The 112,644-nt window shown below is 68.7% G+C and carries 98 protein-coding genes (2 of these 98 only partly in view); 57 read left to right on the top strand and 41 right to left on the bottom strand.

Annotation, left to right across the window (positions count from 1 at the left end; all coding sequences use genetic code 11):
* Positions 1-42, top strand: the end of a protein-coding gene (locus ACXJLH_RS11845) for a hypothetical protein (protein ID WP_457444240.1). The gene continues 1,689 nt to the left of window position 1, outside the view; only the last 42 of its 1,731 coding nucleotides appear in the window; its start codon lies beyond the left edge, outside the window; its stop codon occupies positions 40-42.
* 98 nt (positions 43-140) lie between these two features.
* Positions 141-359 (top strand): hypothetical protein, encoded by a 219-nt coding sequence (locus ACXJLH_RS11840; protein ID WP_056200702.1) that lies wholly within the window; start codon positions 141-143, stop codon positions 357-359.
* 48 nt (positions 360-407) lie between these two features.
* Here ACXJLH_RS11840 and ACXJLH_RS11835 read toward each other — a convergent pair whose 3' ends face one another.
* Both ACXJLH_RS11835 and ACXJLH_RS11830 read right to left on the bottom strand, forming a co-directional pair.
* Positions 408-2,294: a phosphoenolpyruvate carboxykinase (GTP) gene (locus tag ACXJLH_RS11835; RefSeq protein WP_457444238.1), complete on the bottom strand. Its 1,887-nt coding sequence runs from the start codon at positions 2,292-2,294 to the stop codon at positions 408-410.
* A 242-nt stretch (positions 2,295-2,536) separates the two neighbouring features.
* A complete protein-coding gene (locus ACXJLH_RS11830; protein WP_457444236.1) occupies positions 2,537-3,715 on the bottom strand; it encodes an MFS transporter in 1,179 nt (392 codons plus the stop codon).
* Positions 3,716-3,827: 112 nt separating this feature from the next.
* Between ACXJLH_RS11830 and ACXJLH_RS11825 the strand changes: the two genes are divergently transcribed.
* Positions 3,828-5,678 carry a serine hydrolase domain-containing protein gene (locus tag ACXJLH_RS11825; RefSeq protein ID WP_457444235.1) on the top strand — a complete coding sequence of 617 codons (1,851 nt, stop codon included), beginning with the start codon at positions 3,828-3,830 and terminating at the stop codon, positions 5,676-5,678.
* A 61-nt stretch (positions 5,679-5,739) separates the two neighbouring features.
* On the opposite strand, the gene ACXJLH_RS11820 is transcribed toward ACXJLH_RS11825, so the two are convergent.
* Positions 5,740-6,858, bottom strand: a complete 1,119-nt coding sequence (locus ACXJLH_RS11820) for a YbdK family carboxylate-amine ligase (protein ID WP_056200690.1) — start codon at positions 6,856-6,858, stop codon at positions 5,740-5,742.
* Entirely contained in the window at positions 6,855-8,105 is a 1,251-nt protein-coding gene (locus tag ACXJLH_RS11815; RefSeq protein ID WP_082532833.1) for a cation:proton antiporter, read from the bottom strand. Before ACXJLH_RS11815 ends, ACXJLH_RS11820 begins: the two co-directional genes overlap by 4 nt.
* A gap of 94 nt (positions 8,106-8,199) precedes the next feature.
* Here ACXJLH_RS11815 and ACXJLH_RS11810 point away from each other — a divergent pair, with 94 nt between their 5' ends.
* On the top strand, positions 8,200-8,766 hold the full coding sequence (locus tag ACXJLH_RS11810; protein WP_457352222.1) for an MOSC domain-containing protein: 567 nt from the start codon (positions 8,200-8,202) through the stop codon (positions 8,764-8,766).
* Positions 8,766-9,896, top strand: coding sequence for a hypothetical protein (locus ACXJLH_RS11805; RefSeq protein WP_457444233.1), 1,131 nt, complete (start codon positions 8,766-8,768; stop codon positions 9,894-9,896). Before ACXJLH_RS11810 ends, ACXJLH_RS11805 begins: the two co-directional genes overlap by 1 nt.
* 79 nt (positions 9,897-9,975) lie before the next feature.
* On the opposite strand, the gene ACXJLH_RS11800 is transcribed toward ACXJLH_RS11805, so the two are convergent.
* Positions 9,976-11,058: an alkene reductase gene (locus tag ACXJLH_RS11800; RefSeq protein ID WP_457389874.1), complete on the bottom strand. Its 1,083-nt coding sequence runs from the start codon at positions 11,056-11,058 to the stop codon at positions 9,976-9,978.
* A 102-nt stretch (positions 11,059-11,160) separates the two neighbouring features.
* On the opposite strand from ACXJLH_RS11800, the gene ACXJLH_RS11795 reads away from it, so the two are divergent.
* Both ACXJLH_RS11795 and ACXJLH_RS11790 read left to right on the top strand, forming a co-directional pair.
* Positions 11,161-12,027: a 23S rRNA (adenine(2030)-N(6))-methyltransferase RlmJ gene (locus ACXJLH_RS11795; protein ID WP_056200679.1), complete on the top strand. Its 867-nt coding sequence runs from the start codon at positions 11,161-11,163 to the stop codon at positions 12,025-12,027.
* A gap of 73 nt (positions 12,028-12,100) precedes the next feature.
* Positions 12,101-13,099 (top strand): substrate-binding domain-containing protein, encoded by a 999-nt coding sequence (locus tag ACXJLH_RS11790; protein WP_457389873.1) that lies wholly within the window; start codon positions 12,101-12,103, stop codon positions 13,097-13,099.
* Here the strand turns inward: ACXJLH_RS11790 and ACXJLH_RS11785 are convergent.
* From ACXJLH_RS11785 to ACXJLH_RS11770, 4 genes are all read right to left on the bottom strand, one after another.
* The gene (locus ACXJLH_RS11785) at positions 13,096-14,193 is read right to left on the bottom strand and encodes a Fic family protein (protein WP_457389872.1); all 1,098 of its coding nucleotides are present in this window, start codon (positions 14,191-14,193) and stop codon (positions 13,096-13,098) included. The genes ACXJLH_RS11790 and ACXJLH_RS11785 overlap by 4 nt on opposite strands.
* Before the next feature lie 202 nt (positions 14,194-14,395).
* The gene (locus ACXJLH_RS11780; protein ID WP_056200673.1) at positions 14,396-16,114 is read right to left on the bottom strand and encodes a M14 family metallopeptidase; all 1,719 of its coding nucleotides are present in this window, start codon (positions 16,112-16,114) and stop codon (positions 14,396-14,398) included.
* Between the two features lie 107 nt (positions 16,115-16,221).
* Positions 16,222-16,980 carry a LytR/AlgR family response regulator transcription factor gene (locus ACXJLH_RS11775; RefSeq protein WP_056200671.1) on the bottom strand — a complete coding sequence of 253 codons (759 nt, stop codon included), beginning with the start codon at positions 16,978-16,980 and terminating at the stop codon, positions 16,222-16,224.
* On the bottom strand, positions 16,977-18,011 hold the full coding sequence (locus tag ACXJLH_RS11770) for a sensor histidine kinase (RefSeq protein WP_457444231.1): 1,035 nt from the start codon (positions 18,009-18,011) through the stop codon (positions 16,977-16,979). Before ACXJLH_RS11770 ends, ACXJLH_RS11775 begins: the two co-directional genes overlap by 4 nt.
* A gap of 116 nt (positions 18,012-18,127) precedes the next feature.
* On the opposite strand from ACXJLH_RS11770, the gene ACXJLH_RS11765 reads away from it, so the two are divergent.
* Genes ACXJLH_RS11765 through pcaF form a run of 3 tightly spaced genes read left to right on the top strand, consistent with a single transcriptional unit; the run spans position 18,128 to position 21,533 of the window.
* Positions 18,128-18,925, top strand: coding sequence for an enoyl-CoA hydratase-related protein (locus ACXJLH_RS11765; protein ID WP_457444229.1), 798 nt, complete (start codon positions 18,128-18,130; stop codon positions 18,923-18,925).
* Positions 18,922-20,334, top strand: a complete 1,413-nt coding sequence (locus ACXJLH_RS11760; RefSeq protein ID WP_457444227.1) for an FAD-dependent oxidoreductase — start codon at positions 18,922-18,924, stop codon at positions 20,332-20,334. Before ACXJLH_RS11765 ends, ACXJLH_RS11760 begins: the two co-directional genes overlap by 4 nt.
* Positions 20,331-21,533: a 3-oxoadipyl-CoA thiolase gene (gene pcaF, locus ACXJLH_RS11755; RefSeq protein ID WP_457444225.1), complete on the top strand. Its 1,203-nt coding sequence runs from the start codon at positions 20,331-20,333 to the stop codon at positions 21,531-21,533. Before ACXJLH_RS11760 ends, pcaF begins: the two co-directional genes overlap by 4 nt.
* A 59-nt stretch (positions 21,534-21,592) precedes the next feature.
* Here the strand turns inward: pcaF and ACXJLH_RS11750 are convergent, their stop codons facing one another.
* On the bottom strand, positions 21,593-22,825 hold the full coding sequence (locus ACXJLH_RS11750) for an NAD(P)/FAD-dependent oxidoreductase (RefSeq protein ID WP_457444223.1): 1,233 nt from the start codon (positions 22,823-22,825) through the stop codon (positions 21,593-21,595).
* A 344-nt stretch (positions 22,826-23,169) separates the two neighbouring features.
* On the opposite strand from ACXJLH_RS11750, the gene ACXJLH_RS11745 reads away from it, so the two are divergent.
* Complete coding sequence (locus ACXJLH_RS11745) at positions 23,170-26,094, top strand: TonB-dependent receptor domain-containing protein (RefSeq protein WP_457444221.1); 2,925 nt, start codon at positions 23,170-23,172, stop codon at positions 26,092-26,094.
* Between the two features lie 98 nt (positions 26,095-26,192).
* Positions 26,193-28,019 (top strand): putative 2OG-Fe(II) oxygenase, encoded by a 1,827-nt coding sequence (locus ACXJLH_RS11740; RefSeq protein WP_457444219.1) that lies wholly within the window; start codon positions 26,193-26,195, stop codon positions 28,017-28,019.
* Between the two features lie 153 nt (positions 28,020-28,172).
* On the opposite strand, the gene ACXJLH_RS11735 is transcribed toward ACXJLH_RS11740, so the two are convergent.
* On the bottom strand, positions 28,173-28,676 hold the full coding sequence (locus ACXJLH_RS11735) for a hypothetical protein (protein ID WP_457389857.1): 504 nt from the start codon (positions 28,674-28,676) through the stop codon (positions 28,173-28,175).
* Positions 28,677-28,731: 55 nt separating this feature from the next.
* The gene (locus ACXJLH_RS11730; protein ID WP_457444217.1) at positions 28,732-30,912 is read right to left on the bottom strand and encodes a malate synthase G; all 2,181 of its coding nucleotides are present in this window, start codon (positions 30,910-30,912) and stop codon (positions 28,732-28,734) included.
* 158 nt (positions 30,913-31,070) lie between these two features.
* On the opposite strand from ACXJLH_RS11730, the gene ACXJLH_RS11725 reads away from it, so the two are divergent.
* Together ACXJLH_RS11725 and ACXJLH_RS11720 are read left to right on the top strand one after the other, a co-directional pair.
* Positions 31,071-31,976, top strand: a complete 906-nt coding sequence (locus ACXJLH_RS11725; RefSeq protein WP_457352245.1) for a LysR family transcriptional regulator — start codon at positions 31,071-31,073, stop codon at positions 31,974-31,976.
* 185 nt (positions 31,977-32,161) lie between these two features.
* Positions 32,162-33,772, top strand: coding sequence for an outer membrane protein assembly factor BamB family protein (locus tag ACXJLH_RS11720; protein WP_457444214.1), 1,611 nt, complete (start codon positions 32,162-32,164; stop codon positions 33,770-33,772).
* Between the two features lie 48 nt (positions 33,773-33,820).
* Here ACXJLH_RS11720 and ACXJLH_RS11715 read toward each other — a convergent pair whose 3' ends face one another.
* The 6 genes from ACXJLH_RS11715 to ACXJLH_RS11690 form a co-directional block, all read right to left on the bottom strand.
* The gene (locus ACXJLH_RS11715; protein WP_056200646.1) at positions 33,821-35,521 is read right to left on the bottom strand and encodes an AMP-binding protein; all 1,701 of its coding nucleotides are present in this window, start codon (positions 35,519-35,521) and stop codon (positions 33,821-33,823) included.
* A 124-nt stretch (positions 35,522-35,645) separates the two neighbouring features.
* A complete protein-coding gene (locus ACXJLH_RS11710) occupies positions 35,646-38,456 on the bottom strand; it encodes a serine/threonine-protein kinase (protein WP_457444212.1) in 2,811 nt (936 codons plus the stop codon).
* Positions 38,456-39,040 (bottom strand): ECF-type sigma factor, encoded by a 585-nt coding sequence (locus ACXJLH_RS11705; protein WP_056200637.1) that lies wholly within the window; start codon positions 39,038-39,040, stop codon positions 38,456-38,458. Before ACXJLH_RS11705 ends, ACXJLH_RS11710 begins: the two co-directional genes overlap by 1 nt.
* 1 nt (position 39,041) lies before the next feature.
* The gene (locus tag ACXJLH_RS11700; protein WP_457444211.1) at positions 39,042-40,328 is read right to left on the bottom strand and encodes a tryptophan--tRNA ligase; all 1,287 of its coding nucleotides are present in this window, start codon (positions 40,326-40,328) and stop codon (positions 39,042-39,044) included.
* Positions 40,329-40,364: 36 nt separating this feature from the next.
* The gene (locus tag ACXJLH_RS11695) at positions 40,365-41,387 is read right to left on the bottom strand and encodes a LacI family DNA-binding transcriptional regulator (RefSeq protein WP_457444209.1); all 1,023 of its coding nucleotides are present in this window, start codon (positions 41,385-41,387) and stop codon (positions 40,365-40,367) included.
* 31 nt (positions 41,388-41,418) lie between these two features.
* Positions 41,419-43,347 (bottom strand): glycoside hydrolase family 3 protein, encoded by a 1,929-nt coding sequence (locus ACXJLH_RS11690; protein ID WP_457444208.1) that lies wholly within the window; start codon positions 43,345-43,347, stop codon positions 41,419-41,421.
* A 218-nt stretch (positions 43,348-43,565) separates the two neighbouring features.
* Between ACXJLH_RS11690 and ACXJLH_RS11685 the strand changes: the two genes are divergently transcribed.
* The 8 genes from ACXJLH_RS11685 to ACXJLH_RS11650 all read left to right on the top strand — a co-directional run bounded on the left by ACXJLH_RS11685 (position 43,566) and on the right by ACXJLH_RS11650 (position 55,705).
* Positions 43,566-46,313, top strand: a complete 2,748-nt coding sequence (locus tag ACXJLH_RS11685; protein ID WP_457444206.1) for a TonB-dependent receptor — start codon at positions 43,566-43,568, stop codon at positions 46,311-46,313.
* Between the two features lie 60 nt (positions 46,314-46,373).
* On the top strand, positions 46,374-47,738 hold the full coding sequence (locus ACXJLH_RS11680; protein WP_457444204.1) for a GH1 family beta-glucosidase: 1,365 nt from the start codon (positions 46,374-46,376) through the stop codon (positions 47,736-47,738).
* 132 nt (positions 47,739-47,870) lie between these two features.
* Positions 47,871-49,103: an ABC transporter substrate-binding protein gene (locus tag ACXJLH_RS11675; protein WP_457444202.1), complete on the top strand. Its 1,233-nt coding sequence runs from the start codon at positions 47,871-47,873 to the stop codon at positions 49,101-49,103.
* A 2-nt stretch (positions 49,104-49,105) separates the two neighbouring features.
* Positions 49,106-49,981 (top strand): carbohydrate ABC transporter permease, encoded by an 876-nt coding sequence (locus ACXJLH_RS11670; protein WP_457444200.1) that lies wholly within the window; start codon positions 49,106-49,108, stop codon positions 49,979-49,981.
* Positions 49,981-50,844, top strand: coding sequence for a carbohydrate ABC transporter permease (locus ACXJLH_RS11665; RefSeq protein WP_457444198.1), 864 nt, complete (start codon positions 49,981-49,983; stop codon positions 50,842-50,844). The genes ACXJLH_RS11670 and ACXJLH_RS11665 overlap by 1 nt, the downstream gene beginning before the upstream one ends.
* Positions 50,841-51,896 carry an ABC transporter ATP-binding protein gene (locus tag ACXJLH_RS11660; protein WP_457444196.1) on the top strand — a complete coding sequence of 352 codons (1,056 nt, stop codon included), beginning with the start codon at positions 50,841-50,843 and terminating at the stop codon, positions 51,894-51,896. Before ACXJLH_RS11665 ends, ACXJLH_RS11660 begins: the two co-directional genes overlap by 4 nt.
* A 7-nt stretch (positions 51,897-51,903) precedes the next feature.
* Complete coding sequence (locus tag ACXJLH_RS11655) at positions 51,904-53,307, top strand: glycoside hydrolase family 30 protein (RefSeq protein ID WP_457444194.1); 1,404 nt, start codon at positions 51,904-51,906, stop codon at positions 53,305-53,307.
* Between the two features lie 100 nt (positions 53,308-53,407).
* Positions 53,408-55,705 carry a putative bifunctional diguanylate cyclase/phosphodiesterase gene (locus ACXJLH_RS11650; RefSeq protein WP_457444192.1) on the top strand — a complete coding sequence of 766 codons (2,298 nt, stop codon included), beginning with the start codon at positions 53,408-53,410 and terminating at the stop codon, positions 55,703-55,705.
* On the opposite strand, the gene asd is transcribed toward ACXJLH_RS11650, so the two are convergent.
* Positions 55,647-56,483, bottom strand: coding sequence for an archaetidylserine decarboxylase (asd, locus tag ACXJLH_RS11645; protein ID WP_457352270.1), 837 nt, complete (start codon positions 56,481-56,483; stop codon positions 55,647-55,649). The two genes, ACXJLH_RS11650 and asd, sit on opposite strands and share 59 nt — an antisense overlap.
* 174 nt (positions 56,484-56,657) lie before the next feature.
* Between asd and ACXJLH_RS11640 the strand changes: the two genes are divergently transcribed.
* The 4 genes from ACXJLH_RS11640 (at position 56,658) to trhO (ending at position 59,783) form a co-directional block, all read left to right on the top strand.
* Complete coding sequence (locus ACXJLH_RS11640) at positions 56,658-57,350, top strand: hypothetical protein (RefSeq protein WP_457444191.1); 693 nt, start codon at positions 56,658-56,660, stop codon at positions 57,348-57,350.
* Positions 57,325-58,248 (top strand): hypothetical protein, encoded by a 924-nt coding sequence (locus tag ACXJLH_RS11635; RefSeq protein ID WP_457389840.1) that lies wholly within the window; start codon positions 57,325-57,327, stop codon positions 58,246-58,248. Before ACXJLH_RS11640 ends, ACXJLH_RS11635 begins: the two co-directional genes overlap by 26 nt.
* A gap of 149 nt (positions 58,249-58,397) precedes the next feature.
* Positions 58,398-58,982, top strand: coding sequence for a PEP-CTERM sorting domain-containing protein (locus ACXJLH_RS11630; RefSeq protein WP_457444189.1), 585 nt, complete (start codon positions 58,398-58,400; stop codon positions 58,980-58,982).
* 9 nt (positions 58,983-58,991) lie between these two features.
* On the top strand, positions 58,992-59,783 hold the full coding sequence (gene trhO / locus ACXJLH_RS11625) for an oxygen-dependent tRNA uridine(34) hydroxylase TrhO (RefSeq protein WP_457444187.1): 792 nt from the start codon (positions 58,992-58,994) through the stop codon (positions 59,781-59,783).
* 12 nt (positions 59,784-59,795) lie between these two features.
* Here the strand turns inward: trhO and ACXJLH_RS11620 are convergent, their stop codons facing one another.
* Positions 59,796-60,344 (bottom strand): YfiR family protein, encoded by a 549-nt coding sequence (locus ACXJLH_RS11620; protein ID WP_457444185.1) that lies wholly within the window; start codon positions 60,342-60,344, stop codon positions 59,796-59,798.
* On the bottom strand, positions 60,332-62,242 hold the full coding sequence (locus tag ACXJLH_RS11615) for a TonB-dependent receptor plug domain-containing protein (protein WP_457444183.1): 1,911 nt from the start codon (positions 62,240-62,242) through the stop codon (positions 60,332-60,334). Before ACXJLH_RS11615 ends, ACXJLH_RS11620 begins: the two co-directional genes overlap by 13 nt.
* Positions 62,243-62,483: 241 nt before the next feature.
* Here ACXJLH_RS11615 and ACXJLH_RS11610 point away from each other — a divergent pair, with 241 nt between their 5' ends.
* From ACXJLH_RS11610 to ACXJLH_RS11585, 6 genes are all read left to right on the top strand, one after another.
* On the top strand, positions 62,484-63,785 hold the full coding sequence (locus ACXJLH_RS11610; RefSeq protein WP_457319870.1) for a UDP-N-acetylglucosamine 1-carboxyvinyltransferase: 1,302 nt from the start codon (positions 62,484-62,486) through the stop codon (positions 63,783-63,785).
* 3 nt (positions 63,786-63,788) lie between these two features.
* Entirely contained in the window at positions 63,789-64,688 is a 900-nt protein-coding gene (locus tag ACXJLH_RS11605; RefSeq protein ID WP_457444182.1) for a TIGR02285 family protein, read from the top strand.
* Between the two features lie 3 nt (positions 64,689-64,691).
* Positions 64,692-65,600, top strand: coding sequence for a pseudouridine synthase (locus tag ACXJLH_RS11600; protein WP_457444180.1), 909 nt, complete (start codon positions 64,692-64,694; stop codon positions 65,598-65,600).
* Positions 65,597-66,694 (top strand): DUF484 family protein, encoded by a 1,098-nt coding sequence (locus tag ACXJLH_RS11595; RefSeq protein ID WP_457444178.1) that lies wholly within the window; start codon positions 65,597-65,599, stop codon positions 66,692-66,694. Before ACXJLH_RS11600 ends, ACXJLH_RS11595 begins: the two co-directional genes overlap by 4 nt.
* A 100-nt stretch (positions 66,695-66,794) precedes the next feature.
* Positions 66,795-67,685 (top strand): amino acid ABC transporter substrate-binding protein, encoded by an 891-nt coding sequence (locus ACXJLH_RS11590; protein ID WP_457444176.1) that lies wholly within the window; start codon positions 66,795-66,797, stop codon positions 67,683-67,685.
* A 116-nt stretch (positions 67,686-67,801) separates the two neighbouring features.
* Positions 67,802-68,788: a GGDEF domain-containing protein gene (locus ACXJLH_RS11585; protein WP_056200581.1), complete on the top strand. Its 987-nt coding sequence runs from the start codon at positions 67,802-67,804 to the stop codon at positions 68,786-68,788.
* Positions 68,789-69,018: 230 nt separating this feature from the next.
* Here the strand turns inward: ACXJLH_RS11585 and ACXJLH_RS11580 are convergent, their stop codons facing one another.
* Positions 69,019-69,837, bottom strand: coding sequence for an HDOD domain-containing protein (locus tag ACXJLH_RS11580; protein ID WP_056200578.1), 819 nt, complete (start codon positions 69,835-69,837; stop codon positions 69,019-69,021).
* 36 nt (positions 69,838-69,873) lie between these two features.
* Positions 69,874-70,632, bottom strand: a complete 759-nt coding sequence (locus tag ACXJLH_RS11575) for a sulfite exporter TauE/SafE family protein (protein ID WP_457389910.1) — start codon at positions 70,630-70,632, stop codon at positions 69,874-69,876.
* Positions 70,633-71,055: 423 nt separating this feature from the next.
* On the opposite strand from ACXJLH_RS11575, the gene ACXJLH_RS11570 reads away from it, so the two are divergent.
* The 13 genes from ACXJLH_RS11570 to ACXJLH_RS11510 all read left to right on the top strand — a co-directional run bounded on the left by ACXJLH_RS11570 (position 71,056) and on the right by ACXJLH_RS11510 (position 85,765).
* A complete protein-coding gene (locus tag ACXJLH_RS11570; RefSeq protein WP_457389832.1) occupies positions 71,056-72,429 on the top strand; it encodes a TIGR03790 family protein in 1,374 nt (457 codons plus the stop codon).
* 91 nt (positions 72,430-72,520) lie between these two features.
* A complete protein-coding gene (gene gspG, locus ACXJLH_RS11565; protein WP_056200568.1) occupies positions 72,521-72,943 on the top strand; it encodes a type II secretion system major pseudopilin GspG in 423 nt (140 codons plus the stop codon).
* A complete protein-coding gene (locus ACXJLH_RS11560; protein WP_056200566.1) occupies positions 72,943-74,139 on the top strand; it encodes a type II secretion system F family protein in 1,197 nt (398 codons plus the stop codon). Before gspG ends, ACXJLH_RS11560 begins: the two co-directional genes overlap by 1 nt.
* Positions 74,136-75,647 carry a GspE/PulE family protein gene (locus ACXJLH_RS11555; RefSeq protein WP_457444174.1) on the top strand — a complete coding sequence of 504 codons (1,512 nt, stop codon included), beginning with the start codon at positions 74,136-74,138 and terminating at the stop codon, positions 75,645-75,647. The genes ACXJLH_RS11560 and ACXJLH_RS11555 overlap by 4 nt, the downstream gene beginning before the upstream one ends.
* Entirely contained in the window at positions 75,640-76,776 is a 1,137-nt protein-coding gene (locus ACXJLH_RS11550) for a hypothetical protein (RefSeq protein WP_457444172.1), read from the top strand. Before ACXJLH_RS11555 ends, ACXJLH_RS11550 begins: the two co-directional genes overlap by 8 nt.
* Positions 76,773-77,297, top strand: a complete 525-nt coding sequence (locus ACXJLH_RS11545; RefSeq protein ID WP_457444171.1) for a hypothetical protein — start codon at positions 76,773-76,775, stop codon at positions 77,295-77,297. Before ACXJLH_RS11550 ends, ACXJLH_RS11545 begins: the two co-directional genes overlap by 4 nt.
* Positions 77,294-77,818 carry a hypothetical protein gene (locus ACXJLH_RS11540; protein ID WP_457444169.1) on the top strand — a complete coding sequence of 175 codons (525 nt, stop codon included), beginning with the start codon at positions 77,294-77,296 and terminating at the stop codon, positions 77,816-77,818. The genes ACXJLH_RS11545 and ACXJLH_RS11540 overlap by 4 nt, the downstream gene beginning before the upstream one ends.
* Before the next feature lie 101 nt (positions 77,819-77,919).
* A complete protein-coding gene (locus ACXJLH_RS11535) occupies positions 77,920-80,067 on the top strand; it encodes a secretin N-terminal domain-containing protein (protein WP_457444167.1) in 2,148 nt (715 codons plus the stop codon).
* A 113-nt stretch (positions 80,068-80,180) separates the two neighbouring features.
* A complete protein-coding gene (locus ACXJLH_RS11530) occupies positions 80,181-80,687 on the top strand; it encodes a type II secretion system protein (RefSeq protein WP_457444165.1) in 507 nt (168 codons plus the stop codon).
* On the top strand, positions 80,687-81,067 hold the full coding sequence (locus tag ACXJLH_RS11525; protein ID WP_457389829.1) for a type II secretion system protein: 381 nt from the start codon (positions 80,687-80,689) through the stop codon (positions 81,065-81,067). Before ACXJLH_RS11530 ends, ACXJLH_RS11525 begins: the two co-directional genes overlap by 1 nt.
* On the top strand, positions 81,054-81,575 hold the full coding sequence (locus ACXJLH_RS11520; RefSeq protein ID WP_157281845.1) for a type II secretion system protein: 522 nt from the start codon (positions 81,054-81,056) through the stop codon (positions 81,573-81,575). The genes ACXJLH_RS11525 and ACXJLH_RS11520 overlap by 14 nt, the downstream gene beginning before the upstream one ends.
* A 252-nt stretch (positions 81,576-81,827) precedes the next feature.
* On the top strand, positions 81,828-82,586 hold the full coding sequence (locus ACXJLH_RS11515; protein WP_056200540.1) for an NF038120 family PEP-CTERM protein: 759 nt from the start codon (positions 81,828-81,830) through the stop codon (positions 82,584-82,586).
* 29 nt (positions 82,587-82,615) lie between these two features.
* Positions 82,616-85,765 (top strand): S8 family serine peptidase, encoded by a 3,150-nt coding sequence (locus ACXJLH_RS11510; RefSeq protein WP_457444163.1) that lies wholly within the window; start codon positions 82,616-82,618, stop codon positions 85,763-85,765.
* 73 nt (positions 85,766-85,838) lie between these two features.
* On the opposite strand, the gene ACXJLH_RS11505 is transcribed toward ACXJLH_RS11510, so the two are convergent.
* On the bottom strand, positions 85,839-86,258 hold the full coding sequence (locus ACXJLH_RS11505; RefSeq protein ID WP_457444161.1) for a hypothetical protein: 420 nt from the start codon (positions 86,256-86,258) through the stop codon (positions 85,839-85,841).
* Between the two features lie 51 nt (positions 86,259-86,309).
* On the opposite strand from ACXJLH_RS11505, the gene ACXJLH_RS11500 reads away from it, so the two are divergent.
* A complete protein-coding gene (locus ACXJLH_RS11500; protein WP_457444159.1) occupies positions 86,310-86,822 on the top strand; it encodes a CAP domain-containing protein in 513 nt (170 codons plus the stop codon).
* Here the strand turns inward: ACXJLH_RS11500 and ACXJLH_RS11495 are convergent.
* Genes ACXJLH_RS11495 through ACXJLH_RS11475 form a run of 5 tightly spaced genes read right to left on the bottom strand, consistent with a single transcriptional unit; the run spans position 86,800 to position 91,039 of the window.
* Positions 86,800-87,462, bottom strand: coding sequence for a response regulator transcription factor (locus tag ACXJLH_RS11495; RefSeq protein WP_200955311.1), 663 nt, complete (start codon positions 87,460-87,462; stop codon positions 86,800-86,802). The two genes, ACXJLH_RS11500 and ACXJLH_RS11495, sit on opposite strands and share 23 nt — an antisense overlap.
* Positions 87,444-88,673, bottom strand: a complete 1,230-nt coding sequence (locus tag ACXJLH_RS11490) for a sensor histidine kinase (protein ID WP_457444157.1) — start codon at positions 88,671-88,673, stop codon at positions 87,444-87,446. Before ACXJLH_RS11490 ends, ACXJLH_RS11495 begins: the two co-directional genes overlap by 19 nt.
* A complete protein-coding gene (gene mnmA, locus ACXJLH_RS11485; RefSeq protein ID WP_457444155.1) occupies positions 88,670-89,803 on the bottom strand; it encodes a tRNA 2-thiouridine(34) synthase MnmA in 1,134 nt (377 codons plus the stop codon). The genes ACXJLH_RS11490 and mnmA overlap by 4 nt, the downstream gene beginning before the upstream one ends.
* A gap of 24 nt (positions 89,804-89,827) precedes the next feature.
* The gene (locus tag ACXJLH_RS11480) at positions 89,828-90,529 is read right to left on the bottom strand and encodes a 2OG-Fe(II) oxygenase (protein ID WP_457389825.1); all 702 of its coding nucleotides are present in this window, start codon (positions 90,527-90,529) and stop codon (positions 89,828-89,830) included.
* Positions 90,530-90,541: 12 nt separating this feature from the next.
* Positions 90,542-91,039 (bottom strand): NUDIX domain-containing protein, encoded by a 498-nt coding sequence (locus ACXJLH_RS11475; protein ID WP_457444153.1) that lies wholly within the window; start codon positions 91,037-91,039, stop codon positions 90,542-90,544.
* An 82-nt stretch (positions 91,040-91,121) separates the two neighbouring features.
* Between ACXJLH_RS11475 and ACXJLH_RS11470 the strand changes: the two genes are divergently transcribed.
* The 7 genes from ACXJLH_RS11470 (at position 91,122) to ACXJLH_RS11440 (ending at position 98,285) form a co-directional block, all read left to right on the top strand.
* Positions 91,122-92,237, top strand: coding sequence for a Re/Si-specific NAD(P)(+) transhydrogenase subunit alpha (locus tag ACXJLH_RS11470; protein ID WP_457389823.1), 1,116 nt, complete (start codon positions 91,122-91,124; stop codon positions 92,235-92,237).
* Between the two features lie 2 nt (positions 92,238-92,239).
* On the top strand, positions 92,240-92,557 hold the full coding sequence (locus ACXJLH_RS11465; protein ID WP_056200508.1) for an NAD(P) transhydrogenase subunit alpha: 318 nt from the start codon (positions 92,240-92,242) through the stop codon (positions 92,555-92,557).
* On the top strand, positions 92,554-94,029 hold the full coding sequence (locus ACXJLH_RS11460) for an NAD(P)(+) transhydrogenase (Re/Si-specific) subunit beta (RefSeq protein ID WP_457444151.1): 1,476 nt from the start codon (positions 92,554-92,556) through the stop codon (positions 94,027-94,029). The genes ACXJLH_RS11465 and ACXJLH_RS11460 overlap by 4 nt, the downstream gene beginning before the upstream one ends.
* A gap of 99 nt (positions 94,030-94,128) precedes the next feature.
* Positions 94,129-95,802 carry a long-chain-fatty-acid--CoA ligase gene (locus ACXJLH_RS11455; RefSeq protein ID WP_457321342.1) on the top strand — a complete coding sequence of 558 codons (1,674 nt, stop codon included), beginning with the start codon at positions 94,129-94,131 and terminating at the stop codon, positions 95,800-95,802.
* 54 nt (positions 95,803-95,856) lie between these two features.
* Positions 95,857-96,390: a hypothetical protein gene (locus ACXJLH_RS11450; protein ID WP_457444149.1), complete on the top strand. Its 534-nt coding sequence runs from the start codon at positions 95,857-95,859 to the stop codon at positions 96,388-96,390.
* A 33-nt stretch (positions 96,391-96,423) separates the two neighbouring features.
* Positions 96,424-97,137 carry a 16S rRNA (uracil(1498)-N(3))-methyltransferase gene (locus tag ACXJLH_RS11445; protein WP_457444147.1) on the top strand — a complete coding sequence of 238 codons (714 nt, stop codon included), beginning with the start codon at positions 96,424-96,426 and terminating at the stop codon, positions 97,135-97,137.
* Positions 97,134-98,285 carry an MFS transporter gene (locus tag ACXJLH_RS11440; protein WP_457352323.1) on the top strand — a complete coding sequence of 384 codons (1,152 nt, stop codon included), beginning with the start codon at positions 97,134-97,136 and terminating at the stop codon, positions 98,283-98,285. Before ACXJLH_RS11445 ends, ACXJLH_RS11440 begins: the two co-directional genes overlap by 4 nt.
* Positions 98,286-98,436: 151 nt before the next feature.
* Here ACXJLH_RS11440 and ACXJLH_RS11435 read toward each other — a convergent pair whose 3' ends face one another.
* Complete coding sequence (locus tag ACXJLH_RS11435) at positions 98,437-98,949, bottom strand: hypothetical protein (RefSeq protein WP_056200492.1); 513 nt, start codon at positions 98,947-98,949, stop codon at positions 98,437-98,439.
* Entirely contained in the window at positions 98,936-100,213 is a 1,278-nt protein-coding gene (locus tag ACXJLH_RS11430) for a THUMP domain-containing class I SAM-dependent RNA methyltransferase (RefSeq protein WP_457444145.1), read from the bottom strand. Before ACXJLH_RS11430 ends, ACXJLH_RS11435 begins: the two co-directional genes overlap by 14 nt.
* A gap of 53 nt (positions 100,214-100,266) precedes the next feature.
* Between ACXJLH_RS11430 and ACXJLH_RS11425 the strand changes: the two genes are divergently transcribed.
* Positions 100,267-101,130 (top strand): alpha/beta hydrolase, encoded by an 864-nt coding sequence (locus tag ACXJLH_RS11425; RefSeq protein WP_457444143.1) that lies wholly within the window; start codon positions 100,267-100,269, stop codon positions 101,128-101,130.
* A 32-nt stretch (positions 101,131-101,162) separates the two neighbouring features.
* Here ACXJLH_RS11425 and ACXJLH_RS11420 read toward each other — a convergent pair whose 3' ends face one another.
* Both ACXJLH_RS11420 and ACXJLH_RS11415 read right to left on the bottom strand, forming a co-directional pair.
* Positions 101,163-102,095, bottom strand: a complete 933-nt coding sequence (locus ACXJLH_RS11420) for an alpha/beta fold hydrolase (protein WP_457444141.1) — start codon at positions 102,093-102,095, stop codon at positions 101,163-101,165.
* Positions 102,096-102,133: 38 nt separating this feature from the next.
* On the bottom strand, positions 102,134-102,481 hold the full coding sequence (locus ACXJLH_RS11415; protein WP_457322285.1) for a hypothetical protein: 348 nt from the start codon (positions 102,479-102,481) through the stop codon (positions 102,134-102,136).
* 125 nt (positions 102,482-102,606) lie between these two features.
* Between ACXJLH_RS11415 and ACXJLH_RS11410 the strand changes: the two genes are divergently transcribed.
* Complete coding sequence (locus tag ACXJLH_RS11410) at positions 102,607-103,440, top strand: cupin domain-containing protein (protein WP_457444139.1); 834 nt, start codon at positions 102,607-102,609, stop codon at positions 103,438-103,440.
* A 14-nt stretch (positions 103,441-103,454) separates the two neighbouring features.
* Here ACXJLH_RS11410 and ACXJLH_RS11405 read toward each other — a convergent pair whose 3' ends face one another.
* From ACXJLH_RS11405 to ACXJLH_RS11370, 8 genes are all read right to left on the bottom strand, one after another.
* Complete coding sequence (locus ACXJLH_RS11405; RefSeq protein WP_457356335.1) at positions 103,455-104,960, bottom strand: RNA polymerase factor sigma-54; 1,506 nt, start codon at positions 104,958-104,960, stop codon at positions 103,455-103,457.
* A 247-nt stretch (positions 104,961-105,207) separates the two neighbouring features.
* Positions 105,208-105,993, bottom strand: coding sequence for an LPS export ABC transporter ATP-binding protein (gene lptB, locus ACXJLH_RS11400; RefSeq protein ID WP_056200473.1), 786 nt, complete (start codon positions 105,991-105,993; stop codon positions 105,208-105,210).
* Positions 105,990-106,604, bottom strand: coding sequence for a lipopolysaccharide transport periplasmic protein LptA (lptA, locus tag ACXJLH_RS11395; protein ID WP_162247822.1), 615 nt, complete (start codon positions 106,602-106,604; stop codon positions 105,990-105,992). Before lptA ends, lptB begins: the two co-directional genes overlap by 4 nt.
* A 71-nt stretch (positions 106,605-106,675) precedes the next feature.
* Positions 106,676-107,335, bottom strand: a complete 660-nt coding sequence (locus ACXJLH_RS11390; RefSeq protein WP_457444137.1) for a thiol:disulfide interchange protein DsbA/DsbL — start codon at positions 107,333-107,335, stop codon at positions 106,676-106,678.
* A gap of 73 nt (positions 107,336-107,408) precedes the next feature.
* On the bottom strand, positions 107,409-108,071 hold the full coding sequence (locus ACXJLH_RS11385; protein WP_457444135.1) for a thiol:disulfide interchange protein DsbA/DsbL: 663 nt from the start codon (positions 108,069-108,071) through the stop codon (positions 107,409-107,411).
* Between the two features lie 31 nt (positions 108,072-108,102).
* Positions 108,103-108,768 carry an SPOR domain-containing protein gene (locus tag ACXJLH_RS11380; protein ID WP_457356340.1) on the bottom strand — a complete coding sequence of 222 codons (666 nt, stop codon included), beginning with the start codon at positions 108,766-108,768 and terminating at the stop codon, positions 108,103-108,105.
* Positions 108,765-110,483: an arginine--tRNA ligase gene (argS, locus tag ACXJLH_RS11375; protein ID WP_457444133.1), complete on the bottom strand. Its 1,719-nt coding sequence runs from the start codon at positions 110,481-110,483 to the stop codon at positions 108,765-108,767. The genes ACXJLH_RS11380 and argS overlap by 4 nt, the downstream gene beginning before the upstream one ends.
* A 54-nt stretch (positions 110,484-110,537) precedes the next feature.
* Positions 110,538-110,936 carry a VOC family protein gene (locus ACXJLH_RS11370; RefSeq protein ID WP_056200455.1) on the bottom strand — a complete coding sequence of 133 codons (399 nt, stop codon included), beginning with the start codon at positions 110,934-110,936 and terminating at the stop codon, positions 110,538-110,540.
* Positions 110,937-110,976: 40 nt separating this feature from the next.
* Here ACXJLH_RS11370 and ACXJLH_RS11365 point away from each other — a divergent pair, with 40 nt between their 5' ends.
* Positions 110,977-112,314, top strand: coding sequence for a serine/threonine-protein kinase (locus ACXJLH_RS11365; RefSeq protein ID WP_457444132.1), 1,338 nt, complete (start codon positions 110,977-110,979; stop codon positions 112,312-112,314).
* A gap of 83 nt (positions 112,315-112,397) precedes the next feature.
* On the top strand, positions 112,398-112,644 hold the 5' portion of the coding sequence (locus ACXJLH_RS11360) for a PsiF family protein (RefSeq protein ID WP_056200449.1). Its footprint extends 56 nt past the window's final position; only the first 247 of its 303 coding nucleotides appear in the window; it begins with the start codon at positions 112,398-112,400; its stop codon lies off the right edge, out of view.

Here is a 112,644-nt window from a genome sequence, read left to right as displayed (position 1 = left end):
AAGGGCGGCAGCAATACGGCGACGCTGAAGGACTATCCCTGAGGTGTCGGCGTCGTCTGACAGTGCATCGCGCTGTCGGACACTGTTTGTCACATGCTGCCGACCTTAGCCTGGGCCCATCTCAAACCAAGGAGCGCGCCATGGGTGCCACCAAGATCATCGCCATCCTGCTGCTCGTCATCGGCGCGGCCAGCCTCGCAATGGGCGGCTTCAGCTACACCAAGGACAAGACCGTCGTGAAGCTGGGCTCGCTGGAGGTCTCGGCCAAGGAGAAGGAAACGGTCAATGTGCCGGTATGGCTGGGCGTGGGCGCCATCGCCATCGGCGGCTTGCTGCTGGTGTTCGGCAGCCGGAGATAAAAACGGGCGCCCGAAGGCGCCCATGCTGATGCTGCCGAAGAGAAACGGTCAGCCCGCCTCTTTCGCGAGGCGCTCTTCGATGCGCGCCTTGACGGCCGGCAGCGCGGCCGGCAGGTGGAAGGCGAGCTGCGCAAACAGCTCGTCGTGCAGCTTCATCTCGGCCTGCCATTCGGCGGCGTCGATGCGGGTCACGGTGTCGAACTTCTCCGGCGAGAAGTCCAGGCCATCCCAGTTCAGGTCGGTGTAGCCGGGCGTCACGCCAAACACATGCTCCTGGCCGCCGCCAGTGCCTTCCAGGCGGTCCAGCATCCACTTCAGCACGCGCATGTTCTCGCCGTAGCCGGGCCAGACGAACTTGCCGTCGGCACCCTTGCGGAACCAGTTGACGCAGTAGATGGCGGGCAGCTTGGCGCCCGAGGCTTCAAGCTTGGCGCCCAGGTCCAGCCAGTGCTGGAAGTAGTCGGCCATGTTGTAGCCCATGAAGGGCAGCATGGCGAACGGGTCGCGGCGCACGATGCCCTGCTGGCCGGCGGCGGCGGCGGTGGTCTCGCTGCCCATGGTCGCGGCCATGTAGACGCCCTCGGTCCAGTCGCGCGCCTCGGTCACCAGCGGCACCGTGGTGGAGCGGCGGCCGCCGAAGATGAAGGCGTCGATGGCCACACCGGCGGGGTTGTCCCAGTTGGCGTCCAGCGCCGGGTTGTTGGTCGCAGCCACGGTGAAGCGGGCGTTCGGGTGAGCGGCCTTGGCGCCGGTTTCCTTGGCGATCGCGGGCGTCCAGTCCTTGCCCTGCCAGTCGATGGCGTGGGCGGGCGGTGTGTCCGTCATGCCTTCCCACCAGACGTCGCCGTCGTCGGTCAGCGCCACGTTCGTGAAGATCACGTCGCGCTCCAGGCTGTCCATGCAGTTGGGGTTGGTATGCGAGTTGGTGCCCGGGGCGACACCGAAATAGCCGGCCTCGGGGTTGATGGCGTAGAGCTTGCCGTCGGCGTGGGGCTTGATCCAGGCGATGTCGTCGCCGATGGTGGTGATCTTCCAGCCGTCGAATGCGGCAGGCGGGATCAGCATGGCGAAGTTGGTCTTGCCGCAGGCGCTCGGGAAGGCGGCGGCGACGTGGTACTTCTTGCCCTGCGGGCTTTCCACGCCCAGTACCAGCATGTGCTCGGCCAGCCAGCCTTGGTCGCGGCCCATGGTGGACGCGATACGCAGCGCGAAGCACTTCTTGCCCAGCAGCGCGTTGCCGCCGTAGCCCGAGCCATAGCTCCAGATCTCGCGCGTTTCAGGGAAATGGACGATGTACTTGGTCTTGTTGCAGGGCCAGCTCACATCGGCCTGGCCTTCTGCCAGCGGTGCGCCCACGGTGTGCACGCAAGGCACGAAGTCGCCATCCGTGCCCAGCAGCTCGATGACGGCGCGGCCCATGCGCGTCATGGTGCGCATGTTGACGGCGACATAGGGGCTGTCGCTCAGTTCCACGCCGATGTGGGCGATCGGACTGCCCAGCGGCCCCATGCTGAAGGGCACCACGTAGAGCGTACGGCCGCGCATGCAGCCCTTGAAGAGGGCCGGGGTTCCGTCAGCTTGACCGGTCTGCAGCAAACTGCGCATCTCGGCCGGAGCCATCCAGTTGTTGGTCGGGCCGGCGTCTTCCTTCTTGGCGGAGCAGATGAAGGTGCGGTCCTCGACGCGGGCGACGTCGCTCGGGTCCGAGTTGGCCAGGTAGCTGCCAGGGCGCAGCGCGGGGTTGAGTTTCTTGAAGGTACCGGCGGCGACGAGCTGGTCGCACAGCCGCTGGTATTCGTCGGCGCTGCCGTCGCACCAATAGACGTCGGCGGCCTCCGTGAGGGCGGCGATCTCGGCCACCCAGGCAATCAGCCGGGCGTTTTTGACATAGGCGGGCAGGTTCAGCCGCAGCCCCTGCATGGCGGGTTGGTTCATGGCGAAAGCTCCAATCATGGGAATGTGTTTGGGGCAGCTGGCGAGCTGGCCCAAGCACACCGAACCTGAGGAGGTGGATTGTCGAATCCAATGTAATCACGCCGTAACCACCGGGATCGGTGGGGGTCATGCAAAACAGGAATAACACCATGCCAGCGCGGCCGCGCGGCTCACGGCGGTGGCGAAGTGGGGCTAGGGTTTGCGCGAAGAGTGCGTGAAACTTGACGCAACTTCCTGGGTCGTCAGCCCTCGAGTCGCGTACCCAGCCGCCCCAGCACCAGCAACGCCACGGTGGCCGTCAAAGCAGCAAGACCGGCCAGGCCGACCAGGCCGAAGCGATCCGCCAGCGCCGCGAACAGCGGCGGGCCGCTCACGGATCCCAGGTTGCCCAGTTGCACCAGCACGCCGGAAGCGCGAGCCTGCTGGGCCGGGGTGGGGTTGAGCTGCGGGATCAATGTGGACGCGGCGCCGCCGCCCAGGCCGGCGCAGGTCAACGTCAGCAGTGCCAGCGCCTCCGTGGGCGCGCCAGCCAGCGCCGCCACCGCCAACGCCAGTGCCGCGGCGCCAAAAGCCAGGTACGCCAGGCGTACCAGCTTCAAGCCGCCCTCGAAGCGCCGCGCGGCCCATCCTGCCGCCAGCGTGCCCGCCGTGGCCATCAGCGGCAGCACCGTGTGAAAACCGCCCTGACCCTGGCCGCTGAAGCGGGGCACGAAGGTGATCAGCGCGATCGTCGGAAAGGCATAGAAGAAGAACGCCAGGCCGGGCAGCGCGGTGCGCAGGTCGGCATAGACCTCACGGTGCAGGGCCAGCACACCGGCGCGCGCGCCTGCCATGACCGGCGCGGGCGCCGCGCGGACGTCGGCCACCCACAGCCGCACCGCCAGCGCCGCCAGGGCCAGCAACAGTGCATGCCCGGCGAGGGTCTCGCGCGGCGCCAGGCCCTGGGGCAGCAGGCGATCCAGCCCGGCCAGCACGGCGAAGGCCAGGCCCACCACCGTGGCCCACAGGCCCATGACGGCGGTGCGGTGTGGCGGCGCGCAGGCGTGGATCAGCAGCGTCGGCGTGGCCACCATGATGGCCAGATGGGCCGCGCCCTCGGGCACACGGCTGGCCCAGAACAGGCCGAAAGGCGGCAGCAACGCTTGCAGAGCCGACAGCAAGGCGCCGCCGCCCAGGCCGATCAGCAGCAGGCGGCGATAGCCCACCCGCGGCGCGAGCCAACCCGCCACGACGCCGCACAGCAGGCCCACCACGCCGACGGTCGACAGCAGCAAGCCCATGCCGGCGGGCGAGGCGTTGTAGACCGCCTGCAGCCGCGTGAACTCGATGGAAATCTTGGCGAACTGGCCGCCGGCCAGCACGCCGCAGGCGCACAGCAGCAGCACGATGGCCCAGCGGGTGCGGGCGAGGGTGTCGATCATGAGGGAATGGCAGCAGGAGCGGCCGCCATGTTGCCAGCTGTGCTGGGGAATACTGAGGCATGACGCACTGATTCAGCGGCATCTTCGCCTTCCGTCGCGCTCTGGAGAAACGATGAAGCCTGTTCCGTCTGCGCTCGCGCTGCTGATGCTGCTGGTCGCGCCGCTGGTCGCCAACGCGGCGGATGCCTCCCGAACGCCGGCAAGCGTCTCGCCGCCGCTGCCGCAAACCGCCCCCGGGGAGCGGCTCGGCACCCTCCTGAACGTGCTCAATAGCGGTGACGCCATTGCGTTGCAGGCGCTGGTCGCTGACAGCTTCGACGCCGCCGAACGAGACCGCCAGTTCGCCGCGGGACAGGTCCAGGATCTGCGGCGCCTGCATGCGATGACAGGCGGCCTGGCGCTGCGTCGCGTCGAGCGGTCGAGCGCCATCGGGATCGAAGCCCTGGCGCAAGGCTTGGCGACGTCTGCCTGGTACCGCCTGTCGGTCTTTACCGCCGCCAAGCCGCCGGAATTCTCCGAGCCGGCACCACCCCACAAGATCGTCGCCTTGGGAATCGGCTCGGCCAACGCGCCGCCGGAACTGGCCGAGGCCGGGCTGGACGGGCGGCATTGGCGCGCACGGCTGGATGGGCTCATCGACTTTCTCGCTGCGAGCGACCGGTTCTCGGGCGCCGTGCTCGTGCAAGGCGGCGGGCGCACGCTTTACGCGCGGGCCGTGGGTGATGCGGATCGGGATGCCCATGCCCGCAACGTGCTGCGCACGCGCTTCAACCTGGCCTCGATCACCAAGATGTTCACGGCCGTCGGCGTGGGCCAGCTGGTGCAGGCGGGCAAGGTCCGGCTGTCGGACCCGGTCGGCAAGCTGTTGCCCGAGCTGGCCGACACCGAGCTGGGACGGCAGGTGACGGTGCACCACCTGCTGTCGCACACGTCCGGCATGGTCGGCGCACGGGAAGCCATCGAGAAGGGTTTGGAACCTCCGCGCACCGCGCGTGGCGTGGCCGAGATGACGGCCTCCTTCATCGGCGCCCCGCTGGCCTCTCCCCCAGGCCAGCAATTCAGCTACAGCAATGCGGGCTATGTCCTGCTGGGTGCCATCATCGAGCGGGTGTCGGGCGAGCCCTATCGCGACTACGTGCAGCGGCATGTGTTCGCTGCGGCCGGCATGCACGACAGCTGCTTCTGTTCTCCCACCGACGGCAGGCATCGCGTGGCAACGGCCCACGAGGATGCGCCGTCCGGCGGCAAGGCGCCGAGCACCGCGCAACTGCCCTTGATCGGGTCACCGGCCAACATGGCCTTCTCCACGGTCGGCGACATGGCCCGCTTCGCCGACGCGCTGTATCGCGGCCGCCTGTTGAGGCGCGACCTGGTCGAGCAGTTCTGGACCGGTGTGACCGAGCAGCCCGATGGCGTCGAATACGGCTACGGGGCCCATGTCGAGAGGTACAACGGCCGCCGCGTCGTCTGGCACGGCGGCGGCGCGCCGGGCGCGACGAATCGGTTCGAGATGTTTCCCGACGAAGACGTGACGGTCGTCGTGTTGTCCAACATCGATACCGAGCCGGAACTGATCACGAGCAAGCTCCGGGAGTGGCTGTCCGCACGCCGGCCCGCCGCGCCGCAGACCGCGCCGCCGCCCCTGCTCGCGCTGTCGGTGCAACCCGTGCAGGCCGCGTTGGCGCCGGGCGACGAAGCGGCCTTCGACCTCGTCGTCGCCAACCGGGGCGGGCCAGCCCACGCGGTCGTTGTCAATTTCGAGGTCAAGGACGAGGCCGGCAACAAGGTCGGGCAGCAATTCTTCGCCGACCAGAAGCTGGACACCTTGCAAACCCGGACGTTCCGCTTCACCTGGGCGCCGAAGGAGAAGGGCCGATACCGCATCGGCGCCGGCGTCTTCGGCCCGGGGTGGGGCAGCAAGCTGTTGGTCGAGGACGGCCTGGCGGTCGTGCAGGTGCCGTGAGCACTTCGAGCACTTCGCGGCCGTGGGCTGCCTATGGGTCCGCGGCCAGCTGGTGACCGCTTCAGCTGCCGTGCCAGCGTTTGGCCGCCCGCCTCACCACTTCGGGCAACAGGTGGTTCTCGGCCTCGACGCGCCGCAGCCAGGATGCGTCGTTGCCAATGCCGTTGATCTCGCGGCGCATGTATTGCAGCGCGGCTTCCGCGTGCAGGTCACCGGCGTGGGTGTCCAGCTTGGTCAGCACATGGATCAGGTCGTCGCGCAGCACGCGGTGGTCACCGGTCTCGGGATCGACGAAGGTGCCGTCCAGGCCGAAGCGGCAGGCCTGGAAGCGGTTGAAGGTGTAGGGCAGGTAATCGTCTTCGCTGAGCTTGAACGGTTTCTCCACCGTGATCCAGCGCGCCAGGCACTGGATGAAGCCGGCCAGGGCCGCCGCCTTCTCGATGGTCAGCGGTGTGTCAAGCACGCGGACTTCGATGGTGCCGAACTCGGGCTTGGGGCGGATGTCCCAGTAGAAGTCCTTCATGCCCGAGACAACGCCGGTGCGGGTCATCTTGGCGAAGTAGGCCTCGAAGTCGGTCCAGGTTTGCACGAACGGCGCACGGCCCGACAGCGGGAAGGCGAAGACCGAGTTCAGGCGTGCCGAATCGAAGCCGGTGTCCTCGCCCTGCACAAACGGAGACGATGCTGCCAGCGCGATCAGGTGGGGGATGAAGCGGCTCATGCCGTGCAGCAGCACCAGGGCTTCGTCGGCGCTCGGGCAGCCGATGTGGACATGCTGGCCGAAGATGGTGAACTGCTTGGACAGGTAGCCGTACAGCGACGACAGCTCATGAAAGCGCGGCGTCTCGAAGATGCGCTGGCGCTTCCAGTGCTGGAAGGGGTGGGTGCCGCCGCCGCACAGACTCACGTCCAGCTTTTCGGCACAGTCCACCAGCGCGTCGCGGATCTGGCCCAGCTCCGACAGCACCTGGCCGAAGCCCGTGCAGACGCCGGTGGCCAGCTCGATCATGCTGCTGGTGATCTCGGGCTTCACGTCGCCCGGGATGCTGCGCTTTTCCATCAGCCGCATCAGGTCACCCGAGACAGGCGCGAGGTCGTAGTCGTCGCTGTTGACGATCTGCAGTTCGAGCTCGACACCGAGGGTGAGCGGCTGCGATTTGGAGAAATCACCCAGGCTCATTCAACGGCCTCCTTGTTGCGTGGGACGCGCTTGGGCGCGGGCGGCAGTTCCCCGGCCAGGCGCAGCGCGAACTGCACGGCGATGGGGCCGATCAGCTCCAGCACGGCGATGCTGGCCAGGATGATGGGCACGGCGCCAGCGGCCAGTTCAGGCTCGGCGCGCATCAGCTCGCTGAGCATGACCAGGGCGGTCGCGGACAGCGGCGTCATCGTGATCGATAGCGCCAGGCCCTGGCGCCAACTGGCCTTGGCCATGGGCGCCAGCGCCACGATGGCCACGGTCTTGGCGATGAAGCGGGCTGCCAGCAGCGCCAGCGCGGCGAAGCCGCCGGCGACGAGGATCTTGGGCGACCAGGCCGAGCCGACGATGACGAAGAGCATCAGCACCAGCGCCCCGCCCGAGGTGCCGAAGTGACGCGGCCAGACCCAGGGCCGGTCGCTGGTGTTGCGCAGCAGCAGGCCCGCCAGCAGCGGCATCAGCAGCGTCGACACGCCGATGGCGCGCGCGGCGACGATGGCGAAGGCGACCAGGCCGAACAGCAGCAGCACGGCGCTCTCGTTGCGCAGGTCCAGTCGCCGCGCGACGAGGTAGACGGCGCCCGCCAGCAGCGCGGCCAGCCCCAGTGTCGTCAGCAGCGAGATCGCCAGGCCAGCGAGCGCCTGCGACAGGCTGCCGCCGTCGTCGGCCGCCCACCAGGTGCGCATCAGGATCAGCGCGACAACGGCGTACAGCGTGTTCAAGGCCGTCAGCAACGAAGCCCGCTGCGTGACTTGACCCGCAGCCCCCAATTCCATCGCGACGCGGCCGGACACGGCGGCGGGCGCCGGCATGGCCAGGATGGCGCAGGCGATGGCTGTCTGCCAGCTGAGGTCGAACAGGCGCAGCACGAAGGCCACCGCCAGCGCACTGAGCAGGGCTTCGGCCAGGCTGGTCAGCGCCAGGCCAGGGTTGCGGACCAGCCAGCGCAGGTGCACGCGGCTGCCGATCTCGAACAACAGCAGGCCCAGGGCCAGGTCGGTCACAGTCTGGGCCGCGCCGGCCAGCGGCATCGCAACGCCGTGGCCGAAGGCAGCGGCCACGCAGCCTGCCAATGTGTAGCCGACCACGCGCGGCAGCCGCGTCGTCGCGGCGATGAATTCGCCGGCCAGAGCGCCGGCCAGCAGCACGCCAACGACGAACATCAGCGCGCTGGACGGAGGAACGGCCAAGCCGGCCCAGACCCGCGCGCCGGTGTCTAGTGCATTCATAGGCTCTCCCTAAAAGTTTTGGCCGAAGCCTAGACGCACGGTCGGCGCGCCCTTGTAGGCCGACATGCCGAAAGCCTCCTGGACAATGGCCGCCATGCAAGTCGTCAGCGTGAACACCGCCCGCGTCGAACACTTTGTTGCGACCTCGGGCCAGGTACTGGATTCGGCCATTCGCAAGCGCCACTGCCAGGGGCCCGTCGATGTCCGGCCCCTGGGCCTGGACGGCGACGAGCAGGCCGACCTGAGCGTGCACGGCGGCTTGAGCAAGGCCGTCTATGCCTACCCCCAGGAGCACTACGCTTTCTGGCAGACGGTGCGCGGCCAGGCCAAGGTGGAAGGCGCGCTGCAGCCGGGGGATTGCGGCGAGAACCTGACGTTGACGGGCCTGCTGGAAAGCAGGGTCTGGATCGGCGACGTGCTGCGCTTCCCGGACTGCGAGCTCGTCGTGTCCGAGCCGCGCTACCCCTGCTTCAAGTTCAACGCGCACATGGGCTTCAACCAGGCCGCCAAGCTGATGGCGCAGAGCGGCTACTGCGGTTTCTACCTCGCCGTGAAGCGGGAGGGCTCGATCACGGCCGGCGAGAGCTTCGAGCTGATCGCAGGCCCACGCGAGGTGGGCATCGTCGAGCTCTTCAAGGCAAAAATGAAGAAGAAGGGCTAATGCGGCGCCGGCTGCTGTTGGCCGTGGCAGGGTTGGCGCCCGTTGCCGCCTATGCCGGCCCGGTGCTGCAGGTCGGACCCAGGCGCGCCGTCAAGTCGCTGGCCGCCGCGGCCCGCCAAGCGCGTGACGGCATGCTCGTCGAGGTCGATGCGGGCGAGTACGTGGCCGATGTCGCCACTTGGCCCCAGCACGGGCTGACGCTGCGTGCCGTCGGCGGCCGCGTGAAGCTGGTCGCGGCCGGCGCCCACGCGCAGGGCAAGGGCCTGTTCGTGACGACCGGCCGGCGCCAGCGCATCGAAGGCTTCGATTTCACCGGCGCCGCGGTGCCCGATCGCAACGGCGCCGGCATCCGCGTCGAGGCCGGTTCACTGACGCTGGTGGACTGCACCTTCAGCGACAACGAGAACGGCGTGCTGACCGCCAACGATGAGGCCATCGAGCTCGACATCGTCGACTGCGACTTCGGCCCCATCCTGCCGCGCGAGGGCAAGACGCACAACCTCTACGTCGGCGCCATCAAGCGCCTGGCCGTGACCGGCAGCTACTTCCACCACGGCCTGCACGGCCATCTGCTGAAGAGCCGCGCGGCCCTCAACCACATCCTCTACAACCGCCTGTCCGACGAGATCGGTGGCCGCGCGAGCTATGAGCTGGAGTTCCCCAACGGCGGCGTCGCCGTCGTCATGGGCAACCTCATCATGCAGAGCTCGACGACGGAGAACCCGCACGTCATTTCCTTCGGCGTCGAGGGTGCGAAATGGGAAAAGCAGGCCCTCTACCTCGTCAACAACACGCTGGTGGACCAACTGCCCAGCGGCGGCATCTGGTTGCGCGTGACGCCGCCGCAGGCCGAGGTCGTGCTGGCCAACAACCTGCTCGTCAGCGGCCCCCAGCTCGCGGCCGAGGGGCATTGGACGCGGCGCGCCAACTTCCACGCCGACTGGGATGAGTTCGTGCGCGCGGCGCGCGACGACTACCGGCTCAAGCCCGATTCGTCACTGCGCGGCAAGGCTGCCGACGCGGGCGAGGAGGGCGGCTTGAAGCTCGCGCCTTCGCGCGAGTACCGCCACTCTCACACCAGCCAGGCCCTCAACGGGCCGGCGCGCCACCCCGGCGCTTTCCAGTCCTGAGGGCGTTGAAGCCGGCCATCAGGTCATTGGCGTCGTCGCAGCTCGGTACCGGCACGCCGCCATATCGGCGGCGTATGGGTCAGGCGCGCTTCAGCACCGGGTAGTCCGTGTAGCCCTCGGCACCGCCGCCGTAGAAAGTCTCCTTCTGCGGCGCGGCCCAGGGCAAGTCGCCGCGGATGCGCTCGACGAGGTCGGGGTTGGCGATGAAGGGCCGGCCGATGGCCACCGCGTCCGCCTTGCCGCTGGCGACGGCGTCCAGGGCCATGGTGCGGTCGTAGCCGTTGTTGGCGATATAGGGGCCGTTGAAGCGGCGGCGCAGCTCGGCGTAATCGAAGGGCGCGACGTCGCGTGCGCCGCCGGTGGCGCCTTCCACCACCTCCAGGAAGGCCAGCTTCAGCGGCGCGAGCTGGTTGGCCACGTAGTTGAAGAGAGCCTGCGGATTGCTGTCCTGGCCGATGTCGTTGCTCGGCGTGACCGGGCTCAGGCGCAGCGCCGTGCGGCCGGCGCCGATGGTGCCGGCCACCGCCGTCATGACCTCGATCAGCAGGCGGGCGCGGTTCTCGATGGAGCCGCCGTATTCATCGTTGCGGTCGTTGGCGCTGTCACGCAGGAACTGGTCGAGCAGATAGCCGTTGGCGCCGTGGACCTCGACGCCGTCAAAGCCGGCGGCGATGGCGTTCTTGGCGGCCTGCACATAGTCAGCGATCAGCTGCGGGATCTCATGCGTGGCGAGTGCCCGCGGCGCGTCGGTGGGCACCAGTTCGCCATAGGCCGCATAGGTCTTGGTCTTGGCGGCGCGGTTGGTGGACGACACCGGCTGCTGGCCGCCAGGCTGCAGGCTGTTCACCGAGATGCGGCCCACATGCCAGAGCTGCACGACGATCTTGCCGCCTTCGGCATGCACCGCGTCCGTCACCTGCTTCCAGGCGGCGATCTGCTCGGGCGTGTGGATGCCCGGCGTGTCGAAATAGCCCTGGCCATCGGGGCGGATCTGGGTCGCCTCGGTGATCAGCAGGCCGGCGCCGGCGCGCTGGCGGTAGTACTCGACATGCAGGTCGTGCGGGGTCTGGCGGGTGGCGCGGTTGCGCGTCAGCGGCGCCATGACGACGCGGTTTGCAAGCTGGATGTCGCCGAAGCGGATGGGGTCGAAAAGGGTAGGCATAGCGGTGAAATAGGGCCGGTAAGGATGGTTGCAAGTCTGGCCGGGGCCGACTTTCCCCGTCCCGGTGGGGTTGATGGCGGATGTGTTAGCGACAATCGCGCCATGCTCGCCTACCGCCACGCCTTCCATGCCGGCAACCATGCCGACGTCCTCAAGCACCTCGTGCTGACGCGCGTGCTGCGCTACATGGCTGAGAAAGACAAGCCCTACACGCTGATCGACACCCATGCAGGCGCCGGTGGCTACTCGGTCGAAGGCCGCTATGCGCAGAAGAAGGGTGAGTACGCCGAAGGCGTCGTCAAGCTCTACGACCGCAAGGACCTGCCCGCACCGCTGGCCGACTACCTCGACCTGGTGCGCGCCTTCAACCCCGGCGGCCAGCTGCGCCAGTACCCGGGCTCGCCGGCCATCGCCAACATGCTGATGCGCGAGACCGACCGGCTGCGCGTCTACGAGCTGCACTCGACCGACCACCGCATCCTGGCCAGCTACCTCGACGGCCGCGCGCAGACGCAGGTGCGCGACACCGACGGCTTTGCCGCCATCAAGGCCGAGCTGCCCTCGCCCACCCGCCGCGCCGCGTTGCTGATGGACCCGTCCTACGAGATCAAGAGCGACTACGGCAAGGTGCTTTCGGCGTTGCGCGAGGCGCTGGAGCGGGCCGCCGACACGGTCATCATGATCTGGTACCCGCAGCTGCAGCTGCTCGAATCGAGCCAGCTCGCGGCGCGCCTGAAGGGCAGCGCCGACGCCGCCGCCAAGAAGGGTTGGCTGCATGTGCGGCTGACCGTGGCCGAACCCGCCGACCGCCCGGACGGCAAAGGCCTGGGCATGCTGGGCAGCGGCATGTTCATCGCCAACCCGCCGTTCACGCTGCACGACGAACTGGCCGAATGCCTGCCGGTGCTCGTCGAGCGACTGGGCCAGTACGACGGCGCGAACTACGTGCTGGAACAGAAAGTGGCATGAGCGCCGCGCCGGGCCGCCCCAAGCAAGCTCGCTCCCGCCTGGCGGGACAGGCCGTAGGCCGAAGGGTGCACCAATGACGACGGAGTCCAAGCCCGTCACGATGGAGCAGATCGCCGCTCTGGCCGGCGTCTCCACGATCACGGTTTCGCGCGCGCTGCGCGACAGCCCCTCGGTCACGCCGGCCACGCGCGAGCGCATCAAGACGCTGGCGGAAGCCGCCGGCTACCGCTTCAACCACCATGCGCGCAACCTGCGGCTGCGCCGCAGCCACATGGTCGCCGTCATGCTGGAGATGCAGCCCGACACCGACCGTCCCATGACCGACGCCTACCCGCTGCAGCTGCTCGGCGGCATCACGCAGGAGCTGACCTCGCGCGGCTACAGCGTGCTGCTGTCGGCCCTGCAAAGCCCCGGCCAGGGCATGGCCGCGTCGGCCGATGGCCTCATCCTGCTGGGCCAGGGCGCCAACGGCTCGGCGGTGAAGTCGGCCGCGGCGATGGGGCTGCCCATGGTGGTGTGGGGTGCCGAGCATGGCCGCGGCGACTCGGTCGTGGTCGGCGGCGACAACGCCCATGGCGGCGCTTGTGCGGCCGAGCGCCTCATCACACTGCAGCGGCGCGAGCTGCTCTTCCTCGGTGACGTGCGCCATGCCGAGATCCGCGACCGCCAGCAGGGCTTCGCCAAGGCGCTGAAGAAGGCCGGCCTCAAGACCCAGACGTTGACGCCGGCGGCCTTCACCTTCGGCGCCGGCTTCACGGCCGTGCAGGCCCATCTCGCCAACCTGGGTCGAGGCGGCAAGGCGCCCGACGGTCTGTTCGCCGCCAGCGACCTGCTCGCCATGGGCGCTGTGCGCGCCTTCACCGACGCCGGCCTGGCTGTGCCTGATGCGGTCTCGGTGATCGGCTATGACGACTCGCCCGCCGCCCAGAGCTTTGCGCCGCCGCTGACCAGCGTGCGCCAGGACTGGCATCACGGCGGCGTGCTGCTGGCGCGCAAGGTGCTGGACCTGATCGGCGGCCAGGCCGCCGCCAGCGAGATCATGCCGACCGAACTGGTCGTTAGAGCGACCTAACCGCCCGCCTGGGCCACGTCCGCCTCGGCCTCGGGCCACAGTGCCGGGAAATAAAAACGCAGCGCGTGCAGCGGCAGGCCGAAGCGCACGCGGCCTTGCGGGCTGTCGCTGGCCAGCAGACCGCGCCTGAGCAGCGCGGTGAGCAGGCTCACGGCGGTGCGGTCGCCCAGGCCGGTCATGCGCTTGAATTCGCCACGCTCCAGCGCGGTGCCGCTCAGGAAGAGATAGTGCAGCGGCCGCAGCGCTTCGATGCGAACGCCGCTCTTCAGCGAGGTCTGCTCGAAGTTGAGGCAGGCGGCCATGCGGCCCTCCATGGCCGACAGTTGCAGCAGCCCGGACATGAAGCGCACTTGATCCAGGCAGGTGTCCAGCACATAGGCAATCCAGTCCACCAGGGCTGACTCGCTGAGGTTGCCTCGGCCATCCAGGTCGCCCCGGCGCGGCTCGTCAGCGGCGGCAATCAGGCCGTAGTAGCGGTCCACGCTGCGCGCGAAGCCCCGCAACGGGGACCACAGGCCCCGCGTGTAGCCCAGGGCGCCCAGCGCCAGGTGGGTGTGCAGACGCATGACACGGCCATTGCCGTCGATGAAAGGGTGGATCCAGCCGAGCCTCTGATGCGCTGCCGCCAACGCCACCAGCGTGGCTTCGCCGCGGCGCACGCCGGCATAGACCTCGCCCCAGCGCTCGATCAGGCCGGTCAAGCTGGCGGCTGCCGGCGCCACATGGCGGCCCACCTGCACCTCGCGGCTGCGCAACTGGCCGGGGATGATGGCCTCGCCTTCGTCGGTGTGCAGGTCGGACTCGGGCAGGCGGGCAAACAGCTCGCGGTGCAGCTCGCATAGCGTGGCCGGCGCATAGAGCGAGCGCAAGCCGTCATCACCTTTGAAGCGCGGCTCCAGCGCGGCTTCGGCGTCGATATGGGCAAGTGCCAGACGCTGCCGGGCGGCCAGCTTGGCGTCGGCCGAGAAGTCGTGCTTGAGTGCCTGCTCCAGCTCCAGCGGCCGGGTGTGCTGGCCCTCGATGCGGTTTGAGTAGTAGGAATTCATGGCCCGCAGCAGGCCGCGAAGTTCGTCGGGCGCCGGCTGGCCGGCCATGGCAAGAGCGGCGCTACTCAGGTCATGTGCCTGGGCAAGTAGAGGTTCCAGCTGCGCCTGGCGGGGAAGCAGCGGCTCAAACTGATGCGGGGAGCTGTAGAGGGTAGCGGGCAAAATTGCGTACCTCAATGGCGACGTAATTCATTGAATTACATCACTATTGAATATCTTGTGCGCAGTTTATTGCGAGCTTGACTGCCAGTCAATCCAGCACCACCTCCGTCCTCACCACCCCTGCCCGCTCCGCACTCGCTGACAGCGCCAGCCGCGTCCCCACCGGCGCGCGCACCACCCACTCCGCCACTGCGCGGTCGCCCGTGGGCTGCTTGTTGAACAGGAAGGCCAGCTGGCTCTGCTTGGGCGCGTGGCCTTCGAGCTGCGGACCTTCCATGCGCTCCTTGCCGTTGACGAGGCTGATGGCCGGGTCGCCGCTGGGCATGTGGATCTCGAACATGACGCCGCGCACCGCCTTGCGCTCCAGGGCCCGCTGCGTCACATAGGCCGGCAGATAGCCGGCGTTGGCCACGGCCATGCGCACCCGCCACATGTCGGGGCCGAGTGCTCGCACCTCGGTGCGGATCAGCTCCAGCTTGGGCAGGCTCATGGCGATCTGCGTCATCCAGGCCGGAAAGCGCGCCGCCTCGCGCTCGCGCAGGGCCGGCGGCGGGTTGCGCCAATAGTTCATCTTGTCCCAGCCGCCGATCTCCACGGAACCCAGCTGCGGATGCTGGAAGGGCGTCCATTCGACATGGGCCTTGCCGCCGCATTGCTCGTCGCTCCACTTCAGCAGCTTGACGTCGTCCTCCACCGGATGCTGTCGGTACCAGTCGATGAACTTCTTGACCTCGAGGCCGGCCTCCTTGCTTGGCGACCACAGCTCGACGACCCAGAACAGCGCGCCCAGGTGCTCGTAGACCCAGTCCTGGGTGCCGGTGATGACGTCCTTGGGGTGGTAGCGGAAATCCTCGTAGATGCTGACGGCGGGGTAGCCCGTGTGCTTCTCGCCCAGGGCCGAGAAGTTCTGGAACAACCACAGGTCCTCGGGCGTCATGTCGTTGTCGCTGCGGGTGCCGCAGGGGCGCAGGATGACGCCGCTGTGGGTGTGATAGCTGATGGCCGCGCCGATGTTGGGATGCTGGGTGATGAAGTCCACCATGGCCCGCACTTCGGGCTCGCTGGTCGGGTAGGGGCCGGCACCGAGCTGTTGGAACTCCTGGCGCCATTCGCCGGGGAAGTTGCGGTTCAGGTCCAGGCCTTCGCGGTCGGCGTTGACCTTGACCGTCAGCCCGTCGTGGTTCTTGATGAAGCCCTCGGGGATGAGGCGGTAGTACTCGCCGCCCTGCTCGCCGGGCTCGCGCGCCACCATCAGCCGCGGGTCGCCCGCGTGCTTCTTGTAGCCGCCATGGGGGTCCGGCACGCGCATGGTCAGGATGCGGCCGTCGCCATCGACGTCCTCGATGGTCAGGCCGTCGACGGCCTCTTCGGTGTAGGGATAGGGTCGGGTCGAGCTGCGGATATGGCGCGGCCGGTCGGCCAGGGCCAGCTCGGCGCCATCGGGGTTCAGGCGCGGCACGATGTAGAGGGTGCGCGTGTCCAGCAGGCGGTTGATCTGCTGGGCCTCGGCCGACGTGCCGCCGTGCTCCTTCAGCAGGTGGTGCACGTAGTAGAGGCAGGTCGTCGACGCGGTCAGCTCGGCCGCGTGGATATTGCCGTCGATCCACATCGCCGGCTTGTCGATGTCCATGCCGCTGGCCAGGTTCGTGACGACGATGACCCAGATGTCGCGGCCCTCGTAGCTCTTGCCGATCGAGCGCACCGACACCAGGTTGGGGCGGGCTTCGGCGTAGGCGAACAGCAGGGCCGTCAGCTCGTCGTAGCGGTAGAAGTGGTCGAAGCGCGGGTTGGGCAGCGGCAGGGGCATGGCAGCGGTCTGGGAGGGTGACCCCAAGAACTAGGGGCATCTGGAGTGGCGCGGATTGTCTGACTCGACATGACCTGTTCCCCCAGGGTTTGCCCGGGCGACAGCGCTTACTGGCCCTTGAAGAGGGCCTGGAACTGGCGCGACACGGGCAGCTTCTCGTCGCGGCCGCGCAGCGTGACGACCATGCTGCCCTCGTCGATGCGGATGGCGCGCGCGATGCAGCGGCTGTTGACCAGCACGCTGCGGTGGATCTGCCAGAACTGGTCGGGGTCGAGCTGTGTCAGCAGCTCGCGCAGCGGCGTGCGGATCAGCGCGTCGCCGCCGTGGTGGACGACGCGGGTATAGCGGGCATCGGCTTCGAAGTAGACGATCTCGTCGGGCGGTATCAGCTGCACCTCGCGGCCGACGCTGGCCTGGATGGGCCGCGGTGCCGGCTTGTGCGGCACGAGACCAGCCAGCAGGCGCTGCAGGGCCGCCGTGTCGGGCGCCGGCTGGGCGATGCGGGCACGCAGGCGGGCGAGGGTCTGGGCCAGGCGCATGTCGTCCACGGGCTTGAGCACATAGTCCACCGCGCCGGCATCGAAGGCCGCCAGGGCCTGGTCGTCGAAGGCGGTCACGAAGACGATCAGCGGCGGTGCGGCCAGCGCCGACAGGCGGCGCGCCACCTCCAGACCGGTCAGGCCGGGCATGCGAATGTCGAGGAAGGCGATGGCCGGCTCATGGGCCAGGCAGTCGTCCCAGGCCTCGGCGCCATTCATGCTGGCAGCGACGATGTCCAGCTCGGGCCAGAGGCGGGTGAGCGCCGCGCGCAGCTGCTCGCGCGGGGCTTCCTCGTCGTCGGCGATCAGGGCGGTCGTGGGGTTCATAGGGTCAGGGTGGCGACGCAGCCGGGATGGGCATCGGCCAAGGTCAATGTGGCGGTGGGGAAGGCGGCAGCCAGGCGGCGGCGCGTGTTGGACAGGCCGATGCTCTCGGTCCAGCCGGGCGCGAGGCCGGGGCCGTCGTCGCTGATGGTCAGCACAAGGCGGCCGGCCTCCTGGCGTGCAGCGATCTCCAGGTGGCCGCCGCGCAGCTGCGGCTCGATGCCGTGGGCGATGGCGTTCTCCACCAGGGTCAGCACGATGCCGGGTGGAAGTTCAGCGTCCAGGTGGGCTGGCACGTCGATGCTGAAGGCCAGCCGCGCGCCCAGCCGCGCCTGCATGATGGTCAGGTAGCGACGCACCATCTCGACCTCGTCGGCCAGCGGTTGCAGCTCGCGTTCGAACATCGGCAGCGTGGCGCGCAGATAGGCCGTGAAGTCGCGCAGCAAGGGTGCGGCGCGGGCGTCGCCGGTGTCCACCCAATGCTGCAGCGAAGCCAGCGTGTTGAACAGGAAATGAGGCTGGATCTGGGCGGCGGCCAGGCGGGTCTGCAGGCGCAGCGCGGCGTCCTGGTCGGCCAGCTCGCGCAGCCGGGCCTCGATCTGGTCTACGCGGTAGACGGTCAACCCCCACCAGGCCGACAGGATGGCGGTCATCACCACCACGGCCAGCGCGGCGTGATCGACGGCCATCTCGCGCCAGCCCGTCTTGATCAGCACGATGAAGGCCACGGCGACGACCGCTGCAAAACCGTAGCAGGCCATGTTGAGGCGGCGCCGGCTAGGGTTGCGCCAGAGCCCGCGCGCCACAGCCATTGCGACGGACGTGATGAACAACGACAGGAGCCACGCCACCGGTCGTGTGCCCTTGGACATCTGATGCGAGAACGCGGCCAGCAGCAGCACCACGTTCACGAAGACGTACTGGTCAATGCCCGACGGCCAGGGCTGCGAGCCGGCGCGGGCCAGCTCCTCGGGCTTGAAGACGCGGCGCGAACCGGGGTAGAACCATTGGACGTAGTCGTCGAGGCGAGGCATGGCTGCAGTCTAGGAGGCGGCGTGCCCCGCCTGCCGCAGTGGGCGGGCGAACGGCGGACTGGGGCGCTTGAATGGCACAGTCGACCGATCGGTCGGGAAAAGTGCAGAATGCCCGCATGCCTTCCTGGACCTCCCTTGAATTGCAGCGCCGCGACGACGGCGTGGCCCTGCTGACGATGAACCGGCCGGCCGTGTTCAATGCCTTCGATGAGACGCTGATCGCCGAGCTCGACGCGGCTTTTGCGCTGCTCGGCGACGACGCCGGCGTGCGCGTCGTCGTGCTGGCTGGCTCGGGCAAACATTTCAGCGCCGGTGCGGACCTGCAGTGGATGCAGCGCGCGGCCGCGGCGTCGCAGGACGACAACCTCGCCGATGCCCGCCGCTTCTCCGCCATGCTGGCGCGTATTGCCGAGACCCCGAAGCCGACCATCGCCCGAGTGCAGGGTGCGGCACTCGGCGGCGGCGTCGGCCTCGTCTGTGCCTGTGACATGGCCGTCGCGTCCGACGCCGCGAGCTTCGCGGTCAGCGAGGCCCGCATGGGCATCCTGCCCGCGGTCATCGGCCCGCATCTTGTCAATGCCGTCGGCCTGCGCGAGGCGCGGCGGCTGGCGCTGATGGCCTGCCGCATCGGCGCCGACGACGCGCTGCGCGTTGGCCTTGTGCAGCGTGTCGTGCCGGCAGAAGGCCTGGACACCGCCGTCGATGCCCTCGTGGCCGACCTGCTCGCCTGCGGCCCGCAGGCGCAGGCCGAGATCAAGCAGCTCTATGCACGCCTGGCGCCCGGCCCGGTCACGGCCGAGTTGCGCGAGCTGACCGCTCAAACCATTGCCCGTGTGCGCACGACAGCCGAGGCCCGTGAAGGCTTTGCAGCCTTCCTCGGCAAACGCAAGCCCAACTGGACTGCCCCCGAATGACCTTGAACAACTCGCGCATCCTCGTCGTCGGCGCTGGCCTGATGGGCGCCGGCATTGCCCAGGTGGCCGCCCAGGCCGGCCATGAAGTGGCGCTCTTTGACGCCCGCCCCGGTGCCGCCGAGGCCGCCAAGAGCAAGCTCTCGGCCATGCTGGACGGCCTGGTCACCAAGGGCAGGCTGACGGCCGATGCCGCGCAGGCGGCGCTGGCGCGCATCACACCGGTCGAGGCCTTGGCACCGGCCGATCTCGTCATCGAGGCCATCGTCGAGAACCTCGACGTCAAGCGCGCGCTGTTTGCTGAACTGGAAGCGCTGCTGCCGCCCGAGGCCGTCATCGCCACCAACACCTCGTCCATCTCGGTGACGGCGCTGGCGCGCGGCATGCAAAAGCCCGAGCGCCTCGTCGGCATGCACTTCTTCAACCCGGTGCCGTTGATGAAGCTGGTCGAGGTGGTGTCAGGCCTGGGCACGTCGCCCGAGGTCGCGCAGGCCGTCTTCGACCTCGCCGGCCGCTGGGGCAAGACGGCGGTGCACACGCGCTCCACGCCCGGCTTCATCGTCAACCGCATCGCCCGGCCGTATTACGCCGAGACACTGATGCTGCTGCAGGATCGCGCCGCGGCGCCCGAGCTCATCGACGCGGTCCTCCGAGCCGCGGGCTTCCGCATGGGGCCCTGCGAGCTGATGGACCTGATCGGCCACGACACCAACTTCGCCGTGACCAACTCGGTCTTCGCGGCCAACTTCTTTGATCGCCGCTTCACGCCGTCGCTGGTGCAGCAGGAGTTGGTCGACGCCGGCTTCTTCGGCCGCAAGAGCGGGCGGGGCTTTTACCGCTACCCCGAGGGCGCGCCGACCCTGCCGGCCGTCAGCATTGCGCCGCCGCGGGCGGCCCGTCTCGTTGTGCATGGCCGTGGCGCCCTGGCTGAGCGCTTCGTGGCCAATCTGCCCGAGGCCGTGCGTGAACTGGACAGCGACTGGGTCGGCCTGGCCGTCGACGGCCGCCAACTGCGTCTGACCGACGGCCGTCGCGCTCGCGACTTCGGTCCGGGCACGGCCGTTTTCGATCTGCCACTGGCGCCGACCGGCGACATCGCTTATGCCGGCGACGCTCAGACCGCCGAATGGCTGACCCGCCTGGGCCTGGTGCCGCGCGCCGTGGCTGACCTGCCAGGCCTCGTCGTCGCGCGCACCATCGCCATGCTGATCAACGAGGCGGCGGATGCCGTCGCCCAGGGCGTCTGCGACGAGGCCGGCGCCGATGCGGCCATGAAGCTGGGCGTCAACTACCCGGCCGGGCCCTTCGAATGGCTGGCCTTCTGGGGCTCGGCACCGGTCGCCGCGCTGCTGAACCGACTCGATCACCACTATCGCGGCGAGCGTTATCGCGTGAGCCCATATCTCAAATGAATCAAGCTTTCATCTGCGACGCGATTCGCACGCCCTTCGGCCGCTACGGCGGCGCGCTGTCCTCCATCCGCACCGATGACCTCGGGGCGCTGCCGATCAAGGCGCTGATGGCGCGCAATGCGAATGTCGACTGGGCTCAAGTGGCCGATGTCATCTACGGCTGTGCCAACCAGGCTGGCGAGGACAACCGCAACGTCGCCCGCATGGCCGCGCTGCTGGCTGGCCTGCCGGTGGATGTGCCTGGCAGCACGGTCAACCGCCTGTGCGGCTCGGGCCTGGACGCCATCGGCACCGCCGCGCGCGCCATCCGCGCCGGCGAGGCCGGGCTGATGATCGCCGGCGGCGTCGAGAGCATGAGCCGCGCGCCCTTTGTTAGCCCCAAGGCCGAGTCGGCCTTCAGCCGCGCCAACGCCGTCTATGACACGACGATCGGCTGGCGCTTCGTCAACAAGCAGATGAAGGCGCAGTACGGCGTCGACGCCATGCCCGAGACGGCGGAGAACGTGGCCGCCGATTTCGGCATCGAGCGCGAGGCCCAGGACCGCATGGCGCTGGCCTCGCAGATGAAAGCCATCGCGGCGCAGAAGCGCGGCTTCTTCGAGCGGGAGATCGTGCCGGTGGAGGTGCCGCAGAAGAAGGGCGACCCGCTGCGCGTGGTGCTGGACGAGCACCCGCGCGAGACCAGCATCGAAGCGCTGGCCAAGCTCAAGGGCGTGGTCAAGCCCGACGGATCGGTGACGGCTGGGAATGCGAGCGGCGTCAACGACGGTGCCTGCGCCCTGCTGCTGGCCAGCGAAGCAGAGGCTGCGCGCCACGGCCTCAAGCCTCGCGCCCGCGTCGTCGGCATGGCCACGGCCGGCGTCGCGCCGCGCATCATGGGCATAGGCCCGGCACCGGCGACGCGCAAGGTCATGGCGCTGACGGGCCTGACGCTGGCGCAGATGGACGTCATCGAGCTGAACGAGGCGTTTGCCGCGCAAGGCCTGGCCGTGCTGCGTGACCTGGGCCTGGCGGACGACGATGCCCGCGTGAACCCCAACGGCGGCGCCATCGCGCTGGGCCATCCGCTCGGTGCCAGCGGCGCACGCCTGGTGACGACGGCAATCAACCAGCTCGAGCTGACGGGCGGCCGCTATGCGCTGTGCACGATGTGCATTGGCGTCGGGCAGGGCATCGCGCTCATCGTCGAGCGCGTCTGATGACCTTGCGGGACGGACCTTGGCGCGCAGCGCCACGCTCTGTCCCCAACTGATCAGGACTACTCGAAAAAGAGTCGGCTGATGCCCTTGAAGCTGACGAGATTGCCCGGGTTGCTGGTCTCGTTGAGCACACCGCTCATGCGCCTGAGCAGGCGCGGGCTCTTCTTGGCGCGCCAGATCAGCAGGTCGGCCAGCCAGGGGTGGGCGTTGACGCGGTTGGCGCGCTCGTAGAGCTCGAACTTGGGCTTGAGGGCCGTCAGCGCGGCCACGTAGGCGGCGCGGGCTGCGGCATCGTCGGCGTGCGCCAGGATGGCGTCGGCCGCCAGCATGCCGGTCTCCATGGCCTTGCCGATGCCTTCACCGGTGAAGGAATAGGTGCTTCCGGCAGCCTCGCCGGTGACGAGCAGGCCGGGGCGCGCCCAGGTGGCGCCGGTCAGCGTGCAGCGCAGCGGGGCGCCCTTGAGCTCACCGACCAACTCACCGACCCGCATCAGCTCGGCCGCCGGCGCGTACTTGGCGACAAAGGCATCAAAGATGGCGCGCAGGTTGACGTCCTTCTTCTGGCCCTTGCCGCCACCGAGATCCTTGTGGCTGTCCGTCACGCCGACGCCGATGTTGAAGTGGCCATCCGGCGCCGGGAAGATCCAGCCATAGCCGGGCCGCACCGACTTGTCCCAGACGACTTCCAGCGCCTTGATCCTGCCGACCATCTGCGGCGCCTTCACATAACCGCGCAGGGCCACGCCGCTGGGCGTGTGGCGCTCGCACATGCCGGCCGCGGTCAACGCCCTGGGCACGGCGCCGGTCGCGAGCACGACCCATCGCGCGGCGACCTCGACGATCTCATCGCCCCGCTTGAGCCGCGCACCGACGACGCGGCCATCGGTCTCCAACGGCGCCTCGAAGCGTGCTTGCTCGAAGCGTGCGCCCGCCTCCCGGGCGGCGCTCAGCAGCAACGCGTCCAGCTCCTTGCGCGGCAGCACCGCCAGTGAGCCTGGCACGTCAATGCGGCCGCCCCGCGGGCCGATGCAGCCCACATGGGCCACGGCCTGGGCGCGGTGCATGACGTCGTCCAGCAGGCCCAGGCGGGCCAGGGCCTTGTGGGCGTCCGGGATCAGGCCGTCGCCGCAGATCTTGTCGCGGCCGGGCGGGTGCTGGTCGACCAGCAGGACATCCACGCCCGACCGAGCCAGCACCCGTGCGCAGGCGCTGCCAGCGGGGCCGGCGCCGATGATGAGGACGTCGCAGGCCAGCCTGGCGGCAGGGCCGGTGCCTTCCGTAATAGCAGTCAATTGGATTGGCAATTCGATGGGGTCGGCGATTCTAGAAGTCGGCCGTGACCTCCTTATCACTGCGACTCCCGTCCTGACTGTGAGCTGAGCAGGGAATTTGTGTAGCGATGTGACAACGCCCATGCCCTCCTACACCCCCTGCTTGGGGCGGTGTAACCCCTAGGTTTCTGTTGTGTAAAGCACGAGGAACAGCAGCTTGCAGAGTCTATTGGGGCCTACCCGGATCGGCCCGGATGCTGCCAGTCGCCAGACTCGCGCCGCGAAAAGGCGTTTCTCCGCGAGGGACTCGCATTTCCAAATCACCTGCAACACAGCGTTGAGAACGTCCTCACGAAGGAGTAGTCATGTTTAAACGAAACGCCCGAAGCGCAGCCGCGCTGGCGATGATCGGCGCGCTGAGCGCCGGCTCGGCAATGGCCCAAGAGGCCTCGACCGAAAAGCTCGAACGCATTGAAGTCACCGGTTCGCGCATCAAGTCCGTGGGCGCCGAGTCCAGCAGCCCGATCACCTCGGTTGGCAAGGAAGATATCAGCATCAAGCAGCCCGTCGCGGTTGAAGAGCTGGTGCGTGGCCTGCCTTCGTCCTATCCGGCCATTGGCCCGAACATGAACAACGGTTCGACGGGTATCGCGTCGATCGACTTGCGCGGCATCGGCTCCAACCGCACGCTGGTGCTGATCAACGGCCGCCGTATCGTTCCCGCCACCCTTGGCGGCGTGGTCGATACCAACACTATCCCCGTCTCGCTGCTCGAGCGTGTTGACCTCGTGACTGGCGGCGCTTCCGCCGTTTACGGTGCCGACGCTGTGTCCGGCGTGGTGAACTTCATCACCAAGCGCAGTTTCTCCGGCGTCGAAGCCACTACGCTGTACAGCGCCTCCGAAAAGGGTGACGCGAACCGCTACAAGAACGACCTGACGATGGGCGCCAACCTGGCCGACGGCAAGGGCAACGTCGTGCTGCACATCGGCAACACGCGCACCAACCCGCTGAAGTTGGGTGAGCGGGACTACGCCGGCACCGTGATCTCCTCGGCGAGCGGCAACCCTGGCGGCTTCTCCGGAACCGCCGTGCCCGCCGTGTTCTCGGGCATGCCCACACCCATCGCCGGCAACCGCGTCATCGACGGCACCACCGGCCTGCTGCGTTCTGCCGTGACCTCCGGCCCGCCGGATGGCTACAACACCAACCCGCCGAACTACTTCGAAACACCGCTGACCCGCACGCAGGTCACGGCCATGGGCCGCTACCAGATCAACGACAACGCCGAGGTCTACGCGGAAATCTTCCACACGAAGTCCAACGTGACGCTGAATCTGGCTCCGTCGGGTACCTTCGGCGCGGGGCTCGACATTCCAATCGGCAACCCCTACATCACGCCGGCGGTTCGGTCGCAGCTCTGCAATGCGTACACGACCGTGTTCGCGCTCGGTGCCAACGATCCGAAGTGCGTGGCTGGCGGCGCCACCACCTTCCGCGCCAACGTTGCCCGCCGCTTCGTCGAAGCCGGTCCGCGCATCTACAGCTACGACAACGCAACGACCCAGTACACCGCCGGTGTGCGTGGCGACATCCCGATGTTCGAAGGCTGGAGCTACGACGCCTACTTCCAGACCGGCCGCTCGGACCAGACCCAGCGCACGGGCAACGGCTTCTCGGCCACCAAGCTGCAGCAGGCCACGAAGGCCCTCAGCACGACGGCCTGTACCGTGACCAGCGGTGGTTGCGTGCCGATCAACTTGTTCGGCGCTGCCGGCAGCATCACCCCGGAGATGCTGGCCTTCATCGCCACGCCGACCTTCCAGACCACCCGCGTCGAGCAGAAGGTCGTGGCCGGGTCCGCCAACGGTGAAGTCGCCTTCGCCAAGAGCCCGTGGGCGAAGAACCCGCTGGGCGTTGCCATTGGCTACGAAGACCGCACGGTGTTCGGCGGTAATGCGTCCGACGCGGTCGTGCAGACCCAGGGCGAACTGCTGGGTTCGGGCTCCCCGACGCCTGACCGCAGCGGTACGCTGAAGTTCCGCGAGGTCTATGGCGAAGCCACCCTGCCGCTGGTGCAGAACAAGCCGTTCGTCTACTCGCTGAACGTCGGCTACGGCTATCGTGACACCGAGTTCGACTCGATCGGCGGCACCAAGAGCTACGGCAGCTGGAAGAAGTCATTTGACTACGCGCCCATGAAGGGCCTGCGTCTGCGCGGCGAAAGCCAGCGCGCCACCCGCGCGCCGAACGTGAACGAGCTGTACGCTCCGGTGACGACTGGCCTGTCGTCGCAGAGCGTGGACCCCTGCCAATTGGCCCTGATCAATACCGCTGACGCAGGCAAGGCCGGCACGCTGACCAACCTGTGCCAGCAGACCGGTGTGCCGGCGGCCCAGATCGGCAACGTCGCGTCCCCCTCGTCCAACCAGATCAACAACACCGGCGGCGGCAACCCCAACCTCGGCCCTGAGAAGGCCGACACGACCACCCTGGGCGTGGTGTGGGAGCCGGACTTCATCGACAACCTGTCGATCACCCTGGACTTCTGGAAGATCAAGATCAACGGCGCCGTGTCGAGCGCGACGGCTTCCCAGGTCATCGATGGCTGCTACGTCGGAAATCCGGGCTTCACGTACAACTCCTTCTGCCAGCTGATCCAGCGTGATCCGCTGAATGGCGGCCTGAACGGTACCGGCAGCAAGGGCGTGAGCACCCAGTCGTCCAACCTCGGCTTCTACAACTTCTCGGGTATCGACCTGGGCGCGAACTACCGTCTGCCGTTGAAGAAGCTGGGCCTGGCCAACTGGGGTCGCCTTGATCTGAGCATGCAGCTGGCCTATCTGAAGCGCGCTGATTTCAAGTCGCTGCCGAACGTGCAGACACTGGAGCAAGCTGGCTACTACGGCGTCGATGTGGGTACGCCCTACTCCAAGACGCGGTTCAACGCGCGGGCGTCCTGGACGCTGGGTGACTACGGGCTGGGCCTGAACTGGCGTCATATCGGCGCTGCCAACGTGCAGACCACCGGTGCGGCGGCCAACAACAAGGGCAAGTTCCTGCCTTCGAACGAGTCCATCAAGGCCTTCGAATACTTCGACCTGAATGGTTCGTGGCAAGTCAGCAAGAACATCAAGCTGTCGATGACGGTCAACAACCTGTTCGACAAGCAGCCGCCGCTGATCGGCACCGGCATCGGCCCGGGTTCGAGCAACTACGGCAACACGTTCCCGAGCGTCTACGACATCATTGGCCGCCGCTATACCGCGACCGTCCAAGCCAACTTCTAAGCAAGTCTGGTTTCGCCCCTCGGGGTGTTTTGCAAACGGGCCCTTCGGGGCCTGTTTTTATTGGCGCGGACAATTCGCGCTCATCCACATACCGTCCCATGGCAGCCATCCACCCCGCCTCCTCGCTGGGCCAGGGCCTGCGCGCACTCGCCGCCGGCCAGCTCGACGCCGCCGATGCCCTGCTGCAGCGCGCGCTGCGCGAGATGCCTGCCGCTCCCGAGGCACCCGCCGCGCTGGGCCAGCTCGCCGCCCGGCGCAAGCAATGGGCCGACGCCGAGGCTTGGTTCTCGCGCTCGCTGCAATTGCAGGCGCGGCAGCCGCGCGTGTGGCTGGCGCGCGGCCAGATGCTGGAGATGTTGCAACGTCCCGCGGCGGCGGCCGAAGCCTTTGCCCAGGCCGTCCTGCATCAACCTGACCTGGCTGTCGCCCACTATGAGCATGCCCGGCTCAGGCGCGATCTCGGCGAACGCGAGCGCGCATTGCAGGCCGCCCGCGATGCGGCCCGGCTCGGCCCGCAGGACGCGAACGCGCTGCAGCTGCTGGCGATGCTTCAGGAGGAAAGCGGCGAGCTGGCCGCCGCGCTGCCGACGCTGGACGCCGCGCTGCGGCTCGCGCCCGACCGCGCCGCGCTGCACCACAACCGCGGCGTGCTGCTGCACCGCCTGGGCCGCCATGCCGAGTCGCTCGTCGCGCACGAACGCGCGCAGGGGCTGGGCCTGGACGTCGCCGAAGCCCACTACAACCTCGGCAACACGCTGCAGGCGCTGGGCCGCGCGGATGCGGCGCTGGCCGCCTACCGCCGTGCGCTGGCGCTGCAGCCGCTGCATGCGCTCAGCCTCTACGACCTCGCCAAGCTGCGCTGGGCCCTCGGGCATGCCGATTTCACCGCCGAGCTCGACGCTGCCGAACGCGCCGCGCCGGAGTCCGACGTGCCGCCCGGCCTGCTGGGCCTGCTGCAGCTGCGCGCGGAACGTGGCGAAGCCGCGGCCGACGCCTATCGCCGCGCTGCGGCGCTGGCGCCAGCCACAGTGGCGTACGCGGATGGCCTCGGCCAAGCTCTGTGCCTGCTGGGCCGCCACGAGGAGTCCTGCATCGCCCACCGCCAGGCTGTTTCGCTGGCACCGGACAGCGTGACGGTGCTGAGCAACGCAGCGCGCAGCCTTTACGCCGCCGGTCAATCCGCCGAGGGCCTGGCGCTGGCCGAACGCGCCTTCGCGCTGGCGCCGGAGAACCAGCATGCACTGGCCCTCGTCGGCACGGGCTGGCGGCTGACGGGCGACCCGCGTGCCGACTGGCTGAACGACCTGGATCGCTGCGTGGCCGTCATCGACATCGAGCCGCCTGCCGGCTGGGCCGATATCGCCAGCTTCAACGCCGCGCTGGCCGAGGAGCTGACGCGGCTGCACACCGATGCCCAGGCGCCCATCGACCAGACACTGCGCCACGGCACGCAAACGCGCGGCGACATCTTCGACCTCGACCTGCCGCTGGTGCAGGCGCTGAAACGTCAGATCACCACGGCCATCAGCGCCTGGCTGGCGAACCTGCCAGCCGAGCCTGGACACCCCTTCCTCGGTCGCCTGCCCGCGCCCCCGCAGGCCTGGCATTTCACCGACAGCTGGAGTTCGCGGCTGCGCCGCAGCGGCTTCCACACCAACCACATCCACAGCCATGGCTGGCTGAGCAGTTGCTACTACGTGGCCACGCCGCCGAGCGCCCTGCGCGAAGGCAGCCGCGACGGCTGGATCAAGTTTGGCGAGCCCGACCTGCCCGAGCCGCTGCGCTCAAGCCTGCCGCCACGGCGCATGGAGGCACCGCGGCCCGGTCGCCTGGTGCTGTTCCCGTCCTATCTGTGGCACGGCACCACGCCGTTCCAGGACGAGGCCTACCGGCTGACGGTAGCCTTCGACGTGCTGCCGGACTGAATGAAGCCCCTCGTCCAGTCGCGCCGCGCTGAACGCGGGCGCGCCCAGCCGGTCCCCCGTGGGGACGAGGCTGCCCGTGGCATTGACCCGCGGGCAACCTCAGGCGGGCCGGCTTGGGAGCGGCCCGGCGCTCGGCCCGAATACGCGGCGCGGCTATTCGACGCGACGAACGCGCGGCGAAGTCTTCAGGCCTTCGATGTCGAGGTAGAAGGACGACAGCGCACCGCGCTTCACGCTCACCTTGCGCGGGCCTTCCGGCAGCGCGACGGAGCTGCCGTCGACGACCTGCCAGACCTGGCCGTTGGCGAGGCGGATGCGCGAGTTGGGGCCCCAGCCGTCGAAGCGCGGGCCGACCGAACTCTCGACCGACTCCACCGCCTCGGGGCGCTTGGATTCAGGCAGGCCGAAGGTGGTCTCGCCCGTGCGGGCCGGTGCCGCCGTGGTAGCCATGGCTGTGACCGGCGCTGCGGTCTGCGCCACCGCGGCCGGCGCGGCGGGCCTGGCCGGTGGTGCCGGCACGCGGGCTGCGTCGGCCAGCGTGTCATAGCAAGCCAGCCGGGCGGCGCTATCCGTCATCGCGCGGCAGCGCTGCAGGCCGTCCTGCGCCAGGGCCGGCAGGGCAGCGAGGGAAAGGGCAATCAAGGTGATGGTGCGCATGGGGCAAGCCTAGCAGTTGCCCGTGCCGAACAGGACCGGGCAACTGCCGTTGCGCTCAGTGCGCCGCCTTCACCTTCAAGCGCCAGGCATGCAGCAGCGGCTCGGTGTAGCCGCTGGGCTGGGCCTCGCCCTTGAAGACCAGGTCCAGCGCCGCCTGCATGGCTGCGCCCTGCGGGTTGGCGGCCAGAGGCTGGTAGGCCGGGTCGCCGGCGTTCTGACCGTCCACCACCTTGGCCATGCGGGTGAAGGTCTCGCGCACCTGTTCGGCCGACACGATGCCATGGCGTAGCCAGTTGGCGATGTGCTGGCTGGAGATGCGCAGCGTCGCGCGGTCTTCCATCAGGCCGATGCCGTTGATGTCGGGCACCTTGGAGCAGCCCACGCCCTGGTCGACCCAGCGCACCACATAGCCGAGGATGCCCTGCACGTTGTTGTCCAGCTCCTGCTGTCGCTGCTCGGGCGTCCAGTCGGCCTTGGCGGCGACGGGGATGGTCAGCAGCGCGTTCAGGATGCCCTCGCGTTCGGCGGCCAAGTCGACCTTTTCCAGCTCCTGCTGCACGGCGCTAACGCTGACCTGGTGGTAGTGCAGCGCATGCAGCGTCGCGGCGGTGGGGGACGGCACCCAGGCCGTGTTGGCGCCGGCCTTGGGGTGGCCGACCTTCTGCTCCAGCATGGCGGCCATCAGATCGGGCATGGCCCACATGCCCTTGCCGATCTGGGCGCGGCCGCGCAAGCCGCAGGCCAGGCCGGTCAACACATTGCTGCGTTCATAGGCCTGGATCCAGCTGGACGTCTTCATGTCGCCCTTGCGCAGCATCGGGCCGGCGCGCATAGCGGTGTGCATCTCGTCGCCGGTGCGGTCCAGGAAGCCGGTGTTGATGAAGGCGACGCGGCTGGCGGCTGCGGCGATGCAGGCCTTGAGGTTGACGGAGGTGCGGCGCTCCTCGTCCATGATGCCCAGCTTGACCGTGCTGTCGGGCAGGCCGAGCAGTTGCTCGACGCGGCTGAACAGCTCGGCGGCGAAGGCCACCTCGGCCGGGCCGTGCATCTTGGGCTTGACGATGTAGACGCTGCCCGTGCGGCTGTTGCCGCGGCGGCGCAGATCGTGCATCGCGATGGTCGTCGTGACGACAGCGTCCATGATGCCCTCGGGGATCTCGTTGCCCTCTTGGTCACCTCCCAGCAGGATGGCCGGGTTGGTCATCAGGTGGCCGACATTGCGCACGAACATCAGCGAGCGGCCATGCAGCGTCAGCGTGCCGCCGCCGGGTGCCGTGTAGACGCGGTCGGCGTTGAGGCGGCGTGTGAAGCTCTTGCCGCCCTTGGCCACTTCCTCGGTCAGCGTGCCCAGCTGGATGCCCAGCCAGTTGCGATAGGCCAGCAGCTTGTCCTCGGCGTCGACGGCGGCGACCGAGTCCTCCAGGTCGAGGATGGTGGACAGCGCGGACTCCAGCACCACGTCGGCGATGCCGGCCGGGTCGGTCTTGCCGATGGGCGTGCTGCGGTCGATGCGCACATCCAGGTGCAGGCCATGGTGCACCAGCAGCACGCTGCTGGGCGCATCAGGGGCGCCCTGGTAGCCGGCGAAGGTGGCCGCGTTGGCCAGGCCGGTCACGTCGCCCGAGGCCAGCGTGACGGAGAGCTGGTCGCCCTCGATGCGGTAGGCCACCGCCTGGCTGTGCGAGCCTTCGGCCAACGGTGCGGCCTGGTCCAGCACCTGGCGGGCGAAGGCAATGACCCTGGCGCCGCGCACCGGGTTGTAGCCACCGTCGCGCGTGGCCCCGTCGGCCTCGGAGATGGCGTCGGTGCCGTAGAGCGCGTCGTACAGCGAGCCCCAGCGCGCGTTGGCCGCGTTCAGCGCATAGCGGGCGTTCAGGATGGGCACGACGAGCTGGGGGCCGGCTTGCAGGGCCAGCTCGGCATCGACGTTGGCGGTGGTCGCCTGCACCTGGGCGGGCGGCTCGACGAGGTAGCCGATGCGCTGCAGGAAGCCGCGGTAGGCCGGCATGTCGGTGATGGGGCCGGGATGGGCCTCGTGCCAGGCATCCAGCTCGGCCTGGAGTCGGTCGCGCTCGGCCAGCAGCGCGCGGTTCATCGGTGCCAGCTCATGGGCGATCCGGCTGAAGCCGGCCCAGAAGGCGTCAGCCGAAACGCCGGTGCCGGGCAGCACCTCGGTGTCGATGAAGCGGGCCAGGTCGGCATCGACCTGCAGGCGGTGGAGGGTGGTGCGAGGCATGGCGGGACTCCTGCGAGAAGGCAACAACGAATGTCGCCAATCTAGCTGCGTCGCGTGTCGGGATTCGCTGCGGAGCACGCCATTCATCTGTGACAAAAACGCAAAGATCCTTCATGAAACCGCTGCCTTTGCGTCTGTCGCCCAGCACAATCCGGGGCATGGACAAGCTCAAGCAGATGGAGTCCTTCGTCCTCGTCGCGGGCAAGGGCAGCTTGACGGCGGCGGCCCAGGCCGAGGGCGTCGCGCCTGCCGTCATGGGCCGGCGGCTGGACGCGCTGGAGGCGCGCCTGGGCGTCAAGCTGATGCTGCGTACGACGCGGCGGCTGACGCTGACGTCCGAGGGCCAGGCCTTCCTGGAGGACTGCCAGCGCCTGATCGCCTCGCTGGCCGATGCGGAAGCTGCCGTCAGTGCCGGCGGCCTCAAGGCCAGTGGCCATCTGCGCGTGACGGCGCCTGCCGGCTTCGGCCGCAGGCATGTTGCGCCGCTGGTGCCGGGCTTTCTCGCCGAGCATGGCGACCTCAGCCTGTCGCTCAACCTCAGCGACCGCGTCATCGACATCGTCCACGAGGGCTTCGACTGTGCCGTACGTGTGGGTGACCTGCCGGACTCCAGCCTGGTCAGCACGCGGCTGGCCGACAACCGGCGGCTGTGCGTGGCCGCTCCCGGCTATCTGAAGCGCGCCGGCACGCCGAAGCACCCCGATGAGCTCGGCCGCCATGCCTGCCTGACGTTGAGCTCCGAGGCCAGCCAGGTGCGCGGCTGGGCCTTCCAGATCGACGGCGCCGTTCAGCACCTACGGCCGGTTGGCCGCCTCGACTGCAGCGATGGCCAGGTGTTGCACGACTGGTGCGTGGACGGCATGGGCCTGGCCTGGCGCAGCACCTGGGAGGTCGAGGCCGACCTCGCGGCAGGGCGCCTCGTCAGCGTGCTGGACACCTTTGCGGCGCCGCCCAACGGCATCTACGCCGTGTTCCCGCAGTCACGCCACCTGCCGCTGAGGACAAGGCTGTGGGTGGAGCATCTGCGCGCGCATTACGGGCGGGCCGATTACTGGCGCAGCTAGCGATCGTCCTCAACCCAGAGGACGGCGACGGGTATGCCCCGATGCCTGCCCCGCTGCAGCGTCCTCTGATGCCCTTTCGCCTTGTCGCCGCGTGGCGCCAAGCGTCTGCTGTGGCGGGTTGCGCGATGCCCACCCGTTCCACGGCCCGTTCATCGGGCATCGCAAACAAGGAACGGAGAACTTCCATGAAGAAGACGATCTGTTTTCGAGAGCCGACCGCGCCGACGCGCACCCTCCTTGCGGCAGTGGCGCTGGCCCTGCCGCTGGTGGCAGCAGCGGCGCAGGGCAGTGAATGGAGCAGTGCGGGGGGCGACCGCGAGAACACACGCAGCCAGGCGTCGGAGCACAAGCTGGGCGTCGGCAATGTCAACCAGCTGGCCGTCAAATGGGCGCTGACCACGGCGGGCGACGTCTCGGCCACGCCGGCCGTCGATGGCGATACGGTCTATGTACCCGACTGGGCTGGCTATCTCTATGCGGTCAACCGCAGCAATGGCAGCGTGCGCTGGGCCGTCTACCTGCCTTCGGTAACGGGCATTCCCCGCGACAAGGCCCGCGCCACGCCGGCTCTGGGCGGCGGCAAGGTGGTCATCGGCACCCAGGGTTCCATCCTGGCGGGCGGCGGCCCTGGCGGCCGGGTGTTGGCCTTCGACAAGGACACCGGGGCGCTGGCCTGGAGCACCCAGGCGGATCCGCATTTCGCGGCCATCATCACGCAGTCGGCCACCATCCATGGCGACCAGGTCTTCGTTGGCGTCGCGTCGCAGGAGGAGGCCCTTGCCGCCTTCGTGCCGGGCTACCAGCTGTCCTTTCGCGGCAGCATGCTGGCCCTGGACCTGAAAACCGGCGCCATCCGCTGGCGGACGACGCTCGCGCCGGCCGGCTACACCGGCAACGCCGTCTGGGGCAGCTCGCCTGCCGTCGATACCTCGCGCGGCGCGGTCTACATCGCCACCGGCAACAACTACTCGGTGCCGCCGCCCGTGCTGGCCTGCGTGGCGGCCGCAGGTGCCGATCCGGTGGCCAAGGCCGCCTGCCTGCCGGCGAACGATTATTTCGACAGCGTCCTCGCCCTCGACATGAAGACGGGGGCCGTGCGCTGGGCGACCCGTGCCATCCCCTATGACGCCTGGACGGTGGATTGCATCCCCTTCTTCGGCGACGGCGACAACTGCCCGTCGCCGGCAGGCCCGGACTACGACTTTGGCCAGGCGCCGGCGCTGTTCAAGTCCAAGGCCGGCAAGGGCAAGCCGGTGGAGCTGCTGGGCCTCGGGCAGAAGAGCGGCCAGTACTGGGCGCTGAACCCCGACACCGGCGCCGTGGCCTGGGTCACCCAGGCCGGCCCAGGGGGCACGGCGGGCGGCCTGCAGTGGGGTTCGGCGACGGACGGCACGCGCATCTACACGGCCAACGCCAACAGCAACGGGGTGCCGTGGATGCCGACAGGCGCCAGCGCGCCGACGACGCGAGGCGCCTGGTTCGGCCTCGACGCGGCCACCGGTGCGATGCTGTGGCAGACGCTCGACCCGCTGCCGCCGGGCGGTATCGGCGGCGGCCCCTCGGGCCCGGTGACGACGGCCAATGGCGTTGTCTACGCCTGCTCGCTGGACGCCAGCGGCCGCATGTACGCGCTCAACGGCGCGAACGGCGCCATTCTGTGGAGCTATCCAAGCGGCGGTTCCTGCCTTTCGGGCGCGGCCATCGCCGACGGCACGCTCTACTGGGGCTCGGGCTACAGCAACTTCGGCTTCGGCACGCCGAACAGCAAGCTGTACGCGTTCTCGTTGCCGGATTGAGGCGCGGCACTCGCGCAGGCCAGCTGCCTCAGCGGCGGGCCTGCGCGCTCAGTCCCCAAACGACACCTTGGCGCGCTTGCCCACCCACGCATCGAACTTGCCCGCATAGGCCTCCTCGATGCGGTTGCGCTTGACCTTGAAGGTCGGCGTGATGAAGCCGTTGTCCACCGTCCAGGGCGTCTTGATCAGCACCAGGGTGTCGAGCTGTTCGTGCGGGTCCAGACGGGCGTTGACGTCGTCCAGGTGCTTGCTCAGCTCGGCCATCAGCGCCGTGCGTTCGGCCTCGGAGCTGGCGCGTTGCAGGCCCTGCGGTGACAGCATGGCGATGCCCAGCGGCTGGCCCATGTTGGCCCCCGCGACGCAGCAGGCCTCGATGTTGGGGTTCATGCCCAGCCTGTCCTCGATGGGCGCCGGGGCGACGTACTTGCCCTTGCTGGTCTTGAACAGGTCCTTCACGCGGCCGGTGATGCGCACGCAGCCGTCGCCGTCCTGGGTCACCTTGTCGCCGGTGTGCAGCCAACCATCGGCGGTCAGCGCGTCGGCGGTCAGGCCCGGCTCCTTGAAGTAGCCCATCATCAGCGCCGGGCTGCGCATCTGCAGCTCGCCGTTGGCGGGATCGATGCGGGTCTGCACGCCGCCATAGGCCGGGCCGACGGTGCCGCGCTGGTTCTTGCCCGGCATCGTCATGTGCGACAGCGCCAGGTTCTCGGTCATGCCATAGCCCTCGTTGATGTGCAGGCCGATGGTCTCGTACCACTCCAGCAGCGCCACGGGCATGGGTGCCGCGCCGCCGACGGCGATGCGGCACTGGTCCAGGCCCAGGGCCTTGAGCACCTTCTTGCGCACCAGGCCGCCGATGATGGGCAGGCGCAGCAGCTTGTTCATCTTCTGCGGCGGCATCTTGGCCTGCACGCCCTGCTGGAACTTGACCCAAAGGCGCGGCACGCTGAAGAAGATGGTGGGCCGCGCGCGCTGCAGGTCGGCGGTGAAGGTGTCCAGCGATTCGGCGAAGAACACCTTGAGCCCGACCTTCAGCCAGCTGTGCTCGACGAGCACGCGCTCGGCCACGTGGGCCAGCGGCAGGTAGGACATCATGCGGTCGCTGGCGCTCATCGGGAAGCGGTCCAGGCCCGCGCCGATGGCCCAGGCGAAGGCGCCGAAGTTGTGCATGACGCCCTTGGGGTTGCCCGTCGTGCCCGAGGTGTAGATCAAGGTGCAGAGCTCGTCGGCGCCGCGCGTGACTTCACCCTTGAGCGGCTCGGTGCGGGCGCAGATGGCGTCCCAGCCCTCATAGTTCTTCTTCACGTCGTCGGGCGACAGCGCGTAGCTGGCGCCGGGCAGGCTCGGCAGCACGCCCGGCTTCATGCCTTCCCAGCCGTCGAGCTTGCCGATGAAGATGAAGCGCGCCTCGCTGTGCGTGAGGATCTGCGTGATGGTGTCGGCCGCCAGCGTCGGGTACAGCGGCACGGAGACATAACCGGCCATCCAGATGGCGAGGTCGGTCATCAGCCACCAGGCGCAGTTCTTGGACAGCATCGCCACCTTGGCGTCGGCTGGCCAGCCCTCGGCGGCGCCCTTGGCCTTGAGGAAAGCGGCCATGCGGCGCACTTGGTCGCTGACCTGGGCCCAGGTGAAGTCGAGGACCTCGGGCCCGCCCATCGGCTGCGTCAGCGTGACGGTGCTGCCGGCGGTGCGCTCCCAGTGATACAGGCGTTGCAGGGCGAGCTGGTCGGCGGCGATGGTGGCCATGGGCGTGTCTCCTCGGGGGGATTCTTTTCGGGAGCCGCAAAGTTAACCGCCTGTAAAGCGGCCCTTCCCCCGGGTAAACACCCTGCGGCGTGACGCGCTACCCACAGTGCCTAGAGGCATGGCTCTAGAAACGCCAGTCGCAATCGGCGGCGGCCGTGCCTGCCGCGAGTTGTGCGGCCACCTCGGTCAGCGGATGCGGCGCAGGCGTCAGCTCGGCGAGATTGGTCGGGCGCGAGGCTTCGGCGCGCGTCAGCGCCTCCTGCCAGGGCTCGCCGGCCGCGCGCAGCGCGCAGGCCAGCTGCAGGCGGGCAGCCCACTCGGGCAGGCCCTGAGGTTCGGGCAGGCCGTCGAAGTAGGCCACGCGGATGCGCGTGCCCGCCAGCGAGGCCGCCGGCGTGCCGGCCAGGCGGCTCTTGAAGAGATCGATGCGGCTGGCCAGATTGCGGGACTCGGCGAGCAGCGGACGCAGCGTGTTCAGGCGGTGCTCGACATCGCGCGCCAGCGCCTGGCCAGCCTCGCCGGCGCCGGGCGCGATGGCAATGCGCGAGAGCGTCAGCAGGCCATCGGCGCGGCGCACGTCACCGATCAGCGGCGCGGCATCCAGCCCGGCGAGGGCCTGGGCGGCGGCGCGCAGGCTGGCCGCGTCGGCGCGGCCGGCGGCCAGCACGCGGGCCTCCAGCAACTGGGTGCGGCGCAGCAGGCCGGTCACGGCGTCGTCGGCGCCGGCGGCCTCGGTCTCGGCCTGGGCCTTCTCCAGCTGGGCCAGGGCCGCGCCGAACTCGCCGAGTTGCTGCAGGTAGACGGCCAGCAGCTGGCGCATCAGCGTGCTGGCGTGGTTGCCGGGGCGCGCGATGGCGTCCCAGCGGCGGATCAGGTCATCGCTGCGCGCCGTGGCGTCGGTTGCGCTCTCGCGCGCCATCCGCCAGCGCACGAAGGCCAGGTTGCGCTCCAGCACCAGGGCCGGGCGGATGCGCTCGGCCTCCCGCGGGTTCCAGAACGGCTTGGCCGCCTCGAGCGAGCGCTCGGCCTCGCGCAGCCGGCCCTCGTAGACATAGAGCACGTTCTCGTAGGTCGCGAAGCGCGCATGCTCGAAGGGGTTCTTGGCATAGATCGCGTCGTTGGAGCGCTTGGCCAGCGCCAGTTCGCGCTCGGCATCGGCGAAGCGGCCCAGGCGGCCGTAGGCCGTCAGCAGGTGCAGGCGCAGGCCGTGGGATTTCTCGCTCAGCGGCCCGTAGCGGCTGTCCCAGCGGGGCAGCAGGGGCTCCAGCAGGTCGATGACAGGCTGGCCGCCGGCGACGGCGGTGTGCAGGCCGGCCAGAGAGACGGCGGCGTCCTCGGTGCGCGGGTCGTTCTCACCGAAGGCCTGGCGGGCGTGGGCCAGGCGCGCTTCAGCCAACGGCGCCGCGACGTCGAAGCGCTGCAGCGCGAAATAGGTCTTGACCAGCGTGTCGAAGACACGGTCCTTGACCTCGGGCTGGTCGTTGAAGCGCGTGGCCAGCTCCTGGCGCTTGCGGTCCAGCAGTTCCACCACGGTGGGCTGGCGGCCGCCGTTCTGGTCGGGGCTGGCCGCGCCGAGCAGCTCTGCCAGATAACCCGTGACCTGCTCGGACTCGCGCGCTGCGGCCTGGGCCTCGTGCCGCTGCCAGAGGCTGACGGCCAGGCCCAGGCTGAGGGCCGCGAACACCAGCGTGGCACCGACCGCCAGCGCGGCATTGCGGCGCAGCCAGAGGCGCACGCGATGCTGCCAGTCCTCGGCACGCACGCTGACCGGGCGCTGGGCCAGCCAATGCTCGAGGTCGTCGATGAAGTTGCCGACGCTGGTATAGCGTTCGGCCGGGTTCTTGCGCAAGGCCTTGGCGGCGACGGCCTCCAGGTCGCCCGCCGCCCGGTCCGCATCGAGGGGGCGGCCGGGGCCGGCCTCATCGCCGGCGCTGTCGGCCGAGCCGGTCGTGCGCGTGGAACGGGTGATGCGCTGGGCCTGGCCGTGCAGCACGGCATGCTCCAGAGCCGTGCGGCCCAGGCCGCGCTTGCCGAAAGGCAGGTCGCCGCTGGCCAGTTCGTAGAGCATCACGCCCAGCGAATAGATGTCGCTGGCCACGCCCACGGCCTCGCCGGTGATCTGCTCGGGCGCCGCGTAGGCCGGCGTCAGGCGCCGGCCGGTGATCTGCGTCAGCTGATGGTCGGACTGACGGCCGGAGTCGTCGAGCAGGCCGGCGATGCCGAAGTCCAGCAGCTTGGCATTGCCCTGCTCGTCCACCATGACGTTGCCGGGCTTGAGGTCGCGGTGCAAGATGAGCTGGGCATGGGCATGTTCGACGGCGCGCGCCACCTCCAGCAGCAGCTTCACGCGCGCCACCAGGCCAAGGTTGTGTGCGCGCACGTGCTCGGACAGCGTGCGGCCCACCACGTACTCCAGCACGAGGTAGGCGCGGCCGTCCTGCTCGCCGGCGTCCAGCATGCGGGCGATGCCCGGGTGGGTCAGCCGGCCGAGCAGGGCGCGCTCGCGGGCGAAACGGGCAGTCAGGCCAGGGCCGGCGCGGTCGCCGCGCAGCAGCTTGATGGCGGCCTCGCCCTGGTAGAGGCCATCGGCCCGCTCGGCCCGCCAGACCTGGCCCATGCCGCCCTCGCCGAGGGGTTCGGCCAGGCACCAGGAGCCCAGGCGGTCGCCGGTGCGGGCAGGTGTGGTGGTGGAGAGCGTCGGCTCGCTCAGCGCGGCGACCAGGCGGGTGTTGTAGCCCGGCATGTCGACGAGGACGGTGGCGTCCGTGTCTTCGTCCTCGGGCAGGGACGCCAGCATGCGCGACAGCCGCGCAGCCAGTTCGGGCGGCTGCAACGCAGCCAGGCGCTCGGCCCGTGCCGCGGCGGGCAGCTCGGCGAGCTCGTCGAACAGCGCCGACAGCTGCTGCCAGTCCGAGGACTGCAAGCCCGAGTTCATCAGTACACCGAATTCGGCGGGTCGCCGAGCAGCTCCTGCAGCAGGGCGCGCGCCTTCAGCAATTCGCGATTGATGCTGCGCGTGGACAGGCCCCGCACCGCCGCGACCTCGGCGATGGACAGGCCGGCGAAGCCCACCATCTCGATCAGCTCGTACAGGCCGTTGTCCAGGGCCTTCATGCGCTCCAGCGCCTGGTCCAGGCCGAGCATGTCGACGGCCGTGCTCTGCACGGCGGCCACGTCGTCGGCCGCGGACAGCGTGACCATGACGGCGTCGCCGCCGCGCTTGTCGCGGCCTTCGGTGCGCAGGTGGTCGATGACGACGGAGCGCAGCACCCGGCCGACGTAGGCGAAGAACTGGCCACGCGTCTCGCCCTGCAGGCCCTGCTGGTCGGCCATGCGCAGAAAGCCCTCGTGCACCAGGGCGGTGGTGTTCAGGCCGGCCGACCTGCCGCTCGGGCCGCTCTGCGCCAGGCGGATGCGGGCGACGCGCTTGATCTCGGGGTAGAGCAGGGCGTAGAGCTGCTGCAGGGACGCCGCGTCACCACGCGAAGTGCCGATCAGCAGTTCGGTGATGTCGGCCACGTCAATCTTCCTGGAAAGCGGCGAGGGCGGCCGTGATGACGGCGTCGCTGGCTTCGCGCTGCACCGGCGCATCGGCCACAAGACCTTCGCGCTTCAGCCGGGCGACCCATTGGCCGGCATCGCGGCCCTGTTCGAAGCCACTGCTCTGCAGCAGCAGCTCGCCACCCGCCGACAGCAGCTTGAAGTAGAACTTGCCGTCCGCCTCGCGGTATTGCTTGAAGACGGGCAGCGCAGCCTTCTCGGTCTTGACGGCGGCCGTCGTCGCGGTGGACGTGTAGGGCCGCAGGCCGCAGGCCTCGCGCAATTGCTTCAGGAAGGGAACCGCGATGGCGCGGGCCTTGGCGGCGCCCGCCTGCAGCGTGGCTTCGAGCTGCTCGGGGTGGGCCATCAGGTGGGCATAGCGCTCGCGCATCGGGCCGATCTGGCCTTCGATCAGGTTCACGAGCTGCTGCTTGGCCTCGCCCCAGCCCAGGCCGCCGCGCAGGGCCGCGCGGAAGGCGGCGCGCTGCTCGGTCGTCGCGAAGGCATCGTAGATGGTGACCAGGGCCTGGCCCTGCGGGTCCTTGGGCTCGCCGGGCAGCTTGGAGTCGGTGACGATGCGCGCCACCGCGTCCTTCAGCGCCGCGCTGCCGCCTTCGAAGAGCGGGATGACGTTGTCATAGCTCTTGCTCATCTTGCGGCCGTCCAGCCCCGGCAGCAGCTCCATCTCGGCATCGGTCACGGCCTCTGGGGCAGTGAACAGCTCCTTGCCCCGGCCAAACAGGTGATTGAAGCGCTGGGCCACGTCGCGCGCCATCTCGATGTGCTGGATCTGGTCCTTGCCGACCGGCACCTTGTGCGCGTTGAACATCAGGATGTCGGCCGCCATCAGCACCGGGTAGCTGAACAGGCCCATGCTGACGTTGGCATCGGGCTCCTCGCCGGCAGCCACGGCCGCGTCCACGGCAGCCTTGTAGGCATGGGCCCGGTTCATCTGGCCCTTGGCCGTCACGCAGGTCAGCAGCCAGGTCAGCTCGGGGATCTCGGGCACGTCGCTCTGGCGGTAGAAGGTAACGCGTTCGGGGTCGAGGCCGGCGGCCAGCCAGGTCGCGGCAATGGCGCGGCTGGAATGGGCCAGGCGGTCCGGCTCGTCGCACTTGATCAGCGCGTGGAAGTCGGCCATGAAGAAGAAGCTCTCCACGCCTGGCGCGCGGCTGGCCTCAATGGCCGGGCGGATGGCGCCGACGTAATTGCCGAGATGCAGGGTGCCGGTGGTGGTGATGCCGGTCAGGACGCGTTGGGCGAGCATGGGTTTGGTGAAAAGTAACCAAACCGGATTGTGGCCTCAGCTTCGTTTGCGCGAAGGGGGTGCTGCTACGGAGGCGCGCCAGGTGACGGTGATGTCGAACTGCCGCGAGATGGGCAGCTCCTGCCCGTAGCAGCGGTTCAGCAGCCAGTGCAGGCCGGCCAGCGTGACCTCGTGGCTCGGGATGTGCACCGATGTGAGGCGTGGCGCCGCGAATTCGGCGCTGGGAGAGTCGTCATAGCCCAGCACCGAAACCTCGTGCGGCACCGACACGCTGCGTTCCTGGAAATGCGCCAGCAGGCCGATGGCCATCTCATCATTGGCGCAGAACACGGCAGAGGGCAGGCGCTTTTGCTTGAGCAGCACCTCTGCCGCATCCCAGCCGGCCTGATTGGAAAAGTCGCCGGGCACGGTCAGGATCTTGGACGTGTCCAGCCCGCGCAGCGCCAGCTCGCCCATGAAGCCATTCAGGCGCGCCACGTTGTCGGGCGAGGTGGTCGGGCCCGAGACGACGGCGATGTCCTTGTGCTTGTGCTGCAGCAGCGCGCGGGCCGCCTGAACGCCGCCCTGCACGTGGTCGGCCGTGAAGCATTGGTCCTTGATGCGGTCGAAATGGCGGTTCAGCACGACGACCTGGCGCGCCGCCGGGCCGAGGGCCTTGAGGTCTTCGTCCTGCAGCGCGTTGGACAGCACGATGAGGCCGTCGCAATCGCGGTCCAGCAGGAAGCGCATGCCATCGTTGGTCTCGACGCGTTCGTCCTCGATGCCCTCGCCGAAGGCCACCACCATATGCAGCCCTTGCGCGCGCAACACCAGGTCGATGGCGCGCAGGATGGGCGTGTAGTAGGTGCCGCGCAGGAAGGGGATGTAGACGCCGATCAGCTTGGACGTGCCCGCGCCCAGCGAACGCGCGGTGTGCGAGGGCCGGAACTTCAGCTGGGCAATGACTTTGCGCACGCGCTCGGCCGTGGCTGGCGCGACGGAACCGTTTCCGCTGATGACGCGCGAGGCGGTGCCCACGCCCACACCTGCCAGCCGCGCTACGTCCTTGATCGTTGCCATTCGCCCTCTGCTTTTGTTGGGGCGGATTGAATCACAGGGGGCAGATCGGGGCGGGGTCTGCCGGCTCGGGCAGGGGCTTGGTATTTGCCTGGGTTTCCTTGCCACTCAGGCCGCCCCCGACCGGCCACCAGGACCTGGCTTCGTGGCTGCTGAATTGGCAGGGGCCTGCAGGCCATGGGAAGGACAGACGCCCGGTGAAGCTCGGCCAGGGCTTGCCGTCGGCCGGCGCGATGAGCACGTCGGTCAGCCCCGCGCCCTCGGTGCCCGGCTGCCAGGCGGCGATGAAGGCGTCGCTCTTGTTGGCCAGGTCGCTCACGTAAAGCGGGCGGCCGGAGTACAGCAGCGTGACTACCGGCGCCCCGCGGCCGGTCACGCGCTGCAGCACTTCCGCGTCCTTGGGATGGCGACGGCTGAAGCGAAGGTTTTCGGTGATACGCACATCGCCTTCGCCCTCGGCATAGGGCGTCTCGGCGAGCACGGCGACGACGGCATCGAAGTTCTTCGGGTCGCTCTTGCTGCCGTCAGCGTCGAAGGTGACCTGCGCGGCACCCAGGCGCTGCCGCAATGCCGCCAGCAGCGAGGTGCCTTGCGGGTAGTCGACATTCGTCGTGTCACGGCCCTGCCAGGTCACGCTCCAGCCGCCGCTCTGGTGGGCCAGACTGTCGGCCGCGGTACCGACAACGAGCACGCGGGCCGTGCCCTTGAGCGGCAGCAGGCCCGGCTTGTTCTTCAGCAGCACCAGCGACTCGCGCACCGCGCGGCGCGCCAGCTCGGGCGCCTGCATCGCCTCGACCGTGGCGGGCACGGCCGGCTGCATGCCGATGCTGAACTTCACGCGCAGGATGCGGCGCACTGCGTCGTCGATGCGGGCCATCGGGATCCTGCCCTGCTCGGCAGCCCGCAGGGTGTTGTCGAAGAAGGCCTTCCAGTGGAAGGGCACCATGACGACGTCGATGCCGGCGTTGATGGCGGCCGGGCAGTCCTCGGGCGTGCAGCCGGGCACCTGGCCGACGCCGTCCCAGTCGCTGACGATGAGGCCGTCGAAGGCCAGGCGGTCTTTCAGCACGCCGGTCATCAGCACGGCGTTGCCATGCATCTTGCCGTGCTCGACGTAGCCAGCGCTGTCGGTCCAGCTGCTGAAGGAGGTCATGACGGTCAGCACGCCGGCGTCCAGCGCACCCAGGTAGCCCGCGCCGTGCACATTGGCGAGATCGGCCGGCGAAGCCTGCGTCACGCCCTGGTCGATGCCGCGGCGCGTGCCGCCATCGCCGACGTAGTGCTTGGCAGTCGCCAGCACGCCGCGGCCCTCCTTCATGCCGTCTTGAAGGCCTTCGACGGAGGCCTGACCCAGGCGCCTCACCAGGGCCGGGTCGGCACCGAAGCTCTCGTAGGTGCGGCCCCAGCGCACGTCCTGCACAACGGCCAGCGTGGGCGCGAATGCCCAGTGCAAGCCCGAGGCGCGGATGGCCCGCGCGGTGGCGCGGCCGATGTCGCGAACGAGGTCGGCATCACGCGTCGCACCCAGCGCGATGTTGTGCGGGAAGAGGGTCGCGCCGCGCACATTGTTGTGGCCGTGCACGGCGTCGGTGCCCCAGATCAGCGGGATGCCCGGCGTCGCCTGCAGGGCCGCAGCCTTGAACTTCTCCGACAGCTCGCGCCACTGCGCTGGCGTGGCCGCGCGGTCCTGCCCCGGCCAGCCGCCGCCGCCGTTCAGGATGGTGCCGATGGCGTACTCGCGCACCTGCTCCGGCGTGATCGCGCGGATCTCGGGCTGGGTCATCTGGCCGATCTTCTGGCGCAGCGTCAAGGTCTTCAGCGCGGCTTCGACACGCGCCTCCAGCGCCGTATCGCGCGCGGGCTTGCGCGCCGGCCAGGCCTGCACGACGGCATCGGTTTCGGCCGCGCCGGCCATGGTCGCCAGGGCAAGCAGGGCAGCGAGAAGTGCGGTTGAGCGAGTCATCGTGGAGTGTCCGTTGGGAGCGCGACGGTAGTGGGTGAAGCAAAAAAACGTCAACCCCCGGGCCGACGAGATTGACAGCCCCGACTGTGGCGCATTAGATTTGCGCCGTGTTTGGAACCGGTTCCAATTTTGATGCCGACACCGCCAAGGAGCGCGGAGGCATCGCCACCCAAAAAGCCGGCCGAGCAGCGAACAAGACGAACCAGGAGACGAAAGAAATGCTCAAGCAAGCTCAGCGTGCGGCAGTGCGCACCATCGCCCCAACTTCGCCCCAGCGGCGCAATCGCCTCACGCCCATTGCCGTCTGCGTCGGCCTGCTGGGCGCATCGGCGCTGGCACTGGCCCAGACCGCGCCGGCGGGCGAGCAGAAGCTCGACACCGTGACGGTCACCGGCTTTCGCGCCAGCCTGGAATCCTCGATCAGCACCAAGCGCAATGCCGATGCCATCGTCGAGTCCGTCTCGGCCGAGGACATCGGCAAGCTGCCCGACGTGTCCATCGCCGACGCGATCTCGCGCCTGCCCGGCCTGACGGCTCAGCGCGTGGCCGGGCGCTCGTCCGTCATCAGCATCCGCGGCATGGCGCCGCGCTATGGCGTGACGCTGCTGAACGGCCGCGAGATCGTCTCCACGGGCGACAACCGCTCGGTGGAGTACGACCAGTTCCCGTCGGAGCTGATCAACGCCGCCACGGTCTACAAGACGCCGGACGCCAGCCTGTCGGCGCAAGGCCTGTCGGGCACGGTCAACATGAAGACGCTGCGCCCACTGGACTTCGCGACCTCGCGCGGTGTCGTCGGCGCTCGCGTGGAACGCAACTCCAACGGCTCGCTGAACCCCGAGATCTCCGGCACCGGCAACCGCCTGAGCGCCTCGTATGTGACGCAGTCGGCCGACCGCACCTGGGGCGCGGCCGTCGGCTTTGCGCACCTGGACTCGCCCAACCAGGAAAAGCACTACAAGAGCTGGTGGTGGGCCAACACCAACAACTGGGGCGCACCACTGCCCGGCGTGCCCACGGACGCCGTCGCGCTGCAGGGCTTCGAGCTGGGTGCCGCCTCGTCGCGCCAGAAGCGTGACGGCCTGATGGGCGTGCTCGAGTACAAGCCCAATGCCGATTTCCACAGCACGCTGGACCTCTACTACTCCAAGTTCGACCAGACCGAGGCGCGCCGCACGGTGATGTCCGACATGTCGACCTGGTCGGGTGCGACCTGGAGCAATGCGCAGACGACGGTGGTCAACGGCGACAAGATCGTCACCAGCGGCATCGTCAACAACACCACGCCGGTGGCGCTGACGACTTTCAACAAGCGCCAGGACGACATCCGCGCCATCGGCTGGAACAACGAGCTGAAGCTGGCTGACTGGAAGCTGGTGGGGGACCTGAGCTGGTCCAAGGCCAAGCGCGACGAGCAGAACGCGGAAGTGCAGGCGGGCTCGCTGAGCCGTGTCAGCCTGGGGCAGGCCAACATCGTCACCGGCGACGGTCGCTCCACCTTCGCGCCGACCTTCGACTACGGCGACGGTAAGAGCGTCTACCTGACCGACCCCGCCAACTGGGGCCGCGACGGCCGCAGCCAGTTCCCCAAGGTGCGCGACCAGATCAAGGCGCTCAAGCTGACGGCGGGCCGCAACTTCGACAGCTGGCTCAGCAACATCGAGGGTGGGCTGGACTACTCCGAGCGCGACAAGGACATGAACCGCACCGAGGTGAACTACAACCTCAAGAACGGCCGCGCGCCGATGCTGATTCCGTCCGCGCTGCTGCGCTCGCCGACAGACCTGGGCTTTGCCGGCAGCAATATCCGCATGGTCAATTTCGACCTGCCGAGCGCTCTGAGCTTGTACGACGTGGTGCCCACCTCGGCCGACCAGGCACCGGGCCGTATCTGGCAGGTGCACGAGAAGGTCACGGCCGCCCACGCCAAGCTCGGCTTCGAGTTCGACTGGGGCGTGCCCATCCACGGCAGCTTGGGCCTGCGCGTCGTGCATGCCAAGCAGTGGAGCGACGGCTTGTTCTGGAACGGCAAGACCAACGCGACCGAACCTGCCACCGGCGGCACCAGCTACACCGACACCCTGCCCAGCCTCAACATCGCCGCCGACGTGACGGCCAACACCATCGTGCGCTTCGGCCTGGCCAAGGTGCTGGCGCGGCCGAACATGGAGGACATGCGCGCCGGCTTCGCGGGCATCAGCGTCAGCACGACCGAGCCGCATCTGTGGTCGGCCAATGGCGGCAACCCCAAGCTGGAGCCCTGGCGCGCCGACGCGGTGGACCTGTCCGTGGAGCACTACTTCAGCAAGCGCAGCTATGTGGCGGCCGCGGTCTTCCACAAGAACATCAAGAACTTCGTCTACTCGCAGTCCATCGACTTCGACTTCACCGGCTTTCCCAACCCGACGGCCTTCACGCCCTACAGCAACATCGGCACGTTGACTACCCAGTCCAACGGCGGCGGCGGGATGATCGCCGGCACCGAGCTGAGTGGCTCGCTGGACGGCGGCCTGATCAGCTCGGCGCTGGACGGCATCGGCGTGAGCCTGAGCTACTCGGACACGCGCAGCTCGCTGCACGAGGGCAATGACGTCAGCAAACCTTTGGATGGTCTGTCGGGCAAGGCGACCAACTTCACCGTCTATTACGAACGCGACGGTATCTCGGCGCGCATCGGCAGCCGCCATCGCTCGCCCTTCGTGACGACGGTGCGCGGCACCTTTGGCGAGAACGTGCCGAGCATGATCTCCAGTGAAACCATCATCGACGCGCAGATCGGCTACGCGTTCGAATCGGGCCTCTTTAAAGGTCTGTCGCTGACGCTGCAGGTCAACAATCTGCGTGACGAGCCCTATCGCACCCGCGTCGGTGTCTCCACCGGTTCCGCCGATCCCAACGCCACCTTGCCCGAGCGATACACGTCCTATGGCCGCCAGTTCCTGATCGGCGGCACGTACAAGTTCTGATCGATTTCCCAGTCCCCTGAACCCGCGCCGGCCGCGCTGCCGGCGCCTCCCATTCGAAGCATGAGCTCCCACACCGCCCCGAAACGCCAAGACTTCCCCGCCGACTTCCGTTGGGGCGTGTCCACCTCATCCTTCCAGATCGAGGGCGCCGGCCGCGAGGACGGCAAGGGCGAGTCCATCTGGGACCGCTTCTGCAGCGAGCCCGGCCGCATCCGCGACGGCTCCAACGCGCTGGTGGCCTGCGATCATTACCACCTGTTCCCGCGGGACCTGGACATGGCGAAGGCTCTGGGCGTCAACGCCTACCGCTTCTCCATCGCCTGGCCGCGCATTCTTCCAAACGGAACTACAGGGCGGGGCGCCGTGAACGAAGCGGGCCTGGCCTTCTACGACCGGCTGGTGGACGGCATGCTGGAGCGCGGCCTGGACCCCTGGGCCACGCTCTACCACTGGGACCTGCCGCAGCCGCTGCAGGAGCAAGGCGGCTGGCTCTCGCGCGACACGGTCGGCGCCTTTCTCGAATACACCGACATCGTCACGCGCCGCCTGGGCGACCGTGTCAAGCACTGGATCACGCACAACGAACCCTGGTGCTCCTGCATGATGGGTTACTGGGAGGGCGTGCATGCGCCCGGCGGCAAGAGCCTGGCCGATGCGATGCAAGCCTGCCACCACGTGCTGCTGTCGCATGGCCAGGCCATCCCGCTGATTCGCAAGAACTCGGCCGGCGCCCAAGTCGGCATCACGCTCAGCCTGCACCCCATCACCGCCGCATCCGATAGCGCCGAGGACGCCGCTGCACTGAAACGCCACGATGGCCTGCGCAACCGCTGGTTCCTCGACCCGCTGTTCGGCCGCGGCTATCCCGAAGACACGCTGGCGCTGCTCGCGTCATCCGGAAATGCCGCGCCCAAGGTGGAGGCCGGCGACCTGGCGGCAATAGCCACCGCGACCGACTTCCTCGGCGTCAACTACTACTTCCCCGAGATGGTCAAGGACGATCCGGCCGGTGGCCCGATGCGTGCCAGCCTGGTGGAGCGCGAGGGCGTCGAACGCACCGGCTTCGGCTGGGAGATCTCGCCACAGGGGCTGGTTGACCTGCTGACCCGCATCCAGCGCGACTACAACCCGCCCCTCATCCAGCTGACCGAGAACGGTTCCACCTTCGAGGACGTGCTGACGCCCGACGGCCGCGTGCACGACGCCGAGCGCCTGTCCTATCTGCAGCGCCATCTGGCCGCCGTACGGCAGGCCATGGACGCCGGCGTGCCGGTCAAGGGCTACTTCGCCTGGAGCCTGCTGGACAACTTCGAATGGGCCGAGGGCTATCTGCGCCGCTTCGGCATCGCCTATGTCGACTACGCCACCCAGAAGCGCACACTGAAGGACAGCGGCCTCTGGTACGGCCGGTTTCTGAACGAATGATTAACGGCATGGCGCCCTTTATTTAAAGGGTACAGGCGGTTTCTAAATGAAATATTACAGGGTCCTCCCTCAGGCGCGTTCAGCCGCGCCAGGGCAAACTGCGCACGCTGCCCCACAAGATCCGGAGACAAGATGAAGTTCCCCCGCCATGCCCTGGCCGCTGTTGCGCTGCTCGTTGCAACCGCTTCCAACGCCGCCGAACCCCTCAAGGCCGAAGTCATCCACTGGTGGACCTCGGGGGGCGAGTCCGCCGCCGCCAAGACCCTGGCCGAGGCCTACAAGGCCCAGGGCGGCATCTGGGTCGACACGGCTGTCGCCCTGGGCGAGCAGGCTCGCTCGGTCGCCATCAACCGCATTGCCGGCGGCAACCCGCCCACGGCCGCCCAGTTCAACACCACCCAGCAGTTCCGCGACATCGTCGACCAGGGCCTGCTGAACAACGTCGACGCGGTGGCCCAGCGCGACGGCTGGGACAAGTTCCTGCCCGAGACCGTGCTGAGCGCCATCCGCGTCAACGGCCACTACTACGCCGCGCCGGTCAACATCCACAACATGACCTGGTTCTGGTTCTCCAAGGCCGCCTTCAAGAAGGCCGGCATCGCGGAAGAGCCCAAGAACTTCGATGAGCTGTTTGGGGCGCTGGACAAGCTCAAGGCCGCCGGCCTTGTGCCGCTGGCCCATGGCGGCCAGCCCTGGCAGGACGGCATTGTTTTCACGGCGACGCTGGCCCACTACGGCGGCCGTGATCTCTACCTGAAGATCTTTCGCGACCGCGACCCCAAGGCCATCCTGGGCGAGGACTTCAAGAAGGTGCTGCTGGCCTTCAAGCGCCTGCAGAGCTACACCGACAAGGGCTCGCCGGGCCGCAACTGGAACGATGCCACCGCCATGCTGATCAGCGGCCGCGGCGGCGTGCAGATCATGGGTGACTGGGCCAAGGGCGAGTTCGCCCAGGCCAAGCAGGAGGCCGGCAAGGACTACGGCTGCGCGCCGGGCTTCGGCCCCAAGGCGCCCTACATCATCCAGGGCGACGTGATGGTCTTCCCCAAGACCGACAAGCCCGACCAGGTCAAGGCCCAGCAGCTGCTGGCCAGCGTCATCACCCAGCCCGCCACGCAAGTCGCCTTCAGCATGAAGAAGGGCTCCATCCCCATCCGCACCGACGTCGACGTCAGCCAGATGGACATGTGCGCCCAGATGGGCGTGGCCGCGATGAAGGACAAGTCGCGCCAGCTCGGCAACGGCGAGATCTACATCACGCCCGACCAGAACGGCGCCCTGCAGGACGTGCTGACGAGCTACTGGAACCGCAACATTCCGGTCGAGAAGGTCCAGAAGGACATCGTCAACGCGCTGAAGTCCTGACGATGAAACGCCGTTCCCTCGCGGCCTGGGGCGCGCTGCTGCCCCTGGCCGTCATCGTTCTCGTCGGCTATGTCGGCACGGTGCTGTGGACGCTGCGCACCTCCGTGTCCAGCTCGCGCACCTTCCCCAAGGACGACTTCGTCGGACTGCAGCAGTTTGAACGCCTGCTCGACAACGATCGCTGGCAGCTCGCCATCCACAACCTCGCCGTCTACGGCGTGCTCTACATCGTCGCGGCCATGCTGCTGGGCTTTCTGCTGGCCGTCTTCATCGACCAGAAGGTGCGCGGCGAGGGCGTGCTGCGCACCGCCTTCCTGTACCCGTATGCGATGTCCTTCGTCGCGACCGGCCTGGTCTGGCAATGGGTGCTCAACCCCGACAGCGGCCTGCAGAACGCGATGCAGCAGATGGGCTGGAAGGATTTCAGCTTCGACTGGATCGTTGACCAGGACATGGTCATCTACACCGTCGTCATCGCCGGCACCTGGCAGGGTGCGGGGCTGGTGATGGCGTTGATGCTCGCCGGCCTGCGCGGCATCGACGAGGAGATCTGGAAGGCGGCGCGGCTGGACGGCATTCCGACCTGGCGCGTGTATCTGTCCGTCGTGTTGCCCATGATGGGCCCGACGCTGGCGACCGTCTTCACGCTGCTGGCCACCGGCGTCGTCAAGGTCTTCGACACGGTCGTCGCCATGACCCAGGGCGGCCCCGGCACGGCCAGCGATGTGCCGGCCAAGTTCATCATGGACCACCTGTTCGGCCGCGCCAACCTGGCACTGGCTTCGGCGGGTGCCGTGGTGCTGCTGCTCACGGTCCTCGCCTTGGTCGCGCCGCTCGCCTACGCGCGCAGCCGGCAGGCAGCGAAGGGAGGCCACTGATGAGCAAGCGCAAAGCAACGGCGCTGTGGGCCCGCATCGGCGTCTACGCCTTCCTGCTCTTCGCCGCGGCCTTCTTCCTGCTGCCGCTGTACGTGATGCTGACGACCTCGTTCAAAAGCATGGAGGAGATCCGCCTCGGCCAGATCTTCGCGCTGCCGTCGGCGCCCTCGCTGGGCGCCTGGCGTGCCGCCTGGAGCGAAGCCTGCACGGGCGTCAGCTGCGAAGGCATTCGCGGCGGCTTCTGGAGCTCGGTGGCCATCACGGTGCCGTCGGTCATCCTGCCCATTCTGCTTGGGGCCATCAACGGCTATGCGCTCTCCTGGTGGAAGCCCAAGGGCGGCCAGTGGCTGTTCGGCGTGCTGATGATGGGCGCCTTCATCCCCATCCAGGTGATGATCTATCCGCTCGTCAAGCTCGAGGCAGCCATCGGCATCTACAGCAGCCTGCCCGGCATCGTCGCCGTGCACCTGGTGTTCGCCATGCCCATCATGACGCTGCTGTTCCGCAACTACTACGCCAGCCTGCCGACCGAGCTGTTCAAGGCGGCGCGCGTGGACGGCGGCGGCTTCTGGCGCATCTTCGTGCAGCTGGTGCTGCCGATGTCCACGCCGATGCTGATCGTCGCGGCCATCATGCAGATCACCGGCGTGTGGAACGACTACATCCTCGGCCTGACCTTCGCCGGCCGCGAGAACCAGCCGATGACGGTGCAGCTCAACAACGTCATCAACACGACGACCGGTGAGCGTCTCTACAACCTCAACATGGCCGCGACGATCCTGACGTCCGCCGTGCCCCTGTTGGTCTATCTGATTTCCGGCCGCTGGTTCGTGCGCGGCATTGCAGCGGGCGCAGTCAAATGAGTGGCGTGAACATCCAAGGTCTGAGCATCAAGTTCGGCCACAACGAGGTCATCAAGAACCTGGACCTCCAGGTCGTCGAGGGCGAATTCCTCGTGCTGCTCGGCCCTTCGGGCTGCGGCAAGTCGACGCTGCTGCACAGCATCGCCGGCCTCATCGACGTGAGCGCAGGCAGCATCCACATCGGCGGCCAGGACATGACCGACGCTGAGCCCTCCGAGCGCGGCATCGGCATGGTCTTCCAGAGCTATGCGCTGTACCCGACGATGACGGTGGAGCGCAACATGTCCTTCGGCCCGCGCGTGGCCGGTATCCCCAAGGCCGAGATCGAGCGCCGCGTGAAGCGCGCGGCCGACATGCTGCAGCTGACGCCGCTTCTTAGCCGCAAGCCGGCTCAGCTGTCCGGCGGCCAGCGCCAGCGCGTCGCCATCGGCCGGGCGCTGGTGCGCGAGGCCGGCGTCTTCCTGTTCGACGAGCCGCTGTCCAACCTCGACGCCAAGCTGCGCGCCGAGCTGCGCCGCGAATTGAAGCTGCTGCACCAGACGTTGGGCAACACGATGATCTATGTGACCCACGACCAGGTCGAGGCCATGACGCTGGCCTCGCGCATCGTCGTCATGAAGAGCGGCGTCATCCAGCAGATCGGTACGCCCAGCGAAGTCTACGAGCGCCCGGCCAATCTCTTCGTCGCCGGCTTCCTCGGCGCGCCCGCCATCAACATGGTGCCGGCCCAGGTCGGTGCCGACGGCCGCTCGCTTGAAGGCGCACTGCCTCTGCGGCTGGCCGAGGGGCGTGCGAAGGCCGGCCAGAGCCTCGTGCTCGGCGTGCGGCCCGAGCACGTGCGCCTGCAGTCGGATGGCCGCTGGCGCGCGACCGTGCAATTGGTCGAGCCCATGGGCAACCACCAGGTCGTCTGGATGAAGCTGGGCGAGCAGGGCTTCTCGGTCCTGGTGCACGACGGCCGCCGCATCTTGGCCGGCGACGAGCTGGCCTTCGACATCGACGAGTCGGCGCTCAGCGTCTTCGACGCCGCCAGTGAACAACGCCTGAGCTGAAACCGCCATGAAGATCCTTCTGCTCGCCCTGACAGCCGCGCTCGCCAGCGTCGCTAACGCTGAAACTGTGCGGGCTTTTCTGACGACCGCCGACCAGCAGCAGTTGCTGGCGCCAAGCGAAGTGAGCAAGTCCGCCAACAAGGCCGATGCCGTGATCCGCATCGATCCGAAGCGCCAGCACCAGCGCATCGCCGGCTTCGGAGCGGCCATCACCGAGGGCTCGGCCTGGCTGATCCGCCACGGCATGAGCGAGCCCCAGCGCGACGCGCTGATGCGCGAGCTGTTCACGCGCGAGGGGAATGACGGTAAGGGCCTGGGCTTCGAGTTGACTCGGCTCACGATCGGCGCATCGGACTTCTCGCGCCGCCACTACAGCCTCGACGACATGCCGCCGGGCCAGACCGACCCCGAGCGGAAGAACTTCTCTCTCAACACCGAACGCGCCGACGTCATCCCCGCCGTCAAGCGGGCCCTGGCGCTCAACCCCAAACTGCAGGTGATGGCCTCGCCATGGAGCGCGCCGGGCTGGATGAAGACGACCGACAGCCTCGTGCAGGGGCAGCTCAAGCCCGAGTTCTACGGCGCCTTTGCCCGCTACATGGTGCGCTACGTCGAGAGCATGCGCGCCGAGGGCGTGCCCATCTTTGCGCTGACGCTGCAGAACGAGCCGCACTTCGAGCCGCCCGACTACCCCGGCATGCGCATGACGCCGGCCACGCGCGCGACCGTCGTCGGCCAGCACCTCGGCCCGTTGCTCAAAGCCCAAGGCCTGAAGACGCAGATCCTGGAGTGGGATCACAACTGGGACGAGCCGTGGAGCCCGCTGTCCATGCTGTCCGATGCCACGGCGCGCCAATATGTGTCGGGCGTGGCCTGGCATTGCTATGCGGGGGACGTGTCCGCGCAGTCGCAGGTGGCCCAGCACTTCCCGGAGCTGGACGTCTGGTTCACCGAGTGTTCCGGCGGCGAATGGAAGCCGCAGTGGGCCGAGACACTGCCCTGGATCACGCGCAACCTCATCATCGGCAGCACCCGCCACGGCGCGCGTGGCGTGCTGATGTGGAACCTGGCGCTGGACCCGCAATACGGCCCGCACCTGGGCGGTTGCAAGGACTGCCGTGGCGTCGTCACCATCGACCCCAAGAGCGGCAAGGTCACGCGCAACATCGAGTACTACGCCTTCGGCCACGCCAGCCGTTTCGTGCAGCAGGGCGCACGGCGCATCGACTCGGAAGGCGGCGAGGGCAAGAAGACGGGCCTGGACCACGTCGCGTTCACGAACCCGGATGGCAGCACGGCGCTGATCGTCAGCAACTCCGCCGGCGCGCCCCGCCGCTTCACGGTGCAGGCGCCGGGCCAGCGCTTCAGCTACGAGCTGCCGGCCAGCGGCGTCGTGACCTTCACCTGGTGACCGTTGGGCGCTGGCCGCGCGTGACATCCGTCCTGAGTTCTAACGACTCGGCGCGTGACTGATGTCACGTGGCGCGGCCCATCCTGGCTAGGATGGGCCGATGACGGGATCCCTGCTGATCAGCACCAGCTTGATCGCCCTGCTTGGCGTGGCGCTGCTGGTGCTGGCGCGGCTGGAGCCTGGTCATCCCCACATCAGCGACTGGGGCTGGAGCCATGTCCTGCTCGCCGTGGGCCTCACGCTGGGCATCGCCCTCGTGCCGCCGGACCCGGAGTCCGTGCACTACAAGCTCCAGGCCACCGTGGCGACGGCGGCCGTCATCGCCTCGCTGGCTCTGCAACTGGCTGGCGCGGCGCGCTACCGCGGCCGGCTCTGGCGCTGGCGGCGCAACGCGCCGCTGTTCGCGTCCCTGCTCGGCTTCATCCTGGCGCTGGCGCTGGTGCAGCAGCGCCATGCCGTCGTTGCCGCTGCCCTGATCCTGACCGCCGGCGCCTGGCTGGCCGCCGCCTGGCTGTGGCGGGATGGGGCGACCGGCGAGCGCTTCGTCGCCGGCTGCTTTGCGGCCTCCGGCCTGGTGCACCTCAGCGGCCCGCTGCTGGACCCGCTGGCCCGCTCTCCCATCACCCACATCCTCGGTACCTATGTGCAGGCCGTGCTGGCCATGGCGCTGATCCTGCTGTCGGTGCGCCGCGCCCATCACGAGACGCAGCGAGTCAATTCGCAGCTGCGCCAGCTCTACGAGCAGTCCATGCAGGGTCTGCTTGTCGTGCGCGAGTCGCGGGCCGTCTATGCCAACCCGGCGGCGCTGGCCATGTTCGGTTTCGACCGCGTGGAGGACATCGGCCCCATCGGCCCGCTGATCGCCACTTCCGACATCGAGGCCGCGCGCGCCCGCTACCAACGCCTGCTGCAGGAGCGCAGCGGCCAGATCGCCTGGGAGGGCGAGCGCTACCGCAGCGATGGCCAGGCCGTCTATCTGCGTGGCAGCTCCAGCTATATCGAATGGGAGGGTGGGCCGGCCCTGCTGGTGCTGATGCTGGACGACACCGCGCGCCAGCGCGCCATCGAGGCGCTGCGCCGCCAGGCCCTGCATGACGAGCTGACCGACCTGCCCAACCGCCACGCCGCCCTGGCCCGCCTGGCCGAGCTGACGGTGCCCGGCAGCCCGGGATTCGCGCTGCTGTCGGCCGACCTGGACCGCTTCCAGCTCGTCAACGAAAGCCTGGGCCACGAGACCGGCGACGCGCTGCTGCAGGCCATCGCGACACGCCTGCGCGAGGCCCTGCCGCCCGAGGCCCTGCTGGCACGACTGGGCGAAGACCAGTTCCTGCTGCTGCAGCCCGGCGTCGATGACGACGCGGGCGCCCTGCTGGTTGGCCAGCGCCTGCTGGCGCTGATGAACGCGCCCTTTGCCGTTGCCCACCGGGCCTTGTATGTGCACCTGTCGGTCGGCATCGCGCTTTTTCCCGCCCATGGCCGGGACGGCGCGGCCCTGCTGCGTGCGGCCGATGTGGCCATGCACCAGGCCAAGCAGCAGGCCGGCGCGGCCGTCGTTGCCTTTCGGCCCGGCATGTCGGCAGCGGCGGGCGGCCTGCTGGAGATCGAACAGGCCCTGGCCGCGGCCATCGAGCGCGAGGAGTTCCAGCTCGACTACCAGCCGAAGTTCGAGGCCGGCACGCGCCGCCTGGCGGGCTTCGAGGCCCTGGTGCGCTGGCAGCGCCCCGGGCGCGGCCGCGTCAGCCCGGCGGACTTCATTCCCGCCGCCGAGCGCACCGGCCAGATCGTGCCGCTCGGCGCGCTGATCCTGCGCCAGGCGGCCCAGCAACTGCGTGCCTGGCAGCAGCAGGGCCTGGCCGTGATGCCGGTGGCCGTGAATGTGTCGCCGCTGCAGTTCGAGGACACCGGCTTTGCCGATTGGGTGCTGGACCTGGTGCGCGCGCATGGCTTGGCGCCGACGCTGATCGAGGTCGAGATCACCGAGACCGCCGCGATGACGCACATGGACCGTGTGCTGCCCCAGCTTGCCCGGCTGCGCGACGCCGGCGTGGGCGTGGCGTTCGACGACTTCGGCACCGGTCAGAGCTCGCTGACCCTGCTGCGCCGCCTGCCCATCACCACACTCAAGCTTGATCGCAGCATGATCGACCCACTGCCCGAGCCGTCCGCCGGCGCCGTCGTGCGCGCGGCCTGCGTGCTGGCCCAGGCGCTGGGCCTGGCCATCGTGGCGGAAGGCGTCGAGACCGAGGCGCAGGCCGCCGAGGTCGAGGCCTTGGGCTGCACACATCTGCAGGGCTGGCTGTTGGCCAAGCCCCTGGCGCCCGCTGCAGCTGCGGCGCTTCTCAGCTCGCCATCAGCTCACCCATCCGGACCGAGCCTCCCGGTTGCCACGCCGGGTTGAACTGCAGGCCGCTGTTCTCGAACAGCATGACGACCGTGGAGCCGAGCAGGAAACGGCCCATCTCGTCGCCCTGGGCCAGCGTCGCTTGTCCAGGTGTGTAGTCCCACTCGCGTACCGGGCCGGCGCGGTTGATGACGCCATGCCAGACCGTGGCCATGCTGCCGACGATGGTGGCGCCGACCAGCACCAGCACCCAGCGACCCAAGGTGTCGTCATCGAACACGCAGACGACGCGCTCGTTGCGCGCAAACAGCCCCGGCACGCCGCGCGCCGTCGTCGGGTTCACCGAGAACAGCTCGCCCGGCACATGCACCATGCGCACCAGCCGCCCGGCGGCCGGCATGTGGATGCGGTGGTAGTCCTTGGGGCTGAGGTAGAGGTTGGCGAACAGGCCGTCCTTGAACCGCGCCGCGAGCTGCGCGTCGCCGCCGACCAGGGCCGTCGTCGTGAAGGCCTGTCCCTTGGCCTGGAAGATCTGGTCGCCCTGGATGCGGCCCACCTGGCTGATCGAGCCGTCCACCGGGCAGATCAGTGAAGCATCGGCCAGCGGCCGGGCACCGGGTTTCAGCGCCCGGGTGAAGAAGTCGTTGAAGGTCTTGTAGGCCGTGATGTCGGGCTCGGCCGCCTCGGCCATGTTGACGCCGTAGCGCCCGACAAAGCGGCGGATGACCGAGGTCGTCACGCCACCCAGCGGCTTGGACGCGTAATGCCCGGCCAGGCGCGTCATCGCCTGCTTGGGCATCAGGTATTGGGGCAGGACTTTGAGGCGGTCGGACATGAGCGGGCTTGAGCGGGCTTGAGCGGGCAGGCCTTGGATTCTAGGAAGCCCCCGGCTGAGGGAAAGTCTGGGGCCCCGGGCGGCTTGCGGCATGGTGACTTTGCGACATCATCCGCGCCGGCGCGACGCCATCGCATGGCGGACGCAGACCTCGAACAGATTCAGGGAGATTTCATGCGCAAATGGATGATGGGATTGGCCGCCGCATGGCTGGTCGTTTTGACGGGCTGCGCGTCCAAGCCGCAAAACCCGGTGCCGCTCAACAAGGCCGCCATCGGTGGCGGTTCGGGCAAGGTGGGCGTCGTGATGACGGCACTGCCCAAGGTGGACACCGAGTTTCCGGGCGCCGGTTGCCTGCTTTGCCTGGGCGTGGCGAACGCTGCCCACAGCACGCTGACAGGCTATGTCCGCACCCTGCCGCTGGAAGACCTGGCCACGCTGAAGGACCAGGCCGCGTCCTTCATCGTCAAGAGCGGCGGCAGCGCGACGGCCCTGGCCACCGATCTGAAGCTCGATGACCTGCCCAAGTTCAGTGGTGACGCCGTGAACTTCGCGCGCCAGGACTTCCGCGGCCTGCGCGACAAGCACGGTGTCGATCGCCTGCTGGTCATCCAGATCAACGCCCTGGGCGTGTGGCGCAACTATTCGGCCTATGTGCCGACGGCCGAGCCCAAGGCCGTCTTCAAGGGCGTGGCCTACATGGTGGATCTGCGCACCAACGCGCTGGATTGGTACAAGCCCATCGACATCAACAAGGCCGCTGCGGCAACTGCCTGGGACCAGCCGCCCAAGTTCCCGGGCCTGACCAATGCCTATTTCGAGGCCCTGGAGCTTGGCAAGGATGCCGTCCTCAAGCCGCTGCAATGAGGGTGGCCGGCATCTGCGCCGGGCACTGATCCTCGCGGCGATGCTGCTGCCCTGCGGGGTGGGGGCGCAGGCGCGCGGTGACAGCTGGGCGCTGGGCTGGGACAGCCTGGCGCGGCCCGGCGTCGAATTCCGTGGTGTGCTGGACCGGGATGGCGCCGGCGTCAACACGGGGCAGATGATGTACCCGGCGCCGAACGCCGCCGGCCTGCTCGTGGCCATACTGACCCATGCCGCCGTCAACGAGGGCGTGCAACGGGCGCAGGCCAACAAGCTGCAGCAGCGGGCCGACTTGGTGGTGGCGCCTTATCAGGGCATCGTGGCCCTGATGACGCCGGAGGGCCTGATGACGCAGGCGCGCGGCTTCCTGTCCGGCGCCGCCACGCCCATGGCCGAGGCGCGCTGGCGGCTCGAGCTGGTGCCGGCGTTCTGGATGACGCAGGACAGCCGTGCACTGATCGTGCAGGCGGAAGCCGGCTGGCGCGACGCATCGGTGCCGAACCCGCAGCGCCGTGCAGCGGTCACCGTCGTGTCCGACCCCTTGCTGGAGGAAAACGCGGTGGAGGCCTGGTCCAGCAAGGAAGGCGAACTGCTGGTCCGGCGCACGGCCCAGCTGCTGGCGATGGCGGCAGAGGCGCTGGCCGGCGATCTGCCGCCCAATGCGGCGGATGAAGGGCGCCACCGCACGGTTCGCTACCTCGAAGGTCGTCGGGAGCGCATGGAGCGCGCCCAGGTGCTGCAGCAGCGCTGCGGGCGGGCCCTGCTCAGGACGCTGACCGGCGAATTGAAGTCGGTGCCGCTGTCCAACCCACCGGAAGCTGAGGCGGGCTGCCCCGCCGCAGTCCCAGCGCCGCCACGAGCGGCGCCGGTCGCCAGCGAAGCGGCCTCGGCGCCCGGCTGAACGGGCCGTCCAGCGGGCAGGGCTTGCCAGCGCCATCCTAGGGTGAGCGCCAGAGTACGGGACGCTGGCAGCGTCGACCCGAGTTATTCTGGCGCCGCTTGAAAACATGCTCGATCCAAAGCGAGCAATACGACGACAGGGAGTTGTCCATGCGCAGACTTTTGACATCATTGACCCTGGCCTGCGCCGCGCTGCTGAGCGCGACCGCGGCGCACGCCACAGTGGATTGGAGCTGGTCTTTCACGAAGCCGGTCCTCAACTTGGCTGACAGTCCGTCGGTCTTCGTGACCCTCACCAACCACTCGACGTCCGATGAGAACATCGGGTGGGCCTTTGTTGACGCGAACTCGTTTGGCTTTTTCCTCGGTCTCGTCATGGACCCGAACGGCAACGTGCTGACGCCGGCGATTCTGGGTGTGCAGAGCCCCATCGCACCCGGCCAATCGGTGACCTTCGAGGCCCTGCGGTTCTCTTTCGTTCCCGGCGCACCTTACGGGCCCGGTTTACCGAATCCCGGCGTCGCCATCTCGCCGACGATCGTGGCTGAGATCGGGAACACCTGCTCCTATTGGGTTTCCGGCTCAGTGTGCCGTCAGGATCCGTTGCCGGCGTCGAGCGCGTTGACGATCATCTATTCACCTGCTCCGGAACCTGCCTCCTGGGGTCTGTTGGCAGCGGGCCTGATTGCCGTCGGCATGAGTGCCCGCATCTCGCGGGCCCGGGAGCGTCGATAAAATCCCCGGGTGTCCCTCGCCTTTGCTCATAGCTCTTTCTACCGTTTCACGCCCATAGAAGATCCCTCGGCGCTGGCGGCTTGGCTTCGTGAGGTCGCTCATGGCTTGGGTGGCGTCATCCTGGTGGCGAGTGAAGGCCTGAGCGCGGCTGTCGCGGGCACGGTTGATGCCGTCCAGGCCTTCGAGGGGGAACTTCAGGCCCGGCCGGGCTTTGCCGACCTGCACGTCAAACACAACGCCTGCGAGCGCTTGCCTTTCAGCCGCCTCAAGGTCTCCGTCAAGCGCGAGGTCGTCGCCTTCGGCATCCCTGGCGTCAGCGGCGAAGACACCGGCACCCATGTCAGCCCGCAGCGCTTTCGCGAACTGCTGGCCGACCCCGCCACCGTCGTCCTCGACAACCGCAACACCTTCGAGTTCAAGCTGGGGCGCTTCCGCGGCGCCATCGACCCCGGCGTGGCCCACTTCCGCGACTTCCCGGCCTATGTGGAGGCGCATCGCGACGAATGGCAGGGCAAGACGGTGGCGATGTACTGCACCGGCGGCATCCGCTGCGAGAAGACGGCGGCCTGGATGCAGGCCCGGGGGCTCAAGGTCGCCCAGCTCGACGGCGGCATCCTGAACTATCTCGAGTCGTTTCCGGACGACACCGACGCATGGCAGGGCGAGTGCTATGTCTTCGACAAGCGCATCGCCATCGACGCCGCGGGCCGCGAGACGGGCACGACGGCGGAAGCTGTCTTCACCGACCCCGCGGATGCCTGGCGGCTGGCGCGGGCGCGGCGGCTGGATCCCGAGGGCTGAGGCGAGCCGGCCTCAGCGCGCCGTCGCATGTACCTTGTGCGCGACGGACAACAACCGCGAACTCAGACGCAGGCCGGCACGTTCGGCGCTGTCGAGCAGCACATCAAAACGCACGCGTCCGCCAATGACCATGAATTGAATGGCGCTGGCGCGCGGCGGCGCCTCGCCGGACGTGCCCTCGCCGACCAATAGCAGCCCGCGTCGCGAGCTGGCCGCCTCGCCCTGAGCCAGGAATAGCAGGTGCACGGCCGGGTCGGCATCGGCCGCGCGCACGCGCCGCACCTGCACCGGCCGCGCCTGCACCGTGCGCCCCTGCAGGGTCTGGCTCAGCTCGCCGAGCATGGCTTCCGAGCCCTGCACGCCGATGACAAAGGGCGCATCGATAGCACCCAGCGCGCCGTCGGGCCAATCCACATAGGCCGTGAACTTGTAGAGGAACTCGGCCTTGATGCGCACCTCGCCGCCGGCATCGTCGGTCTGTGCATGGCTCATGCCGGCCGTCAGCAAGCCCAGCGCGAAGGCCAGCAGCGGCCTGCGCCGCGCCGGTGTCACGGGGTCCACCGCAGTTGCGCGTAGGCCTCGGGCCCGAAGACGCTGCGGCCCGGCGCAGCATTGGCCTCGGCATGGCGGCCATGCAGCAGGTTGCGGCCGCCCAGCGTCAGCGCCAGCGTGGGGGTGGCGCGCCAGCCGTAGTTGAAGTCCAGCACCGTGTAGGCGGGCACGGCCGGCTTCGGCAGCGCGGCGACATGGCGCAGCGCCACGTCCAGCTCATGGCGATCCGCCGGCTGCAGCGTGGCGCGCAGCTGCCATTGCCGCGGCGGGTCGTTGCCCAGCGCGGACGGCCCCACCGGGTCGCGGCTGCCCGGCTGCACGGCCAGATCTTGTTGCAGGGCATTGAAGCCGGCACTCCAGCGCAGCCAGGGCAGCGGCTGCCAGTGCGCCCAGGCTTCCAGGCCCCAGCTGTTGCCGGCGATCATGTTCTGCACCACGGCGTTGGGCGGCGGCTGGCCGCTGCGCAGCTTCTGCCAGTCATGCTGGTACAGCGTCAGCGCATAGCTCAGCGTGCTGCTCGGCTGGCCGCGGTGGCCCAGCTCGACCACGCGCGCGACCTCCGACACGAAGTCGGCCCCGCCCGCGATGATGAAGGGCGGCTTGGGCGGCAGGCGCAGGTCGCGGTCCAGCCGGGCCGGCGCGCGCACCGCGCGCGACAGCGAGGCCCACCACTGCCAGCGCGCCGACGGCGACCAGGCCAGGCGCAGCGACGGCAGCGTCTCCCAGCCGGTGTAGTCGTTGTGCTCGAACTTCGTGCCCGCCGTCAGCCGCCAGCCGTCTGCCAGGTTCAGCTCGTCCTGCACGAACAGGTTGTGCCATTGCTGCCGCGCGCTTTCGGGCACGAAGCCGAACACCAGCCCCGGCGCGATGTGGTCGCGCGAGCTCCGCCAGCCGCCGCCCCAGTCGATCTGGTGCGCGCCCCAGGCCAAGCTGTGCTGCGCCTCCAGGTCCAGCACCGTGAAGCGCGGGCTGTACAGGATCGTGTCCTCGCGCCGCACATGGTCGTAGTAGGCCTGCAGGCGCAGCCGCGAGCCGCCGTCCAGCCGGCCAGTCCAGCGCGCCAGCAGGTTCTGCCCCGACGTGCTGACGCCGCCGAGGTTGCGTGTGCCACTCAGGCGGCCTGCCGTATCGCCGCGGTAGACGTCGCCCTGCACGGTCAGCCCGTCCTCACCGCTCAGCCAGTCGGCGCGCCAGCCCAGTTGCCAGCGTCGCGACTTGTCCGTCACGGCCACGCCGGCTTCGGTCTCGGTGGCATCGCGCTGCAGCAGCTTGGCGTAGGCGCGCCAGTCGCCTTGCAGCGGCAGTTTGCCGCCGAGGCGCAGCGCGGCCGAGCGCTCGTCGGTGCCGGCGTCGGCGCGCAGCAGCAGCCCCGTGTCCGCGGCCGGCCGGCGGATGATGTTGATCACCCCATTGACCGCGTTCGTGCCCCAGACGCTGCCGCCCGGGCCGCTGATGACCTCGATGCGGGCGACGTCGTCCAGCAGCACGTCCTGCTGGTCCCATTGCACACCCGAGAAATAGGGCGCGTAGACCGTGCGGCCGTCGATCAGCACCAGCAGCTTGTTGCCCACCGAGTCGTTGAAGCCCCGGGCGCTGATGGCGTACTGGTTGGCGTTGAGCCGCGCGACCTGCAGGTTGGGCGCCAGCAGCAGCGCCTCGGGCAGGCTGCGCGCGCCTGAGCGGCGTATCGCCTCGGCGCTGATCACGTACAGCGAAGCCGGCACCTGCGCCAGCTTCTCGATACGCCGCGACACCGAGCTGATTTCGATGTTGGACAGCTGCTCCAGCGACAGATCGCTCAGGTCCTGCGCCGTTGCGGGGGAGGCCAGCAGCGCCAGCAGCACGGCGCTGCCGCCGGCTCGGCGGCGGGTGGGGCGAGGCTTGTCCTCGTCAGTTGGCTGGCGCACGGATCACCTCCCTGTCGTCGGAGGTCTGAAATGACCCGGACTGGTCGCGCCAGCATAACAACGCTGTCCGCTGGATGCGGCGTCGCCGGCGCCGCTGGATAGACCCGCGGCCGGACCCCGCGGCGGAAGATTGATTCCCCCAGTTCGGAACAAAGCTTCCGGGCGGCGGCGGATGCGCCGCGCCGCAAACGCCGACAATGCCACTGCGCGCCGCTTGCGCGCACCGAAATCCCCTCATTCGATGTCTCACCTGATCGTCCACGGCGGCACGCCCCTCTCGGGCCGCATCATTCCCTCGGCGAACAAAAACGCCGTCCTGCCCATCCTCTGCGCCACGCTGCTGACCAGGCAGCCGGTGCGCCTGCGCGGCGTGCCCGAGATCACCGACGTCAAGAAGATCGTCGAGGTCTTCCGCAAGCTCGGCTCGCAGGTCGAACTGGACTTCAAGACCGGCATCCTCGACGTCCACCACCGCGACACCCATTTCGACCCGGCCACCGACCGCCTGCCCGAGGAGATGCGCTCCTCCATCATGCTGGTGCCGGGCCTGATGGCCCGCTTCGGCGCCGCCCGCATCGAGGACGACGTCAAGGGCTGCACGCTGGGTGCACGCGAGATCGATCCGCACGTCGAGGTGTTCGAGCGCTTCGGCGCCCAGGTCCAGCGCCTGCCCGACGGCCTGGTGCTGCGCGTGCACCGCCCGCTGACGGCCAACCATCACTGGACCGACTACGCCTCCGTCACGACGACCGAGAACTTCGTGCTGTGCGCGGCACTGGCCGACGGCGTCTCCACGCTGACCAATGCCGCCAGCGAGCCGCATGTGCAGGAGTTCTGCAACTTCATGTCGCTGCTGGGCGCAAAGATCGAGGGCCATGGCACGTCCAAGCTGAAGATCACCGGCGTGCAGGAGCTTGGCGGCGCCGACTACACCTTCACCGAAGACTTCCACGAGATCGTCACCTTCCTGGCCCTGGGCGCCATCACCGGCGGCAACGTGCAGGTCAAAAACGGCGCGCCGGAGATGTTCCCGCTGCTGGACCGCACCTTCGCCAAGTTCGGCGTGCAGATCGTCCACGAGGACGGCTGGAGCCGCTGCGTGACCAATGGCCCGCTGAAGGTGAAGGAGCCCTTCACGCGCAACATCCTGCAGAAGGTGGAAGCCGCGCCCTGGCCCTATGTGCCGGTGGACCTGCTGCCCATCTTCGTGGCCCTGGGTGTCAAGGCCGAAGGCAGCGTGATGTTCTGGAACAAGGTCTACGACGGCGCCATGGGCTGGACCAGCGAGCTGGCCAAGTTCGGCGCCCATGCGTTCCTGTCCGACCCGCACCGCATGATCACCTTCGGCGGCAAGCCGCTGAGCCCGGCCGAGGTCGAGAGCCCCTACATCATCCGCGTCGCCATCGCGCTGCTGATGGTGGCGGCCAGCATTCCCGGCAAGAGCGTGATCAAGAACGCGACGCCGATCCGCCGCGCCCACCCCAATTTCGTCGAGCACATCGGCGAACTCGGGGCGCGCATGGAGTGGGTCGAGGGAGATTGAGTGTTGCGTGAGCTGTGTGCGGCCGCATGCCTGGTGGCTTCGGCCGCCCAAGCCGCGCCGCCCGCCGACACCATCCGCTGGGTGGCGCAGGACGTGCCGCCGCACTTCAGCTTCGTGCAGGGCCAGCCGCCGCGCAGCGCGGCCGAGCTGGGCCACGGCGAGGTGGACGGCTTCATGCGCGTGCTGCTGGCGCGCATGCCCGAGTTCCGGCATGAGTTCGTCGAGGCCAGCACCGCCCGCTATGAGGCCGAGAGCCGCCGCGGCGAGACCCTGTGCTCGACCCTGCATGTGCGCACGCCCGAGCGCCTGCAGTGGCTCTATTTCTCGCACCTCTACCCGCCGCTGATCTCGCGCGAGATCCATGTCATCGTGCCGCGCCAGCGGCTGGCCGAGCTGTCCCAGGCCCGGCCCGGGGACGGCCGCCTCGTGCTGGCCGACCTGCTCAAGCGCCAGGACCTGCGCCTGCTGCTGGCACGGGACCGCGCCTTCGGCGCGCAGATCGACAGCCTGCTGTCACACCAGGTCGTGCCACGGCTGGCTGTCGGCGCCCAGCTCAGCACCCAGCTGCTGGACATGCTGCGCGCCGGCCGCATGGACTACACGCTGGAGTACCCCAGCGTCGTCAAGGAATACCTGGCCCGCGTCGGCGACCCCGGCGCCCTGGTGGCGCTGCCGGTGGCCGAGGGCCTGAGCACGTTGCTGGCCACGGTCTCCTGCAGCCGCACGCCGCAAGGCAGGCGGCATATCGAGGCCATCGACGCCGCGGTGCGCAAGCTCGCCCGGGAGCCCAACCGCGAGGCCTGGGTGCGTCAATGGCGCGGCAACCGTGCCGAGCCCCAGGACATGAAGCGGCTGAACGCCTACATGGACGAGCGCGCCCGCGGTGGGCCGCGCATCGAATAGGCCGTGGCGAGGCCGCCCAAGCCGGTCCTGCCGCTGCGCGAAGGCGTCGCGGCAAGTGCCGTGTTCTGTCCCGCCGGGCCCTGGGGCTCCATGGCCGCCTTCCTCGCCGAGCGCCTGCCGCGCGTGGTCGACTGGCCGGAACGCCTCGCGCGCGGCGACGTGGTGGACGACGCCGGCCACGCGGTCGTCGACTCGCCCTACCGCGGCGATCGGCGCGTCTACTACTGGCGCCACCTGGACGTCGAGCCCGACATTCCGGCCGGCGAGCGCATCGTCTTTCAGGACGAGCACCTCCTTGTCGCCGACAAGCCGCATTTCCTGCCGGTGACGCCCAGCGGCATCTACGCTCGGCAGACCCTGATGGCACGTCTGCGCCACGCGACCTGCCTCGCGGATCTCAACCCCGTGCATCGGCTGGATCGCGAGACCGCCGGCCTGGTCGTCTTCAACCTCCGGCGCGAGGAACGCGACGCCTACCACCGCCTGTTCCGCGAGCGTGCCGTCACCAAGGTCTACGACGCCGTCGCGCCGCTGGGTGCCGGTCCCTGGCCGCGCGTGGTGCGGCACCGCCTGGAGGAGCCGGGGGGCGACAACTTCATGCAGATGCAGGTCGTCAACGGCGAACCCAACGCCGAGACCTGGATCGATCTCGTCGAGCTCTTGCCCGATGGGTTGGCGCGTTACGAGCTGCGTCCCCACACGGGGCTGCGTCACCAGTTGCGCGCGCAGATGAACGCCCTCGGGCTGCCGCTGGTGGGTGATCGCATCTACCCCGTGCTGCAGCCCCACGAGAATCCGCCGCGCTTGGACGCACCGCTGCAACTCGTGGCGCGGGCGATCTCGTTCACAGACCCCGTCACAGGTCTGCAACGCAGCTTCGAGCGCGCCGCCCCGACAATCGCGCCGGAATGAACGCGCTCAACCCTCAAGCCCAGGTCCAGGAACTGCGCCGCCAGCTGCAGTCCCTGCTTGACGCCGCCAAGGCCAATGAGCGCAAGCTGGATCGCTTCGACGCGCTGGAGCGCCGCCTCATCGCGGTGAGTTCGATGGAGGAGTTGGTCAACCTGCTGCTGGTCGACTGCCGCGACGATTTCGGCCTGGACGCCGCCGAGCTTTGGCTGCTGGACCCCGAGGAAGAGCTGCGCCGCGCCCTGCCGGCCCTGCCCATGATCAAGGCGCCGCGGCTGCTGGACAGCCATGGCCCGCTGAAGGACCTGTTCGGCGCCGCGCGCACGGCCCGCCTCATCGGCCCGGGCCCGGACGAGGCGCTGCTCGCCAAGGCCTTCGACATGCAAGCCGGCGTGCGTTCCGCGGCCCTGCTGCCGCTGATCCGCCAGGGCCTCTTGATCGGCAGCCTGCACCTGGGCTCGCGCGACCCCGAACGCTACGACGCCGCCTCGGGCACCAAGTTCCTCGACCGCCTGTCGGCCATCGCGGCAATAGCCATCGAGAGCATGCTCAACCGCGAGCGCCTGCGCCGCGCCGGCATGACGGACGGCCTCACCGGCGTGCACAACCGCCGCTACTTCGACCACCGCAGCCTCATCGAGTTCAGCCAGGCCGTGCGCCATCGATACCCGCTGGCCTGCCTGTTCCTGGACATCGACCACTTCAAGGCCATCAACGACGGCCACGGCCATCCGGTCGGCGATGAGGTGCTGCGCCAGGTTGGCGGGCTGATCCTGCGTTCGCTGCGCACCGGCGATCTGGCGGCGCGCTACGGCGGCGAGGAGTTCATCGTGTTGCTGCCGCGCACCGACCTGACGGGTGCCTGCGAGGTGGCGGAGCGCATCCGCCTGATGGTGCAGGAGGCGCCTTTCGTGACGCCCGATGGTGGCACCGTCAGCGCGACGCTGTCGGTCGGCCTGGCCATGCTGCCGGCCAGCGCCACGAGCTTCACCGACCTGCTGGCCGCGGCGGACAAGGCGCTCTACGAAGCGAAGCGGGCGGGGCGCAACCGCACGGTGACAGAGGATATTGGCGCCGCCACTGCCGCTGCATCGTGAACGATGCCGCTGCGGCTTGTTGGGCCGGGGGCCGCAAGCATCAACCGACACCAACTTCGCATGGGTCAGTTCCAGGGGTCTGGATCACAATGGCTCGGCCATGAAAACCCTGTCGCCGCTCCTCCTCGCCCTCGTCGCCGGCCTCGGCGCTGCTGCCACGGCCGAAGCCGGCCCGGCGCTGGAGCGCATCCAGGCCAGCGGCCGCATCGTGCTGGCGCATCGCGAGTCGTCCGTGCCTTTCAGCTACCTGCTGCCCGATGGCCGGCCCGTCGGCTATGCGGTGGATCTCTGCCTCAAGCTTGCCGAAGGCGTGCGCAAGAAGCTGAAGATGAGCACGCTGAACCCGCAGTTCCTGCTGGTGACGCCGGCCAACCGCATCCAGATGGTGGCCGAGGGCAAGGCCGACATGGAATGCGGCTCGACGACCAACAACGCCGAGCGCCGCGAGAAGGTCGCCTTCACGGTGCCGCACTACATCACCGGTGCGCGCTACCTCGTCAGGGCTGACAGTGGCATTGCCGAGCTGGCCCAGTTCGACGGCAAGACGCTGGTCTCCACCAAGGGCACGACGCCGTTGAAGTCCATCACCCAGGCCAACAACGAGCGCGCCCTGCACATCAACATCATCGAAGCCCCCGATCACGCCAAGGCCATGGAGATGCTGGCCGCCGGCCAGGCGGATGGCTTCGTCATGGACGACGTGCTGCTCTACGGCATCGTCTCGGCGCGGCCCGATGCGGCCAAGTTCAGCGTCGTCGGCAAGTTCCTGACCATCGAGCCTCTGGCCATCGTGCTGCCCAAGAACGACCCGGAGCTCAAGGCCATCGTTGACGACGAGATGAAGCGCCTCATCACCAGCCATGAGGCGCACGCCATCTACGAGCGCTGGTTCATGAAGCCGATTCCGCCCAAGAACAAGGCGCTGAACCTGCCGATGAATTACCTGCTCAAGGACTTCTGGAAGTACCCGTCGGATCAGGTGCCCTACTGAGGGAGCGAAGCCACCTGGGTTTCTCGAGGCGTCGCGACCCCTGACAAACCCCGAGACAACAGCCCGCACAGGGCGCGCTGCGGCCGTGACAATTTGTTCCGCAGTCCGCCTCACCGATGAGCACCGATTCCCTTGCCGAACCCCTGAACCACGTCAGCACGCGCCGGCTGGGTTCGCTGCGGCTGCGGTTGACGCTCGCGGTGCCCCTGCTGACCGCTGCCATCGTCGCCGTCTTCGAGTGGAGCCTGGGGAATTACGAGTCTCCGGCCGAGGGGCTGGCCCGCACGGCCTGGCTGGTGCTGCTGCTCAGCGCCGCCCAGCTCATCCTCATCGAGGCCCTGTTGCTGCGGCCGTTGCGCCGGTTGGCGGCCGGCTGCGAGGCGATGGAATCGGCCCCGGTGCCGCTGACGCCCGAAGCCGCTGTGCCAACACCCGGCCTCGCCGCCGAGCTGGACCGTATCGGCCACGCCATGCTGCGCGCCCGCGGCTCGCTGTGGCAGCAGGACCAGGCCGCCCGCGAGCTCCGGCGCGAGCTGGCCCAGCAGCGTCATCTGCTGCAGGAGGCCCACAGCGCCCTGGAGGCCAACCAACGCGAGCTCGCCAGCCTCGCACGCATCGATGCGCTGACCGGCATCGCCAACCAACGCGCCTTCGACGAGGCCCTGCGCCGTGAATTCAAGCGGGCCCAGCGGCTGCGAGGCCTGTTGGCGCTGGCGGTGCTGGACCTGGACCAGTTCAAGCAGTTCAACCTCATCCATGGCACGGCCGTCGGCGATACGGCCTTGCAGCGCGTCGCGAGCCTGCTGAGCGAGCGCTTCAAGCGCGACACCGATGTCGTCGCCCGCCTGGGCGGCGAGGAGTTCGTCGCCCTGCTGCCCGGCTTCGGCATGGCCGAGGCCCAGGGCGTGCTGGAGTCATTGCGGGATGAACTGCGGGCGCTGCGCCTGCCGGATGGCCAGGGCAGTTTGACGCTGAGCGTCGGCCTGGCGGCGGCCAGCCCGGCCCATCCGTATCTGAGCGCACAAGCGCTGCTGCAGGCGGCTGACGAGGCGCTCTATATCGCCAAGCACGCCGGGCGAGACCGGCTCAGCCTCGCGGCCTGAAACCACTGGCCCCTCGCCCAGTCTGGCGGCGCTGAACGCGCGCCAACCTGGTCGGTCTTGCAGACCGCGCTGCGGCAGTGCCGCAGCTCTTCGGCAGGCACATCACGCCCACTGGGCGTAATGTGTCCGGCCTCAGCCCCCGAGGGGACGGCGATGCTTGCGGCTTCGAGCCGCAAGCACATCGCCAAACGGGCCGGCTTGGGAGCGGCCCGGCGCTCGGCCCGGACGCTTCAGCGACCGTGTTCTTGAGCAGCCAGCAGTTGCTCGTTGACGCGGCGGGCCGCGCGCAACACGAGGGTCTCGTCCAGCTGCGCCTGGGGTGCGATCTGGCTGGCAATCTCATCGAGCTGGTCCGGATGGCCGAGCAGGGCCCAGGCGACCGTCGAGATGGCGGCGACGCTGCGCCGGGCCAGGCTTTCCGGCATGGTCAGCGAGGCCTGGATCTCGACGTGATAGCGCACGCTGGCCACAGCCGCCGGGGCCAGGCCCCAGCTCTCGCAAAGGGCCGCACCCAGGGCGTCATGGCTGACGCCAAAAGCCGTCCTCTCCAGCTCCACCAGTTCGGCATCGCGGGGGGCGGCGCGCAGCATGGCCGGGTAGTGCGTCGGCGCATGACGATAGAGCACCGCCTTGCCGCATTCCTCGAACAGGCCGGCCGAGTGGGCGGCCCAGGGGTCGACGCCCAGCATCTGGCCCATGCGGCCCATCAGAAGGCCACGCTGCGAGGCGCGCGACCAGACTTGCTCCAGCTCGGCTGCGGCTGGGAAGGCGGCGCGCAGACCCATCTCGAAGGTGATGGCCGCGACCTCGCGCATACCCAGGTAGGTCAGCGCCTGGTGCACGGTCTGCACGCGGCCGCGCAGGCCGTACAGCGAGGAGTTGACCGCCTTCATGACGGCGGCCGCCAGGGCCATGTCGGTCTCGACCAGGGAGGACATGGCCTGCAGGTCGATGTCCTCGGCTGCCATCAGCAGCGAGAGCTTGACCAGGACCTCGGGCTGGGTCGGGATCTCGATGTCCAGATTGCGCAGTTGAGGATCGACGGGCATGGTGAATAAGGGCGCTAGGGAATGCTTGATGGTAGATCAGCGGAAGAAGGCGTCCCAGGCTGTTTTGAGGATGAGAGCGCCGACGACGATGACAAAGACGCCGCGCACGAAGCCGGCGCCATGTTTCAGGGCCAGCCGGGTGCCGAGCAGGCTGCCCGCCACGTTGGTTACCGCCATCACCGCCGCGACCTGCCACCAGATGTGGCCCTTGCTGACGAACAGGGCGATCGCGAACGCATTCGTCAGCAGGTTCATCAGCTTGGCCGTCGCCGAGGCGTGCAGGAAGTCGTAACCCAGCAGCCGCACGAACAGGAAGACGAAGAAGCTGCCCGTGCCGGGCCCGAAGAAACCGTCGTAGAAGCCCACGGCCAGCGCAATACCGCCGGCCACCAGCACCTCGGCACGGCCCGTGAAACGCGGTGTGTGCTCGCGGCCGAGGTCCTTCTTGGCCAGGGTGTAGATCAGCACCGCCGCCAGCACCAGCGGCAGGGCCTTGCGCAGGCCGTCGGCGCTGACGAGGGTCAGGACCCAGGCGCCGGCGAAGCTGCCCACGCCGGCAAGCACCGCCGCCGGCATCAGGCGCTTCCAGGGCAGGTCGACCCGCTTCACATATTGCAGCGTCGCCCAGCCGGTGCCCCACACGGACGCGCCCTTGTTCGTGCCCAGCAGCGTGGCTGGTGCGGCATTGGGGAAGGTGCTGAACAGCGCCGGTACCAGCACCAGGCCGCCGCCGCCGGCTACTGCGTCAATGAAGCCTGCGAGCAGGGAGGCGAGGGCGACGGTCAGAAGTTCCAGCATGTCTTCGGTTCTATCACTGAGCGCAACGTGGTCGTCGTGTCTTGATCGGGCCGAGCGCTGGGCCGCTCCCGAGCCGGCCCGTCGGGCGATGTTGACCGGGCTTGATGCCCGGTCAATCGCCATCCCCTCGGGGCCTTCGGCCCCACAAAGAAAACGGCCACCAAGGGGTGCCTTGGTGGCCGGTGGATTGTCTTCGGGGTTACGAAGCAACCATGTGCGCTTGGCGCTTGTCTTGTCTCCTCACAACCCGCCCGGCGGTCCTGAACCAGAGCCCGGAACCGCGTCGAGTGCTGAAAATGTATTGCCCCGCCACGGTGCACGACACTGGGGTAAGCCCGGGTTCTCTGGCCGCGAAAGGTGCGGGCCGGCACCAAAATTGTGCGCAACTAACGGTCGACCTGCGCTGCAAGAATGGCCCCCATGAGCCCTTTGAACCGCTTGCTGCCGCCGTTGTTGATGACCTTGCTGAGTGCCTGCGGCGGCGGAGGCGGCGGCACGGGAGGGGACGGCGGCGGGGGTGGTGGCATGGGGCAGACCTTGACGCTGGCCCTGCCCGCCAACGGCCTGACGCCGGCCGACCTGGCTGTCATCGTGGCCGAGGGTGATGTCCTCAGCGAGGCCGTCGGCGCCGCCTATCTGGCAGCGCGTGGTGTGCCGGCGGCGAATCTGATCCGCGTAAGGGTTAATACAGCCCAGGACGCGATTTCCGCGGCCGACTTTGCGTTGCTGAAATCCGACATCGACGCCAGATTGCCGGCCGGTATCCAGGCCACGCTGCTGACCTGGGCTGCCCCCAGCCGGGTCACTGGCGCCTGCAGCATGGGCATCACCAGCGCGATGGCTTTCGGTTTTGACACGCGCTACTGCAACCCCAGCCCATTGACCGAGGCCTGCGCGAACACGGCCGCCTCGCCGCTCTACGACAGCGAGGCGCGCCGGCCGCAAGCCGAATTGCAGATGCGCCCCTCCATGCTGCTGGGTGCACGCACGCTGGCGGCCGCCCAGGCGCTGATCAACCGCGGCGTTGCGGCCGATGGCAGCCGGCCAGCCGGCGAGGGCTGGCTGGTGCGCACGACGGACGACGACCGCAGCGCGCGCTGGAACGATTTCGCCGGCCTGCCGGCGGCCTGGAGCGGCGCCCTGGCGCTGAACTATGTCGACAACAGCGCCGGCCCGGCCAGCGCCAATGCGCTGTCCGGCAAGAGCGGCATGCTGTTCTACCTGACGGGGTTGAGCAGCGTCGCCAATCTGTCGTCGCTGCAATTCCGCGCCGGTGCCCTGGCCGACACGCTGACCTCAACGGGTGGCGTGCTGCCCTCGGGCGGCGGCCAGATGCCCATCACGGCCTGGCTGGACGCGGGTGCAACCGCCAGCTACGGCACGGTGGAGGAGCCCTGCAACCTGCAGCAGAAGTTCTCGCGCGCCTCGGTCCTCATCGACCAGTACTGGCGCGGCGCGACGGCCATTGAGGCCTACTGGAAGGCGGTGCAGTGGCCGGGGCAGGGGTTGTTCGTCGGCGAGCCGCTGGCCCAGCCCTTCCGCGATACGCCCAGTTTTGCCATCGTCGCCGGCGAATACCAGATCAAGACACGAAGCCTGCGGCCGGGCAGTCGCTACAGCCTGCAATACCTGCAGGGCTCAACCTGGACGACGCTGGCCAGCTTCACCGGCGTACGGGGCCAGACCCTGGACGGCCGCGCACCGCTGCCGCCGACCGCGGCGACACGCATCCGCTGGCAAGGCCCCTGCACGGACAACGCCGGCAATACCTGTACGCTGGCCCAGTCCTCGTGAGCGGCCCCTGAGAATGCGGGTCGGTCAAATCCCGATTGCCCTGCGGCGCCCGCCGTTGAACAGTCGCCCTCCCGCTGTACCCTGCCCGACCATGTCCCGCCCCTTTTCTGCCCGCCCGCGCGGCTTCACCCTGCTTGAACTGCTGGTTGTCATGGTCATCATCGGCCTGCTGGCCGGTTATGTCGGCCCGAAGTTCTTCGGCCAGATCGGCAAGAGCGAGGTCAAGGCGACCCGCGCCCAGATCGACGCGCTGACCAAATCGCTGGACCAGTACCGGCTGGATGTCGGCCGCTACCCCAGCACCGATCAGGGCCTGGCCGTGCTGGTGACCAAGCCGGCCGACGAGCCCAAGTGGGCCGGCCCCTACCTGTCCAAGGCCGTGCCCAAGGACCCCTGGGGCAACGAATACCAATACCGCAGCCCCGGCGAGCATGGCGAATACGACCTGCTGAGCTTCGGCAAGGACGGCCGCCCCGGCGGCGAGGGTGAGGACGCCGACCTCACCTCCTGGTGATGGCAGTTTTCCAGACTCGCGTACTGCGCGCGGGTGCCGTCAGCACCGAGCGCGTGGAGGCGCCCGACCGCGCCGCCGTCGCTGCCGTGCTGGGCGTGTCGCCCCAGCATGTGCTGGAGGTGCGCGAGATCGCTGCCGCGACCGAGAGCGCCAAGCCCTGGCGCCGCAACAGCAAATTCCCCCTGCAGCTCTTCAGCCAGGAACTGGCCGTGCTGCTGGACGCCGGCATCGCCCTGCTGGAAGCGCTGAGCACGCTGCGCGAGAAGGAAGGCCAGCCCGGCGTGCGCGCGGCGCTGGACGCCGTCACCACCCAGATCGAGCAGGGCCAGCCGCTGTCGGTCGCGCTGCGCCAGCAGCCGCAGGCCTTCGACGAGCTGATCTGCGCCATCGTCGCGGCCAACGAGAAGACCGGCCAGCTGTCGACCGCGCTGGCCCAGCATGCACGCTACCTGGCCTGGGTCGATGCGCTGCGCTCGCGCCTCGTCGCGGCCCTGGTCTATCCGCTGATGCTGCTCGGTGTCGGCTCCCTCGTCATTCTTTTCCTGCTGCTCTACGTGCTGCCGCGCTTTGCCGGCATCCTGGAGCAGACCAGCGCCGACCTGCCGTGGGCTTCGCGTGTGCTGATCGAGTTCGGCCAGACGGCCGGCGCGCATCCCGGCCTCGTCATCGGCGGGATCGCAGCCGTGGGCTTTGCGATCTTCACGCTGCTGCGCCAGCCCATCGTGCGCCAGCGCGCCCAGGCCGCGCTGTGGACGCTGCCCGGCCTGGGCCCGCGGCTGCGCGTGCTGGCGCTGGCACGGCTGTATCGGTCGCTGGCCATGCTGCTGGCCTCGGGCGTGCCGGCGCTGGCGGCGCTGCGCATCGTGGTCGACGTGGTCGCGGCACCCTGGCGCGCTGCCGTGCAGGCTGCAGCGGCGCAGATCGAGCGCGGCGAGCGGCTGTCGGCCGCCTTTGACTCGCAGGACCTGGCCACGCCGGTGGCCCGACGCATGCTGCGCGTGGGTGAGCGCAGCGGCGAGGTGGCGGCCATGCTGGAGCGCGCCGCCGCCTTCCACGACGAAGAGGCAGCGCGGCTGACCGACCTGCTGTCCCGCCTCGTCAACCCGGCGCTGATGCTGATCATGGGCGTGCTGATCGGCGGGATCATCGTGCTGATGTACTTGCCGATCTTCCAGCTCGTGGAGCAAGTCCAATGACGACCTCCCTGGCGGATTGGCTGCCGGCCGAGCAAGGCCCCTGGCACCTGGACTTCGAGCAGTGGCCGCAAGCCCAGGCCCAGCGCTGGCGTGCCGTGCTGGCCGTGGGCGCCGACGACAGGCGCGTGCTGCTTGCCGAGCGCGATGAGGACGCGATGCTGCTGCAGAGCGTCGAGTCGCGGCTGAATGCGCCGGTGGGTTGGCAGCGTGCGTCGACCGAAGCGGTGACCCATTTCCTGGGCGCCGGCGAGGCCGACTTCCGCGCGCTGTCTGACGTCGAGGATGCGCTGACCACCATTGAAGACCACACCGAGGAGCTGTCGGCGCTGGCGCTGAGCGAGCAGGCCAGCCCCGTCGTGCGCCTGCTCAACGCCACCATCTACGACGCGCTGCAGGACACGGCGTCGGACATCCACATCGAATGCACGGCCCGCGGCGCCATGATCCGCTTCCGTGTCGATGGCGTCATGGCCGTGGTGCGCCAGGTCGAGGGCCCGCAGGTGGCCGAGCAGCTGGTGTCGCGCCTCAAGGTCATGGCCGAGCTGGACATCGGCGAGCGCCGGCTGCCGCAGGACGGCCGCTTCAAGCTGCGCGTGCAGGGCCGCGAGATCGACTTCCGCCTCTCGGTGATGCCCAGCGTGTTCGGCGAGGACGCCGTCATTCGCATCCTGGACCGCGCGGCCATCGCCCGCGCCGGCTCGCTGACGCTGGATTCGCTGGGCTTTGGCGACGACGAGCGCGCCGCCATCCGCCATCAGGCGCGCCAGCCCCACGGCATGCTGCTGGTCACCGGCCCCACGGGCTCCGGCAAGACGACGACGCTATACGCGACTCTGGCCGAGATCCACACCGGCGCCGACAAGATCATCACCATCGAAGACCCGGTCGAGTACCAGCTCAGCGGCGTCGTGCAGATCCCCGTCAACGAAAAGAAGGGCCTGACCTTCTCGCGCGGCCTGCGCTCCATACTGCGCCACGACCCGGATCGCGTCATGGTCGGCGAGATTCGCGATGCCGAGACCGCGCAGATCGCCGTGCAGGCCGCGCTGACGGGCCATCTGGTGTTCAGCACCGTGCATGCGAACAACGCGTTTGATGTCATCGGCCGCTTCATGCACATGGGGCTGGATCTCTACAACGTCGTCTCGGCGCTGAACGCCGTGCTGGCCCAGCGCCTGGTGCGGCTGACTTGCAAGCACTGCGCAAGGCCCTTCACGCCCGACACGGTCACGCTCGCGCGCCATGGCGTCATCAACGGCAACTTCCTGAAGGGCGAGGGCTGCGGCCACTGCCGCGGCACCGGCTACAAAGGCCGGCGCGCGGTGGCTGAGTTGCTCAAGCTCGACGACGGCCTGCGCGACCTGATCGCGGCGCGCGCGCCGATGTCCGAGATCAAGGCGGCCGCCAAGGCCCGCGGCATGAAGTCCCTGCGCGAGATGGCGCTGGCGGCGGTCTGCCGCGGCGACACCACTTTCGAGGAGCTGGAACGTGTCACCCTCGATGAGTGAATCGTGGCTTCAGCGCCTGCGCCAGCAAGTTTCCGCGCGACTGGCCAAGCCGCGGCGGCTTTTCGTCACGCCCGGCGGGAACGAGTTCGCGGCTTGGTGCCGCGATCTGCCGGGCACGGCCGTGGAGGTGGTCGTCAGCGCGCGTGCCCTGCACGAGCTGGTCACCGAGCCGGGCTTGCCGCTGGCCGATCTGGACGCCGTGCAGGCCTATGCCCAGCAGCAGTTCGCCCATTACTTCGGCAGCGCTGCGCAACGCTTTGCGATTGCGCCTTGGAAGCTGGGCGAGACGGCTGGCGCGTCCGCTCTGCATGGGCTGGACCTGGCCGCGCTGCGCACCCAGGCCGAGACCGCGAACGTGCGCCTCGCCGCCGTGCGCCCGGCCTGGGCTGCTTGGCTGGCCTCGCTGCCGGCCGCGACGCGCGCCGGCTCGGGCCGTGCGGTCTGGCATGAGGGCGATGTTTCGGTCGTCATCCAGCTCGACCGCGGCCGTGTCACCGGCCTGCAGTCGCGCCGCGTACAGCAGCTCGCCGATCTCGGTGGCGACGCGCCCCTCGCCGTCGGCACGCCCGCCGACGAACTCATTCCCCAGCCCGGCCCCGTCACGCCGCAGCCTGATTTCCTGCCGCGCAGCGGCCGCTCGCCCTTGGCCTGGCCGCTGGCCGCAACCGGCGCTCTGGTGCTGGCCACGGCCGCATGGAGCGCCGTCGACAGCCATCGCGGCCTCGACGTCGCCCAGGCAGCGCGCGACCGCGTCGCCACGCTGCGCCCGGCATCGGTACCCAAGCCCGCCGCGCGCGGCCGCGCCGAACCGGCCGAGAACCGCTCGGCCAATGAAGCCCGCGCCTTGCTGGCCATGCCCTGGGAGCCACTGCTGACCCGTGTCGAGACCGCGGGCGCTGAGGCCAAGACCATCGCTTGGCTGGGCATGGACGCCAGCGCCGGCCGCGGCGAGTTGCGCCTGGAAGGCCTGACGCCCGACAAGTTATTGGCCCTGCAATTGGCCGAGCAGCTTGGCACGACGCCGGGCTGGCGCCAGGTCGTGCTGTCGCGCTTCTCGGCCGCCGAGACGGGCCTGGTTGGCCAGCGCTTCGAGATCAATGCTCGCGTGGCGACCGGAGGCGGTTCGTGAAGCGGCTCGCCTTCATCAAGGCTCCGGTCAAAGCGCTCGGCTGGCCCGGCCTGGCCGGCCTGGCGGCATTGGTCCTTGCCGTGGTCGCCGTCGTGTTCAGCCAGCGTTGGGACGCCCAGGCCGTCAAGCTGCAGACCGAGGCCCGCGAGCTGCGTGCCAAGGCCCGTCCCGCCGTGGCGGCAGCGTCCGCGCCGGTCAGCGTGCAGCAATGGCAGGCCACGCTGCCGCCGTCGAGCGGCCGCCAGCAGCGCCTTGCCGATCTGCTGGAACTGAGCATCCGCCTGGACCTGAACGGCGCGCGCACCGAACACCGGCTGTCCACGTCCGAGGGCCTGGAGCGGCTGCGCGTGACCATGCCGGTCACCGGCAGCTACGGCCAGGTGCGGCGCTTCATTGCCGCGGCACTCGAACATGATCCGGCGCTGAGCCTGGACTCGGTCAAGCTGCGCCGTGTCAGCCCGATGGCGGCCGATGTCGATGCCGAACTGCAGTGGTCGCTGCACGGAAGGGCTGCGCCATGAAGCCGACGTCGCCCCGTCAACTTGCCCTCGGCGGCGCGCTCGTCGCGACGCTGGCCGCGACGGCCTGGGTGGCGACGCGCCCCGATGACGAGGCCGTGACGCCGGTCGCAGCGCCAGCCCGTCGCCCGGTTGCCACCGTTTCGCCAACCTCTGCCGCGCCTGCGCCGGTGGACGGCGCCCGCCAACCCTGGGCCGAGGCCCCCGCGTCCCAACTGGCCGCCTGGCAACCCCCGCCGCCACCGCCGCCTCCACCGGCGCCAGCCCCGGTCGCTGCTGCACCACCGCCGCCCCCAGTCGCGCCGCCGGCGCCCTACCAGATGATCGGCCGCGTCATTGAAGGCGAGGGCGCCAAGGCGGTCGAGGTTGCCTTGCTGACCGGCCCAAACAAGGCGCTGAGTGCCAAGCGCGGCGACGTCATCGACGGCCAGTGGCGCGTCGAGCAGGTCTCCGACAGCGGCGTGCGCCTGACCTGGCTGCCCGGCCAGCTCCCCCAGAACATCGTCTTCAGGCCCATCCCATGAAGCAGCTCTTCCTTCTCTTCCCGGGAAAACGCCGGGCCGCCCCAAGTTTTCTCGCTCCCCTCGGGGGGCGGACGACGTTCCACGTCGTCCTTGGGGCATTTGTGACTGTGCTGCTCGTGGCTTGCGCCAACCCGGCGTTGCGTCAGGCCGAAGACCTCGGCCGCAGCAACCAGTGGCCGGCCGCCCTGCGCGTGCTGGACGATGCCCGCGCCAAGGACCCGAATGACCCTCAATTGCGCGCCGCCCAGGTGCGCGCCCGCGAACAGGCGACGGCCCGCCTCATCCTGCAGATCGAGGCCCTGCGCGGCGCCGGCCGCTGGGACGAGGCCTCAGCCCTGCTGAGCCAGCTGGCACTGGCCGACGCCAAGCACCCGCGCCTGGTCGCCTTGACCACCGAGGTGGAACGCAGCCGCCGCCAGGATGCCCAGCTGGCCACCGGCCGCGCGGCGCTGAAGGAAGGCCGCCTGGAGCGCGCTGAAGGCGTGGCCCGCGAGATCCTGGCCGAGTCGCCCCAGCATCCCGGCGCCCGCCTGCTGGCCAGCCAGGTCGCCCAGGCGCGGCCGCTGGAAGCGGCGGTCGGCGAGCTGGGCCCGGCCTTCCAGAAGCCCGTCACGCTGGAGTTCCGCGAGGCGCCGCTGCGCCAGGTCTTCGAGGCGCTGTCCCGCTCCAGCGGCGTCAACTTCGTCTTCGACAAGGACGTGCGCGCCGATGCCCGCGTGACCGTCTTCCTGCGCAACGTGACGATGGACGAGGCCATGCGCGTCATCCTCGGCACCCAGCAGCTGGATCGCAAGCTGCTCAACGAAACCTCGGTGCTGATCTTCCCCAACACGGCCGCCAAGCAGCGCGAGCACCAGGAGCTGATCACCCGCACCCTCTACCTGACCAACGCCGACGTGAAGCAGGTGCAGGCCATGGTGCGCACCATCGCCAAGGTGCGCGACATCCACATCGACGAGCGCCTGAACCTGCTCATCGTGCGCGACACGCCCGAGGTGCTGCGCCTGGTGGAAAAGCTCATCGCCTCGGTCGACCTGCCCGAGCCCGAAGTCATGCTCGAGGTCGAGGTCATGGAACTGGCTACCGACCAGGTCGACTCGCTGGGCCTGCAGTGGCCGGAGGAATTGCAGGTGGGCATCAGCGACGCGACGGGTGCGATCCCGTCGCGCGTCTTCATCGGCGGCAAGAACCCCATCAACTTCCGCGCCAGCATCGCCAACCCTACTGTGATCGCCACGCTGCGTGGCACGGCCGGCAACTCCAACATCCTGGCCAATCCCAAGATCCGCGTGCGCAACCGCGACAAGGCCAAGGTCCACATCGGCCAGAAGCTGCCGGTGTTCACGACGACGACCAACTTCACCGGCTCTACGTCCGTCGCGGCCTCGGTCAGCTACCTGGACGTCGGCTTGAAGCTCGACGTCGAGCCCACCATCCAGCTCGACAACGACGTCGTCATCAAGATCGGCCTGGAAGTCAGCAACCTGATCCGCCAGGTTACCGGCCCCGGCGGCACTACGGCCTATGAGATCGGCACGCGCAACACTTCCACCGTGCTGCGCCTGGCCGACGGCGAGACGCAGGTGCTGGCCGGCCTCATCAACGACGAGGACCGCAAGAGCGGCACCGGCATCCCGGGCCTGTCGCGCATCCCCGTGCTGGGCCGCCTGTTCGGCACCCAGACCGACACGCGCAACAAGACCGAGGTGGTGTTGCTGATCACGCCGCGCGTGGTGCGCAACCTGGCCGTGCCCGATGCGTCCCTCACGCGCCTGGCCAGCGGCACCGATGCCAGCCCCGGCGCCTTCAGCAGCCTGCTGCGGCGCGATGCCCGGGTCGGCGTGGCGCCCAGCAGTGCCGGCGCCGCCGCGCCGGCCGCGCAAGCGCAGCCCAGCGCGGCCTCTGCCGAGGCCCTGCTGAAGCTGGACGTGACGCCGCAGATCCCGGCGGGCGGTACCGTCTCCGTCGCGTTGAAGAACGACAGCGGCCTGCAGATCAAGGGCGAGCTGGAATACGACGCGGCCAAACTCACGCCGGCCCAGCCCCTGCAGGGCGTCACGCCCGGGCGCTATCCCGTCGAGCTGGCGCCACGCGGCGAGCGCGTAGTCGCTTTCCGCGCCCTGCCGCCGGCGGCAGGCCAGGTGCTCAACATCGGTGTCAGTTCGCTGTCGGCCAGCGGACTGAATGGCGAATCGGCATCGGTGCGACTTGAAGGCTCGGGCCTGCTGACCGTCGAGGCGGTAAGGTGAAACTGCCCCTCGCCCTGCTTCGCGCCGCTGAACGCGGGCGAATCCGGTCGGTCCCCCGAGGGGACGGCGATGCTTGCCGGCTTGACCGGCCAGCATCGCCAGAACGGGCCGGCTTGGGAGCGGCCCGGCGCTCGGCCCGCGGGCGTCACGCGGGTTTTGTTCGTGGCTTTACGCTGATCGAGATGCTGGTCGTGCTGGCCATGCTGGGCGTGCTCGCGTCTGCCGCGCGGCCCTTGCTCGAGATGTCGGTGCAGCGCAGCCGCGAGCACGAGCTGCGCCAGTCGCTGCGCACGTTGCGCGAGGCGCTGGACGCCTACAAGCACGCCACCGAGACCGGCAGCATCGTGCAAAGCCCCGAGGACAGCGGCTACCCGCAGAAGCTGCAGCTGCTGGTCGACGGCGTGGCCGATGCCAAGTCGCCCAATGGCCGCAAGATCTATTTCCTGCGCCGCCTGCCGCGCGACCCCTTCGCGCCTGCAGAGCTGAGCGCGGCCGAGACCTGGGGCCTGCGCGCTTACGACAGCCCGCCCGACGACCCGCGTGCGGGCAAGGACGTGTTCGACGTCTATTCGCGCTCGGAGCGCAAGGCGCTCGATGGCAGCAAGCTGAAGGACTGGTAATGGCCAGGCAACGCGGCTTCACCCTCATCGAGCTGATCGTCGTCATGGCCATCGTGGCACTGCTGGCGTCCATTGCCGCGCCGCGCTACTTCACGTCGCTGCACAAGAGCAAGGAGACGGCCCTGCTGCAGTCGTTGACGACGATGCGCGATGCCATCGACCAGTACGCCGCCGACAAGGGCCGGTATCCCGAGTCCCTGCAGGAGCTGGCCGCGGCGCGCTATATCCGCGGCATTCCCGAGGACCCGCTGACCGCCAGCCGCGAGACCTGGGTCGAGCTGCCGCCACCGACTGAGATGCAGGCCAGCGGCCGGGTCTGGGATGTGCGCAGCGGCGCCGCCGGGCGCTCGGCGGATGGCAGGCTCTATGCGGACTGGTAGCAGCCGCGCGCGGGGCTATTCCTACCTCGCGGTGCTCTTCCTCGTCGCGTTGACCGCGGCGGGCCTGGCGGCCCTGGGCCAGGCCTGGAGCACGGCGGCCCAGCGCGAGCGCGAGCGGGAGTTGCTGTTCCGCGGCGGCGAGATCGCGCGCGCCATCGTGGCCTATGCGGCGGCCACGCCCAACCCGCCGCAGCAATACCCGCGCAGCCTGGACGACCTGCTCATCGACAACCGCGTACCGAAGCCGCGGCGCCATCTGCGCCGCGCCTATGAGGACCCCTTCACCGGCAAGGCGGACTGGGAGCTGGTGGCCGAACCCGGCCAGCCCGGCGCGTTCAGTGCCGTGCGCAGCCGCTCTGAGCATGCGTTGCTGCGCGAGGTTGGCCCGGACGGCTTGCCGGTCCGGATTGCGCGCGACCTGCTCTTCTCGCCACGCACCGTGGCCAACCTGCAACTGCCCGCCGACCCCGCTTCGGCTGCCTCAGCGGCCAGTGGCGCGTCAAGGTGATTTGTCCTATGAAATTTCATACGGGTTAGTCAAGTCTGCTGACTCGGTGAATACCCGTTCCCCCCTTGCTTGGATGCCGGGCAACTGGGGATGGCCGTGAAATCCTGCTCGCACAGAATCGGCCGCCTAAATGGACGCTTTGTCCATTGGCAGGACATCAACACGGCCCACGCCGTCGACGATGCCGCGGTGCCTTCGGCGCTGCCCCGCCTGCTCGGTAGATTCATCTGATCAAAGAAAGTGGGTAGTTAAATGAAGAAGGTATTGACCTTGGTCGCGCTGGCCGCGGCCGCATTCACGGCGTCGATGGGCGCCCAGGCGGGCGTGCTGCGCTCGACCATCGATTTCGAGACGCCGATCGACGGCTCGCCCTTCCTGTCGTACCCGGGTTTGCCGCTGCTGGGCAATGGCGACGAGTTCTATCAGCCGGGTATTGCCGGCCACACGATGTTCTTCGACCCGTTCTCCAACAGCGCCCTTGCGCAGCCGGCAGATCTCGTTGGCGTGATGGCCGCAGGTGCGGATTGCTTTGGTGCGCAGTGCCCCGTGAACAACGCCAGCACCTACATCGGCCTGCTGGATGACGCCGTGCTGCTGTTCGGCGCCAACGACGGCTTCCGCTTCTCGATCAAGAGCTTCAAGGCAAGCTTCATCGGCAATGGCGACCCCATCGCCGCGACCCCCGGCTTCGTACGCCTGCAAGGTGTGCGCAATGGCGTGTCGACCACCGCCACCTTCGCGCTGACCGGCCTGGACGCGGCGGGCAACCTGAACTTCGGAACCTACAGCACCGGCGCCTTCGGCAACACCGAGTGGGACTATGTCTACGCCTTCGGCTTCGCCTGCCCCACGCCGGGCACCACCGGCAGCTGCACGGCCTTTGGCACCGACCGAGCCCAGTTCGCGCTGGATGACGTCGTCATCGAGCACGTGCCCGAGCCCGCCAGCCTCGCTCTGCTGAGCGTCGCCGGCCTTGCCGCCTTCCGGGCCAGCCGCCGTCGCGCTGTCTGATCCGCCGTTTGCATCGAAAGGACTCTTTGATGAAGATGAAACTCAAGCCCGCCGCACTGGCGACGCTGGTTCTGCTCTCAGGTTTGGCCACAAGCTCCTTTGCGCAGGATCGCAAGACCTACATCGTCCAGCTCAAGGACGAACCCGCTGCCTCCTACCAGGGCACGGTGTCAGGCCTGGCCGCCACCCAACCGGCAGCCGGTGAAACCTTCAAGTACGGCAGCGCTGCCGTGCAGGCCTACATCAGCTATCTGAGCCAGCAGCAAAGCAATGTGATCTCCTTGGTCGGCAATGCGCCCGTCCTGGCGACCTACAAGACCGTGTTCAACGGTTTTGCCGCCAGCCTGACGGATGACGAAGCCCGCTCGCTGAGCACCAACAGCCAGGTCGTCGGCCTGTGGCAGGACGAAGCCCGCAAGCTCGACACCATCTCCACCAGCAAGTTCCTGGGCCTGACCGCCCCGGGCGGCCTGTGGTCGCAGACCGCCGGCGGCTCTGCCATCAAGGGCGAGAACCTGGTGATCGGCGTCGTCGACCTGGGCATCTGGCCCGAGAACCCCGCCTTCTTCGACCGTGTCGATGCCAATGGCGTGCCGAGCAACAACCCGGCCGACACCCTGGTCTATGGCCCCAAGCCCGCCACCTATACCGGTGGCTGCGTGGCTGGCGAGGGCATCGACCCCGCCAAGCATTGCAACAACAAGCTGATCGGCCTCCAGCACTTCAACGCGGGCTTCGTCGCCTCCGGCCGGACCCCGCACTGGACGTCGTTCGCCTCGGGCCGCGATGACCTGGGCGGTGCGACCGGCCACGGTGGCCACGGTGACCACACCGCCTCCACGGCGGCGGGCAACTCCAATGTCACGGCCATCGTCAACGGCATCGCCCTGGGTCAGGCCTCGGGCATGGCGCCGCGCGCTCGCGTGGCTTCCTACAAGGTCTGCTACACCTATGTGGACGTGGCCGCCACCGACGGCACCGGCAGCACCAACAGCTGCTTCACCACCGACTCGGTGGCCGCCATCGACAAGGCCGTGGCGGATGGCGTCAACGTCATCAACTTCTCCATCAGCGGCTCGCAGACCTCGGTCAACGACCCCGTCGAGCAAGCCTTCTACCGCGCCTCGATCGCCGGCGTCTTCGTCGCTGCTTCGGCAGGCAACAGCGGCCCCGGCCAGGCTGTCGCCCACATCAGCCCGTGGCTGACGACGGTGGCCGCATCCACGCATGACCGCGCCTTCAACGGCGACGCCACGCTGGGCAATGCCGCCAAGTACACCGGCGCCTCGCTGAACAGCCTGGCAGAAGTGAACAACCAGCTCATCATCCGCGCCGAGGATGCGGGCGTTGCCGGTGCCAGTGCCAACCTGAACCTGTGCTTCAGCAACCCGCTCGAGCTGGACCCCGCCAAGGTGGCCGGCAAGATCGTGGTCTGCACGCGCGGCACCAATGCCCGTGTCGACAAGAGCCTGGCCGTGCTGAACGCCGGTGGCGTCGGCATGATCATGCAGGACAACGGCGCTGGCCTGGTGGCCGAGGCCCATTCGGTGCCGACCGTGCACGTCACGACCGCCGACGGCGCTGCGATCAAGACCTATGCCCAGACGGCCGGCGCGACCGCCAGCATCAGCAAGTTCTACATCGGCACAGCCCCGGCGCCGATCATGGCCAACTTCTCGTCGCGTGGCCCGAACGCCGGTGACAGCAACGTCCTCAAGCCCGATGTGACGGCACCGGGCGTGGACGTCATCGCCCAGGTCACCCCGGCCCTGAGCCAGGGTGACCGCGACGCCGTCGCCGCCGGCACGCTGGTACCCGGACCGGCATGGGCGTCCTACCAGGGCACGTCCATGTCCAGCCCGCACGTGGCTGGCCTGGCCTTGCTTCTCAAGCAGGCTCACCCGACCTGGGGCCCCGGCGCCATCAAGTCGGCGCTGATGACCACGGCCTACTCAACGCTCAACGACGGTCTGGCCGGCCTGTCCAACGGCCTGCTGCCCTGGTCGCAAGGCTCGGGCCACGTGCAGGCAAATAGCGCCACCGACCCCGGCCTGGTCTACAACTCGGGCAAGAACGACTGGGTCAAGTACCAGTGCAAGGTGAACAAGGCTGCGGTGGTGCCGGCCAGCGACTGCACGAACATCGGCACGCTCGCCGAGACGTCCGACCTGAACCTGGCGACGATGACGGCCGGTACCGTCATCGGCTCCGTCACCTTCCCGCGCACGGTTACCAATGTGGGTAGCAGCAGTGCCACCTACAACGCCACCGCCAGCGTGCCGGGCTTCACGACCGTCGTGACGCCGTCCTCGCTGACCCTGGCCCCGGGCGCTTCGGCCGCCTTCACGGTCAAGCTGACCACGACGACCGCCACCGAAGGCGTGTGGAACTACGGCCAGTTGGTGTGGAACGACGGCACGCACACCGTGCGTTCGCCCATCCAGGCCAAGGTGGGCAAGGCGATCTCGGCTCCGGCCGAGTTCACCGGCACCACGGTTTCCGGCACCAAGCTGTTCACGGTCCGCACCGGCTTCGCTGGCCGCATGGGCTCGTCGGCAGGCGGTATGAAGGAAGTGACGCTGTCCGCGCCGGCCACCCTGGCTCAGAAGGCCACCAGCAGCGCCCAGCTCAAGGCCATCTGCCAGGCCGGTGCCGACACCGCCAACGTCAAGGTCTACAGCTTCAGCGTTCCGGCCAACACCCTGGTGGCGCGCTTCGGTCTGCGCGATGTTGATGTCGGTGCCGCCGGCGACGACAACGACATGATGCTGCTCTACCCGAACAACACCACCTCGGCGTACTCGGGCAATGACGGTTCCAACGAGACGGTGCAGGTGCTCGCACCTGCCGCAGGCACCTACAAGGTCTGCGTGGTGGCTTACGGCGGCAGTGCTGCCATGACCCATACGCTGTCGAGCTGGATCGTCAAGGCCGGTGACGGCGCTGGCCTGAGGATGGCCATGCCTTCGCAGGTCTATGCCGGCAGCACGGCCACCGTCGGCCTGACCTGGTCGGGCCTGGCAACGGGCAAGCGCTATGTCGGCGCCTTCCAGCTGCTCGATGCAGGTGGTGTGGCCCAGACGACGACCGTGGTGCGTGTGTCGACCGACGGCGTTGTGCCGGTGCTCAACGAGCCCAACACCGTGGCGGCCAAGCTGGCCGACGGCGTCGCTCAGTAAGCAGCAGGCTTTACAGCCACTCCCGAAGCCGCAGGCCGCAAGGCCTGCGGCTTTTTCTATGCGGGTGCGACTTTCAGCGTGCGCTGGCGGGCGTGGCCAGCTGGCAGCGCCCGGCCACGCAGGCCGCACCGGGGTCGGCCACCATCGCGCAGTTGGAGAGCATGCCGCTGGCGTCGGTCTCGCGCTTGTGGGCCTGGGCCTGGCGAGCGGCGAGTTCGGCGAGACGTTGAGCGTCCGTGCTTTCGCTGGACCAGGCCAGATAGCCGGCCGGCCCTCCGCAGGCCTTGGCGCCGACGGCGATGGTGCGGCACTGCGCGTCTGCCTTGCAGGCCGCAGGGCCGATCAACGTGCGCAGCTCGCGGCCGAGCCGGACGGACTCGGTTTCGGCCGCGGCTGAAGCGGCCGGCGTGGTCGGGGCTGGGGGCGGCGTCTGGGCGCAGCTGGCGAGGGCGGCCCAGGCGAGCAGGGGGGCGAGCAGTCGGTGGGGTTTCATGCCCCCATGGTGGGCTTCGCGTCGGCGCTTGGCAACAACTAGGATTCGGCCATGCGAGCCTTGTTGCCTCTGTTGCTGGGCCTGACTGCCCTGGCGCCCGCCGTGGCCCAGCAGAGCTGCCAGCCCGACGCCGCTGCAGTCCAGGCCGTGCTGAACGCCTTGCGCGCCCAGCCTCAGGCCTGCGGCGAGCGCCTCTGGCCCGCCGTGGCAGCCCTGCGCGCCAGCCCCGTGCTGGCGGAATCAGCCCGCCGCTACGCCAAGGAACTGGCCGCCCGCGACCGCATCGACCATGTCGGCGCCGCAGGCACCTCACTGCGCACGCGGCTGCGCGAGGCGGGCTATCTGATGCGCTCGGCCGGCGAGAACCTGGCTGGCGGGCCGGAAACCCTGGACGAGGCCATGGCGCAATGGCTGGCCAGCCCGGCGCATTGCGAGAACCTGATGGCGGTTGACTTCCAGGAGTTCGGCCTGGCCTGCGTGACAGGGCCGGGGCGGCTGCAGCGCTACTGGGTGCTGCATCTCGCAGCACCCGCCACGCGACCTAAATCCAGCCCAGATCGATAGCGCGCAGCACCGCCTGTGTGCGGTCCCTCACGCCCATCTTGGAGAAGATGGCCGAGCAGTGGTTCTTGATGACGCCTTCGCTGTTACCAAGCAGGCCGGCGATCTCCGTGTTGCTGCGGCCGCTGGCCACCAGGCGCAGCACCTGCAGCTCCTTCGGTGAAAGCGGATCGGGATGATCGGCCGCGGTGAAGGCGCGCTCGCCACCCTTGGCTTCCATGCGTGTGGTGAGAGACGGCCGCAGCGCGGTGCCGCCGCCGTGCACGTCGCGCAGGGCCTGGGCCAGCGTCTCGGGGCTGATGGCCTTGAGCAGGAAGCCGCGGGCGCCGGCGCGCACGGCCTCGTCGAAGGCGGCGGTGTCGTCGAAAGTGGTCAGCAGGACGGTCGGCAGGCGCAGGGCCCGCGCGGCCAGCGCGCGGATCAGGCCGATGCCGTCCAGGCGCGGCATGCGCATGTCGGACAGGATGACATCGGGCATGTCGTCGGCGGGGGCGGCGGACAGCCACTCGAGCGCTTCGGCGCCATCGCTGGCCTCGCCGACGACCTTGAGCTCGTCGTGCAGCGCGAGCAGCCCCTTGAGGCCTTCACGCACCAGTTGCTGGTCCTCGACCAGCAGGATCTTGATCACACCCATCGTGGACATCTCAACTCGATTCGAAATCCCGGGCTGGTGCGCGTCACGCACATCTGCCCACCCAGCTCGGTCATGCGCTCGGCCATGCCCGAGAGGCCATTGCCAAAGCCCTCGGCGCGGCCCTCGTGCCAGTTCGGCGCGCCTCGCCCATCATCGTCGATGCTGACGGTGACCTCATCCCGTCCTTCCCCTAGCCCGCGCAGCTCCACCTGCACGCGACGTGCGCCGGCGTGGCGCACGCTGTTGGTCACGCCTTCCTGTACGCAGCGCAGCAGCGCGTGGGCTGCCCGCGGACCGAGATCGCGGGCGGCGTCGTCCAGCGTCAGCTCGATGCGCATGCTGGCAATGCCCTCGGCGAGGGCCTGCAGCGCGGCGGACAGGTCGATGCGCTGCGAGCTGCGCTGCTGCGACACGGCTTCGCGAACGTCCGCCAGCAACTGCGCGGCCACACCCTCGGCGCGCCCCATCGCCTGGCCCGCGCCCGAGGTGTCTTCGCGCGCCAGCAAGGCGCCACCGAGCTGCAACTGCAGGTTGAGTGCCGTCAGGTGGTGGCCCATCAGGTCGTGCAGCTCGCGGGCAATCTGCATGCGCTCGTTGTAGCGCATCTGTTCGGCCAGCAGGTGCTCGCCCGACATCTGCTCTGCCAGCACGGCCTGCAACCAACGGCGCTTCTCGCCCTCGGCCGCGGCCATGCGCCCGAGACCAAAGGCCAGGCCGTGCAGGGCCAGCATGGCGAACAGCATGCCGAATTGGTCCAGCCAAGCCGTCGTCGATGCGTACACGTAGATGCCGGTGTTCAGCACCACCTGAGCGGTCGCAAAACCCAGCGCCAGCCGCGCCGGCAGCACGACGGCGCCCAGCGCCGTGACGAGGAAGGGCAGGCCCGGCGTCACGCCGAAGGCCAGCAGGTCGACAAGCAGCAACCAGGCCAGGCGCTGGTTCACCGGCAGCGCCGTTTGGCCCTGGCGAGCCAGCCGGAAGATCAGGGCGACGAAGGCCACCAGCAGCAGCACGCAGATGACGACGAGGCTGCGGTCGTTGACATCGCCACCGAGCTGGCGCCAGAGCCAGGCGACCAGGCCGTCATAGGGCTCGGTGCGCGCGCCCAGCAGGGCTGAGCCGGCGCTGACCAGCTCCATCGCGCAGACCACCAGCGCCGCCAGGCGCAGCACGACGCCCGGCTCGGCCAGGCGGGCGAGCAGGCGGTCGAACTTCGTCATTCCGGGAGGGCGGCCGAGATGACGCCGCCGCCCAGGCACACGTCGCCGTCGTAAACCACGGCGCTCTGTCCGGGCGTGACGGCCCATTGCGGGTCGGGGAAGCGCAGCATCAGGTGGCCGCTCGCGTCGAAGCCCACGCTACAGGGCGCGTCGGCCTGGCGGTAGCGCGTCTTGGCCGCCGCTTCGCCGGTGGACGGCGCGCGCCCTGCGACCCAGCTCAGGTCATCAGCGACCAGGGCCGGGCTTTGCAGCAGCGGGTGGCCGTGGCCTTGCACGACGACAAGCGTGTTGCTCGGAATGTCCTTGGCCGCCACGAACCAGGGCTCGTGCTCGCCACCGCCGCGCGGCGTCCCTTTTTCCTTCACGCCGCCGATGCCCAGGCCCTGGCGCTGGCCCAGCGTGTAGAAGCTCAGGCCCACGTGCTCGCCCAGCTTGCGGCCGCGCTCGTCCTTGATGGGCCCGGGCTGGTGCGACAGGTATTTGTTCAGGAACTCGCGGAAGGGCCGCTCGCCGATGAAGCAGATGCCGGTCGAGTCCTTCTTCTTCGCATTGGGCAATGCGATCTCGGCAGCAATGCGGCGCACCTCGGTCTTGGGCAGGTCGCCGACCGGGAACATCGTCTTGCTGAGCTGCGCCTGCGACAGGCGGTGCAGGAAATAGCTCTGGTCCTTCAGCGGATCCAGGCCCTTGAGGAGCTGGAACTCGCCATCCACTTCTCGAACGCGGGCGTAATGCCCGGTCGCGATCTTTTCGGCACCAAGCCGCATCGCGTGGTCCAGAAACGCCTTGAACTTGATCTCGGCATTGCACAGTACATCCGGGTTGGGCGTGCGGCCGGCCTGGTACTCGCGCAGGAAGCTCTCGAAAACGCGGTCCTTGTACTCGGCGGCGAAGTTGACGTGCTCGATCTCGATGCCCAGCACGTCGGCCACCGAAGCGGCGTCCAGGAAGTCCTGGCGTGTCGAGCAGTACTCGTCATCGTCATCGTCTTCCCAGTTCTTCATGAAGATGCCGATGACCTCATGGCCTTGCTGTTTCAGCAGGTGGGCGGTCACGGCCGAGTCCACGCCGCCGGACAGGCCGACCACCACTCGATGTTTAGCTCGGTGTTTCTTTTCTGCGGAACTCATGGGGCGATTGTCCCAAAGGCTCCTTCAGCCTTGGGCAAACAGGCTTTCAGCGCGCTGGTAGAGCACCCAGCTTGTGGCGATGTACTTGTCCCCGCCCTTGGGCCGGTTGCCACGATGGGTGTGCGTGAAGCCGCCCGGCGCGATCAGCAGGCTGCCGGTGCGCGGCACGATCTTGCGGCCCTGGTAGAGGAATTCCGTCTCGCCCTCGGCGAAGTCGTCGTTCAGGTAGATCGTCCACAGCACCGCGCGGTGCAGCGCCTCGCCCTGGTCAAGCCTGGGGTATTGCTCGCAGTGCCAGTAGGGGTAGCCGCCCTGGTCGGCCTGGTAGCGCTGCAGATTGATGGCGCCGGGGCGGAAGACCTTGGCGATCAGGCCCATCAGCAGCTCGTCGCTCAGCGCAGCGGCGCCGTCGGCATCCAGCATGGCTTGGCTGCCATCGGGCCGTTGCATCTGCAGCTTCAACGGTGCCAGCGCCAGATGGGCATAGCGGCGCAGATAGTGCTTGAAGCCCTGGATGACGGCGTCGTTGAGCTGGGCGCAGGCATCGGCCCACTCGGGGTGGCGGCTGATGGCGATGTCCCAGCTGTCCTTCATGCTGACATCGACGCCGCTGCCGGTCTCGCCCCGCTGGACGCGGGTGCTGGCCTTGAAGCGCTCGACGAGCGCGCGGCAGGCGTCGGGACTGAGCGCCTGGTCGTAGAGCTCGATGAAGTCGGGGGTCGTCATGGCGCGGGATTCTCAGCCCTTCAGCAGCGGCGCTTGCAGCGACACATGGTTGAACACTGTCTGCAGCGGCAGCCGCCGCCCGGCCGCATGGTCGCGCACGCACTGCAGCACCAGCGGGCTGCGGTGCCGGTCCTCGCAGGCGGCCAGCTCGGCCTCGCTCATCCACAGCGTGCGGCGTATGCCCTCGTCCAGCGCGCGCCCGGCGATCTCCTCGCCGACCGAGCCGCTGAAGGCCAGCCGCACATAGGTGACATCCTCTAATCGCGCCGGCCGCACGAATCGGGCCATGTAGACGCCCAGAAATGACTCGGGCACGAAGGCGCGCATCGTTTCCTCCAGCGCCTCGCGCACGACGGCCTCGATGGCGCTTTCGCCCAGCTCCAGATGGCCTGCCGGGTTGTTCAGCATCAAACCCTCGGGCGTCTCTTCCTCAACCAGCAGATAGCGCCCGGCGCGGGCAATCACCGCGGCGACAGTGACGCTGGGACGAAACCGGTCTGTGGCAGTCATGAAACCTCCAATCGAAATCCCGCACTGGGGTGGCGCAAGCATTGTGTAAGCTGCCGCGACCCCGTTCCCCGGAGGAGAACCCATGCAGATCGGCGTACCGCGCGAACGCGCGGCCGGAGAGACCCGTGTGGCTGTGACGCCAGAGACGGCCAAGAAGTTGAAGGCCGCCGGCCACACACTGCGCATCGAATCAGGCGCTGGCGTCGCGGCCAGCGTCACAGATGCAGCCTACGAAGCCGTGGGCTGCGAGATCGTCGACCAGGCCGCGGCCCTTGGCAGCGAACTGGTGCTGAAGGTGCGCGCTCCCGGCGCCGACGAACTGCCGCTGATGAAACCCGGCACGGCCCTGGTTGGCATGCTCAACCCATTCGACCGCGACGGCCTCACGGCCATGGCCGGTGCGGGCCTGACCAGCTTTGCGCTGGAAGCCGCACCGCGCACGACGCGCGCTCAGAGCATGGACGTGCTCTCGTCCCAGGCCAACATCGCCGGCTACAAGGCCGTCATGATCGCGGCGGACCGCTACCAGCGCTTCTTCCCGATGCTGATGACGGCGGCCGGCACCGTGAAGGCGGCGCGCGTCGTCATCCTCGGCGTCGGTGTCGCGGGCCTGCAGGCGATTGCGACGGCCAAGCGGCTGGGCGCCGTCATCGAGGCCAGCGATGTGCGGCCTTCGGTGAAGGAGCAGGTCGAGTCGCTGGGCGGCAAATTCATCGACGTGCCCTACGAGACGGCCGAAGAGAAGGAAGCGGCCGAGGGTGTGGGCGGCTACGCACGGCCCATGCCGCAGAGCTGGCTGGACCGGCAGAAGGCCGAGGTCGCCAAGCGCGTGGCAGCGGCCGACATCGTCGTCACGACGGCGCTGATCCCCGGCCGCGCGGCGCCGGTGCTGGTCACCGAGGACATGGTCAAGGCCATGAAGCCCGGCTCGGTCATCGTTGACATCGCCGCACCCGCGGGCGGCAACTGCCCGCTGACGGAAGCTGGCAAGACGGTCACCAAGTACGGCGTCGTCATCGTCGGCGAGACCAATCTGCCGGCCCTTGTGGCGGCCGACGCGTCGGCGCTGTACGCGCGCAACGTGCTGGACTTCCTGAAGCTCGTCATCACCAAGGAAGGCACCTTCAACGTGCCTTTGGATGACGACATCGTCGCGGCCTGCCGCGTCACGCAAGACGGCCAAGTCACGAGGGCATGACCATGGAAATCGTTGACCACACCATCATCAACCTGATCATCTTCGTGCTGGCCATCTACGTGGGCTACCACGTCGTCTGGACGGTGACGCCCGCGCTGCACACGCCGCTGATGGCCGTCACCAACGCGATCTCGGCCATCGTCATCGTCGGCGCCATGATGGCCGCGGCGCTGACCGAGACGCCGTTTGCCAAGGGCATGGGCGTGCTGGCCGTGGCGCTGGCCGCGGTCAACATCTTTGGCGGCTTCCTCGTCACGCGCAGGATGCTGGAGATGTTCAAGAAGAAGGAAAAGAAGACCAACGTGGAGGCCAAGCAATGAGCCTCAATCTCGTCACGTTGCTCTACCTGATCGCCAGCGTCTGCTTCATCCAGGCGCTCAAGGGCCTGTCGCACCCGACGACGTCCATCCGCGGCAATCTCTTCGGCATGGTCGGCATGGCCATCGCCGTGCTCACGACGGCGGCCCTCATCGTCAAGCTGGCCGGCTCGGGTCTGGGCCTGGCGTGGGTGCTGCTGGGCCTGGTCGTCGGTGGCGGCTACGGCGCCTGGCGGGCCAAGACGGTCGAAATGACCAAGATGCCCGAGCTGGTCGCCTTCTTTCACAGCATGATCGGCCTGGCGGCCGTGGCCATCGCGGTGGCGGCGGTCGCAGAGCCTGCGGCCTTCGGCATCACGCCGGCCATGGATGCGGCCCTGGCCGCCATCCCGCCGGAGGATGGCGTGGCCCCGCGCACGCTGGCGCCCATCCCGGGCGGCAATCGCATCGAACTGGCCCTGGGCGCCTTCATCGGCGCCATCACCTTCACGGGCTCCGTCATCGCCTGGGGCAAGCTGTCGGGCGGCAGCAAGTTCCGCCTCTTCCAGGGCGCGCCGGTCACGTTCAAAGGCCAGCATGCGCTGAACGCGGTGCTGGGCCTGGCGTCGGCCTTCTTCGTGTTCGGCTTCTGGCATTCGCAGTCGCCCATCGACTTCGGTCTGATCGTGGCGCTGGGCTTCCTGCTGGGCGTGCTGCTGATCATCCCGATCGGCGGGGCGGACATGCCGGTCGTCGTGTCCATGCTGAACAGCTACTCCGGCTGGGCGGCGGCGGGCATCGGCTTCAGCCTGAACAACGCGATGCTGATCATTGCCGGTTCGCTGGTGGGCAGTTCGGGCGCGATCCTGAGCTACATCATGTGCAAGGCGATGAACCGCTCATTCTTCAACGTGATCCTGGGCGGCTTCGGCGGCGAGGCCGGCACGGCCGCGGTGGGTGATGGCAAGGCACGCCCGGTCAAGAGCGGCAGCGCCGACGACGCGGCCTTCGTGCTCGGCAATGCCGAGAGCGTCGTCATCGTGCCGGGCTACGGCCTGGCCGTGGCGCGCGCCCAGCATGCCGTGAAGGAGTTGGCCGCCAAGCTCACCGAGAAAGGCATCACCGTCAAGTACGCCATCCACCCGGTGGCGGGCCGCATGCCCGGCCACATGAACGTGCTGTTGGCCGAGGCCGAGGTGCCCTACGACCAGGTCTTCGAAATGGAAGACATCAACGGCGAGTTCGGCCAGGTCGACGTGGCCATCATCCTGGGCGCCAACGACGTCGTGAACCCGGCCGCCCATGTGAAGGGCAGCGCCATCTACGGCATGCCCATCCTCGAGGCCTACAAGGCCAAGACCATCATCGTCAACAAGCGCTCGATGGCGGCGGGCTATGCGGGCCTGGACAACGAGCTCTTCTACATGGACAAGACCATGATGGTCTTCGGCGACGCGAAGAAGGTGGTCGAGGACATGCTGAAGGCCGTCGAATAGCCCGAGCAGAAGGCGCCCCAGAGAGCGCTATCGAATCCCCTGAGCCGTCCGCTGTCAGCTATCGGTCAGAATCGCCGCAACAAAAGAAGGAGACAAGGCATGGAGCCGATCTGGCTGAAGCAATACCCGGCCGCCGTGCCGCGCGACGTCAATGTGTCGCTCTATCCCAGCCTGGTCGACCTGCTGGACACCTCGTTCAAGAAGAATGCCGCCCAGCCCGCCTATCTGATGATGGGCAAGAGCCTGAGCTTCGCGCAGGTGGACGAGGCCTCGCGCGCGCTGGCCGCCTATCTGCAGAGCCTGGGCCTGGAGAAGGGCGACCGCGTCGCGCTGATGATGCCCAACCTGTTCCAGTACCCGGTGGCCGTGGCTGCCGTGCTGCGGGCGGGTTATGTGGTCGTCAACGTCAACCCGCTGTACACGCCGCGCGAGCTGGAGCACCAGCTCAAGGACTCGGGCGCCAAGGCCATCGTCATCATCGAGAACTTCGCCTCGGTGCTGCAGCAGGTCATCAAGAACGTGCCGACCAAGCACGTCATCCTGGCGGCCATGGGCGACATGCTGGGCTTTGCCAAGGGCATGATCGTCAACTACGTCGTGCGCAAGGTGAAGAAGATGGTGCCGGCCTTCGACCTGCCCGGTGCCGTGCGCTTCAACGACGCCGTCGCCAAGGGCCGCAGCCTGACCTACAAGGCGCCCAAGCTGGGCGCGGACGACATCGCCGTGCTGCAGTACACCGGCGGCACCACCGGCGTGTCCAAGGGCGCCGTGCTGCTGCACCGCAACCTGGTCGCCAACATCCTGCAAAGCGAAGCCTGGTACCAGCCGGCGCTGAAGAAGGTCCCCAAGGGCGAGCAGGTCGTCACCATCTGCGCGTTGCCGATCTATCACATCTTCGGTTTCAACACGAACATGATGCTGTCCATGCACATGGGCGGCGCCAACGTGTTGATCCCGAATCCGCGTGACTTGCCGGCCGTGTTCAAGGAGCTGTCCCAACACCGCTTCCACAGCTTCCCGGCCGTCAACACCCTCTTCATGGCCATGGCCAACCACCCCGAGTTCAGCACGGTGGACTGGAGCCGTCTCGTCATCTCGGTGGGCGGCGGCATGGCCGTGCAGCAGGCCACCGCCAAGCTGTGGCTGGAGAAGACCGGCTGCCCCATCGTCGAGGGCTATGGCCTGTCCGAAACCTCGCCGTCGGCCACCTGCAACCCGACCGACAGCACCGCCTACAGCGGCACCATCGGCCTGCCAATGCCGCTGACCGAGCTGCAACTGCTGGACGACGACGGCAACGAGGTGCCGATGGGCCAGCCCGGCGAGATCGCCATCCGCGGCCCGCAGGTCATGGCCGGCTACTGGCAGCGCCCGGATGAAACCGCCAAGGTCATGACGGCCGACGGCTATTTCCGCACCGGCGACATCGGCACCGTCGATGAACGGGGTTATTTCAAGATCGTGGACCGCAAGAAGGACATGATCCTGGTCAGCGGCTTCAATGTGTATCCGAACGAGGTGGAGGACGTCATCACGCAGATGCCCGGCGTGCTTGAATGCGCCGCTGTCGGCGTGCCAGACGCCAAGGCCGGCGAGGCGGTGAAGGTCGTCATCGTGAAGAAAGACCCGAATGTCACCGAAGCTGACGTTCGTGCGTATTGCGAAGCCAACCTGACCGGCTACAAACGCCCGAAGATTGTTGAGTTCCGCACCGAACTGCCCAAGACGCCCGTGGGCAAGATCCTGCGCAGGGAATTGCGGGACAAGAGCTGATGCTTTCCCATGGCTTGCGAGCGGTGACGCCGATCGTGGGCGAGGCCCGATAACGTGCTCGACCTGTTGTATTCCAAAACCGATGCCGGCCGCGCCGAGATCCGTGCGCGGACCCTGCCGCTGTCTCGCACCGCGCGCAACCTGCTGCTCGTACTGGACGCGAGCAAAGCGGCCAGTGATTGGCTGCGCCTCGTCGCTGGCGCGAGCGAGGCCGACCTCGAGATGCTGAGCCAGCATGGCTTGATTGCACCCCAAGGTGCAGGCGGCCAGCCACGCGCTGCCGCCCCGTCACCAGCGGCGCCGGTGGCGGCCAGCCCCGCACCCGCTGCATCTGCGGCCGCCCCTGCGCCCTCGATGCCGGCCGGCGGCTCGCCGCTGCTCGACCGCGCGGCCCTGTACACCTATCTGAGCGGTGAGGCGACCAAGCTGCTCGGCCCCTTCAAGGGCTATGCCTTCGCGCTCGAGGTCGAGCGTGCCGACAGCCTGTCTGCGCTGCAAGCCCTCGCCCTGCAGCTCGTCGAGCGCGTGCAGAAGGCCAAGGGCGAGGCCGCCGCGGCGGCCGTGCGCGACGCCCTCGGCCTGCGCTGATACTGGCGGGCTCGTCACGCCCCGCCATCCGCCTTGCCCCGCTTCTTCGTCGATACCCCGCTTGCCGTGACCGACGGCGACATCGCCCTGCCTCCCGGTGCCGCCCGCCATGTGCAGGTGCTGCGTCTGCAGCCCGGCGACGCGCTGACCCTCTTCGACGGCAGCGGCCCTGAATGGCAGGCCGAAGTGACCGCCATGGGCCGCAGCGAGGTACGGGTTCGCCTCCTCACGGCCGAGCGGCCGCAGCGCGAGCTGGCCCGTGCGGTGACGCTGGCCGTCGTCATGCCGGCCAATGACCGCATGGACTTCCTGGTCGAGAAAGCCACCGAGCTCGGCGCCGCGGCCATCCAGCCGTTGATGAGCGAGCGTTCGGTGCTGCGCCTGAATGGCGAGCGGGCCGACAAGAAACGCGCCCACTGGCAGGGCGTGGCCGTTGCGGCCGCCGAGCAGAGCGGGCGCACGGTGCCGACTCGCATCGAGCCCGTGCAGACGCTGGCCACCTGGCTCGCGGCTCTGCCGGATCGCGACGACGAATGGCGAGGCTTGCTGAGCCCGCGCGCAGCCGAGCCGGTCGCGGCCTTCCCGCAGAAGCGGGCCCTTTTCCTCAGCGGCCCCGAGGGCGGCTTGAGCGACACCGAAGAGGACGCCGCTCGCGCCCGTGGCTTTGCGGCCGTCACGCTGGGCCCGCGCGTGTTGCGCGCGGACACCGCCCCGCTGGCGGTGCTGTCCTGGCTCGCCTTGACGTGAACAGGAAACTGGCGCTGCTGGTCCTCGCCCAGGGCCTCTTCCTCACCAACAACATCTGCTTCATGGCCATCAACGGCCTCGTGGGGCTGGCGCTGGCGCCGCGGCCATGGATGGCGACGCTGCCGATCTGCGCCTATGTGACCGGCGGCGCGTTGATGGCGCGCATGGTGGGGCGCCACCAGCTGCGCTTCGGGCGCCGACGCGGTTTCCAGATCGGCCTGCTCGTCGCCCTCGCCAGCTGCGCGATGTCGCTGTGGAGCGTGCTGCACCAGAGCTTCTGGGGCGTCGTCATTGCGACGCTGATCGCTGGCTACTACACGGCCAACGCGGCGCTCTACCGCTTTGCGGCGACCGAACTCGTCGCACCGGCCAAGCGCGAGGCCGCGATCTCCTGGGTGTTGGGCGGTGGCTGCCTGGGCGCCATCCTCGGGCCCTGGCTGGCCACTGCGAGCAAGGATCTGCTGGTGGCGCCCTTTGCCGGCGCCTACCTGCTGTTGATGGGCGTTGCGCTGGCGGGGCTGGTGCTGATCTCGCTGATCGAATTCCCCGCGCTCGTCCAGCCCGCGCCCGGTGCCGGCGGCCGCAGCAGCGCCGAGTTGCTGCGCCAGCCGGTCTTCATGGTGGCGCTGGCCGCGAGTGCGCTCGGTTACGGCGTCATGAACCTGCTGATGGCCGCCACGCCCATCGCCATGGGCCAGTGCGGCCTGCCCTTCGCTGACGCCGGCATGGTGCTGCAATGGCATGTGCTGGGCATGTTCGTGCCGAGCTTCTTCACCGGCCCCCTGATCAAGCGCGTGGGGGTGCTGCCCGTCATGTCGGTGGGCGTGCTGCTCAACCTGGGCTGCGTTGCCTTCGCGCTGTCGGGCCAGGACCGCGACCACTTCCTCGGCGCATTGCTGCTGCTCGGCATCGGCTGGAACTTCCTCTACATCGGCGGCACGACACTGTTCACCCAGGCCTACCGCCCCGAGGAGAAGACGCGCGCGCAGGGGCTGCTGGACACCGGCGTCTACGCGACGATGACGCTGACCTCGTTCTCCTCTGGCGCCCTCGTCACGACGGGCGGCTGGCAGTGGATGAACTGGGCCAGCCTGGTGCCGATCGCGTTATGCGCCGCGGCGCTTGCCGGCCTTGCCACGCGGCGATGACTGGGTATTCCGGGCCGAGCGCTGGGCCGCTCCCGAGCCGGCCCGACTGGCGATGTGCTTGCGGCTCAATGCCGCGAGCATCGCCGTCCCCTCGGGGGACCGACCAGGTTTGCGCGCGCTCAGCGCCGCAAGACTGGGCGAGGGGGCAATGTCAACGGCGGTCGTGCTGAAGGTATTCGGCCGCCATCTGCTGGCCGACGAGATCGGGCTTGAGGCGCACCAGCGCTGCCAAGGCGAGGTCGCGCTGGGTCACGAACAGCGGCGCGCCAATGCGCAGGCCGTTGATGACGCCGCCGTCGCCCAGCGTAGGCAGCAGCGGGTAGACGCGCAAGCGCAGCACCAGCGTGTCGTTCTGATCCACAAAGAGGGCGGTTTCGATCAGCGTGTTGCAGTGAAGGTTGTCGGCCTGTTCGAGCAGCGCGACACCGGCGGCCGCGGGATCGGCCTGCACGGCGGACGCCGTCATCGGGATGACGCGCCGGCCCTCGACGTCCAGGGTATTGGTGACGGCGGCGTTGAAGCGCTGGTTCAGATCATCCCAGTCCGGCCCGTCCTTCAACGGCGGGTTGCGCCCCTGGCCGAACACCAGGGTGCAGGGCTCGGCCTGGGCGGCGGCCGCAGCCAGCGCCAGCGCCACGGCAGCGATCAGCTCACGCGGGCGCATCGCCTTCGGTGACCTTGCGTGCCGAGCCCTTGACCAAGTCGAAGCGGAACAGCCGGCATTCGATGGGGCCGTTCCACATCGGCACGCGGCGAGACTCCTTGAGCCGCATCTTGCTCGGCAGCTTCATGTCGGGGCTCAGCATCCAGGCCGTCCAGCCGGCGGGGTTTTCGGTGTACTGGCGCTTCCAGTGCGCAGCCAGGCGCGGGAAGAAATCGTCGCCGGCATCGCGCTCCTCGCTGCCACCGGCGTCACGCGTCATCGCCGCCTTGCCGCGCACCTCGATGCGCTCGCCGTAGGGCGGGTTCATCATGATGCTGCCGGCCATGCCTTCGGGCAACTGGGGCGCGGGCCGCTCCAGCGCGTCGCCGCCGTTGAACTGGATGTACTGGGCCACGCCGGCGCGCTCGGCATTGCGGCGCGCGAAGTCGACCATGCGGAAGGCCACGTCGCTGGCGTAGATGGGCACGGCGGGGGCATGGACACGGGCACGGGCGGCCTGGGCCATCTCGCCCCAGGCGGCCTTCAGCGCGGGCGTGGAGAACGGGATCTGGCGTTCGAAAGCAAAGCGGCGCAGCAGGCCGGGGGCTGAATCACAGGCGATCAGCGCGGCCTCGATGGGGATGGTGCCGGAGCCGCAGCAGGGGTCGTGCAGGGCGCTCTCACCGCGCCAGCCGGCAGCGGCCAGCATCGCGGCGGCCAGGGTCTCCTTCAGCGGTGCATCGCCCTTGTCGACACGCCAGCCGCGCTTGAACAGCGGCTCGCCCGAGGTGTCGACATAGATCGCCGCGCGTTCGGGGCCGACGTGCAGCAGCACCGGCAGGTCGGGCGAGTGCGTGTCCACGCTGGGTCGCTCGCCGGTGTGCTCGCGCAGCTGGTCGCAGATGGCGTCCTTGATGCGCAGCGTCGTGAAATTCAGGCTCTTCAGCGGCGAGCGCTGCGCGATGGTGTCGACGCGGATGGTCTCGCGCGGTGTGATCCAGTCGCGCCAGTCGACGCGCCGGGCCAGCGCATAGAGGTCTTCCTCGTGGCGGTAAGGCCCCTCGATCAGCTCGATCAGCACGCGCTGCGCGAGCCGGCTTTCGAGGTTGATGCGCATCGCGTCTTCCAGGCCACCGACCAGGCCGCAGCCGCCGCGCAGGGGCTCCACCTTGCTGCGCACGCCGGGTGGCAGGAAGCGTTTCAGCTCTTCTTCGAGCAAGGGTTCGACGCCGCCGGCGCAGGACACGAACAGGGAAAGTTTGTTGGGCAGGCTCACGGGGTGCATTGTCGCCGCCCTCTAAACTGACAACGTTGCCATCATCCGTGTGCACCCCCGCCATGAAGCGAATCGTCCTGACTCTCGCCTTCCTGTTCACCGCGTTTCAGGCAAGCGCCCAGGCGCCTGCCTATCCGCTGCACACCGTCGGCAACACGCAACTGCGCGCCCTGCCCAAGAACGCGGATGGCCGCACCTACCAGCTGCACATCCACCTGCCTGGGTCGTTTGCGAAGGACCCGAAGCGCCGTTATCCGGTGCTCTACGTGACCGACGGCTACTGGGACTTCGCCACCGTCGTCGCCTCGTACAACAACCTGAACTACGACAAGGTCGTGCCGGAGTTCATCACGGTGGGCCTGGGCTATGCCGGCGACAACCTCGACTACGGCGAGCTGCGCGGCTGGGAGCTGTCGCCCGTGCGCATGAACCCGCTGTCTTCCAGCACCGGCAATGCCGACAAGTTCATCGCGGCGCTGGAAAAGGACATCTTCCCGCTGATGGAGCGCGACTACCGCGCCGACCCGGCCCAGCGCTACCTGGCGGGCAGCTCGCTCGGCGGCCTGTTCACGCTGCACGCGATGTATGCCAAGCCCGATCTCTTCAAGGGCTATATCGCCGCCAGCCCGGCCGTCGTCATGGGCAACGACTGGATCATCGGCCAGGCCAAGGCCTATGCCGCCACCGGCAAGCCCATCAAGGCGCGGCTCTACGTGACCGGCGCGGAATACGAGTGGCCCGGCTTCCTGGCCGGCATCAAGCGCTACCAGGCGCTGCTGCCGGAACTGAAGCACCCGGGCCTGGTGTTCCAGAACCGCATCATCGACGGCGAGCGTCATGCCGGCACCAAGGCCGAGAGCTACACGCGCGGCATGCGCTTTGTATTCGAGCCGCTGGCGCCGGAGACCGGGCCGTCCAAAGACTAGGACGAGCCGGGCACCGCCCGGCTCCCTGAGGCTTACTGGCGGATGAAGTCCAGCAGGTCCTGGTTGAGGCGGTCCTTGTGCGTGTCGGTGATGCCGTGCGGGCCGTCGGCGTACTCGATCAGACGGGCGCCCTTGACCAGCTTGGCCGTGGCGCGGCCGGTGGTCTCGATGGGCACGATCTGGTCGTCGGCACCGTGGATGACAAGCGTCGGGATGTCGAACTTCTTCAGGTCGGCGCGGAAGTCGGAATGGAAGAAGGCCTCGATGCTGTCGTAGGTGGCCTTGGCTCCGGCCTGCATGCCCTGCACGTAGAAGCTGTCGACCAGGCCGGCCGAAGGCTTGGCACCGGGGCGGTTGAAGCCGAAGAAGGGGCCGCCGGCGATGTCCTTGTAGAGCTGGGCGCGGTTGTCGAGCGAGGCCTTGCGCAGGCTGTCGAATACAGCGGTGGGCACGCCTTCGGGGTGGGTCGGGCTCTGGCCCATGATGGGCGTGACGGCGCTCACCAGCACGGCCTTGGCGACGCGCGCCGTGCCATGGCGGCCGATGTAGCGGGCCACTTCGCCGCCGCCGGTGGAGAAGCCCACCAGCGTGGCGCGCTTGACGTCCAGCGCGCGCAGCACGGCGTCGAGGTCGTCGGCGTACTGGTCCATGTTGTTGCCCGCCCAGGGCTGGCCCGAGCGACCGTGGCCGCGCCGGTCATGGGCGATGACGCGGTAGCCCTTCTCGGCCAGGAACTGCATCTGCGACTCCCAGCTGTCCGCGTTCAGCGGCCAGCCATGGCTGAAGACGACGACCGGGCCGGTCTTCGGGCCCCAGTCCTTGACGTAGAGGGGCGTGCCGTCGTTGGCGGCCACGTAGGGGCTGGCGATGGCCGCCTTGGTCGGGGCGGCCGTGGCCTGGGTCTGGGCAGCAAAACCGCCGATGGCGAGGGTGGCGGCGAGGGCGATGCGGGTGAAGGCGTTCATGGGGGGCTTTCGAAAGTGATGGGGTTGGGGCGTGGCGATCAGGCGGGGCGGTGGGCTTCGCCGCGGCGCGCGGCGTACTCGGCCACCAGGGCGGCATAGCGGTCGCCCTGGCGCAGGGTGGCGTAGCGTTGGCGTGCGGCCAGCAGGGCGGGCGTGTCCTGGCCGGTCTCAGCCGCGGCGCGCTCGGCAGCGGCGAGGCCCGACTCCTGGTAGACCTTCAGGTCGGCCAGCACCTCGGCCCGCGAGACGGTGGACGCCACGCTGACGCTGGTGCCCGACTCGGGGTCCGTCACATAGGACTGGGCGTTGGCCGAAGCGCCGACGAGGGCGACGCTGGCGAACAGCAGCTGGAAAACGGCGCGGTTGAAGCTGGGTTGGCGGGTCATGGCGGGCTCCTGGAAGTCGGTGTCTTGGGGTGGGGTTGTTTGTCTTGCGACAGAACGAACTTTGCCGATGAAGCTCGTACTTGAAATACCATTTGGTACGTCTTAGTTTGCAATTCGTACTGACCATGGCCGACCGACTTGCCGCCCTCTTCACGCACTTCGCCGTGCGGGCCGAGACCTTTCAGACCGGCCCGCTGTGCGGCGTCAACAGCCTGGAGCCCCAGGCCGGGCGCGGTCAGTTGCACCTGATCCGCGAGGGCGGCGTGACGGTCCACCACCGCACGCCAGAGCCGCTGCGCATCGACGAACCCAGCCTGTTGCTCTACCCGCGCCCGCTGGCGCATCGCTTCGTGACGGACCCGAGCTGCGGCGCCCAGTTCGTCTGTGCCCACATGGCCTTCGAGGGCGGCGCCAGCCACCCCATCGCCGCGGCGCTGCCGCCCTGGGTCTGCCTGCCGCTGGCGGCGGTGCCGAGCTGCGCGCCGGTGCTGGGCCAGCTGTTCGCCGAGGCCGAAGCCACTCACTGCGGCCGCCAGCTGATGCTGAACCGGCTGTTCGAGGTGCTGATGATCTGGGTGCTGCGCGAGCTGATGTCGCAGGGCCAGGTGGAGTCAGGCATGCTGGCCGGCCTGTCACACCCACGGCTGCGCGGGGCACTGGTGGCCCTGCATGACTCACCCCAGCTCGAGTGGCCGCTGGAGGAGCTGGCGGCGCAGGCCGGCATGTCGCGCACCGTATTCGCCAACACCTTCCGCGACGTGGTCGGCTGCACGCCGGGCGTCTACCTGCAGCGCTGGCGCATCGGCCTGGCGCAGAAGGGGCTGCGCGAAGGGCGGGCTCTCAAGCACATCGCAGCGGACGTGGGCTACGGCGGCGAGGCGGCGCTGTCACGCGCCTTCCGCGCGCACACGGGGCAGTCGCCGAGGGAGTGGCGAAAGGGGGCGTTGCCGCAGGGCTGAAGGCGAAGCGGCGCCTAAAGCGCCTTGCGCAAATTCGCCGGCGCAATCTTCATCGCCTCGCGGTACTTGGCCACCGTGCGCCGCGCGCACTGGATGCCCTGCTCTTCCAGCATCGCCGCCAGCGCGCTGTCGGACAGCGGCTTCTTGATGTCCTCCGCCGCGACGAACTGCTTGATCAGTGCGCGCACCGCGGTGCTGGACGCCTCGCCGCCAGCCTCGGTGCTGAGCCCTGAGCCGAAGAAATACTTCAGCTCGAAAGTGCCCCAGCTGGTGGCCATGTACTTGGCCGTCGTCACGCGCGAGATGGTGGACTCGTGCAGGCCGAGCTCGTCGGCAATCTCGCGCAGCACCAGCGGCTTCATGGCCAGCGCACCATGCGTGAAGAAGCCGCGCTGGCGCTCGACGATGGCCTGGCTGACGCGCAGGATGGTGTCGAAGCGCTGCTGGATGTTCTTGATGAACCAGCGCGCCTCTTGCAGCTGCCCGCCCAGCGGCGAGTTGCTGATGCCGCCGCGCGTGGCGCGCAATGCGTTGGCATAGAGGTCGTTGATGCGCAGCTTGGGCGCCACCTCGGGGTTGAGCATGACGCGGAATTCGCGGCCGCTCTTGCGCACGATGACGTCCGGCACGATGGCCGCCGCGGCGCCCTGGGTGAAGCGCCGGCCCGGCTTGGGCTCGAGCTGGGTGATCAGCCCCTGGGCTTCGCGCAGCATGGTTTCGTCGGCACCAGTCTCGGCCATCAGGCGGCGCATGTCGCGCCGGGCCAGCAATTCCAGATGACCCTTGCAGATCAGGATGGCGATGACCTGGGCAGGGCACTTCGGGCAGGCGCGCAGCTGCAGCACCAGGCATTCGGACAGGTCGCGCGCGGCAATGCCCGCGGGCTCCAGGCTCTGCAGCAGGCGCAGCGCGATGCGCAGGCGGTCCAGCAGGTCCTCGCGGGCCTCTTCGTCTTCGATGAGGGCCGCGGCGATCTCCTCGAGCGGGTCTTCGAGGTAGCCGTCCTCGTTCAGCGATTCGATCAGCACCTGCAGGGCAGCGCGGTCTTCCGGCGACAGGTGGTGGCCGGCGAGCTGCTCGGCCAGGTGCTCGGCCAGCGTCAGTTCGGCGTACTCCTGGCTCTCGCGTTCGCCGTCGTCGTCGCCGCTGCCACTGCCACTGCTGGAGGGCAGCTCGCGGATGCCGTCGAAGTCGTCCTTCTCGGTGCCGTTCTCCCAGTCCTCGCGCTCGGTGCCGCCGAAGTCCTCGCCGCTCAGCTCGGGCGCCTCGGCGGTCTCTGCTTCGGCGCCGGTGTCACTGCTGGTTTCCGCAGCCGACGTTTCGGCCGGCGCATTGCTGGCCAGCTCGGGCGTGCTGACGGTGAATTCCTCTTCGGTCTCCAGCAGCGGGTTGCTGGCCAGCATCTGCTCGACTTCCTGATGCAGCTCCAGCGTGGACAGCTGCAACAGCCGGATGGATTGCTGCAGCTGGGGCGTCAGCGCGAGATGCTGACTGAGCCTGACCTGGAGGGTCTGCTTCATGGAGAAACGCTCGCGTGTGAGTTGTGCGGGCCGAGCGCCGGGCCGCTCCCTAGCCGGCCCGCCATGGCGATGTGCTTGCGGCTCGATGCCGCAAGCATCGCCGCCCCCTCGGGGGCTGAGGCCGGACACATTGCGCCCAGTGGGCGCGATGTGCCTGCCGAAGGGATGCGGCGCAAGCCGCAGCGCGGTCTGCAAGACCGGCTAGGCTGGCCCGCGTTCAGCGCGGCAAGACTGGACGAGGGGCTCATCACATCCTGAAGTTTTCGCCGAGATAGACCTTGCGCACGTCGGCGTTGGCCACGATCTCGTCGGGCGTGCCTTCGGCGAGCACGGCGCCCTCGCTGATGATGTAGGCGCGGTCGCAGATGCCCAGCGTCTCGCGGACGTTGTGGTCCGTGATCAGCACGCCGATTCCGCGCGCCTTCAGGAAGCCGATGATGCGCTGGATCTCCAGCACCGCGATGGGGTCGACGCCGGCGAAGGGCTCGTCCAGCAGGATGAAGCGCGGCTGCGTCGCCAGCGCCCGGGCGATCTCGACGCGACGGCGCTCACCGCCCGACAGCGCCGGCGCCGGGCTGTCGCGCAGGCCTTCGATGGAGAGGTCGTGCAGCAGGCTGTTCAGCAGCTCGTCGATGCGTGCCTTGGACAGGGCCTTGCCGCGTTCGTCCTGCTGCAGCTCCAGCACCGCACGGATGTTCTGCTCGACGGTCAGCTTGCGGAAGATCGACGCTTCCTGCGGCAAGTAGCTCAGGCCCAGGCGGGCGCGGGCATGGATGGGCAGGCGCTGCACCTCGGCGCCGTCGATGCGGATGACGCCGGCGTCCGAACGCACCAGCCCGACGATCATGTAAAAGCTGGTCGTCTTGCCCGCGCCATTGGGGCCGAGCAGGCCGACGACCTCGCCGCAGTCCACGCGCACATGGACATTCTTGACGACCTTGCGCACGCCATAGGTCTTGGCCAGCGCCTCGGCCTCAAGGCGGCTGCCGCATTCCGCCGCGGGGCGGCTGGTGACGGGCTCGGCCGTGGTCATGGAGATTTCGGCGGTGTGATCGTCGTGGATGGCTGCAGCGGCAGCCCTGCCGGGGGCGCCGAGGCCGGGGTGTCGGGCTGGGCGCGCGGCATCAGCACCATGCGCACGCGGCCATTCGGGTTGGGCGAGGCGCTGCCGCCTTCCAGCGCGAAGACCTCGGTGCGGCTGTCGTAGATGATGACGGCGCCCGTGACCTCCTGGGCCACCGTCGCACCGTTCATGCGGCGCACATTGGCATTGCCGATGAAGCGCACGGTCTCGGACTTGGTGTCGTATTCGAGCTGATCGGCATGGCCTTCGATGGCTTCGCCGGGCGTGTCGCGCGCCTGGCGGAAGCTGACCGGCTGGCCGGTTGCACCGCTGGCATAGGCCTGGTGGTAGCCGTCCCGGGTCTCGCGCACGTCCACCTTCTCGGCGCGCAGCATCAGCGTGCCCTTGGTGATGATGACGTTGCCGAACAGCTCGGTGCGCTGGTTGACGCTGTCGATCCGGCCTTCCTTGTCGGCCGTGAAAACCATGGGCTTGAGCCGATCGGCCTTCTCCGCCTGGGCGGCGGAGAAGGCGAGCGCCAGAGTGAGTGCAGCGGCGAGCGGGATCAGTTGGCGAGGCATGGCGGCACGGAAGTTGCAGGCCATTCTAGGGGCCGGTTGCCGTCCCCAGCCTTTCCCAGGCGGCAAGTCCGTCAGGAAACCTTGCCAGCGCGTGCCATCTTGACGAGGAAGTCCGCCACGGCCAGCGCTTGTTGGCCCTGGGCCACCTCGCTCTGGCCGGGCGTACCCGCCATGCCAGGGTCGGTGCGCCAGCGTCCGCCGATGACGAGCGTCGGCGTGCTGTCGGCGCCGCTCAGTTCGGCCAGCTTCATGCCTTGCTGCACCTTGGCCTGCACGCCGAAGGAGCTGAAGGCCTGCTTGAACTTGGCCGTGTCCACGCCCAACCGGCCGACCAGCGCGACGACGGCAGCCTCGTCATTGGCTTCGACGCCGCCACGGTGGAAGGCGCTGAAGATGCCGCCGTGCACGGCCGGCGTCAGCGCGCCCATCGCCTCGAGGGCGTAGTACATGCGCTGGTGCAGCTTGAGCACGAGCTGTGCGCCCACCGGCACGCGGCGGAAGCTCACGTCGGCCGGCAGCTGGTGCACCCAGGCCTCCAGCAGCGGGTCAAAGGTATTGCAGTGCGGGCACTTGTAGAAGAAGAACTCGATGACCTCGATCTTGCCGGGCGTGCCCGGCAGGGTCTGGCCCAGGCGCGCGTAGTGCTTGCCCTCGACCGGGCCGCCCTGGGCGAACACGGCTGGCGCGAAGCCGCCTGCGATCAGGACCGCGGTGGCTTCCCGGCGCTTCATGTTGGCACCCTTCGGCCTGCGGCCTGACCGCCTGAGCGGGAGCGAGCTGGCTTGGGGCGGCCCGGCGCGGCGCTCATGCCTTGTTCCTCACGCGCTGGATCAGAAATTCGGTGATCTGCAGCGCTTTCTGGCCGAGCTCCTCCTCGGGCAGGCGCTGGCCGGCGGCGGCCTGGCTGGGCGACGTCAGGAAGCGGCCACCGACGCCGATGCTGGGCACGCCGTCGATGTGATAGGCCTCGGACAGCTTCTCCGCCTGGGCGCACTTGGTGACGACGCCGAAGGAGTTGTAGGCGTCCTGGTACTTGGTCGGGTCGACGCCCAGTGGCGACAGGAACTTGGCCTGGCTCTTGGCATCGTCCAGGGCCAGGCCCTGCTGGTGAATGGCATTGAAGATGGCCGGGCGCGCGGCGGCTTCCTTGCCCATGGACTCCAGCGCAAAGAACATGCGCTGGTGGATCTTGACGTTGGCGCGGAAGGCCACGTGCACCTTGCGGAAGGCCACGTCGGCCGGCAACTGCTTGGCCCAGGCCTCGATGGCCGGCTCGAACACTTTGCAGTGCGGGCAGCCATACCAGAAGAACTCGATCACCTCGATCTTGCCCGGCGTCGTGGGCAGTGGCGGGTTCAGCACCAGGTACTGGCGGCCTTCAATGGGGCCGCCCTGGGCGAGGGCGTTGCCGGCAGCACCAGCGAGGGGCGCGGAGGCGAGCAGGGCGGAGAAATCGCGGCGCTTCATGGCGGCAGTCATCCTTCAGGCTGTGGTTGGGTCAGCGTTGTACACGAACGAGATTGGCCTCGAAGCCAGCCCCTTCAATCTTGCGCTGCAGGTCTTCGGCGGCCTCGCGTGTGTCCGAGGGGCCTAGGCGCACGCGGAAGACGGTGCGGCCGTTCTGCTCGCGCTCCATGACCTTGGCGGTGAAGCCCTGGATGGCCAGCTTGGCCTTCTGGGACTCGGCTTCTTCGGGGCGGGTGAAAGCGCCGGCCTGCACGAAGTAGACATAGGCGTCGGCTCCGGCGGCAGCTGTCGCGGGGGGCGCGGAGGCGGGTGCTTCGGCCTTGGCGGCTGGCTTGGCAGGCGGGGGCAGGGCTGCCGTGGCGGCGGCGCTGGCCGTCGCGGCGGCCGCACTGGCGTTCGTGCTGGGCGGCGGCGGCGGCGCAGTCGCCACCGGCGCGTTGACGACACCGCTGGCGCTGCGGGCGGCCTTGCCGGCCAGCGGCGCGTTCGGATCCCAGTTGCGGTTGCGCTCGGTTTCGGCGGCGTCCTGCTCGGCCGTGCGCTGGGGCACCTTGTTCACGAAGGGGATGGGCACCTTGGTGATGTACAGGGCCACGCCCAGCGCAACGGCCAGGCCCACCAGCAGGCCGACGATCAGCCCGAGGACGAAGCCGCCTTTCTGGTTCTTTTGGCCGGCGGGTTTCGAGACAGCAGTCATTCGTTCTCCGTGAGGGATTCGGCAGATTCAGGAATATCGCGGTTCATCTGCTCGGGCGCGCTGACGCCCAGCATGCCCAGTGCATTGGCCAGCACCTGGCGCGTCGCGGCCAGCAGCGCGACGCGGGCGCGGCTCAGCTCGGGTGCCTGGTCCAGCACCCGTTCGGCGCCGTAGTAGGAGTGGTACGCACCCGCCAGATCGCGGGCATAGAAGGCCACGTCATGCGGCGCGATGCCGGCGGCGGCACCCGCGAGCATGTCAGGGTAGGCGGCGAGCTTGAGCATCAGCGCCTCCTCGGTCGGCGCGGTCAGCAGGCTCATGTCGGCGTCGGCGATGGTGGACACGTCGCCGCCCCATTTGCGGATCACCGAGCAGATGCGCGCATGCGCGTACTGCACGTAGAACACCGGGTTCTCGTCGTTGGCCTTCAACGCCAGGTCGATGTCGAAGACGAACTCGGTGTCGGCCTTGCGGCTGATCAGGAAAAAGCGCACCGCGTCGCGGCTGGTCCAGTCGATCAGGTCGCGCAGCGTCACATAGCTGCCGGCGCGCTTGGAGATCTTGACCTCCTCGCCGCCCTTCATGACCGTGACCATCTTGTGCAGCACGTAGTCGGGGAAGCCCTGCGGGATGCCCATGTCGACCGCCTGCAGCCCGCCGCGCACGCGGGCGATGGTGCCGTGGTGGTCGGTGCCCTGGATGTTGATGCACTGCGTGTAGCCGCGCTCGAACTTGTTGATGTGGTACGCGATGTCCGGCACGAAATAGGTGAAGCCACCCTCGGACTTGCGCATCACGCGGTCCTTGTCGTCACCGTAGTCGGTCGAGCGGAACCACAGCGCGCCGCCTTCTTCATACGTCTTGCCATTGGCGACGATGCGCTCGACCGTCTTCTCCAACTGGCCGCCGGCGTAGACGCTGGTCTCCAGGAAATAGCTGTCGAACTTCAGGCCGAAGGCCTGCAGGTCCAGGTCCTGCTCGTGGCGCAGGTAGGCGACGGCGAACTGGCGGATGCTGTCCAGGTCGTTCACGTCGCCCGAGGCGGTGAACTCGCGGTCGTCGGCCTTGACCGTTTCCTTGGCGAGGAAGGCGTCGGCGATGTCCTGGATGTAGTCGCCGTTGTAGGCCGCCTCGGGCCATTCGGCGTCACCGGGCTTGAAGCCCTTCAGGCGCATCTGCGTGGAGTTGGCCAGCGTGGCGATCTGCACGCCGGCGTCGTTGTAATAGAACTCGCGGGTGACGTCGTGGCCCTGGCTCTGGAACACCGAGCACAGCGAATCACCCAGTGCCGCCTGACGGGCATGGCCCACGTGCAGCGGGCCGGTCGGGTTGGCCGACACGAACTCGATCATGACGTGCTTACCCGTGGGCGCGCGGTGGCCGAACTTCGCTCCGGCGGCCAGCACCTCACCGACGACAGCCTGCTTGGCTTCGGGCTTGAGGCGGATGTTGATGAAGCCCGGGCCGGCAATCTCCAGCGCCTGCACCCAGGTCTGGAAGGCGGGCTTGGCTTCGAGGGCGGCGATCAGTCGGGTGGCCAGTTCGCGCGGGTTGGCCTTGAGCGGCTTGGCCAGCTGCATGGCGGCCGTGCAGGCGAAGTCGCCATGGGCGGCCTGCTTGGGGGATTCGAAGGCCACGGCGGCGTTCGATCCGGGGGCAATTTCCTGGAGGGAGTCGGCGAGTGCGGCGAGCAGCGCCTGCTTGGCTTGGATCATGGGCGGGATTCTAGGAGGCAGCCCCTGAACGCATGAGCCGCCGGCGGCGCCGACTCAGCCGGCCGTCGACTCGTGACAGGCGACGCAGAGTTTGTTGCCGTCCGGGTCGCGGAAATAGGCGCCGTAGTAGTTCGCGTGGTACTGGGGCCTCAGCCCCGGGGCGCCCTCGCAGCGGCCGCCGTGGGCCAGGGCCAGCGCATGGGCCTGGTCCACCTGCGCGCGATCGGCAGCCAGCAACGCCACCATCTGGCCATTGCCGGGCACGTGCTCCTCGCCGTCGAAAGGTTTGCCGAGCAGAAACAATGGCCGTGGCCCGGGGCTGCTTTGCCATCCGGCCCAAGGTTTTTCGGGTTCGCAGAAGCGCTCGGCCACGCCCAGCAGTGCCATCAACGGGCGGTAGAACGCCAAGGCGCGCTCGAAGTCACGAGTACCGAGAAATACGTGGGAGAACAAGGGCCGGCACCTCCAGGAGCGGCCCGTATCATGCCTCGCGATGACCGCCTCTGCTGACGATCTGCCCGCCCATATCGGCCGCTACCAGGTGCTCAAGCGCCTGGGCGAGGGGGCAACCAGTGATGTCTTCCTGGCCCGCGATCCCTTCCAGGACAAGGAGGTGGCCATCAAGCGCATGCGCGCCTGGGCGCCGCCGCCCAATGCACCGGCCAGCGATTTCAGCAACCGCTTCTTCAGCGCCGAGGCGGCCCTGGCCGGGCGGCTGCACCACCCCAATGTCGTGGCCATCGTCGACGCCGTGTCCGAGGAGGCCGCGCCTTATCTCGTCATGGAGTACGTGCCCGGTGTCACGCTGAAGCACTTCTGCCGCAGCGACCGCCTGCTGCCGCTGGACCAGATCGTCGAGCTGGGTTTCAAGTGCGCGATGGCCCTGAGCTATGTCTACCGCCAGGGCGTCATCCACCGCGACGTCAAGCCGGCCAATCTGCTGGCCGTGCTGGACCAAGGCGGCCAGGTCGTCGACGTCAAGGTCAGCGATTTCGGCTCGGCGCTGAACCTGCTGGCCGATTCGACGCAGATCCACCGCGTCGGCTCGCTGGCCTATATGCCGCCCGAGCAGATCGAGGGCGGCGATGTGGACTGCCGTGCCGACATCTATGCCCTGGGCGCCGTGCTCTACCACCTGATCAGCGGCCGCCCGCCCTTCGACGCGCCGCACCAGATGGCGCTGATGCACCAGATCTACCACCAGCCGCCGCTGCCGCTGATGGGCCAGCGCCAGGGCGTCACCGAGGGGCTGGATGCCGTCGTGCTGCGCGCGCTGGCCAAGAACCCGCACGAGCGCTTCGCCGACTGGGAGAGCTTTGCCCAGGCGCTATCGGCGCTGGTGGCCAGCCAGCAGGTGCCGCTGAACCGCCTCGGCGAGGTGCGTGACTCCGAACGTTTCAACCTGTTGCGTTCGCTGGAGTTCTTTGCCGACTTCGGCGACGTGCAGCTGTGGGAAGTGGTGAGGCGCGCGCGCTGGAAGCGCTACCCCGTCGGCCATGCCCTCTTCAGGCGCGGCCAGGAGGGCAACAGCTTTCACATCATTGCCCAGGGCGAGGTCCAGGTCTTCCGCGACGGCCGGCTGGTGGCCTCGCTGGGCCAGGGCACCTCGGTGGGCGAGATGGCCTATCTCGCGCCCAACCCGGACCTGCGCCGGCACAGCGCCGACATCCGCATCAGCCAGGAGTGCACGACGATCTGCTTCACGCCGGAGTCCGTGGGTCAATTGAGCCCCGAATGCCAGCACCGCTTCGACCGCGGCTTCATCCGCGTGCTGGTGCGCCGCCTGCATGCCGCCCACGAGGCTCTGCACCATCCGCGAAGAATTCTGTGACGCCGATGAAACACGGCTTGGCAGTGTCATGGGCGCATGCTTGAATTGACTCGCCTATCCACCTCCCGAAGAAGGAGTTCCCGATGAAACGAATTGCCATCCTGCTCGCCTGTGCCGCCGTTGCCTTTGGGGCCCAGGCCACGCCGCAGCAGGACAAGATGAAGGCCTGCAATGCCGAGGCCAAGACCGGCGGCAAGAAGGGTGACGAGCGCAAGGCGTTCATGAAGGAATGCCTGTCCGGTGGCGCCGCTGCAGCATCTGCGCCCGCAGCTGCTCCTTCCAGCGCCGCCTGCGACAAGTCTGCCGCCGACAAGAAGCTGCATGGCGCCG

Source organism: Roseateles sp. P5_E4, from assembly GCF_054049255.1.
Note: the sequence above shows the minus strand (reverse complement) of the source record. Positions and strands in the feature narration are given on the sequence as shown.

What these genes read in the sequence shown, in the direction of transcription:
- ACXJLH_RS11660 (WP_457444196.1), top strand. Translation starts at nt 50,841, where the DNA reads ATGAGTGGCGTGAACATCCAAGGTCTGAGCATCAAGTTCGGCCACAAC.
- ACXJLH_RS11520 (WP_157281845.1), top strand. Translation starts at nt 81,054, where the DNA reads ATGCGGACTGGTAGCAGCCGCGCGCGGGGCTATTCCTACCTCGCGGTG.
- ACXJLH_RS11420 (WP_457444141.1), bottom strand. Translation starts at nt 102,095, where the DNA reads ATGAACGCCTTCACCCGCATCGCCCTCGCCGCCACCCTCGCCATCGGC.
- ACXJLH_RS11685 (WP_457444206.1), top strand. Translation starts at nt 43,566, where the DNA reads ATGCTCAAGCAAGCTCAGCGTGCGGCAGTGCGCACCATCGCCCCAACT.
- ACXJLH_RS11815 (WP_082532833.1), bottom strand. Translation starts at nt 8,105, where the DNA reads ATGAATGCACTAGACACCGGCGCGCGGGTCTGGGCCGGCTTGGCCGTT.
- mnmA (WP_457444155.1), bottom strand. Translation starts at nt 89,803, where the DNA reads ATGAGTTCCGCAGAAAAGAAACACCGAGCTAAACATCGAGTGGTGGTC.
- ACXJLH_RS11540 (WP_457444169.1), top strand. Translation starts at nt 77,294, where the DNA reads ATGAAGCCGACGTCGCCCCGTCAACTTGCCCTCGGCGGCGCGCTCGTC.
- ACXJLH_RS11430 (WP_457444145.1), bottom strand. Translation starts at nt 100,213, where the DNA reads ATGCACCCCGTGAGCCTGCCCAACAAACTTTCCCTGTTCGTGTCCTGC.
- ACXJLH_RS11805 (WP_457444233.1), top strand. Translation starts at nt 8,766, where the DNA reads ATGCGGCGCCGGCTGCTGTTGGCCGTGGCAGGGTTGGCGCCCGTTGCC.
- ACXJLH_RS11435 (WP_056200492.1), bottom strand. Translation starts at nt 98,949, where the DNA reads ATGCGCCCGCGTGAGCTGATCGCTGCCGTGGCGCTGGCGCTGGCTGCG.
- ACXJLH_RS11365 (WP_457444132.1), top strand. Translation starts at nt 110,977, where the DNA reads ATGACCGCCTCTGCTGACGATCTGCCCGCCCATATCGGCCGCTACCAG.
- ACXJLH_RS11630 (WP_457444189.1), top strand. Translation starts at nt 58,398, where the DNA reads ATGCGCAGACTTTTGACATCATTGACCCTGGCCTGCGCCGCGCTGCTG.
- ACXJLH_RS11790 (WP_457389873.1), top strand. Translation starts at nt 12,101, where the DNA reads ATGACGACGGAGTCCAAGCCCGTCACGATGGAGCAGATCGCCGCTCTG.
- ACXJLH_RS11655 (WP_457444194.1), top strand. Translation starts at nt 51,904, where the DNA reads ATGAAGATCCTTCTGCTCGCCCTGACAGCCGCGCTCGCCAGCGTCGCT.
- ACXJLH_RS11410 (WP_457444139.1), top strand. Translation starts at nt 102,607, where the DNA reads ATGGCCGACCGACTTGCCGCCCTCTTCACGCACTTCGCCGTGCGGGCC.
- ACXJLH_RS11495 (WP_200955311.1), bottom strand. Translation starts at nt 87,462, where the DNA reads ATGTCCACGATGGGTGTGATCAAGATCCTGCTGGTCGAGGACCAGCAA.
- ACXJLH_RS11500 (WP_457444159.1), top strand. Translation starts at nt 86,310, where the DNA reads ATGCGAGCCTTGTTGCCTCTGTTGCTGGGCCTGACTGCCCTGGCGCCC.
- lptB (WP_056200473.1), bottom strand. Translation starts at nt 105,993, where the DNA reads ATGACCACGGCCGAGCCCGTCACCAGCCGCCCCGCGGCGGAATGCGGC.
- ACXJLH_RS11770 (WP_457444231.1), bottom strand. Translation starts at nt 18,011, where the DNA reads ATGCCTCGCCTCGACGACTACGTCCAATGGTTCTACCCCGGTTCGCGC.
- ACXJLH_RS11480 (WP_457389825.1), bottom strand. Translation starts at nt 90,529, where the DNA reads ATGACGACCCCCGACTTCATCGAGCTCTACGACCAGGCGCTCAGTCCC.
- ACXJLH_RS11550 (WP_457444172.1), top strand. Translation starts at nt 75,640, where the DNA reads ATGAGTGAATCGTGGCTTCAGCGCCTGCGCCAGCAAGTTTCCGCGCGA.
- ACXJLH_RS11650 (WP_457444192.1), top strand. Translation starts at nt 53,408, where the DNA reads ATGACGGGATCCCTGCTGATCAGCACCAGCTTGATCGCCCTGCTTGGC.
- ACXJLH_RS11525 (WP_457389829.1), top strand. Translation starts at nt 80,687, where the DNA reads ATGGCCAGGCAACGCGGCTTCACCCTCATCGAGCTGATCGTCGTCATG.
- ACXJLH_RS11635 (WP_457389840.1), top strand. Translation starts at nt 57,325, where the DNA reads ATGCCGTCCTCAAGCCGCTGCAATGAGGGTGGCCGGCATCTGCGCCGG.
- ACXJLH_RS11745 (WP_457444221.1), top strand. Translation starts at nt 23,170, where the DNA reads ATGTTTAAACGAAACGCCCGAAGCGCAGCCGCGCTGGCGATGATCGGC.
- ACXJLH_RS11455 (WP_457321342.1), top strand. Translation starts at nt 94,129, where the DNA reads ATGGAGCCGATCTGGCTGAAGCAATACCCGGCCGCCGTGCCGCGCGAC.
- ACXJLH_RS11405 (WP_457356335.1), bottom strand. Translation starts at nt 104,960, where the DNA reads ATGAAGCAGACCCTCCAGGTCAGGCTCAGTCAGCATCTCGCGCTGACG.
- ACXJLH_RS11595 (WP_457444178.1), top strand. Translation starts at nt 65,597, where the DNA reads ATGAACGCGCTCAACCCTCAAGCCCAGGTCCAGGAACTGCGCCGCCAG.
- ACXJLH_RS11785 (WP_457389872.1), bottom strand. Translation starts at nt 14,193, where the DNA reads ATGGCCGGCCAGCCGGCGCCCGACGAACTTCGCGGCCTGCTGCGGGCC.
- ACXJLH_RS11560 (WP_056200566.1), top strand. Translation starts at nt 72,943, where the DNA reads ATGGCAGTTTTCCAGACTCGCGTACTGCGCGCGGGTGCCGTCAGCACC.
- ACXJLH_RS11830 (WP_457444236.1), bottom strand. Translation starts at nt 3,715, where the DNA reads ATGATCGACACCCTCGCCCGCACCCGCTGGGCCATCGTGCTGCTGCTG.
- ACXJLH_RS11515 (WP_056200540.1), top strand. Translation starts at nt 81,828, where the DNA reads ATGAAGAAGGTATTGACCTTGGTCGCGCTGGCCGCGGCCGCATTCACG.
- ACXJLH_RS11580 (WP_056200578.1), bottom strand. Translation starts at nt 69,837, where the DNA reads ATGCCCGTCGATCCTCAACTGCGCAATCTGGACATCGAGATCCCGACC.
- ACXJLH_RS11760 (WP_457444227.1), top strand. Translation starts at nt 18,922, where the DNA reads ATGACCTTGAACAACTCGCGCATCCTCGTCGTCGGCGCTGGCCTGATG.
- ACXJLH_RS11810 (WP_457352222.1), top strand. Translation starts at nt 8,200, where the DNA reads ATGCAAGTCGTCAGCGTGAACACCGCCCGCGTCGAACACTTTGTTGCG.
- ACXJLH_RS11840 (WP_056200702.1), top strand. Translation starts at nt 141, where the DNA reads ATGGGTGCCACCAAGATCATCGCCATCCTGCTGCTCGTCATCGGCGCG.
- ACXJLH_RS11670 (WP_457444200.1), top strand. Translation starts at nt 49,106, where the DNA reads ATGAAACGCCGTTCCCTCGCGGCCTGGGGCGCGCTGCTGCCCCTGGCC.
- ACXJLH_RS11470 (WP_457389823.1), top strand. Translation starts at nt 91,122, where the DNA reads ATGCAGATCGGCGTACCGCGCGAACGCGCGGCCGGAGAGACCCGTGTG.
- asd (WP_457352270.1), bottom strand. Translation starts at nt 56,483, where the DNA reads ATGTCCGACCGCCTCAAAGTCCTGCCCCAATACCTGATGCCCAAGCAG.
- ACXJLH_RS11715 (WP_056200646.1), bottom strand. Translation starts at nt 35,521, where the DNA reads ATGGCCACCATCGCCGCCGACCAGCTCGCCCTGCAACGCCTGTATCAC.
- ACXJLH_RS11820 (WP_056200690.1), bottom strand. Translation starts at nt 6,858, where the DNA reads ATGAGCCTGGGTGATTTCTCCAAATCGCAGCCGCTCACCCTCGGTGTC.
- ACXJLH_RS11725 (WP_457352245.1), top strand. Translation starts at nt 31,071, where the DNA reads ATGGACAAGCTCAAGCAGATGGAGTCCTTCGTCCTCGTCGCGGGCAAG.
- ACXJLH_RS11835 (WP_457444238.1), bottom strand. Translation starts at nt 2,294, where the DNA reads ATGAACCAACCCGCCATGCAGGGGCTGCGGCTGAACCTGCCCGCCTAT.
- ACXJLH_RS11665 (WP_457444198.1), top strand. Translation starts at nt 49,981, where the DNA reads ATGAGCAAGCGCAAAGCAACGGCGCTGTGGGCCCGCATCGGCGTCTAC.
- ACXJLH_RS11390 (WP_457444137.1), bottom strand. Translation starts at nt 107,335, where the DNA reads ATGAAGCGCCGGGAAGCCACCGCGGTCCTGATCGCAGGCGGCTTCGCG.
- ACXJLH_RS11710 (WP_457444212.1), bottom strand. Translation starts at nt 38,456, where the DNA reads ATGAACTCGGGCTTGCAGTCCTCGGACTGGCAGCAGCTGTCGGCGCTG.
- ACXJLH_RS11695 (WP_457444209.1), bottom strand. Translation starts at nt 41,387, where the DNA reads ATGGCAACGATCAAGGACGTAGCGCGGCTGGCAGGTGTGGGCGTGGGC.
- ACXJLH_RS11740 (WP_457444219.1), top strand. Translation starts at nt 26,193, where the DNA reads ATGGCAGCCATCCACCCCGCCTCCTCGCTGGGCCAGGGCCTGCGCGCA.
- ACXJLH_RS11465 (WP_056200508.1), top strand. Translation starts at nt 92,240, where the DNA reads ATGGAAATCGTTGACCACACCATCATCAACCTGATCATCTTCGTGCTG.
- lptA (WP_162247822.1), bottom strand. Translation starts at nt 106,604, where the DNA reads ATGCCTCGCCAACTGATCCCGCTCGCCGCTGCACTCACTCTGGCGCTC.
- ACXJLH_RS11475 (WP_457444153.1), bottom strand. Translation starts at nt 91,039, where the DNA reads ATGACTGCCACAGACCGGTTTCGTCCCAGCGTCACTGTCGCCGCGGTG.
- ACXJLH_RS11490 (WP_457444157.1), bottom strand. Translation starts at nt 88,673, where the DNA reads ATGACGAAGTTCGACCGCCTGCTCGCCCGCCTGGCCGAGCCGGGCGTC.
- pcaF (WP_457444225.1), top strand. Translation starts at nt 20,331, where the DNA reads ATGAATCAAGCTTTCATCTGCGACGCGATTCGCACGCCCTTCGGCCGC.
- ACXJLH_RS11680 (WP_457444204.1), top strand. Translation starts at nt 46,374, where the DNA reads ATGAGCTCCCACACCGCCCCGAAACGCCAAGACTTCCCCGCCGACTTC.
- ACXJLH_RS11385 (WP_457444135.1), bottom strand. Translation starts at nt 108,071, where the DNA reads ATGAAGCGCCGCGATTTCTCCGCCCTGCTCGCCTCCGCGCCCCTCGCT.
- ACXJLH_RS11765 (WP_457444229.1), top strand. Translation starts at nt 18,128, where the DNA reads ATGCCTTCCTGGACCTCCCTTGAATTGCAGCGCCGCGACGACGGCGTG.
- ACXJLH_RS11555 (WP_457444174.1), top strand. Translation starts at nt 74,136, where the DNA reads ATGACGACCTCCCTGGCGGATTGGCTGCCGGCCGAGCAAGGCCCCTGG.
- ACXJLH_RS11380 (WP_457356340.1), bottom strand. Translation starts at nt 108,768, where the DNA reads ATGACTGCTGTCTCGAAACCCGCCGGCCAAAAGAACCAGAAAGGCGGC.
- ACXJLH_RS11720 (WP_457444214.1), top strand. Translation starts at nt 32,162, where the DNA reads ATGAAGAAGACGATCTGTTTTCGAGAGCCGACCGCGCCGACGCGCACC.
- ACXJLH_RS11505 (WP_457444161.1), bottom strand. Translation starts at nt 86,258, where the DNA reads ATGAAACCCCACCGACTGCTCGCCCCCCTGCTCGCCTGGGCCGCCCTC.
- ACXJLH_RS11640 (WP_457444191.1), top strand. Translation starts at nt 56,658, where the DNA reads ATGCGCAAATGGATGATGGGATTGGCCGCCGCATGGCTGGTCGTTTTG.
- ACXJLH_RS11415 (WP_457322285.1), bottom strand. Translation starts at nt 102,481, where the DNA reads ATGACCCGCCAACCCAGCTTCAACCGCGCCGTTTTCCAGCTGCTGTTC.
- ACXJLH_RS11425 (WP_457444143.1), top strand. Translation starts at nt 100,267, where the DNA reads ATGAAGCGAATCGTCCTGACTCTCGCCTTCCTGTTCACCGCGTTTCAG.
- ACXJLH_RS11690 (WP_457444208.1), bottom strand. Translation starts at nt 43,347, where the DNA reads ATGACTCGCTCAACCGCACTTCTCGCTGCCCTGCTTGCCCTGGCGACC.
- ACXJLH_RS11775 (WP_056200671.1), bottom strand. Translation starts at nt 16,980, where the DNA reads ATGAACCCCACGACCGCCCTGATCGCCGACGACGAGGAAGCCCCGCGC.
- ACXJLH_RS11735 (WP_457389857.1), bottom strand. Translation starts at nt 28,676, where the DNA reads ATGCGCACCATCACCTTGATTGCCCTTTCCCTCGCTGCCCTGCCGGCC.
- ACXJLH_RS11730 (WP_457444217.1), bottom strand. Translation starts at nt 30,912, where the DNA reads ATGCCTCGCACCACCCTCCACCGCCTGCAGGTCGATGCCGACCTGGCC.
- gspG (WP_056200568.1), top strand. Translation starts at nt 72,521, where the DNA reads ATGTCCCGCCCCTTTTCTGCCCGCCCGCGCGGCTTCACCCTGCTTGAA.
- ACXJLH_RS11675 (WP_457444202.1), top strand. Translation starts at nt 47,871, where the DNA reads ATGAAGTTCCCCCGCCATGCCCTGGCCGCTGTTGCGCTGCTCGTTGCA.
- ACXJLH_RS11510 (WP_457444163.1), top strand. Translation starts at nt 82,616, where the DNA reads ATGAAGATGAAACTCAAGCCCGCCGCACTGGCGACGCTGGTTCTGCTC.
- ACXJLH_RS11800 (WP_457389874.1), bottom strand. Translation starts at nt 11,058, where the DNA reads ATGCCTACCCTTTTCGACCCCATCCGCTTCGGCGACATCCAGCTTGCA.
- ACXJLH_RS11590 (WP_457444176.1), top strand. Translation starts at nt 66,795, where the DNA reads ATGAAAACCCTGTCGCCGCTCCTCCTCGCCCTCGTCGCCGGCCTCGGC.
- argS (WP_457444133.1), bottom strand. Translation starts at nt 110,483, where the DNA reads ATGATCCAAGCCAAGCAGGCGCTGCTCGCCGCACTCGCCGACTCCCTC.
- ACXJLH_RS11780 (WP_056200673.1), bottom strand. Translation starts at nt 16,114, where the DNA reads ATGCCCCTGCCGCTGCCCAACCCGCGCTTCGACCACTTCTACCGCTAC.
- ACXJLH_RS11610 (WP_457319870.1), top strand. Translation starts at nt 62,484, where the DNA reads ATGTCTCACCTGATCGTCCACGGCGGCACGCCCCTCTCGGGCCGCATC.
- ACXJLH_RS11585 (WP_056200581.1), top strand. Translation starts at nt 67,802, where the DNA reads ATGAGCACCGATTCCCTTGCCGAACCCCTGAACCACGTCAGCACGCGC.
- ACXJLH_RS11570 (WP_457389832.1), top strand. Translation starts at nt 71,056, where the DNA reads ATGAGCCCTTTGAACCGCTTGCTGCCGCCGTTGTTGATGACCTTGCTG.
- ACXJLH_RS11795 (WP_056200679.1), top strand. Translation starts at nt 11,161, where the DNA reads ATGCTCGCCTACCGCCACGCCTTCCATGCCGGCAACCATGCCGACGTC.
- ACXJLH_RS11700 (WP_457444211.1), bottom strand. Translation starts at nt 40,328, where the DNA reads ATGCTCGCCCAACGCGTCCTGACCGGCATCACCACCACCGGCACCCTG.
- ACXJLH_RS11460 (WP_457444151.1), top strand. Translation starts at nt 92,554, where the DNA reads ATGAGCCTCAATCTCGTCACGTTGCTCTACCTGATCGCCAGCGTCTGC.
- ACXJLH_RS11825 (WP_457444235.1), top strand. Translation starts at nt 3,828, where the DNA reads ATGAAGCCTGTTCCGTCTGCGCTCGCGCTGCTGATGCTGCTGGTCGCG.